94 protein-coding genes, 2 tRNA genes and 1 other RNA gene (2 of these 97 running past the window's edge) are annotated in these 115,343 nt (G+C 69.1%); 60 read left to right on the plus strand and 37 right to left on the minus strand.

Annotated features, from left to right (window positions below; translation table 11 throughout):
* Positions 1-663: the 5' portion of an LLM class flavin-dependent oxidoreductase gene (locus IFU40_RS12730; protein ID WP_191926566.1), read on the minus strand. The gene continues 378 nt to the left of window position 1, outside the view; the window shows 663 of its 1,041 coding nt (coding positions 1-663); its start codon is at positions 661-663; the stop codon falls past the left edge of the window.
* Between the two features lie 89 nt (positions 664-752).
* On the opposite strand from IFU40_RS12730, the gene IFU40_RS12735 reads away from it, so the two are divergent.
* Positions 753-1,520, plus strand: coding sequence for a hypothetical protein (locus tag IFU40_RS12735; protein ID WP_191926567.1), 768 nt, complete (start codon positions 753-755; stop codon positions 1,518-1,520).
* Positions 1,521-1,546: 26 nt separating this feature from the next.
* Complete coding sequence (locus tag IFU40_RS12740) at positions 1,547-4,135, plus strand: DUF3516 domain-containing protein (RefSeq protein WP_191926568.1); 2,589 nt, start codon at positions 1,547-1,549, stop codon at positions 4,133-4,135.
* Here the strand turns inward: IFU40_RS12740 and IFU40_RS12745 are convergent.
* Entirely contained in the window at positions 4,125-5,042 is a 918-nt protein-coding gene (locus IFU40_RS12745; RefSeq protein ID WP_191926569.1) for a hypothetical protein, read from the minus strand. The genes IFU40_RS12740 and IFU40_RS12745 overlap by 11 nt on opposite strands.
* Positions 5,043-5,257: 215 nt before the next feature.
* Between IFU40_RS12745 and IFU40_RS12750 the strand changes: the two genes are divergently transcribed.
* A complete protein-coding gene (locus IFU40_RS12750; RefSeq protein ID WP_191926570.1) occupies positions 5,258-5,611 on the plus strand; it encodes a hypothetical protein in 354 nt (117 codons plus the stop codon).
* Between the two features lie 71 nt (positions 5,612-5,682).
* On the opposite strand, the gene IFU40_RS12755 is transcribed toward IFU40_RS12750, so the two are convergent.
* Complete coding sequence (locus IFU40_RS12755) at positions 5,683-6,234, minus strand: Dps family protein (protein ID WP_055938511.1); 552 nt, start codon at positions 6,232-6,234, stop codon at positions 5,683-5,685.
* 179 nt (positions 6,235-6,413) lie between these two features.
* Between IFU40_RS12755 and IFU40_RS12760 the strand changes: the two genes are divergently transcribed.
* Together IFU40_RS12760 and IFU40_RS12765 are read left to right on the plus strand one after the other, a co-directional pair.
* Positions 6,414-8,222 carry a glycoside hydrolase family 15 protein gene (locus IFU40_RS12760; RefSeq protein WP_191926571.1) on the plus strand — a complete coding sequence of 603 codons (1,809 nt, stop codon included), beginning with the start codon at positions 6,414-6,416 and terminating at the stop codon, positions 8,220-8,222.
* Positions 8,223-8,275: 53 nt separating this feature from the next.
* Positions 8,276-9,169, plus strand: a complete 894-nt coding sequence (locus IFU40_RS12765) for an SDR family oxidoreductase (RefSeq protein WP_055938506.1) — start codon at positions 8,276-8,278, stop codon at positions 9,167-9,169.
* Positions 9,170-9,322: 153 nt separating this feature from the next.
* Here the strand turns inward: IFU40_RS12765 and IFU40_RS12770 are convergent, their stop codons facing one another.
* Positions 9,323-9,832, minus strand: coding sequence for a GNAT family N-acetyltransferase (locus IFU40_RS12770; RefSeq protein ID WP_055939404.1), 510 nt, complete (start codon positions 9,830-9,832; stop codon positions 9,323-9,325).
* 43 nt (positions 9,833-9,875) lie between these two features.
* Between IFU40_RS12770 and IFU40_RS12775 the strand changes: the two genes are divergently transcribed.
* Positions 9,876-10,805, plus strand: coding sequence for a helix-turn-helix transcriptional regulator (locus IFU40_RS12775; protein WP_191915982.1), 930 nt, complete (start codon positions 9,876-9,878; stop codon positions 10,803-10,805).
* 32 nt (positions 10,806-10,837) lie between these two features.
* On the opposite strand, the gene IFU40_RS12780 is transcribed toward IFU40_RS12775, so the two are convergent.
* Positions 10,838-11,098, minus strand: a complete 261-nt coding sequence (locus IFU40_RS12780; protein WP_055938500.1) for a hypothetical protein — start codon at positions 11,096-11,098, stop codon at positions 10,838-10,840.
* Positions 11,099-11,282: 184 nt separating this feature from the next.
* Here IFU40_RS12780 and IFU40_RS12785 point away from each other — a divergent pair, with 184 nt between their 5' ends.
* Positions 11,283-11,441, plus strand: coding sequence for a hypothetical protein (locus tag IFU40_RS12785; protein ID WP_181015936.1), 159 nt, complete (start codon positions 11,283-11,285; stop codon positions 11,439-11,441).
* Positions 11,442-11,554: 113 nt separating this feature from the next.
* Here IFU40_RS12785 and IFU40_RS12790 read toward each other — a convergent pair whose 3' ends face one another.
* A complete protein-coding gene (locus IFU40_RS12790; RefSeq protein WP_191926573.1) occupies positions 11,555-12,559 on the minus strand; it encodes a DUF1731 domain-containing protein in 1,005 nt (334 codons plus the stop codon).
* Positions 12,560-12,679: 120 nt separating this feature from the next.
* On the opposite strand from IFU40_RS12790, the gene IFU40_RS12795 reads away from it, so the two are divergent.
* The 3 genes from IFU40_RS12795 to IFU40_RS12800 all read left to right on the plus strand — a co-directional run bounded on the left by IFU40_RS12795 (position 12,680) and on the right by IFU40_RS12800 (position 15,171).
* Entirely contained in the window at positions 12,680-13,282 is a 603-nt protein-coding gene (locus tag IFU40_RS12795) for a hypothetical protein (protein ID WP_191926574.1), read from the plus strand.
* A 279-nt stretch (positions 13,283-13,561) separates the two neighbouring features.
* Positions 13,562-13,693, plus strand: coding sequence for a hypothetical protein (locus IFU40_RS17095; RefSeq protein WP_274605367.1), 132 nt, complete (start codon positions 13,562-13,564; stop codon positions 13,691-13,693).
* Positions 13,690-15,171, plus strand: a complete 1,482-nt coding sequence (locus tag IFU40_RS12800) for a PepSY-associated TM helix domain-containing protein (protein WP_191926575.1) — start codon at positions 13,690-13,692, stop codon at positions 15,169-15,171. The genes IFU40_RS17095 and IFU40_RS12800 overlap by 4 nt, the downstream gene beginning before the upstream one ends.
* 49 nt (positions 15,172-15,220) lie before the next feature.
* On the opposite strand, the gene IFU40_RS12805 is transcribed toward IFU40_RS12800, so the two are convergent.
* Positions 15,221-15,637 (minus strand): GNAT family N-acetyltransferase, encoded by a 417-nt coding sequence (locus tag IFU40_RS12805; RefSeq protein ID WP_191926576.1) that lies wholly within the window; start codon positions 15,635-15,637, stop codon positions 15,221-15,223.
* 88 nt (positions 15,638-15,725) lie between these two features.
* On the opposite strand from IFU40_RS12805, the gene IFU40_RS12810 reads away from it, so the two are divergent.
* The gene (locus IFU40_RS12810) at positions 15,726-17,054 is read left to right on the plus strand and encodes a Cpe/LpqF family protein (protein WP_191926577.1); all 1,329 of its coding nucleotides are present in this window, start codon (positions 15,726-15,728) and stop codon (positions 17,052-17,054) included.
* An 83-nt stretch (positions 17,055-17,137) separates the two neighbouring features.
* Here the strand turns inward: IFU40_RS12810 and IFU40_RS12815 are convergent, their stop codons facing one another.
* Positions 17,138-17,584: a hypothetical protein gene (locus IFU40_RS12815; RefSeq protein WP_191926578.1), complete on the minus strand. Its 447-nt coding sequence runs from the start codon at positions 17,582-17,584 to the stop codon at positions 17,138-17,140.
* A gap of 161 nt (positions 17,585-17,745) precedes the next feature.
* Here IFU40_RS12815 and IFU40_RS12820 point away from each other — a divergent pair, with 161 nt between their 5' ends.
* Positions 17,746-18,738 (plus strand): aldo/keto reductase, encoded by a 993-nt coding sequence (locus tag IFU40_RS12820; RefSeq protein WP_191926579.1) that lies wholly within the window; start codon positions 17,746-17,748, stop codon positions 18,736-18,738.
* A 92-nt stretch (positions 18,739-18,830) separates the two neighbouring features.
* On the opposite strand, the gene IFU40_RS12825 is transcribed toward IFU40_RS12820, so the two are convergent.
* Positions 18,831-19,283, minus strand: coding sequence for an SRPBCC family protein (locus tag IFU40_RS12825; protein ID WP_055838580.1), 453 nt, complete (start codon positions 19,281-19,283; stop codon positions 18,831-18,833).
* 143 nt (positions 19,284-19,426) lie between these two features.
* Positions 19,427-20,647 (minus strand): NAD(P)/FAD-dependent oxidoreductase, encoded by a 1,221-nt coding sequence (locus IFU40_RS12830; RefSeq protein WP_191926580.1) that lies wholly within the window; start codon positions 20,645-20,647, stop codon positions 19,427-19,429.
* A 290-nt stretch (positions 20,648-20,937) separates the two neighbouring features.
* Here IFU40_RS12830 and IFU40_RS12835 point away from each other — a divergent pair, with 290 nt between their 5' ends.
* Positions 20,938-21,300 (plus strand): sugar ABC transporter ATPase, encoded by a 363-nt coding sequence (locus IFU40_RS12835; protein WP_070409454.1) that lies wholly within the window; start codon positions 20,938-20,940, stop codon positions 21,298-21,300.
* 56 nt (positions 21,301-21,356) lie between these two features.
* Here IFU40_RS12835 and IFU40_RS12840 read toward each other — a convergent pair whose 3' ends face one another.
* The gene (locus IFU40_RS12840; protein ID WP_191926581.1) at positions 21,357-21,812 is read right to left on the minus strand and encodes an Hsp20/alpha crystallin family protein; all 456 of its coding nucleotides are present in this window, start codon (positions 21,810-21,812) and stop codon (positions 21,357-21,359) included.
* 299 nt (positions 21,813-22,111) lie between these two features.
* Here IFU40_RS12840 and IFU40_RS12845 point away from each other — a divergent pair, with 299 nt between their 5' ends.
* Positions 22,112-22,936, plus strand: a complete 825-nt coding sequence (locus tag IFU40_RS12845; protein WP_191926867.1) for a UbiA family prenyltransferase — start codon at positions 22,112-22,114, stop codon at positions 22,934-22,936.
* A gap of 22 nt (positions 22,937-22,958) precedes the next feature.
* Here the strand turns inward: IFU40_RS12845 and IFU40_RS12850 are convergent, their stop codons facing one another.
* From IFU40_RS12850 to IFU40_RS12875, 6 genes are all read right to left on the minus strand, one after another.
* Entirely contained in the window at positions 22,959-24,077 is a 1,119-nt protein-coding gene (locus IFU40_RS12850; RefSeq protein ID WP_191926582.1) for an FAD-dependent monooxygenase, read from the minus strand.
* Positions 24,070-24,732 (minus strand): methyltransferase domain-containing protein, encoded by a 663-nt coding sequence (locus IFU40_RS12855; RefSeq protein WP_191926868.1) that lies wholly within the window; start codon positions 24,730-24,732, stop codon positions 24,070-24,072. Before IFU40_RS12855 ends, IFU40_RS12850 begins: the two co-directional genes overlap by 8 nt.
* Positions 24,733-24,818: 86 nt before the next feature.
* Positions 24,819-25,907, minus strand: coding sequence for a type III polyketide synthase (locus tag IFU40_RS12860; protein ID WP_191926583.1), 1,089 nt, complete (start codon positions 25,905-25,907; stop codon positions 24,819-24,821).
* 90 nt (positions 25,908-25,997) lie between these two features.
* Positions 25,998-28,346 carry a CocE/NonD family hydrolase gene (locus IFU40_RS12865; protein ID WP_191926584.1) on the minus strand — a complete coding sequence of 783 codons (2,349 nt, stop codon included), beginning with the start codon at positions 28,344-28,346 and terminating at the stop codon, positions 25,998-26,000.
* A gap of 579 nt (positions 28,347-28,925) precedes the next feature.
* Entirely contained in the window at positions 28,926-30,122 is a 1,197-nt protein-coding gene (locus IFU40_RS12870; RefSeq protein WP_070410019.1) for a glycosyltransferase, read from the minus strand.
* 197 nt (positions 30,123-30,319) lie between these two features.
* A complete protein-coding gene (locus IFU40_RS12875; protein WP_055938459.1) occupies positions 30,320-30,520 on the minus strand; it encodes a hypothetical protein in 201 nt (66 codons plus the stop codon).
* A gap of 228 nt (positions 30,521-30,748) precedes the next feature.
* Between IFU40_RS12875 and IFU40_RS12880 the strand changes: the two genes are divergently transcribed.
* Complete coding sequence (locus tag IFU40_RS12880; protein ID WP_191926585.1) at positions 30,749-31,213, plus strand: MarR family transcriptional regulator; 465 nt, start codon at positions 30,749-30,751, stop codon at positions 31,211-31,213.
* A 56-nt stretch (positions 31,214-31,269) separates the two neighbouring features.
* On the opposite strand, the gene IFU40_RS12885 is transcribed toward IFU40_RS12880, so the two are convergent.
* On the minus strand, positions 31,270-31,611 hold the full coding sequence (locus IFU40_RS12885; RefSeq protein WP_070410021.1) for a hypothetical protein: 342 nt from the start codon (positions 31,609-31,611) through the stop codon (positions 31,270-31,272).
* Positions 31,612-32,049: 438 nt separating this feature from the next.
* Between IFU40_RS12885 and IFU40_RS17230 the strand changes: the two genes are divergently transcribed.
* Positions 32,050-32,985 carry an AraC family transcriptional regulator gene (locus IFU40_RS17230; RefSeq protein WP_070409468.1) on the plus strand — a complete coding sequence of 312 codons (936 nt, stop codon included), beginning with the start codon at positions 32,050-32,052 and terminating at the stop codon, positions 32,983-32,985.
* Between the two features lie 197 nt (positions 32,986-33,182).
* Here IFU40_RS17230 and IFU40_RS12895 read toward each other — a convergent pair whose 3' ends face one another.
* A complete protein-coding gene (locus tag IFU40_RS12895) occupies positions 33,183-34,676 on the minus strand; it encodes a SulP family inorganic anion transporter (protein WP_191926586.1) in 1,494 nt (497 codons plus the stop codon).
* Positions 34,677-34,796: 120 nt separating this feature from the next.
* Here IFU40_RS12895 and IFU40_RS12900 point away from each other — a divergent pair, with 120 nt between their 5' ends.
* From IFU40_RS12900 to IFU40_RS12910, 3 genes are all read left to right on the plus strand, one after another.
* Positions 34,797-35,168, plus strand: coding sequence for a MerR family transcriptional regulator (locus IFU40_RS12900; RefSeq protein WP_191926587.1), 372 nt, complete (start codon positions 34,797-34,799; stop codon positions 35,166-35,168).
* Positions 35,165-35,746 (plus strand): GNAT family N-acetyltransferase, encoded by a 582-nt coding sequence (locus IFU40_RS12905; RefSeq protein WP_191926588.1) that lies wholly within the window; start codon positions 35,165-35,167, stop codon positions 35,744-35,746. The genes IFU40_RS12900 and IFU40_RS12905 overlap by 4 nt, the downstream gene beginning before the upstream one ends.
* Positions 35,747-35,807: 61 nt before the next feature.
* Positions 35,808-35,896 (plus strand) — tRNA-Ser (locus IFU40_RS12910).
* A 112-nt stretch (positions 35,897-36,008) separates the two neighbouring features.
* Here the strand turns inward: IFU40_RS12910 and IFU40_RS12915 are convergent.
* Genes IFU40_RS12915 through IFU40_RS12925 form a run of 3 tightly spaced genes read right to left on the minus strand, consistent with a single transcriptional unit; the run spans position 36,009 to position 40,540 of the window.
* Entirely contained in the window at positions 36,009-38,315 is a 2,307-nt protein-coding gene (locus IFU40_RS12915) for a transglutaminase TgpA family protein (protein WP_342343524.1), read from the minus strand.
* A complete protein-coding gene (locus IFU40_RS12920; protein WP_191926589.1) occupies positions 38,302-39,522 on the minus strand; it encodes a DUF58 domain-containing protein in 1,221 nt (406 codons plus the stop codon). Before IFU40_RS12920 ends, IFU40_RS12915 begins: the two co-directional genes overlap by 14 nt.
* A 7-nt stretch (positions 39,523-39,529) precedes the next feature.
* Complete coding sequence (locus IFU40_RS12925; protein ID WP_055839498.1) at positions 39,530-40,540, minus strand: AAA family ATPase; 1,011 nt, start codon at positions 40,538-40,540, stop codon at positions 39,530-39,532.
* A gap of 200 nt (positions 40,541-40,740) precedes the next feature.
* On the opposite strand from IFU40_RS12925, the gene IFU40_RS12930 reads away from it, so the two are divergent.
* The 7 genes from IFU40_RS12930 (at position 40,741) to ffs (ending at position 49,604) form a co-directional block, all read left to right on the plus strand.
* Positions 40,741-41,673 (plus strand): ROK family protein, encoded by a 933-nt coding sequence (locus tag IFU40_RS12930; protein WP_055838521.1) that lies wholly within the window; start codon positions 40,741-40,743, stop codon positions 41,671-41,673.
* Positions 41,674-41,773: 100 nt separating this feature from the next.
* On the plus strand, positions 41,774-42,979 hold the full coding sequence (locus tag IFU40_RS12935; protein WP_055838518.1) for an ROK family transcriptional regulator: 1,206 nt from the start codon (positions 41,774-41,776) through the stop codon (positions 42,977-42,979).
* A gap of 137 nt (positions 42,980-43,116) precedes the next feature.
* On the plus strand, positions 43,117-44,475 hold the full coding sequence (locus tag IFU40_RS12940; RefSeq protein ID WP_055838514.1) for an extracellular solute-binding protein: 1,359 nt from the start codon (positions 43,117-43,119) through the stop codon (positions 44,473-44,475).
* A 2-nt stretch (positions 44,476-44,477) separates the two neighbouring features.
* Entirely contained in the window at positions 44,478-45,410 is a 933-nt protein-coding gene (locus tag IFU40_RS12945; protein ID WP_070409475.1) for a carbohydrate ABC transporter permease, read from the plus strand.
* Positions 45,407-46,315: a carbohydrate ABC transporter permease gene (locus IFU40_RS12950; RefSeq protein ID WP_244630687.1), complete on the plus strand. Its 909-nt coding sequence runs from the start codon at positions 45,407-45,409 to the stop codon at positions 46,313-46,315. Before IFU40_RS12945 ends, IFU40_RS12950 begins: the two co-directional genes overlap by 4 nt.
* A 27-nt stretch (positions 46,316-46,342) precedes the next feature.
* Positions 46,343-49,369, plus strand: coding sequence for an alpha-mannosidase (locus IFU40_RS12955; RefSeq protein WP_191926590.1), 3,027 nt, complete (start codon positions 46,343-46,345; stop codon positions 49,367-49,369).
* Positions 49,370-49,507: 138 nt separating this feature from the next.
* An RNA gene (gene ffs, locus IFU40_RS12960) (signal recognition particle sRNA small type) lies at positions 49,508-49,604 on the plus strand.
* Positions 49,605-49,634: 30 nt separating this feature from the next.
* Here the strand turns inward: ffs and IFU40_RS12965 are convergent.
* Positions 49,635-50,312 carry an NUDIX domain-containing protein gene (locus IFU40_RS12965; RefSeq protein ID WP_070409477.1) on the minus strand — a complete coding sequence of 226 codons (678 nt, stop codon included), beginning with the start codon at positions 50,310-50,312 and terminating at the stop codon, positions 49,635-49,637.
* Between the two features lie 41 nt (positions 50,313-50,353).
* On the opposite strand from IFU40_RS12965, the gene IFU40_RS12970 reads away from it, so the two are divergent.
* The 7 genes from IFU40_RS12970 (at position 50,354) to recR (ending at position 62,058) form a co-directional block, all read left to right on the plus strand.
* Positions 50,354-51,127 (plus strand): DeoR/GlpR family DNA-binding transcription regulator, encoded by a 774-nt coding sequence (locus IFU40_RS12970; RefSeq protein ID WP_342343525.1) that lies wholly within the window; start codon positions 50,354-50,356, stop codon positions 51,125-51,127.
* A gap of 73 nt (positions 51,128-51,200) precedes the next feature.
* Complete coding sequence (pta, locus tag IFU40_RS12975) at positions 51,201-53,345, plus strand: phosphate acetyltransferase (RefSeq protein WP_055838501.1); 2,145 nt, start codon at positions 51,201-51,203, stop codon at positions 53,343-53,345.
* Positions 53,342-54,592, plus strand: coding sequence for an acetate/propionate family kinase (locus IFU40_RS12980; protein ID WP_070409479.1), 1,251 nt, complete (start codon positions 53,342-53,344; stop codon positions 54,590-54,592). Before pta ends, IFU40_RS12980 begins: the two co-directional genes overlap by 4 nt.
* A 77-nt stretch (positions 54,593-54,669) precedes the next feature.
* A complete protein-coding gene (locus IFU40_RS12985) occupies positions 54,670-55,404 on the plus strand; it encodes an HAD family hydrolase (protein WP_070409480.1) in 735 nt (244 codons plus the stop codon).
* A 119-nt stretch (positions 55,405-55,523) separates the two neighbouring features.
* Positions 55,524-58,061, plus strand: a complete 2,538-nt coding sequence (locus IFU40_RS12990; protein WP_055838492.1) for a glycoside hydrolase family 65 protein — start codon at positions 55,524-55,526, stop codon at positions 58,059-58,061.
* Between the two features lie 347 nt (positions 58,062-58,408).
* Positions 58,409-61,465 carry a DNA polymerase III subunit gamma and tau gene (locus IFU40_RS17235; protein WP_342343526.1) on the plus strand — a complete coding sequence of 1,019 codons (3,057 nt, stop codon included), beginning with the start codon at positions 58,409-58,411 and terminating at the stop codon, positions 61,463-61,465.
* Complete coding sequence (recR, locus tag IFU40_RS13000) at positions 61,465-62,058, plus strand: recombination mediator RecR (protein WP_055838486.1); 594 nt, start codon at positions 61,465-61,467, stop codon at positions 62,056-62,058. Before IFU40_RS17235 ends, recR begins: the two co-directional genes overlap by 1 nt.
* Before the next feature lie 34 nt (positions 62,059-62,092).
* On the opposite strand, the gene IFU40_RS13005 is transcribed toward recR, so the two are convergent.
* On the minus strand, positions 62,093-63,490 hold the full coding sequence (locus tag IFU40_RS13005) for a threonine/serine ThrE exporter family protein (RefSeq protein ID WP_191926591.1): 1,398 nt from the start codon (positions 63,488-63,490) through the stop codon (positions 62,093-62,095).
* 174 nt (positions 63,491-63,664) lie between these two features.
* On the opposite strand from IFU40_RS13005, the gene IFU40_RS13010 reads away from it, so the two are divergent.
* The 7 genes from IFU40_RS13010 to IFU40_RS13040 all read left to right on the plus strand — a co-directional run bounded on the left by IFU40_RS13010 (position 63,665) and on the right by IFU40_RS13040 (position 71,174).
* The gene (locus tag IFU40_RS13010; RefSeq protein WP_055838480.1) at positions 63,665-64,951 is read left to right on the plus strand and encodes an aspartate kinase; all 1,287 of its coding nucleotides are present in this window, start codon (positions 63,665-63,667) and stop codon (positions 64,949-64,951) included.
* Positions 64,952-65,158: 207 nt separating this feature from the next.
* Positions 65,159-66,229 carry an aspartate-semialdehyde dehydrogenase gene (locus tag IFU40_RS13015; protein ID WP_055838477.1) on the plus strand — a complete coding sequence of 357 codons (1,071 nt, stop codon included), beginning with the start codon at positions 65,159-65,161 and terminating at the stop codon, positions 66,227-66,229.
* Positions 66,230-66,330: 101 nt separating this feature from the next.
* The gene (locus IFU40_RS13020; protein WP_055838473.1) at positions 66,331-67,803 is read left to right on the plus strand and encodes a malate:quinone oxidoreductase; all 1,473 of its coding nucleotides are present in this window, start codon (positions 66,331-66,333) and stop codon (positions 67,801-67,803) included.
* A 7-nt stretch (positions 67,804-67,810) separates the two neighbouring features.
* A complete protein-coding gene (locus tag IFU40_RS13025) occupies positions 67,811-68,416 on the plus strand; it encodes a thymidine kinase (protein ID WP_055838470.1) in 606 nt (201 codons plus the stop codon).
* Between the two features lie 49 nt (positions 68,417-68,465).
* Positions 68,466-69,494 carry a UDP-glucose 4-epimerase GalE gene (gene galE, locus IFU40_RS13030; RefSeq protein ID WP_191926592.1) on the plus strand — a complete coding sequence of 343 codons (1,029 nt, stop codon included), beginning with the start codon at positions 68,466-68,468 and terminating at the stop codon, positions 69,492-69,494.
* A gap of 64 nt (positions 69,495-69,558) precedes the next feature.
* On the plus strand, positions 69,559-70,356 hold the full coding sequence (locus IFU40_RS13035; protein ID WP_082509519.1) for a FadR/GntR family transcriptional regulator: 798 nt from the start codon (positions 69,559-69,561) through the stop codon (positions 70,354-70,356).
* On the plus strand, positions 70,353-71,174 hold the full coding sequence (locus IFU40_RS13040; protein ID WP_191916004.1) for a siderophore-interacting protein: 822 nt from the start codon (positions 70,353-70,355) through the stop codon (positions 71,172-71,174). Before IFU40_RS13035 ends, IFU40_RS13040 begins: the two co-directional genes overlap by 4 nt.
* 49 nt (positions 71,175-71,223) lie before the next feature.
* On the opposite strand, the gene IFU40_RS13045 is transcribed toward IFU40_RS13040, so the two are convergent.
* Together IFU40_RS13045 and IFU40_RS13050 are read right to left on the minus strand one after the other, a co-directional pair.
* The gene (locus IFU40_RS13045) at positions 71,224-72,003 is read right to left on the minus strand and encodes an HAD-IIB family hydrolase (protein WP_191926593.1); all 780 of its coding nucleotides are present in this window, start codon (positions 72,001-72,003) and stop codon (positions 71,224-71,226) included.
* A 154-nt stretch (positions 72,004-72,157) separates the two neighbouring features.
* The gene (locus IFU40_RS13050; protein WP_055938363.1) at positions 72,158-72,523 is read right to left on the minus strand and encodes an META domain-containing protein; all 366 of its coding nucleotides are present in this window, start codon (positions 72,521-72,523) and stop codon (positions 72,158-72,160) included.
* A gap of 173 nt (positions 72,524-72,696) precedes the next feature.
* Here IFU40_RS13050 and IFU40_RS13055 point away from each other — a divergent pair, with 173 nt between their 5' ends.
* The 3 genes from IFU40_RS13055 (at position 72,697) to IFU40_RS13065 (ending at position 78,098) form a co-directional block, all read left to right on the plus strand.
* On the plus strand, positions 72,697-74,709 hold the full coding sequence (locus tag IFU40_RS13055; RefSeq protein ID WP_191926594.1) for a S1 family peptidase: 2,013 nt from the start codon (positions 72,697-72,699) through the stop codon (positions 74,707-74,709).
* A 690-nt stretch (positions 74,710-75,399) separates the two neighbouring features.
* On the plus strand, positions 75,400-75,969 hold the full coding sequence (locus tag IFU40_RS13060) for a hypothetical protein (protein ID WP_191926595.1): 570 nt from the start codon (positions 75,400-75,402) through the stop codon (positions 75,967-75,969).
* A 1,178-nt stretch (positions 75,970-77,147) separates the two neighbouring features.
* Positions 77,148-78,098, plus strand: a complete 951-nt coding sequence (locus IFU40_RS13065; RefSeq protein WP_191926596.1) for a hypothetical protein — start codon at positions 77,148-77,150, stop codon at positions 78,096-78,098.
* A gap of 29 nt (positions 78,099-78,127) precedes the next feature.
* Here the strand turns inward: IFU40_RS13065 and IFU40_RS13070 are convergent, their stop codons facing one another.
* A complete protein-coding gene (locus IFU40_RS13070; RefSeq protein ID WP_191926597.1) occupies positions 78,128-80,326 on the minus strand; it encodes a KAP family P-loop NTPase fold protein in 2,199 nt (732 codons plus the stop codon).
* 175 nt (positions 80,327-80,501) lie between these two features.
* Between IFU40_RS13070 and IFU40_RS13075 the strand changes: the two genes are divergently transcribed.
* Positions 80,502-82,295 carry an SIR2 family protein gene (locus tag IFU40_RS13075; RefSeq protein ID WP_191926598.1) on the plus strand — a complete coding sequence of 598 codons (1,794 nt, stop codon included), beginning with the start codon at positions 80,502-80,504 and terminating at the stop codon, positions 82,293-82,295.
* A gap of 246 nt (positions 82,296-82,541) precedes the next feature.
* The gene (locus IFU40_RS17240) at positions 82,542-82,991 is read left to right on the plus strand and encodes a GNAT family N-acetyltransferase (RefSeq protein ID WP_342343527.1); all 450 of its coding nucleotides are present in this window, start codon (positions 82,542-82,544) and stop codon (positions 82,989-82,991) included.
* 59 nt (positions 82,992-83,050) lie between these two features.
* Here the strand turns inward: IFU40_RS17240 and IFU40_RS13085 are convergent, their stop codons facing one another.
* The 5 genes from IFU40_RS13085 to IFU40_RS13105 form a co-directional block, all read right to left on the minus strand.
* Entirely contained in the window at positions 83,051-83,512 is a 462-nt protein-coding gene (locus tag IFU40_RS13085; RefSeq protein ID WP_191926600.1) for a hypothetical protein, read from the minus strand.
* A 47-nt stretch (positions 83,513-83,559) separates the two neighbouring features.
* Positions 83,560-83,907: a hypothetical protein gene (locus IFU40_RS13090; RefSeq protein WP_191926601.1), complete on the minus strand. Its 348-nt coding sequence runs from the start codon at positions 83,905-83,907 to the stop codon at positions 83,560-83,562.
* Positions 83,908-84,429: 522 nt separating this feature from the next.
* Complete coding sequence (locus IFU40_RS13095; protein ID WP_191926602.1) at positions 84,430-86,412, minus strand: hypothetical protein; 1,983 nt, start codon at positions 86,410-86,412, stop codon at positions 84,430-84,432.
* A gap of 308 nt (positions 86,413-86,720) precedes the next feature.
* Positions 86,721-87,068, minus strand: a complete 348-nt coding sequence (locus tag IFU40_RS13100) for a hypothetical protein (RefSeq protein WP_191926603.1) — start codon at positions 87,066-87,068, stop codon at positions 86,721-86,723.
* A 226-nt stretch (positions 87,069-87,294) separates the two neighbouring features.
* Positions 87,295-87,873: a hypothetical protein gene (locus IFU40_RS13105; protein ID WP_191926604.1), complete on the minus strand. Its 579-nt coding sequence runs from the start codon at positions 87,871-87,873 to the stop codon at positions 87,295-87,297.
* Positions 87,874-88,811: 938 nt separating this feature from the next.
* Here IFU40_RS13105 and IFU40_RS17310 point away from each other — a divergent pair.
* The 7 genes from IFU40_RS17310 (at position 88,812) to IFU40_RS13140 (ending at position 100,689) form a co-directional block, all read left to right on the plus strand.
* Complete coding sequence (locus IFU40_RS17310) at positions 88,812-89,237, plus strand: GNAT family N-acetyltransferase (RefSeq protein ID WP_446724825.1); 426 nt, start codon at positions 88,812-88,814, stop codon at positions 89,235-89,237.
* Between the two features lie 775 nt (positions 89,238-90,012).
* Positions 90,013-92,352: a LamG-like jellyroll fold domain-containing protein gene (locus IFU40_RS17245; protein ID WP_191926606.1), complete on the plus strand. Its 2,340-nt coding sequence runs from the start codon at positions 90,013-90,015 to the stop codon at positions 92,350-92,352.
* 10 nt (positions 92,353-92,362) lie between these two features.
* Positions 92,363-98,809 (plus strand): RHS repeat-associated core domain-containing protein, encoded by a 6,447-nt coding sequence (locus IFU40_RS17250; RefSeq protein ID WP_191926607.1) that lies wholly within the window; start codon positions 92,363-92,365, stop codon positions 98,807-98,809.
* Between the two features lie 8 nt (positions 98,810-98,817).
* The gene (locus IFU40_RS13125; protein WP_191926608.1) at positions 98,818-99,282 is read left to right on the plus strand and encodes a hypothetical protein; all 465 of its coding nucleotides are present in this window, start codon (positions 98,818-98,820) and stop codon (positions 99,280-99,282) included.
* A gap of 135 nt (positions 99,283-99,417) precedes the next feature.
* A complete protein-coding gene (locus tag IFU40_RS13130) occupies positions 99,418-99,663 on the plus strand; it encodes a hypothetical protein (protein WP_191926609.1) in 246 nt (81 codons plus the stop codon).
* Between the two features lie 75 nt (positions 99,664-99,738).
* Positions 99,739-100,182, plus strand: coding sequence for a recombinase family protein (locus tag IFU40_RS17315; RefSeq protein WP_446724826.1), 444 nt, complete (start codon positions 99,739-99,741; stop codon positions 100,180-100,182).
* Positions 100,183-100,215: 33 nt separating this feature from the next.
* A complete protein-coding gene (locus IFU40_RS13140; RefSeq protein ID WP_191926610.1) occupies positions 100,216-100,689 on the plus strand; it encodes a hypothetical protein in 474 nt (157 codons plus the stop codon).
* 150 nt (positions 100,690-100,839) lie between these two features.
* On the opposite strand, the gene IFU40_RS13145 is transcribed toward IFU40_RS13140, so the two are convergent.
* The 4 genes from IFU40_RS13145 to IFU40_RS13160 form a co-directional block, all read right to left on the minus strand.
* Positions 100,840-100,916 (minus strand) — tRNA-Pro (locus IFU40_RS13145).
* A gap of 166 nt (positions 100,917-101,082) precedes the next feature.
* Complete coding sequence (locus IFU40_RS13150; RefSeq protein WP_191926611.1) at positions 101,083-102,606, minus strand: hypothetical protein; 1,524 nt, start codon at positions 102,604-102,606, stop codon at positions 101,083-101,085.
* A 114-nt stretch (positions 102,607-102,720) separates the two neighbouring features.
* Positions 102,721-103,644 carry a metallophosphoesterase gene (locus IFU40_RS13155; protein WP_156784906.1) on the minus strand — a complete coding sequence of 308 codons (924 nt, stop codon included), beginning with the start codon at positions 103,642-103,644 and terminating at the stop codon, positions 102,721-102,723.
* The gene (locus IFU40_RS13160; protein WP_191926612.1) at positions 103,641-106,340 is read right to left on the minus strand and encodes a transglycosylase domain-containing protein; all 2,700 of its coding nucleotides are present in this window, start codon (positions 106,338-106,340) and stop codon (positions 103,641-103,643) included. The genes IFU40_RS13155 and IFU40_RS13160 overlap by 4 nt, the downstream gene beginning before the upstream one ends.
* Positions 106,341-106,456: 116 nt before the next feature.
* On the opposite strand from IFU40_RS13160, the gene IFU40_RS13165 reads away from it, so the two are divergent.
* Complete coding sequence (locus IFU40_RS13165; RefSeq protein ID WP_055838421.1) at positions 106,457-106,675, plus strand: DUF4177 domain-containing protein; 219 nt, start codon at positions 106,457-106,459, stop codon at positions 106,673-106,675.
* On the plus strand, positions 106,672-107,139 hold the full coding sequence (locus IFU40_RS13170) for an Atu1372/SO_1960 family protein (protein ID WP_191926613.1): 468 nt from the start codon (positions 106,672-106,674) through the stop codon (positions 107,137-107,139). The genes IFU40_RS13165 and IFU40_RS13170 overlap by 4 nt, the downstream gene beginning before the upstream one ends.
* Positions 107,140-107,331: 192 nt before the next feature.
* On the opposite strand, the gene acs is transcribed toward IFU40_RS13170, so the two are convergent.
* On the minus strand, positions 107,332-109,299 hold the full coding sequence (acs, locus tag IFU40_RS13175) for an acetate--CoA ligase (protein WP_055838412.1): 1,968 nt from the start codon (positions 109,297-109,299) through the stop codon (positions 107,332-107,334).
* A gap of 472 nt (positions 109,300-109,771) precedes the next feature.
* Here acs and IFU40_RS13180 point away from each other — a divergent pair, with 472 nt between their 5' ends.
* The 6 genes from IFU40_RS13180 to topA all read left to right on the plus strand — a co-directional run.
* Positions 109,772-110,752, plus strand: coding sequence for a TadA family conjugal transfer-associated ATPase (locus IFU40_RS13180; protein WP_446724824.1), 981 nt, complete (start codon positions 109,772-109,774; stop codon positions 110,750-110,752).
* Positions 110,746-111,648, plus strand: coding sequence for a type II secretion system F family protein (locus IFU40_RS13185; RefSeq protein WP_342343528.1), 903 nt, complete (start codon positions 110,746-110,748; stop codon positions 111,646-111,648). Before IFU40_RS13180 ends, IFU40_RS13185 begins: the two co-directional genes overlap by 7 nt.
* Positions 111,649-111,743: 95 nt before the next feature.
* Positions 111,744-111,983, plus strand: a complete 240-nt coding sequence (locus IFU40_RS13190) for a DUF4244 domain-containing protein (RefSeq protein ID WP_191926615.1) — start codon at positions 111,744-111,746, stop codon at positions 111,981-111,983.
* Complete coding sequence (locus IFU40_RS13195; protein WP_191926616.1) at positions 111,983-112,336, plus strand: TadE family type IV pilus minor pilin; 354 nt, start codon at positions 111,983-111,985, stop codon at positions 112,334-112,336. The genes IFU40_RS13190 and IFU40_RS13195 overlap by 1 nt, the downstream gene beginning before the upstream one ends.
* The gene (locus tag IFU40_RS13200; protein WP_055838404.1) at positions 112,336-112,665 is read left to right on the plus strand and encodes an Rv3654c family TadE-like protein; all 330 of its coding nucleotides are present in this window, start codon (positions 112,336-112,338) and stop codon (positions 112,663-112,665) included. Before IFU40_RS13195 ends, IFU40_RS13200 begins: the two co-directional genes overlap by 1 nt.
* Positions 112,666-112,725: 60 nt before the next feature.
* Positions 112,726-115,343, plus strand: partial view of a type I DNA topoisomerase gene (gene topA, locus IFU40_RS13205; protein WP_191926617.1) — the 5' portion only. Its footprint extends 322 nt past the window's final position; only the first 2,618 of its 2,940 coding nucleotides appear in the window; its start codon is at positions 112,726-112,728; its stop codon lies beyond the right edge, outside the window.

Below are 115,343 nucleotides of genomic sequence, written 5' to 3' on the forward strand. Positions count from 1 at the left end.
CTGCAGGATGTCGAAGGGCGTGCCGTCGGCCTCGGTGAGCAGGGTCGACGACATCAGGTTCACACCGATGCGCCCGGCCCACTCGGCCGTCGCCGTCGTGCCGGCACCCCACCAGATGCGCTTGCGCAGCCCGGGGGAGTGCGGCTCGATGCGCTGCAGACCCGTGCCGCCACCGAAGGGGCTGTGCGGGTCGCGCTCGGCGAGACCCTCGCCGTCGATCGCGCGCAGGAACAGGTCGAAGTGCTCGCGGGCGATGTCGCCGCCACGGGGGTCGTCCGACCCCGTGTAGCCGAAGGCCTCGTAGCCGCGCACGACCGTCTCGGGTGAGCCGCGGCTCACACCCAGCGCGAGCCGGTTCGCGCTGATCAGGTCGACGGATGCCGCCTCCTCGGCGAGCATGAGCGGGTTCTCGTAGCGCATGTCGATGACGCCGGTACCCACCTCGATCCGAGAGGTGCGGGCGGCGATCGCGGCGAGCAGCGGCATGGGGGCCGCCTGCTGACGGGCGAAATGGTGCACGCGGAACGAGATGCCGTTGACGCCGAGGTCGTCCATGCCCTGGGCGAGGTCGATCGCCTGGAGCATCGAGTCACCGGCGGTCAGGTGGTGCCCGCCGCCGAGGGGACCGTAATGGCCGAAGGAGAGGGTGCCGAAAGAACGCATGCGTGAGAGAACGCACCGGCGCCTGATCTATTCCCTCGCATGTATCAAGGGGTGGCCTCGGTGCGCTGCGGGTGTGGAAGCATTCAGGCATGGACGACGAGGTGCAGGACGAGCTGCGACGTCTGCGGGCGCGGGCGTACGGTCCGGGGGCCGACATCGCCGACGATCCCGTGGCCGTCGCGCGTCTGCGCGAACTCGAGGAGCTCGACCGGACGCGACAGCAGACGACGCTCCCGTCCGACGCCGTCGTCGAGGGCGGTGCCGAGGTGGAACGGACGGGCGTCGCGGCATCCGCAGGGCTCGACGACCTCGACTCTGCCGACATCGACCAGACACCTCGGCCCCCGCTCCTGCGCACGCGGCGGCGGGTGTGGGTGGCCGCCGTCGGCGTCGCGGCCGTCGTGGTGGCGGCCAGCGCGCTCACCGCCGTCGGCATGTCGTTCACGACCGTCGAGCGCACGCCGGGCATCGCGCAGACCGACGCGCTGACGCCCGCACCCGACCTCGATCCCGCGGCGGTCGGCTACCTCGGGTTCGATCCCGAGCAGTCGCGGGGCTTCGAGGACTACTACGGGCTGACGGCGTTCGCGGGGCCGACGCAGATCGACTCCGAGGGCAATCGGGCCGACTGTCTGCTCATCTCCGACACCGCCGATGTGGCAGACTCCGGCGGCGCTCTCCGCTCGAACGCGGGCGTGCGGTTCGGGGGCTGTGCGGCGGGGCTCTTCCCGGCGACGGCGGAGTTCATCGTGAACTCCACGTTCCCCGAGCAGTTCCGCGCCCGTTATCCGGTGGGCACGGCGGTGCAGTTCGTGCTCGACGGCGACGACGTCGGAGTCTTCTCCGACGCGGGCTGACGCCCCACGGATGAGAGGGTGGGGGAGTGACCCCCCTCCTCGAACTCGTGCCCGTCGGTGCCGACCCGGATGCCGTCTACCTGGGCTTCGTCGACTGGGCGGTCGCGCGCGGCCTGACGCTGTACCCCGCGCAAGACGAAGCGGTCATGGAGATCGTGTCGGGTGCGAACGTGATCCTGTCGACCCCGACCGGCACGGGCAAATCCCTGGTCGCGGTCGCCGCTCACGCGGCATCCCTCGCCCGGGGCGGCCGCACCTATTACACGGCGCCGATCAAGGCGCTCGTGAGCGAGAAGTTCTTCGCGCTGGTCGACATCTTCGGGGCCGAGAACGTCGGCATGGTCACGGGCGACTCGTCGGTCAATGCCGATGCGCCGATCATCTGCTGCACGGCCGAGATCCTCGCGAACCTGGCGCTGCGCCAGGGCGCCGACGCGAACGTCGACCAGGTCGTGATGGACGAGTTCCACTACTACGGCGAGGCCGATCGCGGCTGGGCCTGGCAGGTGCCGCTGCTGCTGCTTCCGCGGGCGCAGTTCATCCTCATGTCGGCGACCCTCGGCGACGTCACCGAGATCGCCGAAGACCTCTCGCGACGTACCGGCCGGCCCACCGCCCGGGTGACCGGCGTCGAGCGTCCGGTGCCGCTGCACTTCGAGTACGCGCGCACACCCGTGCACGAGACGGTGCAAGAGCTGCTCGACACGAAGCAGGCGCCCATCTATATCGTGCACTTCTCGCAGGCGGCCGCGATGGAGCGGGCGCAGGCGCTGTCGTCGATCCGCATCATCGGGCGCGAGCAGCGCGACGAGATCGCCGAGGCGATCGGCGGGTTCCGCTTCACCACCGGCTTCGGCAAGACCCTGTCGCGCTATGTCCGCGCCGGCATCGGCGTGCACCACGCCGGCATGCTGCCGCGTTACCGCCGCCTGGTCGAGACGCTCGCGCAGCGGGGGCTGCTGCGCGTCATCTGCGGCACCGACACCCTCGGCGTCGGCATCAACGTGCCGATCCGCACCGTCATGATGACGGCGCTCACCAAGTACGACGGTCAGCGCATGCGCCAGCTGACCGCTCGAGAGTTCCACCAGATCTCGGGCCGCGCGGGCCGCGCCGGGTACGACACCGCGGGCACGGTCGTGATCATGGCGCCCGACCACGAGATCGAGAACGCCGCGCAGATCCTCAAGGCCGGCGACGACCTGAAGAAGCAGAAGAAGATCGTGCGCAAGAAGGCGCCGCAGGGCTTCGTGAACTGGACCGAGCAGAGCTACGACCGCCTGGTGGTCGCCGAGCCCGAGCCGCTGCAGCCGCAGATGAAGCTCAGCGCCGCGATGCTCATCAACGTCATCGCGCGCGGCGGCGACGTGTTCGCCAACGTGCGCTCGCTGGTGTTCGACAACCACGAGCCCCGCGCCCGCCAGTACGAGCTCGCCCGCCGGGCCCTGGCGATCTTCCGCACGCTGGTGCAGGCGGGTGTGGCCGAGGTCATCCCGCGCGAGTCGCCGGATTTCGTCGCTTCAGACGGCTCCGAAGCGACGATTTCCGGCGACTCGCGCATCCGGCTCACGGTCGAGCTGCAGGCGAACTTCGCGCTCAACCAGCCTCTGTCGCCCTTCGCGCTCGCCGCGATCGAGATGCTCGACCCCGAGGTCGAGCTCGGACGGGGACCGGATGCCACGGCTGCCAGCGACAGCGTGGGCACCGGCCACTACGCGCTCGACGTCGTCAGCGTCATCGAGGCGACCCTCGACGACCCGCGTCCGATCCTGTCGCAGCAGCAGTTCCGCGCGCGCGGCGAAGCGGTGGCCGCGATGAAGCGCGAGGGCATCGAGTACGACGAGCGCATGGAGCTGCTCGAGGAGATCACCTGGCCCAAGCCGCTCGACGAGCTGCTCGCGCAGGCGTACGAGGTGTTCGCGTCGAGCCAGCCCTGGATCCGTGACTTCGAGCTGTCGCCGAAGTCGGTCGTGCGCGACATGTTCGAGCGGGCGTGCTCGTTCGGCGAGTACGTCTCGCTGTACCAGCTGGCCCGCAGCGAGGGGCTGGTGCTGCGCTACCTCAGCGACGCCTATCGAGCGATCCGTCAGACCGTGCCGGTCGACGCGCAGACGCCCGACCTGCTCGATCTGATCGCCTGGCTCGGCGAGCTCGTCCGTCAGGTCGACTCGAGCCTGGTCGACGAGTGGGAGCAGCTCATCAACCCCGCCGCCGACCCCGATGCGCCGGTCGTGCCGCCGGCGCCGCCGTCGATCCTCACCAACCGGCGGGCGTTCGTCGTGCTGGTGCGCAACGAGATGTTCCGTCGCGTGCAGCTCGCCGCGCTCCAACGCGACGACGAGCTCGTCGAACTCGACCCCGACATCGACTGGCCCACCGTGCTCGACCGCTACTTCGACGAGCACGACTCGATCGGCACCGGGGGAGCGGCGCGCTCCTCGGCGCTCGTCGAGATCGACGAGTCGGGGGCCTCCGACGGCGTGTGGCGCGTCGAGCAGACGATCGACGACCCCGCGGGCGACCACGACTGGCGCATCCGCGCCGAGGTCGACCTCGCGGCCTCGGAGGAAGAGGGCACGGCGATCGTGCGGGTCACCGAGGTTCTCAGGCTGTAGCGGCGGTGCGTCGGCGCGCCATCATCCGGCGCAGGACGAGGCCAACGACCGCGACGGCGATCGTCACCCCGATCGCGCGCAGGTCCAGTTCGGGTTGGGTGAGGGCCGAGACGAAGACGTTCACGCCGTAGTCGGCCATTTCGGGGAGGTCGGAGGCGAGCACCCGGGTGCCGGCGGCCGAGGCGAGAGCCGTCGCGAGGGGTGGGACCACCCAGACGAGCGCGAGCCCGACCACCCCGGCCACCACCCGCCCCACCGTGTCGACGCCCGTCCACGCGATGGCCGCCCCCACGAGCACCGGGCCGAGGAAGAAGGTCAGGGGCAGGACGGCCGAGAAGGGCGCCTCGGCGCCGAAGGGCAACGTCATCCACGCGCCGACCCACATGCCCGTCGCCAGCGCGCCGATCGAGAGGGCGACCCCCGCACCCGCGCGGGGAGCCGTCGACACCGATGACGCCACGAACAGCGAGACCACGAACGCGAGCACGGCCACCGCGGTGAGCAGCACCAGGTACACGATCGACTCGAAGCGCTCCTGGAGCACATTCCACGTCGCGAGCGCGGTCTGGACGATCGCGACGAGCTGGACGAGCGCGAGCCCACCGACCGTCGCGAGCCCGCGCAGAATCCCCGGACGCGAGCGCTGCGCGCGAGCGATGATGCCGGCAGCGGCTCCGCCGACCACCAGCAGCACGATGATCGTCGTGATCTCGTACTGGCTGTACGGCAGCAGCACGAACGGCCCCAGCCGCGACACGTCGTCGGTGTCCTCCAGGTTCTGCAGCGGCAGGAACGGTCCGCTCGTCAGCCAGGGGAGCAGCCCCACGACCGCGCCGAGCGCCCCGAAGAGCAGGAACCACGCGACCCTCCGTCGCGGGGGAACGTCGAGTGTCGGATCGGTCGTCATCAGGGTCCCCGTCCCCCGGCGATCCGCCGGACGCTCCGACGCTATCGGAGAGGGGGCGGGGACCTCTGTCGTGCGCGTCATCGAGTCGTTGCAGCTCCCACGGATTCTCCCCCGGCCCGGGGCGGGTGAACTTCTCCACCGATCACCGATCGAGGCTGTCGACGGCCGTGCGCACGCGGGTACCCTGTCGACACGCACACCCCGGAAGGACCACCGTGAACCTCGACGCGGCTCAAGCCCTCATCGCCGTCGGGGCCTTCTTCCTGACCTTCGCCGCCGCGATCCTCAGCGGGATGAAGTGGATGCTGGACCGCGTCGAGTGGCGCACCGAACAGAATTTCGCTCAGGTGGACCAGCGCTTGGGCCGCATCGAATCGCGCATGGAGCGCGCCGAGACACGGATGGAGAGGGCTGACGCCCGCTTCGACGAACGCATGGTGCTGATCGACGCGCGAGAACACCGGGTCGACGCGCGTCTGCGCTCGATCGACGGCAACATCGCCGAGATCAAGGCCTCCGTGTCGCGTCTCAAGGGGCCGCACTCGCCGTTCCTGATCGCCCGCGGCTGAACGCCCACACGCAAAAACGCCGGATGCCGAGGCCCCGACGAGGCCTCGGCATCCGGTGTGTACGTCGTCGTTCAGCTCCGGGCGACGCGGTTCTCCGCGCTGACCATCCACGACAGCTGCTCGAGGCGCTCGAGGATCGAGTGCAGGATGTCGGCGCTCGTGGGGTCTTCGTCGTCGACGTCGTCGTGCACCTCGCGGACGGTGCCGACGGTGGCGTCGAGGCGCTCCGTGATCAGGTCGACGACCTCCGAGGTGTCGACCTCGCCCTGGGGGAACTCGGGGAGGGTCGTGGTCTCGGCGATGGTGTCGCTGCGGCCGTCGGGAAGAGCGTGCAGGGCACGCATGCGCTCGGCGACGGTGTCGCTGAACTCGCGGGCCGCGTCGATGATCTCGTCGAGCTGCAGGTGGGTGTCGCGGAAGTTCTTGCCGACGACGTTCCAGTGCGCCTGCTTGCCCTGGATCGACAGCTCGATCAGGTCGATGAGCACGCGCTGAAGGTTGTCGGTGAGCTCCTCCGAGGCCTGGAAGCCGCTCTCGGCGTTCTGCTCTTCGGTGGTTTCGGGGCCGTTGCCGCCGCGGGCGGGGCGACGGCGGTTCTTGGTGGTCTCCTGGGTGGCGGACATGCGCCTTCCTTTCACTCGCGGTCGGTAGCGACGTTAGGCGCTTCGTCGGCGGGCGCGGCGGGGGTTGCGAGCCTCCGCACAGCGGGGTAGCTGCCGACGCGGGGGTCGGCGCCGTAGCCGCTCCCCTCGGAATGGACAACCCCGGCCTTGCCCCACCGCGCCGTTCTTAGCGTGGAGACGTGCCTTACACACCCCCTGCTCCGTCTCGCCCCCTCCGCGACTACGCCGCGATCGGCGACGGTCGGACGGTCGCTCTGATCGGTCTCGACGGATCGGTGGACTGGCTGCCGCTTCCGAACATCCACTCGCGCCCCGTGTTCGCGCGACTCGTCGACGAATCGGCCGGCGGGTGCATCGAACTCGCTCCGGTGGAGGAGTACGAGGTCACCCGGCGTTACCTGCCGCACACGAACGTGCTCGAGACGACCTTCACGACCGCGTCGGGGGTGGCCACCGTGACCGACGCCATGGTCACGGGCATCGCCGGACGCCTCCCGTGGGCCGAGCTCGCGCGGCGCGTCGACGGGGTGAAGGGCGAGGTCGAGTTCGCCTGGTGCGTACAGCCCGGCACCATGCTGCGCTCCGCCGCCCCGTGGACCGAACGCATCGACGGCTTCTCGATCATGCGCATCGGACACGTCTCGCTCGCCGTTGTCGGCCATGAGCACGGTCTGCATGGCGACCCGGATGCCGGCAACGAGAGCATCGACGGCGCGTTCACGACGTCGAAGGGCTCGCGCCATCTGCTCGTGATCGCCGCGACCGAGGGGGAGCCGCTGCGCATCCCCGACGCGAAGAACGTCGACCGCGGCATCGACCGCACCGTCGACGGGTGGACGACGTGGTCCGACGAGTTCTCGTACGAGGGACCCTGGGCCGAAGACGTGCAGCGCAGCGCCCTCGCGCTGAAGCTGCTGTTGTTCAGCCCCACCGGGGCGATCGCGGCGGCGGCGACGACGTCGCTCCCCGAGAACCCCCGCGGGGGCAAGAACTGGGACTACCGCTACGCCTGGGTGCGCGATCTCGCCTACACGGCGCACGCCTGGGTGGGTTTCGGTCTGCGCGAGGAGACGCACGCGGCCATCTCGTGGCTGCTGCGCACGATCCGCAAGAACGGTCCCGAGGTGCAGGTGATGTACACCCTCGACGGCGAGGCCGAGATCGGGCTCGAGAAGCACGACGTGCCTGGCTGGAACGGCAACCAACCGGTCGTGACCGGGAACCCCGCGCAGGGGCAGCTGCAGCTCGGCGTCTACGGCGACCTGATCGCCCTGTGCCGCACCTACGTCGAGGCGGGGAACCGTCTCGACATCCAGACCGGACGCCTGCTCGCCGACGTCGCCGACCGCACGTGCGACCTGTGGCGCCGCGAGGACTCGGGCATGTGGGAGCTCCCGGAGCTGCGTCACTACACCTCGTCGAAGATGGGCTGCTGGAAGGCCCTCGACGACGCCCAGTGGCTCGCGGCCGGCGGACACATCCCCGACAACGCCGACCGGTGGCGCGCGGAGCGCGACCGCATTCACCGCTGGGTCGAAGAGCACTGCTGGTCGGAGGAGCTCGAGGCCTACACGCTCGCCCCCGGAAGCTCCGACCTCGACGCGTCGGTGCTGCTGCACGCCCCCACCGGCTTCGACCGGGGCGAGCGCATGTCGAAGACCCTGGATGCCATCACCGAACGCCTCACGACGGAGAACCACCTCGTCTACCGGTACACCGGCATGGACCAGGAGGAGCAGACGTTCGTCGCCTGCGCCTTCTGGCGGGCCACGGCGCTCGCCTGCGTCGGCCGCCACGACGAGGCGGTCGAGGCGATGGACGCTCTCGTCGCCCAGGGGAACGACGTCGGCATCTACTCCGAGATGATCGCCGAATCGGACGGGGCGTTCTGGGGCAACCTCCCGCAGGCGCTCAGTCACCTGGCCCTCATCAACGCCGCGCTCGTCATCCGCGAACTCGTGGATGCCGCCGAGCTCTCCGGCCGCTGATCCTCTGCCGCGACGTCTCGTCTCGGCATCCATCCCCCATGAAAGGACTCGCCATGAGCACGCAGTACACGTTCACCGATCCCACGAAGCTCTACGCCGACATCGAGCCCCAGGCGCAGGACCAGCCCGAGCCCGGCCTCGATGCCGAGCTGACCCCGAAGGCCGCGCTCGGCGAGGACACCTACGTCGGCAGCGAGCGGCTGAAGGGCCGCAAGGCGCTGATCACCGGAGCCGACTCGGGGATCGGCGCGGCCACCGCGATCGCGTTCGCCCGCGAGGGAGCCTCGGTGGCGATGTCGTACCTGCCGGAGGAGAAGGTGGATGCCGACCGCATCGCCGGAATCCTTCGTGAGGCCGGCGCGACCGTCGTGCAGATCCCCGGCGACCTGCGCGAGCGCGAGTACGCCCGCACGCTGGTCGAGGAAGCGGTCGAGGGCCTCGGCGGCCTCGACATCGTCGTCAACAACGGCGGCAAGCAGATCTTCAACGAAGACCTGACGACGCTGGACGACGAGCAGTTCGACGACACGTTCAAGACCAACGTCTACGCGATGTTCTGGATCTGCAAGGAGGCCATCCCGCACCTGCCCGCGGGTTCGGCCATCATCAACACCACGTCGATCCAGGCGTACTCGCCCGCGCCGATCCTCGTCGACTACGCCTCGACCAAGTCGACGATCAACACCTTCACCAAGGCCCTCGGTCAGCAGCTCGCCCCCAAGGGCATCCGCGTGAACGCCGTGGCGCCCGGCCCGATCTGGACGCCGCTGCAGGTGACCGACGGTCAGCCGAACGAGAAGGTCGACGAGTTCGGCGAGGAGACCCCGCTCGGACGCATGGGTCAGCCCGCCGAGCTCGCCCCCGCGTACGTGTACCTCGCCTCGGCGGAGTCGAGCTACGTCATCGGCGAGACGCTCAACGTCAACGGCGGTATGCCGACGCCGTAAGCGTGATGCGCAGAAGGGGCCGTCGTCCGGGACCGGGCGGCGGCCCCTTCGTCTGCGGTGCGCCACCCCCCTGTTGAGTGTCCGACACACGCCGCGTTCGAGGTCGGCACTGCGGCGTGTCGTGGACACTCAACAGGGGGGGTGGCGTCCTGCTCAGGCGGTGAGCGGCTTGCGGTAGAAGATCTCGCCGTCGGCGGTGGTCTCGGTGCGGTGATACCCCTCGCGCTCGTACAGACGCTGGTTGGCTTCGCTCAGACCGCCGGTGAAGAGCTCCGCCTCGGTGGCGCCGGCTTCGCGTCCGCGCTGCTCGACCGCTCCCAGCAGCAACGTTCCGAGACCAGCGCCCTGCTGATCGGGGGCGATCGCGAGGCGCCCGATGAGCAGCAGTTCCCCGTCACGGCGCGCGCGGACGGCGCCGACGATCCGGTGCCCGTCGACGGCGACGCAGCCGAGGTTCTCGACCAGCTCGGCTTCGAGCTCGGGCAGGGTCTGCGTGAGCGGAGGCATGTCGGGATCGCCGTAGATGAGCGCTTCGCTCGCGAAGGCGGCGCGCTGGATCGTGAGCACCTCTCCGGCGTCGTCGGGATGGATGGGGCGCACAGCGGGCGAGTCGGCCACGGGTGTCTCTCCTGGTGAGTCGGGGTGAGGGGGGTTAACTATCATGGGCATGAGCGGTCCGTTTTCCAGCGGTTCGCCGTCCTCGCCTATGAACGATTTCTTCGACTCGCGCGTCCGCACCGATGACGTGGCCGACACGCAGGCCTGGCTGCAAGAGCAGTACGGGCGGGTCGACGTGCTCGCCGAGAGGGCCTCGATCGCGGAGCACGCGGTCGGTGACGCGGCGTTCGCCCTGCGGCACCTGACCTGGGACTGCCGGGCCGAGATCGTCTACGAGGCGGATCGGTTCTACTTCGCCACCTCGAATCCCGGGTTCTCGTGGACCATCGGCTCCGAATCCGGCGACTACAGCGTGGAGCCCGGCATCGTGCAGCCCGGTCGCGAACTCATCGGGCGACCGATCGACACGACGGTGCAGCTCGTTGCCTTCGACGCCGAGTGGCTGAGCGAGACGGCCCGCACGATCTACGGCGACGAGACCCTCGTGGCCCGGTTCGCCGGCACGGGACCGGTGTCGCGGCGCCTGGGCGAGTACTGGCTCGCGACGCTGCGGTGGTCGCTGACGCAGGTCCCCCTGCTGGCGGAGCCTCTCGTGCGGGCGCACGTGCGACGCGCCCTCGCCGCGGCGACGCTCGAGGCGTTCCCGCTCGTGGGCGACGCGCGCGAGCGGCGGGCATCGGCCCTCGAGCAGGCGACGATCTACACCGCCGCGACGTCGTGGATCGACGATCACGCGTCGTTGCCGGTGACGGTCGACGACGCGGCGCGTGCCGTCGGCACGTCTGCCACCGGTCTGCGTCGCGCATTCGCCGCCAACGGGCAACTGGCATCCTCTCCCGAGGAGTACCTGTCTGCGGCGCGTCTGAGCGCGGCTCACGCCGACCTCCTCGACGCCGACGCGGGATGTGCGTCGGTCGGGGAGGTCGCCGCCCGATGGGGTTTCGCCGATCCGGACGCCTTCGTGCGGTCGTACGTCGAGGTGTATCGCGTCGCACCGCAGCGCACGCTCGAGCGATGATCGCCGGGTGCTGACCGAGGGACCCTGGTCGCTCAGCGGTCGCGGTCGGTGTACTCGCCGGGGTTGTCGAGGTCTTCGTGCGCCTCGTCGCCGCTCGGCAGCTCGACGTCGGTGTAGGCGCCGGCCTCGTCGGTGCGGGGGCGCGACTCGCTCCCGTCGGCGTTCTCGCGGTCGACGTACTCGCCGGGCGCGTCGGCGCTCCCGCGGTCGTCGTCTCCGCCGGGCAGCTGCACGTCGGTGTACTCGCCTTCTTCGGGTCCGGTGCCGTGTCCGTTGACGTCGCGCTCAGTCATGTCCGCCTCCTGGGGGTCGTGATGACAGCGACGCTAGTCCGCGGATGCCGGGGGCGCAGCGGTCTTGACACGGCTTCCGCCGCGCAGCCCGCACGGCGCCACCCGTGCGGCGCCACCCGTGCGGTGCCGCCCGCACGGTGTCAAGGGCGCAGACGAGGGGGCGTCGACCCGGCAGAGTGGGACCATGCCCGCTCTCGCCATCATCCTCGTCATCGTCGGTCTCGTGCTTCTCTTCCTCGGCATCTTCGTCGAGGCCGTGAAGTTCCTGCTCTGGATCGGCGTGATCATCCTGATCATCGGTGTGATCGCCGCGCTCATGCGGTTCATCCGTCGCCAGGTCTGACCGTTCGTCCCCACCCCCGGATCCGACCGAGGTCGGAGCGATCAGAGGCCGTCCCCCGTGTGCCGCACCGACGTGCGTCACGCGGCCGGGGCGGCCTTTCGCGTGAGGCCGGCTCAGGCCGAGAACAGGTCGCGACCGCGCGGGGGGCGCAGGGCCGCCACGGCCTCGAGCGCCGGGGCCAGCTCGGGGTGGCGGAAGACGTAGCCCGCCTCGGTCAGCACGCGGGGCACCGCCCACCGGCTCTTCAGCACGAGTTCGGGCTCGTTGCGCAGCAGCGCCATCGCCGGATCGAGCATCCACCGGAACGCGGGCAGGCCGATCGGCGCCCGCGCGATGCGCCGGAGCTCTCGCATGAGGGTGCGGTTGTCGCTCACGGCGGGCGCGGCCAGGTTGACCGGACCGACGATGTCGTCGCGGTCGCGCAGGAATCGCACGGATGCCACGACGTCATCGATGTGGATCCAGCTGAAGCGCTGGTGGCCCGAGGTGCGGTGCCAGCTCGACCACAGGCGCCCCGTGGGGCGCGCGCCGATCCCGCGGTACCGGCGGTGGGGGAACCACCAGCTGTCGATCTGCGGGCCGCCCAGCCCGAGTCGGGCGAGGGCGAACAGCATGCGGGTCGCCGGACCGTCTCCGAGCACGATCGCCATGCGCAACGCCACCCGGCGCGTGCGGGGCAGTTCTCCCTCGAAGAACGCGCGTTCCCAGCTCGTGGCCACATCGACCGAGAACCCCTGGCCGATCTCGCCGTCGACTTCGTCGTTGCCGTGCTCGGTGGCGTGGCGGTAGATCGTCGCGGTCGAGGCGTTCATCCACACCGCGGGCGGGTGGGCCGCGTGCGCGACGGCGGAGTGCAGGGCACGGGTGGTGTCGACGCGAGAGCGCAGGATCTCGTCACGGTTCGCGTCGGTGTACCGGCACGACACGATCTTGCCCGCCAGGTTCACCAGGACGTCGGCGCCGTCGACGACCTGCGCCACGGCGGCCGGATCGGCCCAGGTCGCGGTGCCGGTGCGGCCGATCGTGTCGACGTCGTAGCCGTCGTCTCGGAACGCGGCGACCAGCGCTCCGCCGACGAATCCGCTCGCTCCGGCGATCACGGCGCGGGGTCGGGGCACGGCATCCTCCTGGGTCGGGTGGCCTCAGCCTAGGGGCGGGGGCGTGCTGATCGCCCTCCTGTTGCTCGACACCGATGCAGTGCGCGGAACGCGCGGGGAACCCCTGCCACAATGGAGGCCATGCGACGACGGGCACGGGGCGCACGCGTCGCGCGCGGGGGCGTCGCCGCGTCGATCGCCACCTTCGTCGCGTTGCTCTCGCACGTGACCGGCGGGGGAGCCGTGCCCGGCTGGATCGGTGTCGTCGTTCCGCTCGCGCTGTCGTTCGTCGCCTGCACGGTCCTGGCCGGCCGCCGGCTCTCGGCCTGGCGTCTGAGCGCGGCCGTCGTCGTTAGCCAGCTGCTGTTCCACGCGCTGTTCGTGCTCGGCAGCTACGACCTCGGCGCGGCCGGCCACGTGCACGGGGCCGTCGTCCCGGCGGTCGCCGCGGATCCGGTGGGCGCCGCCCTGACGCCGGATGCCACGATGTGGCTCTGGCACGCGCTCGCCGCGGCCGTCACCTCGCTGGCCTTGCACCGCGCGGAACGCACCCTGGGGGTGCTGCGTGCGCTCGCGGGCCGCGCGGTCGAGGGGCTGCGGGCGCGCGTGCGCGTGATGGCGGCGACGTTCGGGCCCGTGTCGCCGCGCCATCGCGTTGCGGTCGTGGTCGCCGTCGTGCGCCCGACCTCGGTGCTGCTCGCCGCGAGCGCGAGGCGTCGCGGGCCGCCGGTCTCGGCATCCTGACCCTGCTCCGCGTCACGCCGTGCCGTGAGCGGTGCGTCCCGGCCGTCTGACGGACCGGGCGGGCGGTCGCGCGCGCCGAGTGCTCTCGCGCCGGCGCGACTCCCTTCCACGTCCCCTCGGGACGCCCCCTTCCTCGGTCATCGTCGAGCGGCGATGTCGTATCGCGTGGCGCACCGCCACGGGGCGACGTCGACCGCGCGCGGGACCCCGGCCCGTCGTGCACGCGCGCGGCGGCGCCGACCGACGGGCGCCACCCGGTGCCCGGAGAGGAGATCCTCCATGTTCCGTTCCCCTCCCCTCACCCTGCGGGCGTCGGTCGTCGCGGCATCCGCTCCCGACGAGTCCGCCCCGCCGTCCCCGCCGCCCGCGCCCGCCCCCGGCCGCCCCGTCGAGCCCGGGGTGCCGTCATGACGGCATCCACCCCGTCGAGTGTCCACAACACGCCGTCGGGAGACGACGCGGTGCGGCGTGTTCCGGACACTCGATGGTCGGGGAGCGGGCCGAGTGCTCCGCGACGAGGCTGGTTCACCGCGCTGCTGCGTCGGCTGCACTTCTTCGCGGGACTGCTCGTGGGGCCGTTCATCCTGGTCGCGGCGCTGAGCGGCGCGCTGTACGCCCTCACTCCGTCGCTCGAGAGGGTCATGTACGCGCACGAGGTGACCGCCACCTCCACCCTGGTCGGGATGCCGCTGGCCGACCAGGTCGAGGCGGCCGAGGCCTACGTGGGCGGCGGGGCCTCACCGGTCGCCGTACGGCCCGCCCCCGCGCCCGGTGACACCACGCGCGTCCTGTTCGCCGACGAGGCGTTGCCCGAAAGCACCACGCGGGCGATCTTCGTCGACCCCGCGACGGCCGAGATCCGCGGCGACCTGCCCGCGTACGGCACGAGCGGCGCGCTGCCACTGCGGCACTGGATCAGCGACCTGCACCGCTCGCTGCACCTGGGCGAGCCGGGCCGGCTGTACAGCGAGCTCGCGGCATCCTGGCTCGGGATCGTCTCGCTCGCGGGCCTCGGGCTGTGGATCGGCCGCTTCGTGCGCAGCCGCCGCGGGCGCCGCGACCTGCTGCGGCCGAACCGCGCGCACCGGGGGTACCGCAAGCTGTCGGGCTGGCACTCGGCCGTCGGGATCTGGGTCGTGCTGGGCGCGGTCTTCCTCGCGGCGACGGGCATCACCTGGTCGGCCTCGGCGGGCGCGCACGTCTCCGACCTGCGTGCCGCGGTCGGTGAGGGGACACCCGCGTTGACCACCTCTCTCGGTGCGGAGGCGGAGGCCGGCGGCGAGCACGCCGGACACGGCGGCGGGGCGCACGCCGACACCCCGGGGGCGGCGGACCCGGCCACGTTCGACGCCGTCCTCGCCGTCGCGAAGCGCGTCAACGTCAACACCGGCGACCTCGAGATCCGCCCGCCGGCCGCCGTCGGCGACGCCTGGGTCGTGCAGGAGGTGCACCGCAGCTTCCCGACCGAAGTGGATGCCGTGGCCATCGACGCATCGACCCTGCGCGTGACCGATCGGGTCGACTTCGCCGACTATCCGCTGCTCGCCAAGCTGTCTCGCTGGGGCGTCGACCTGCACATGGGCACCCTGTTCGGTCTCGTCAACCAGCTCGTGCTGTTCGCCCTGGCGATCGGCATCGCCGCGCTCGTCGTCTGGGGCTACGCGATGTGGTGGAACCGTCGCCCGACCCGCGGCCTCGCGTCGGCGCCGGCGCGCGGCGTGCTGCGCGGGGCGCCCTGGTGGGGGATCGGGGCGGTGCTCGTGGTCGCGGTGGCGATCGGGCTGTTCCTGCCGCTGGTCGGCTACACGCTCGCGGCGTTCGTGGTGCTCGACGTGCTGCTCGGCCTCTGGGCGCGGCGGCGGACCGGGGTAAGGCGACCCGCGGCGTGACGGCCCACGGTGTGACGGCGCGGCGCCCGGCCCCCGCGAGGCGGCCCGCTCAGTGCTCGAGCAGCAGGTGCATCGTCACCGAACCCGTCGTCGGCTCGGTGAAGCCCAGGCTGCGGTACAGCGCCTGACCCGGAGGGTCGGCCACCAGGGTCACGTAGGCACCCTCGGGGGCCTTCGCGCGGATCTCCGCGAGAAGGTCCTCGAGGATGCGGCGGCCGAGACCGCGTCGCTGGTACTCGGGCAGCGTGGCCATGTCGGCGATGAGGAAGTACCACCCGCCGTCGCCGATGACCCGGCCCATCGCGATCGATCGACCCGTGGCATCCACGATCCGACGCCAGGCCCAGCTATTCGCGAGTGCGGGCGCGCCCTGGTCGGAACCTTTGGGGGTCAGGCCCGAGGCGCGGCGCAGCTCGAGGTAGTCGTCGAGAGAGGGGGCGAGGGATTCGAGGCGGAGGTCGGGCATGCCTCCACCTTCGCGTATCTCCGTCTCGCGAGGGAGGCGGCGTGCGGTGCGGGTCCGTAGCGTGGAAAGCCCCCCCGGAAGGACTCCCGTGACTCTCGCCCGTCGCCTCGCCGCCGCCCTCTCGATCGCCGCGATCGCCGCCCTCACCGCGTGCACCAGCTCCGCGCCCGACACTCCCGCGACTCCCGCGGCCTCGGTCGAGGTGCCGGCCACCCCCGTGGGGGAGCGGCTGACCTGGGTGATCGACGTGCTCGAGGCCGAGGCCGACACGACCGCCGGCGACTGGTCGCGCGTGCTGCACGAGGACTTCCAGCAGCAGGTGTCGGCCGACGACATCGCCGAGCTGCTCAATCGGCAGATCCGCCCGGCGGCGCCCTTCACCGTGACCGCGTACCAGGGCACCGAGACCCAGGCGGTCGCGACCCTCGCCGGGACGCTCGGCGACCCGTTCGATCTCTCGCTCGCGATCGACGGCAACGACCGCATCACCGGCATGGTGTTCGCCCCGGTCGCCGAGCCGTGGGAGCCCTCCGCCTCGCTCGACGAGGTGGAGCAGCGCCTGGGCGATCTTCCCGGCGAGGTCAGCGCGCTGATCCGGCGAGGAGACGACGACGTCGTGGCGGTGGACACCGAACGGGCAGCTCCCCTCGCCTCGATCTTCAAGCTGTACGTGCTGCTCGCGGCGGCCGATGCCGTGGCATCCGGGGATCTCGCCTGGGACGAGACGCTCGTGCTCGACGACGCCGACCGCAGCCTGCCCTCGGGCGAGCTGCAGAACGCCCCCACCGGCACCGAGGTGTCGGTGCGCGAGGCCGCCTCGGCCATGATCCGCATCAGCGACAACACCGCCACCGACCTGCTCATCGAGCGGCTCGGGCGTGAGCGCGTCGAAGCGGCGGTCGCACGCAGCGGCCACGCGGACCCCGCCGCGTTGACGCCCTTCCTCTCGACCAAGGAGCTGTTCACCCTGGGCTGGGGCGACCCGGCTCTGCGCGACGAGTGGGCGCGTGCCGACGACGCCGCGAAGCGCGCGCTGCTCGACCGCATCGACGCCGCCCCGCTGGCCGTCGGCGTCACCGACGTGACGACCCCGGTGTGGCAGGACGGGTTCGACTGGTTCGCCTCGGCCACCGACATCGCCGCCGTGCATCGGGCGCTGCAGCAGACCCAGGATGCCGAGGTGCTCGCCATCGTGAGCGAGAACCCCGGTGCGGGACTCGACGTCGGCACGTGGCCCTACGTCGGCTTCAAGGGCGGTTCGAGCCTGGGCGTGCTGACCGGCAGCTGGTTCGTGCGCGACGACGAGGGGGAGGCGACGGTGGTGCTTCTTCTCTCGGCCGACGACGCGCAGGCCGTGACCGCGGCGATGGGCGACTTCTTCCACCTCGCCGAAGACGCCCTGCGCCTCGCACGCTGAGCCTCGCCGCTGCGAGAGGTCGGGAGCCCGTCGAGGGGGCTGGACCGTGCGCGGGGGCGACCGGAGGGCCGCCCCCGCCGGGGTCACGCGTCGTCGGGGTCGGGCAGGCTCTGGGCGATCTTGCTGGATGCCGCGGAATCACGGCCGACGCCGGGCTGGAACTTCGCGATGGGGTCGTCGGCGTCGACGTGCGGTTCGCCCTCGGCGGGGGTGCCCGAAGCCGCGTGCGCGGTGGCGGAGACGCCGCCGGTGTCCTCGGTGTGCCGCGAGGTCGAGCCGCCCTCGCCGCGGGCGTCATCGGTGCCCCGCTCGGTGAGGCCGTCGGCGGCGCGGGTGCCGACTCCGGGCAGGTCGTTCTGGCTCGAGATGCCCTGGATGCGGGCTTCGTCGTCGGCGTCGATCTGCGCCGCTCCGACGGCACCGGTGTCGGCGCCGGCGGCGCCGGCGGGTACATTGGCGGCCAGGCCCTCGGACTCGGGGACGATGTTCTCTTCGTCGGCTCCGGGGAGCCGGTCGGCGGGAGTGTTCATGGCGTTCCTTCCGTGGGGTGTGCCGCCACGCTATGGGCGACCATCGACCGGGCGAACGGGCTTGACGACCGCCACGGGGTGCGCAGGGGGCGTCCGGTGGGCCGCGGCCCCGGTGCCGGACACGCTGGATAGGCTCGGAACCAGCTTCGAAAGGAACCGCAATGCAGCAGCGTCCCCTCTCCCGCACCGGCCGTGACGTCTCGGTGATCGGCCTCGGTACTTGGCAGCTCGGCCCCGACTGGGGCGGTGTCAGCGAAGACGAGGCCCTCGCCGTGCTGGCCGCCTCGGCCGACGCCGGCGTCACGCTCTTCGACACCGCCGACGTGTACGGCGACGGCCGGTCCGAAGAGATCATCGGGAAGTTCTTGAACGACACCGATGCCGCGGGGATCACCGTGGCGACCAAGATGGGCCGTCGCGAAGACCAGGTGCCCGAGAACTACACGATCGAGAACTTCCGTGGGTGGATCGACCGCTCGCGGCGGCTGCTCGGCACCGACACCCTCGACCTCGTGCAGTTGCACTGCCCGCCGTCGGCCGTGATCGACGACGACGCCACCTACGACGCGCTCGACCAGCTCGTCGCCGAGGGGGTCATCGCCGCCTACGGCGCGTCGGTCGAGACGATGGAACAGGCCCTCTCGGCGCTCCGCCGGCCGAACCTCAGCAACCTGCAGATCATCTTCAACCCGTTCCGGCTCAAGCCCCTCGACGAGGTGCTGCCGATGGCGGCCGAGAAGAACGTCGCCGTGTTGGCCCGCGTGCCGTTGGCGAGCGGTCTGCTCTCGGGCAAATACACCGCCGACACGACGTTCGACAAGGACGACCACCGCACGTACAACCGCAACGGCGAGGCGTTCGACAAGGGGGAGACGTTCTCGGGCGTCCCGTTCGCCGAGGGTGTGGCCGCGGCCGACGAGCTCAAGGCCTCGCTTCCCGAGGGAGTCACCCTGCCCGCCGCCACGCTGGCGTGGATCGCCTCGCGCGAGGGCATCACCTCGGTGATCCCGGGCGCCCGTTCGGTGGCGCAGGCCACATCGAACGCCGGGGCCGCACAGCTCCTCGACGAGGGCTTCGACCTCGACGCCTTCGACGCGCTGGTGCGTGACGTCTACGACCGCCGTCTGCGGGCGGAGATCCACCCGCAGTGGTGAGCGTCTGACACGCGAAAGCCGGGTCCGCCCCCAAGGGTGGACCCGGCTTTCGCGTGTGTGACGCCGGACGGCGTCGCAATGCGGGAGTGACGTCAGCTGACGTCGCCGCGCCAGGCGCCGGACTCGGCACCGCGCGACTCGATGTACTTCTTGAAGTTGTCGAGGTCCTTCTTCACCGAGTGGTCGTCGGCGCCGAAGACGGCACCGAGCTTCTCGAGGACTCCGGTGGGCTCCCAGTCGATCTGCACGGTGACGCGCGTCTCGTCGTCGGAGAGACGGTGGAACGTCACGACACCCGCGTGGTTCTCGTCGCCGCCGACGCTGTTCCAGGCGACGCGCTCGTCGGGGTGCTGCTCGGTGATCTCGGCGTCGAACTCGCGCTCGGCACCGGCGATCTTCACCTTCCAGTGCGTGAGGGTGTCGCTCTTCTGCGTGATCGACTCGACGAAGCTCATGAAGTGCGGGAACTCCTCGAACTGCGTCCACTGGTTGTAGGCGACGCGGACGGGAACGTTGACGTCGATGGTTTCGATGACCTGTGCCATGGTGTCCTCTTTCGTGTGGTTTCCGGGGCTGGTCCCAGTCTTCGCTCGTCACGGGCGAGCTGCCCCCGGGGTTGAGGGATCGGCTCGCGTGCCCTATGCGCGTGCGCGGCGCGCCGGGGTCGTTCGGGGATTCGCCCCGCGGCTCAGGCGCGACCGCGCAGGATCAGGTGCCAGTAGACCCAGGGCAGCACCCGACGGTCGGCGATCCACGACAGGGCGCGCTCTCGATACAGCGAACGCCAGAAGGGGATCGTGGGCTGCAGGCGCCCTTGACGATCGAACTCGGCGAAGACGACGGTGCCGCGCGACACCGTGAACGGCACGACGCTGTAGCCGTCGTACTTCGCGGAGGGGGAGCGCCCGGCCCTCACCCCCGTCATGTTCTTCACGAGGGCTTTCGCCTGCTGCCGGATCGCGCCCCCGGAACGGCGGGTCGCCACCGCGGCGGCATCGCCGACCGACCAGATCTCGGGATACCGCGTGTGCTGCAGCGTCTCGGGATCGACGTCGACGAACCCGTGCGGATCGTCGGATGCCGCCAGCCCGCTGCCGGCGATCCACTCCGGCGCCCGCTGCGGAGGGACCGCGTGCAGCACGTCGTACGCCAGGGTCTCCTCGGCCTCGCCGTGACCGATCGTGATCGTCTGCGCCTCGGCATCCACCGACCGCACCTCGCGGCTGTAGTGCACCTCGATGCCGTACTCGTCGAGTTTGCGCTGCAGCTCGCGGTCGATGGCCGGGATGCCGAAGGGCACGGGGTCGGGGGCGACGAAGACCACGCGCAGGTCGTCGCGCACGCCGATCGCGCGCCACCAGTCGCACGCGAGGTACATCGGCTTCTGCGCGGCCGCGCCGCAGGACGCGGGCTCGGGCGGCTGGGTGAACACGACCGTGCCGGAGCGCAGGTCGCGCAGCACCGGTGAGGCTTTCGCGGCGAGGTCGTAGTCGTAGTTCGAGATGCCGTTCGGTGCCGCCATGGCCTCGGGCAGGCCCGGGATCCGCTCCCATGCCATGCGCAGGCCGGCGCACACCACGAGCTGGTCGTAGTCGAGATGACCGCCCGACACGAGATGCACGCGGCGGGCAGCGGCATCCACCGTGAAGACCTCGTCGCGCAGCCAGCGGGTGCCCGCGGGGATCACGTCGGCCTGCGCGCGGACGGCCTCGCTGGCCCGTGCCGCGCCTCCCGCGATGTGCGACTGGAGGGGCGCGAAGACGTGCTGCGTCCGCGGCTCGATCACGGTGATGTCTCCGGCGCGGGCCCGGTGGAGGCGTCCGGCCACCGACAGCCCGGCGTTGCCCCCGCCGATGATCACGATGCGGGGGGTGTCGGCGCGAGCGACGGTGCGGCTCGAGTCGTTCATGGGGGATCCTCTCGTCTCCCTCACCGTGTCGTCATCGGCAGCGGGATGCCACCCGGTTGACAGCGTCGGTCGGGCGGACGACCCGGGCGCTGGGGAACGACGAAGAGGGCTCGCCGTCGGCAGGAGCGCTTCTCCCGTGCCGCTGGAGCGGGAGCGCACCCGTTGAAGCGCGTGGTCCGTGCGCGGGTCGGGCCTGTCAAGGGGCGGGGCGCGGCCCCGTCGGCGTCGTTGGATGGAGACACCGCCGATCAGCGGTGACGCACCCCGGTGCGTTCGACGAAAGGATCCCCATGAGCGACGCCTCGATCGACCCGTCCCCCGCCGACTCGTCGACCCCCGCCGCCGACGTCGGCATCGCGGGTGTGCAGCCCCTGCGCGACGGCGACACCTCGATCGAGCCCGACCCCGCGCTCGACCCCGCCCAGGCGGAGTGGGACGCCACGACGGCCCTCGACGAGGGCGTCGACCCGCAGGACATCGCCCCCGCGACCGCGACGGGCGCCGACCCGGCCGAGATCGCGGCCGACGACACCGACATCCCGTTCGAGGACATCCACCCCGGGTCCACCGGCACCGACTCGCAGGGTCAGGACCCGGGCGTCGTCGAGCTCGGCGAAGAGGGCCAGGGAGACCTGGCGCCCGAAGACCTCTGAGCGACGCGCGAGAGAGGGGTCGGTCCGTTCGGGCCGACCCCTCTGTTCGCGGTGGATTACTGCTCGATGAGCTGCGGTTCGCTCTCGTGCGCCCGGATGACGCCGTCGTGGTCGTCGGTGGCCACCGCGATGCGGCGCGGCTTCGCCTTCTCGCTCACCGGGATCGTGACCGACAGCACACCGTTGCGGTAGGCGGCGCTGATGCCGTCGGTGTCGATGCCCTGGCCGAGGTTGAGCTGGCGGACGAAGGTGGCCGTCTCGCGCTCGCGGGTGATCCACTTGACGTCGTCGCCGGTGGCGAGGGTGCGTTCGGCGCGGATGGTCAGCAGCTGACCGTCGACGTCGATGTCGACCGAGCCCGGGTCGACCCCGGGAAGGTCGGCCGAGAGCACGTAGTGGTCGCCGTCGCGGTAGAGGTCCATCGGCATCCGGCGCGGTCCGCCCCCGCGACGGGCATCGAGAAAGGTCGACGCGAGGCGGTCGAGGTCGCGGAAGGGGTCGTAAGTGGCCATGGTCGGTTCTCCTTTTCGGTCGGTCCGGATATCGGCATCCGGAGTTCGATGAAGTTGAGCCTTGTGCGCTCAACGTGGCAGCAGATTAGCACTCTCGACAGGAGAGTGCCAAGACCGTCGAATGTCCAAGACGCGCCGTGCCGGGGTCGCTTTCTGCGGCGTGTCCTGGACACTCAACGGGTTGGGGCGCTGGGGCGCTGGGGCGCTGGGGCGCTGGCGCGGTGGCGCGGTGACGTGATGGCGCGGCGGCGGAGCGGGTCAACCGCCCGAGCGCGGCGCCGCGGTAGCGTCATCGGGTGATGGATGCCGCGGCGAAGCCGCCCCTCGTGCGGGCGCTGTGGGGCGCGACCCACCCGGGGCCGACCCTGGTCGTGACCGTTCTGTCGCTGGCCCTCGGCCTCGCCGCGGGGGTCGAGCCCGCGCGGCTCGCGCTGCTGGTGGTCGCCGTGTTCGCGGGACAGGTGTCGGTGGGGCTGTCGAACGACGCGATCGACGGCGCGCGCGACGCCGCCGTCGGCCGCCGCGACAAGCCCATCGCGGGGGGCGCGATCACCCCGGAGCACGCGCTCGGGGTGGCCGTGGCGTCCGCGATCCTCGCCGTGCTCCTGTCGGTGCCGCTCGGCCCCGGGCTCGTCGCCGCGCACGCGGTGGCCCTGGCCTCGGCGTGGGCGTACAACGCCGGCCTGAAGTCGACGCCGTTGTCGATCGTGCCGTTCGTGCTGAGTTTCGGACTCTTCCCGTCGTTCGCGACGCTGTCCCTCGCGTCTCCCGCGCTGGCTGCCCCGTGGGCGACGCTCGCGGGAGCCGCCCTCGGCGCGGCCGTGCATCTGACCAACGTCGTTCGAGACCTCGACGACGATCGGCGCACGGGCGTGCGGGGCCTTCCGCACCGCCTCGGTGCGCGGGTCTCGGTGGTGCTCGCGGCGGTCGGCGTCGTCGCCGGAGCGGTGGCGGTGCTGATCGGCACGGATGCCACGGTGCTCGGCGCGATCTTCTTCACCGCCGTCGTCGCGGTGGCGGCCACGGCCGTGGTGCTCGTGCTCGTGCGCGCGCCCGGACGCGCGGTGTTCCAGCTCACGATGCTGGCGGCGCTGCTGCTCGCCGCTCAACTCGTCGTGACCTGACTCCTCCCGCCCGGGCGGCTCGTCAGTCGCGGGCGGCGCGATCCAGTCGCATGGCGTACGCGCGCGTGAACAGCGCGCCCCCCGCCCCCCGCAGCATGGTGCGCAGCGCCCCGGTGCGCAGGGGGTGGGCGAGCGGGCCCGTGGCCCGCCCGAGCAGCGTGTTGAGCCAGGCCAGGCGCGCCGCGTGCCGCGCCGAGGCCAGACGGTCGGTCTCCCATCGTCCGAGGCCGACGGCCTCGCCCGTCCGCACCCACCCGGGCAGCAGCGGGGCCAGCGTGAGGGCGTCGAGCAGCCCGAGGTTCATCCCCTGACCGCCGATGGGGCTCACCTCGTGGGCGGCGTCGCCGACCACCACGACGCGGCCGCGCCGCAGCGCCGGAGCGACGGCGCGCCGCACGCGGAACGTCGTCGCCTCGGCGATGTCGACCTCGAGCCCCGCGCGCTCGGCGACGGCCCTCTCGAGGGTGCCGACGGCATCCGTCACCTCGTCGGTGCCCGCCCACGCCACCAGTCGGCGGCGTCCGCCGGGTAGCGGGAACGATTCCAGTACGCCCTGGCGTTCCAGGTGCACCCGGGCGACGGGGCCGCCGGGAGCGACGACGTCGGCCATGACGTAGCGGTCGGGGTAGTGGTGCGTCCGAACGGCGCCGGGGCGGTACACGAGGTCGCGGCCCGCCCATCCCGAGGCCACGACGACGACGCGGGCGTGGATCTCCTCGTCGCCGCGCGGACCGGTGGCGCGCACGCGTACGCCTTGACCGTCGTCGTGCACGGCGGTGATCGCGACCCCCCGACGCACGCGCGGCGCCAGGCCGGTCAGCACCTCCATCGTGTCGGCCTGGGGGAGTGCGGCGACGTACGGATGACGCGCACGCAGCCGGTCGAAGCGGATCGCCGCGAGCAGTCGGCCGTCGGCCCGCGCCTCGCCGCGGACGATCCTCTCGGCGCGCGCCCGCAGGGCGTCGGTCGCGCCCGACGCCTCGAGGAGGGCGAGAGCGGGGGAGTGGATGCCGATGGCCCGCGACCCGGATCCGGTGCCGGCGCGCTTCTCGACGATCTCGACGTCGACCCCGCGCACCCGCAGGTCGGCCGCCAGGGCGAGGCCGACGGGTCCGGCTCCGACCACCAGCACCTCAGGCACGCTCCGCCCGCCCCTCGGCCACGGCGAGAACACGGAAGGGCGCCGGCGTCTCGACCCGCCAGGGTGTTCCGAGCGCGGCGGCCAGCTCGGGGGCGCGATAGCTGCGGCGGATCGAGCGCAGTCCGTCGACGCGCAGGAACGTGCCGGCCGACAGCGGGGCGATCCCCGCGGCGTACAGGGCGTAGGCCAGTCGGCCGCGGGCGATGTCGGCGTGCAGCACCCGACCGCTCGAGAGGGCGAGCGAGTCCTCGGCGAACGTCGCCAGGGCCGCGGAGTCGAGGTGGTGCAGCACGTGGTTCGACACGACCAGGTCGTAGCGTTCGCCCGCGGCGCGCAGGGCGCCCGAGTCCTGGGCCACGAACCGCACGCCCGGTCGTTCGCGCGCGCGGGCCGAGGCGATGGCGCGGGGGTCGGGATCGGCGCCGGTCCACTCGACGTCGAACCCGTCGCGCGCGGCCAGGCCCGCCAGACGGACGGCGACGTCGCCGCCGCCGCACCCCAGGTCGAGCGCGCGGGCGGGGCGGCCGAGCGCCTGCAACTGCGGGCGGACGCGCGTGCGGTACACGTGCCCCCAGGCCGAGACCAGGCGGTTCACGACGTCGAACCGCCGATACGTCGCCGCCAGGGCGCGCGGGTCGCAGTCGGGGTCGTCCATCAGCTCGGTGAGCGCCACATCGCGTCGGGCGAGGCCGCGCCAGAGGCCGGTCGCTCCGTCGCTGGTGGCGGGGCCTCGCGCGGCGCTCACGGGCGGCGCAGCGTCAGACGCGCCGCCTCGACCGTCAGGCCGGGGCCGAAGGCCAGCGCGGCGATCCGCTCCCCGTCGGGGTGCGTGACGTCGGCCAGCAGGTCGCGCAGGATGAACAGCAGGGTCGCACTCGACATGTTGCCGTGCGCGCGCAGCACCTCCCGCGAGGGCGCCAGGGCGGCGGCATCCAGGGCGAGAGCGCTCTCGACCCGGTCGAGGATGCTGCGGCCGCCGGGATGCACGGCCCACGCGTCGACGTCGCTCAGGTCGCCCAGCACGTCGGCGGCGATGCCGGCGATCTCGCGCCCGATGATGCGCGGCACCTCGGGGGTGAGGGTCATCTCGAACCCGGAGTCGCCCACCGTCCAGGCCATGTCCTTCTCGCCCTCGTCGGTGACGTGGGTGGCGAAGTCGTCGAGGTCGAGGCCGGGGTGCGACGAGTCTCCGGATGCCACGACCGCGGCCGCCGCGCCGTCGGCGAACACCGAGGCGGCGACGATCTGGTCGGGGTGCGACGAGGTCTGCCAGTGCAGCGAGCACAGCTCGGCGCACGCCACGAGCACGACGGCGTCGGGGTCGGCGGTCACGATCCGCGCCGCGAGCCGCAGCGCGGGGATCGCGGCCGCGCACCCGATGAAACCGAGGTGGTACCGCTCGGCCGAGGTCGGCAGGCCGAGGTCGCGCACGAGGTGGTAGTCGGGACCCGGCGCGAACATGCCGGTGCACGAGACGGTAACGACGTGCGTGATGGCATCCGGCGTCCGCCCCGAACCCTCGATCGCGGCGCGCGACGCCTCGGCGAACAGGGTGGGTGCGGTGCGGCGGTACTCCGCGTTGCGGGCTCCCGTGGACGGCATGAGCAGCGTGTCGCCGTCGCGGACGCCGAGCCCGCCCCCGGTGCCGCCGGCGAGCTGCGGCAGCACGACGTGGCGGGTGTCGATGGCGGCGGCATCGAAGGCCGCACCCACCAGGCGTTGGCCCTTGCGGTCGAACCCGGGCTGCGCGGCGAAGAGGTCGCGCAGGGCCGATTGCTCGACGCGGGTCTCGGGCAGGGCCGTGCCGATCGAGAGGATGCGCGCGGTCATGCCTCACTGTAGACACGGATCGGAGCACCGGCGGCGGGGATAGCGCGGTGTCGGTGCGGCGTCTATGGTGACGCGCGGCGGCGAGGCGCGCTACTTCACGACCGCCTTCGTCGCGCCGGACTTGCGCGACTGCGTTGCGTACCCCGTCTTCTTGCCGGTCACGGTGACGGTGAGGGTCTTTCCGGCGTCCCGAGAAGCGACCCGGTAGGTGCTGGCTGTCGCCCCCGCGATGACGGTGCCGTTGGCTTTCCATTGGTACGTCAGGGCGACCGTTCCGGGTCCCCATGCTCCGGGAGCGGCGGTGAGCGTGCGGCCCACCTTCGCGGTTCCGCTGATCGCTGGTGCGACGCTCGTCAGCGTCCCGGAAAGCGTCTTGTCGGTGGGGTTCGATCGGCGGGTGGTGGAGGTGTATCCGACCTTCCTCCCCGTGACCGTGACCGTGATGGTCTTCCCCCGCGCTGAGGGCGAGGGGGTCCACGTGCTCTTCGTGGCTCCCGCGATGGCGACGCCATCGGCGGCCCACTGATACGACAGTGCGACCTGCCCCGGCCCCCAGGCGCCGACCGTGGCGGTGAGGGGCGAACCGACGCGAGCAGTGCCCACGATGGTCGGCGTCTGCGGGACGAGGACTCCCGCGATCGCGGTGTCTCCGCCGACGATCGGGACGGACAGCGAGGTGCCCGCCAGGTCGATGGTGGAGCCTGCCGTGCCGACGTAATCGCCGACGGTACCGGGATCCAACTGGATGCTGTTGTTGTAGAGCACGAGGCCGAGGCGGTGTCCCGCGGCGACGGTGTGATCGGCGGGGAACAGCGTCCAGGTGAGCTCGACGTAGGTGCCTTGCGGGACCGGTGTGTACCGCTCGAGCGACTCGTGGTGCGCGATGCTCGCGGTCCCACGGGTGATCACGGAGCTGCCGGTCGTCGCGGTGAGGGCAGCGGTGTCGGCATACGTGGCGCCCTCCGCGGCGCGTGAACCGCCCCATTCCCGTGTCGAGTCGAGCGCGCGGATGCCATTCCATCGTGACCAGTCGACGATCTCGGCGGGGCCGTAGTCGACGAGCGCGACCGAGATGTTCGCATCCGCCGCCTCCGGACGAACCCGAACGGTGACCGACGGCGTCCCCGAGATGCGGGCGTCGGCCGACAGGGGTGCAGACGCGTACACGAGCCGGTCGCGTCCGCCCCGCGGCTCGGCCGCGCCGCCGGTGAGGGCGAACGGGGCCGCGTCGTCGAGCTGCGCACCGGCGAAAGAGGCTGTTCCCGTTCCGGACGCGCCGATGCGGAGGGTGCCGACGCCGCTTTTCGCACCGATGCCCAGGACGACGGGGGTACTACCCGGTACCGGCCAGGTCGGTGCGTCTTCCCACACGTCGGGCTGCGTCTCGACGCGGACAGCCGGCGCGTCCGTGATCCCGTTGTCGATACCGAGCAGTTCGTGGTCGTACCACCGGTGCAGAGTGTCGCTCCATCCGTCGCGATCGACGTCGAAGGGATCCACGTGCGCCCGACGATGCAGCCACAGCTTCGATTCGACACCCGCCTGCTGCAGGGCCGCCCAGTGCTCGCCGAACTCGTTCGTGCGCACGATCATGTCGCCCTGCCCGGTGGCGATGAACACGCTCACGCCGTTCGCGGCGATGGTGTCGACCTTGCGCGTGTAGTTGCGGGCGTCCCAGAAGGCGTTGTAGGAGCGCTCGGCGGGGTCGGAATCAGCGCGCATCCGGTCGAATTGCGGCTGGCAGACGCGTCGCTTCTCGGCCTGATGCTCGCGCAGCCGCGCCGGGTTCGAGGGGTCCTCGACTCCCGCCGGCTCGGGTTCGGTCAGCCACTCCGAGAAGTCCGCCGTGCCACCCCCGACGAACACTCCATGCGGGCGGGTGTTGTAGGCGCTGCTCCCGCCGGCGATCGGGACCACCGTCTGCAGGCCCGGCACGGCCGTCGAGGTGGCCACCGCGTTGGCGATCCCACCGTCGTACGAGATGCCCGTCACGGCGCTCTTGCCCGAGCTCCACCCGGCGTCCACGGCGAGCTCGCGATCGAGGTTGCGGTACGCGACGGAGTCGGGTTCTCGGTGCAACCACCGGATGACGGCGGCGACCGATTCGACGTCGTTCGGCCCCACGTTGTCGACGCACCCTTCCGACCAGTTCGTCCCGGCGACGTCGACCGAGATGTAGGCGTATCCGCGGGGGACGAAGTAGTTGTCTTCCCACCCCGGCATGAAGGCGAGGTCGCTGACGTCGCGGTTCGCGTTGTCGACGTAGGGCTTGCCTCCCGGCGTGCCGTTGTACCCGGTGGCGGTGATGATCGCGGGAACCTTCACCGCGGCGGGGGTACGGGGCCGCACGATGTCGGCGCGGATGAGGTCACGGCGTCCGTCGCCGTCCGAGTCCATCGCCGCTTCGACGTAGACGTGCTCGATGAGCGCCTCAGCCATGTCGTAGACCGCCGCGGATCGACCCTCACTGTCCACCACCGGTCCCCGTGCGGACGCAGCGGGAACGGGGGCGAGGAACGAGGTACCGAGCACAGCCGCGCAAGCGAGCGCGGCAACGATGGAGCGTGATCGAGGCATGTGCAACCATTCGGGGGGACGGGGCGGCACTGTGATCAGGCGCTTCCCGGCCATCATTGCGTAAATCGGCCTCGCGTGCGCTGAGAAACTACGGAGTGCGCCGACTTCCCATCCCATAGACGACGACGTTGACGGCGGGGACGGCGAGAAAAAGCATCCAGGACCACGCCCAACCCCCGGCCGCCCCGAGCGCGAAGGCCAGAGAAACACACACCGCTTGCACGATCAACGCCGCCACGACGCCCCAACCGCCGCCGAGGGGTCGCCTCGGCACCGAAGCATTGTCGATGCTCATTCGCCCCATGACTCGCCACCGTATCCGGGTGTCGCGGAGGACGTCCATCTCGTGCGCGCCCGGTCTGCTTCTCGCCACCCGCGCGTGGGGCGGAATCCGTCGGTTCCGTGCCACAGGGGGACGGTGTTCTCACCTCGCGCCGAGGGTCAGGCGGCCAGGACGCTCGGCAGCAGCAGGCTCGAGATCGCACCGCGGTAATCGTCGACCATGCGCTTGCGGTCGATGCGCGTGCGTGCGGCGAGGGCTGCGCGGCGCAGCTCGCCGCGGCGGTGCAGCGCGTCGTCCCAAGCGGCGGCGATCGCGGCCGCGTCGCGGGGCGTGACCAGGCCGAAGCCCGCGACCATCCGGGCGGCGTCGCCGACGTCGGTGGTCACGGGGACGGCTCCGGATGCCGCTCCCTCGGCCAGGCAGAGGGGTGAGGCTTCGCCGAAGGCGCTGGTGAGGGCCACGATGTCGGCCGCGCGATACAGCTGCGGCATGTCTTCGCGCAGTCCCAGGGCGTGCAGCGCCACCGTGCCGTCGATGCCGTTCTCGGCGAGCAGGGCGGTGAACAGGGGATTGTCGCGGGTCATGCCCGAACCGCACATGACGTAGTGGGCGCCGGGGGAGAGCGCCGCATGGCGCGCCACCGCCGCGAGGAACAGCCCCGGGTCTTTCATGGCGTCGAAGCGTGCCGCCAGCAGCACGACGGGGGCGGACTCCGGGATGCCGAGACCCTCGCGGATGCGGTGACGCTCGGCCCGGGTGCCCGGGCGGAAACGACGGGTGTCGATGCCGTTGTCGATGACCCACGCCTGCTCGGTGACGACGCCGGCGCGGGCGTAGGCGGTCGACGTCGACGAGGCGCAGGCGATCGTGGCCGACACGGCGCCGGAGGCCCCGGCATCGCGCAACCACCCCAGCGCCGGCCCCGAATGCGTGGGATCGGAGCGGTGCAGGCACGCCGCCACCGGCCGTGCGGGCAGGAGCCCGGCGCGATCGAGGGCCACCACGAGGCTGAGCGGCTGCTCTTTCAGTGAGAGCACGACGTCGGCGTCGGCGAAGAGATGGGCCGCCCGCTCGAGTTCGGGCCGGGTGAAGTCTTCGGGGTGCACCGGGTGATCGCCCGCGATGCGGTCGAGGGCGTCGATGCGCACCCCGGCGCGGCGCAGACGGCGATAGCGCGTGTCGTCGCGGGCGAGCTGCAGCGACGCGTCGCGACGGGCGGCGGAGGTGAGCGAGAGCACCCGGTGGTGCTGCGCACCGCCGGCGGCGAGACCCGCGATGACGTCGGAATGCAGAATCCGTGCGCCCCCGGCGAAGAAGCCCTCGTACAACGACAGCACGCGCAGGGGTCGAATCATCGAGGGGCCTTCCGGGGGAGGAGCACCGCTCGTGGCGGTGCTGTCGCCGATCACCGCGGATGCGGTCGTCCCATGCTGAAGGGTGGGCCCGGTGCGGCGGGTTACGCCGTGGAAACCATCGTATGAACGCCCGGACACAGGCCGACGCGCCGGCTCCCGGGGGTGGGAGCCGACGCGTCGGCGAAAGGGGCGGTGGTTCAGGCGCGGGGCGCGACCACCATCGGCTCGACGATCGTGCGGGTGCGCGACCATGGCCAGCGCGGGGCCGGACGCGTCCCCCGTCGGTCTTCGGCCGCCCTCGGCACGATGCCGTTGCCCATCGCGGTCGACATCGCGATGCTCCACACCGAGCCCGCGTGCTGGGCGTCGTCCTGTGCGCCGTGTTGTCCGTAGATCATCGTCTTCTCCTCGCTCCCGTCTCCCGACGAAACTGTCCTTGTTCCGTCTTAGACCGGCGGCGAGCGGCGGGGCCCGCCCTTGACAGCACCGCCCTGCTGCGCATGCGGGGCAACGCCGCGGGTCCAGACGACGGGCTCGGCTCGAGGCGGAGGAGACGAGGGCATCATCCGGCTCCTCCGCCTCGTGACGAGACGGCCTCTGGGATGGAGTCGCTACGATCGGGGGTCGTGCAGACGTCTTCCGATTCTTCGTCGTCCCCCTCGCCGGGGTCCGACCTGGGGCGCGCCCTGCTCGCATACGGCGAGGCTCGGCGCGTCGCCGCCGCCGCCGCCCGCCGCGAACTCGCGCTCAACGAGCTCGACGCCCGCGCGCTCGTGTTCGTCGCCGACAACCCCGGCGCGCGTCCCTCCCACGTGCGCGATCACCTGGGGATCACCTCGGCCGGTGTGACCACCCTCATCGACCGTCTCGTCCAGCGTGGTGCCGTTCGCCGCGATCTCGACGAGGACGATCGGCGGGTCAACCACATCACGGCGACGGTCGATCTCGACAGCCCCCCGTGGAACGCGCTGCGCGCTTTCGACGACGGCATCGAGGCGGCGATCGCCGGCCTCGATGCGGAGCGCGCGGCTGCGGCGGCGTCGCTGCTGCAGCACCTCATCGCGACGGTGGCGAGCGCGGCCGAGCGCTGAGTCGCCACGCTGAGGCGTGACCGCTCGACCTCCACACCGCGGTGGAGCCGAGGGCGTCAGGCTCGCGCGAGGAACGCCTCGGACCGGGCCTGCAGGAACGAGCACAGTGCCGCCAGGGTGGCCAGCTCGCCCGACAACGCCATGACCCGACCGGCGGGCAGCGGAGCCGCGTCTTCTCGAGGTTCGAAGGTGACGGCCCAGTCGGTCGAGCCGACCTCGCTGCTCGGCGCCACGTAGAAGGTCGTCGAGACGCTGCGCAGCTGCGCGGCGACGAGGCCGGCGTCGGCGCCGTCTTCGCCATCCTGCGGGATGACGCGCAGGATCTCGGCGTCGTCGAACCCGAGCGCCCGGAAGTCGTCGACCCACTCCTGGAGCGTGCTCATCGTGCGAAAAGGCATCGGCATCCCCTCGGGTATCGGCACACCCGGCGGCGGCCGATGTCCATTATGTCCGGGCCCGGGCTCCCGCGCGGGGAGGGCGTCCCGGTGCGGGGTCACGAGCACCGCACCGAGACGATCCGACCGTCGCGCCGGGGAACGGGGACGCCGGATGCCGCACCCCGAAGGAGCTGCTCTCGGAATCCTCGCGAGCACGGCGGCGGCGGTCAATGCGGCGCGAGGCGGGTTGCGCTCCCCGGCCGGAGGCGCGCGCGCGGCGGCCGACGGCGCGGTGGCCGCTCGCTATGAATTGCCCCAGTACGCTGGGAGACGGATGGGGGGCATCCACGTTCGTGCACGGACGCCCGCTCACTGCGCCGTGAGAGCGGTCCCATATCGATCCTTGCCATGGAGCGCAATGGTCTTGCCGCACGAATTGGGACGATTTAGGAAGACCTCGTGGAGCATACGAACATCGAGACCCGCGACGCCGAGACGGTGGAGCAGCTGTGGCAGTCGGTCGTCCCGGGGGCGCGTATTTCGCGCGCCGAGGTGATCCAGCCCGGTCTGTCCTGGCACGCCGCGACGGAACCGGGGTTCGGTTTCTTCGACTACACGATCGGGTCGACCATGCTGGTCGAGTCCGACCCGCTCGATCACGTGGTCGTCGGCCGCATCGCCGGCCCCCGGGTCGCGGGAACGTATCGCCGGGAGCGCATCGACACCGCGGTGCCGTTCATGGTCGTCGACCGCCCGCTCGAGATCGCCTTCACCGGGCGCATCGCCGGGGCAGGCGTGTCGTTCGCGCGGTCGGAGTTCGACGAGGCAGCCCGCCGCCTGTCGGGCGACGACACGCTGCGCGTGCGTCCGACCGGCTACGCCCCCGTCAGCGAGCAGCGTCTGCGCTACTGGTCGCGCACCTGGGAGTACGCGCGCGACGTGCTGCTGCGCTCGCAGGAACGGTCGCCGCTCGTCGAGCAGCAGGCGCGCCTGCTCATGCTCGAGGCGTCGCTGCTGACCTTCCCGACCACGTTGACCGAGGTCCTCGCCGCCGGGCGTCCGGCCCGCCCGCTCCCCGCTCCCGTCCGCCGGGCGAAGGCCTACGTCGAAGCCCACGCCGCGGAGCCGGTGGTGCTGGCCGACATCGCCACGGCGGCGCGATTGTCTCCGCGGGGGCTGCAGTACGCCTTCCGTGCCGCGACCGGACGTACGCCCATGCAGTACCTGCGCCGCGTGCGGCTCGACGCCGCGCGCGCCGAGCTGCGCAGCGCCGATCCGTCGGTCGACACCGTCGCCGCGGTCGCCGCGCGATGGGGTTTTTCGAACCTCGGCCGTTTCGCGGCGATGTACCGCGGCGAGTTCGGCGAGACGCCGTCGACGACCCTGCGCAGCTGACCTGCCCCCCGTCGGCGCGTCGCGGTGCCCAGCGGAGCGCGTGGGACGAGGGGAGGGCGTTTCTCGTCCTGGCATCCTCCCTGCGTCGCGGCTCCTCCGCTCCGCACGCCGTCGGCGATCCGGGCTCCGGCGTCGTGTCACGCTGTCGGCGGCCCGGGCCGCAGCCCGCGTAGCGCCGCCCCGGAGCGCAGCCGGTGTCAGTGCCCGCCGCCGAGCCCACCGGTGAGGCGCCCGTGAAATCGGGCGGCGGCGGTGTTCATGCCCTGGAGTTCGACGGTCGTGCCCAGGTGCGCGTACTTGGTCTGAACGGCGTCGAGGGCTGCCACCGTCGAGGCGTCCCACACGTGCGAGCGCGACAGGTCGATGACCACGTGCGCCGGGTCGTGGTGGTAGGCGAACTTCGTCGTCAGGTCGTTGCTGGAGGCGAAGAACAGCTCACCCTCGACGGTGTAGCGCGCCACTTCGCCGTCGACCTCGCGGGTCACCGTCGTCAGGCTCGCGACCCGGCGGGCGAAGAGCACGGCCGCGGCGATCACGCCCACGCCCACACCGATGGCGAGATTGTGCGTCCACACCGTGATCGCGACGGTCGACACCATCACGACCGTTTCGCTCACCGGCATCCGGCGCAGGGTCGAGGGGCGGATGCTGTGCCAGTCGAACGTGGCGACCGAGACGACGATCATCACGGCCACGAGCACCGCCATCGGGATGATCGCGACGACGTCGCCGAACACGAGCACCAGCAGCAGCAGGAAGACGCCGGCCAGGAAGGTCGAGATGCGCGTGCGCGCGCCCGACGCCTTGACGTTGATCATCGTCTGGCCGATCATCGCGCAGCCGCCCATGCCCCCGAACAGGCCCGACAGCACGTTGGCCGCGCCCTGACCGAGTGACTCGCGCGTCTTCGACGAGGGGGTGTCGGTGATGTCGTCTACGAGGGCGGCGGTCATCAGCGATTCGAGCAGCCCGACGATCGCCATGGCCACGGCGAACGGCAGGATGATCGCGAGCGTCTCGCCGTTCAGCGGCACGTTCGGCAGCAGCAGCGACGGCAGGCTCTCGGGCAGCGCGCCCTGGTCGCCGACGGTCGGCACCGAGATGCCGAACACCACGGCAGCGCCGGTGAGCAGCACGATGGCCACGAGCGGCGCGGGCACGGCCTTGGTCAGCCGCGGCAGCAGGTACATGATCAGCAGCCCCGCCACGGCGATCGGATACACCGCCCAGGGCACGCCGATCAGCTGCGGCACCTGCGCCGTGAAGATGAGGATCGCGAGCGCGTTGACGAAGCCCACCATGACGCTGCGGGGGATGTAGCGCATGAGTTTGGCGACGCCGAGGAGGCCGAGGATCACCTGCAGGATGCCGCCGAGGATCACCGTGGCGAGCAGGTAGTCGACGCCGTGCTCGCGGGCGACGGGGGCGATGACGAGGGCGATCGCGCCGGTCGCGGCCGAGATCATGGCCGGGCGACCGCCGAGGAACGCGATGGCCACGGCCATCACGAACGACGAGAACAGTCCGAGGCGCGGGTCGACCCCGGCGATGATCGAGAAGGCGATCGCCTCGGGGATGAGGGCGATCGCCACCACGAGGCCGGCCAGCACCTCGCGGGTGAGCAGGCGGGGCGAGCGGAGTGCCTGCAGCACGGTCGGCTCGGGGCGCGGGCGCGCGAAGACGTCGGTCATGGAGATGCTCCCGGGAGACGCGGCGGAGGGATCCCGCCGATGAGCGGGGAGAATGAGGGGGTCGCGATCGCGACCGAACACACTCTACCGTAACGAGAGGGTTGCGGGATCGGGGATGCCATGAGCGACGCGCGACCGATGCAGATCGGCGAGCTCGCGGAGCGGACGGGCCTGTCGATCCGCACGCTGCGCCACTACGACGAGATCGGGCTCCTCGTGCCCTCCGCCCGCAGCGACGGCGGTTTCCGCCTCTACACGCCCGACGACGAGTCGCGCCTGCTGCTGATCCGCCGGATGAAACCGCTGGGCTATTCGCTCGAGCAGATGGGGGAGTTGCTCTCGGTGGTCGACGGCCTCGCCGACCGGCCCGAGGACGACGCCCTCGGCGAGCGTCTCGAGGCCATCCGGACCGAGGCCATGGAGAGGCGCGAGACGCTCCGCCGCCAACTCGACGCGGCCGACGAGTTCGTCGCCCAACTGGCCGCGCGATGACCGAGCACGACCTCGTCCTGCGCGGTCCCGACGTCGTGCTCACCCCCGCGCACTCCGACGACGCGACCGAGGCGTGGGCCCTCACCGACGCGGAGCTGTGGGCGGGCATGACGACCCCCTGGCCCGAGAGCGTCGAGGCTCACGCCGCGCGCATCGACCAGCAGCGGCAGACCCCGGGCCTGTTCGCGTTCACGGTCCGGGATGCCGTGACCTCCGGCATCCGGGGATCGACGACGTTCTACGACCACACGCCCGCGCAGGGCCGGGTCGAGATCGGGACGACCTGGTACGGCCGCGCATTCCAGGGCGGAAGGACCAACCCGGCGACGAAGCTGCTGCTGCTGACCCAGGCTTTCGACGTGTGGGGACTGAACCGAGTGGCGCTGCGGTGCGACAGCCGCAACACCCGCAGTGCCCGCGCGATCGAGCGGCTCGGTGCGACGCCCGAGGGGCGCCTGCGGCGGCACCGCATTAACGCCGACGGCACGGTGGGCGACACCCTGTACTTCTCGATCCTGCGCGATGAGTGGCCGGCCGTACGCGCGGGTCTCGAAGAACGGCTGCACGGCGCGCGGTGACCGACGTCGCCTCGGGGAGCGCGACTCGGACCGGCTCGAGTCCCGTGTAAGCTTTCCCGTTGGAAGTGTGTCCGAGCGGCCTAAGGAGCATGGCTGGAATCCATGTAGGCGGGGTAACTCGCCTCGCAGGTTCAAATCCTGTCACTTCCGCCGAACGAAGAGCGTCGTCCCTCACCGGGGCGGCGCTCTTCGCTTTCCCCCGGCGGACCGCGACGCCGACCCCGAGCAGAGCTCAGCCTCGACGCGCGACCGGTCCCGCACCCTACCGTCCGACGGGTTCGCGCTCGGCGGACGCCGCACCCGGGCGCACGAGCAGCGAACGCGGCACGAGTCGCGCGCCGAGGCGCCGGGGACGAGAGGCCGCGGCGGCGAGCGTGACGCGCGTCCGGTCGACGGCGTCGGCGAGGCCCGCTCCGGCGGAGGGGTCTATCGCGTCTCCGGCATAGCTGACCTGTTCCAGCGACGCGCGCAGCAGATCGAGGGCGTCGGCATCGGCGCCGTGGTCGGCGATCAGCCGCGCCGCGAACGCGCGGGGCGACTCGGCGGCGGGCGAGGGGATGCCGAGGTCGACGGCGTCTTCGCGCAGGGCGGTCCACGCGGCGACGGCGTCGCCCGCGCGCGCGGCGTGCAGACGTCGACGACGCACGACGAGGCGCACCACGGCGGGGGTGGCCGCGAGCAGCACGACCAGCAGACCGGCGAGCGCCGCCGGCACCCAGGCGGCACCCCGGCCCGCGGCGGCGCCGGTGCCGACGCCGTCCTGGTCGCCGACATCGACGGGTCCGTCCTGCGAGGGCGCCGTCGACGGTTGGGCGCCGGGGGTGGCGGCATCCTGCTGCGGCGTGGCGGGGGCGTTGGACGCCCCGTTGGGCGACGACGAGGCGAAGTTCGTCGGCACACCGAGGCTGTTCGTCGGTTCGAACGGCACCCATCCGATGCCCTCGAAGTACACCTCGGGCCACGCGTGCAGCTGGCTGGAGCTGACGACGAAGGTCGTCCGTCCGTCCGAGGGGGTCCCGGTCGCCGAACCCGGGAGGTAGCCCACCACGATGCGCGACGGCATGTCGAGCGTGCGCGCCATCACGGCGAACGCCGAGGCGTAGTGCACGCAGTACCCCGCGCGCACCTGCAGGAAATCGGCCACGGCGTCGAGCCCCGCTCCGTCGAAGCCCGAGTCGACCGGGGCGTCGAGCGAATAGCGGAACTCGCTGCTGCGGAACCAGGTCTGCAGGGCGATCAGCGCGTCGTACGGGTTCTGCGTGCCCGCCGTGACCTCGCGCGCGGTGTCGCCGATGATGGCGGGCACGTTCGCCGGGAGCGTGCGCACCGCGTCGCCGAGGTTGCCGCCGCCGACCGGCCGCGCGCGGATCTGCTCGAGGGTGGGGCGCGCGACGGTCGACTGCACCTCGTACACCTGGTCGCGCGTGGACCCGGAGCGCGAGACGACGGTGCGGTTCTGCGGCATGCCGAGCCAGTCGCCCTGCAGACCCGTCACCGTGGAGGCCGGGTAGGGCACGGGCAGCCAGGGGCTGTCGAGCTGGTCGACGTCGATGTCGGTGGTCCAGTCGGCCACCGCGATCTCGCCGTCGACGATGAGCGGGTCGAACACGGGGGCGTCGTCGCGCACGGGCACGGTGTCGGAGCTGTCGGGCTGCCACACCGAGCCGTCGAAGCGCGACAGGGTCACCGCGCGCAGGTAGGGCGCCGACGGCGCGGTCGTACGCACGCTGAGCACGTCGACGTCGCGGGGCTGGCGCAGATCGTTGCCGAGTTCGAGGTTGGGGTTGATGGTCGTCCCCACCCCGCCCGTGCCGCCCGAGGCGAATCGCAGGCCGGGCTGGGGCAGCAGCGGGGTGGCGACGACGGCCACGATGACGGCGACGGCGGCGACACCGAGGGCCGTCGCCGACGCGCCGACACGACGCGGAGTCCTCGGGCGACGCGCGACGGGATCGGCCTGCACCCGCGCGCGGGTGTCGATGCGCAGCAGGAAGAGCAGGGCCGCAGCCAGCACGACGAAGCCCCAGACGTCGACGTCGGAGGGGATCGCGATCGTCGGGATGAGCGACACGGCGACCAGTCCCACGCCCGCGAGCAGGGGCATGCGCGCCGTGAGGACGACGTGATCGAGCACGATCGCCAGGGCCCCGAAGGCGGCGACCAAGAGGAAGCTCAGCCCGGTGGCGGCCGACACCGGGGCCACGCCGACGCGGATCTCCTCCGCCGCGGCGTCGAGCAGTCCGGGAACGGATGCCACGGTGGCCGGCGTCGGGATCAGTCCGAGCAGCGCGGTCGGACGCCCGAACATCGCCGTCAGCAGCACCACCCAGACGACGACCTCGACGAGGCTGGCCGCGAGGGCCGGCAGACGCGCGAGCCGCACGCCGAGACCCGCCGCGAGGACCGCCGCCGAAAGGCCGGCGGCGCCGGCCACCCACGAGCCCGGGGCGATGACCGAGAACGCCGGCAGCATCGCCGCGGCGAGGGCGACGAACAATCCGATGCTGAGCAGTGTCGCATCGCGTCGGCGCCGCGGGGAGCGCAGCACCGTCACATCACCGGTCGACACGGGCGTACCCCTGTTCCATCGCTGCGTCCCAGCTCTCGGCGATGTCGCCGCGGGGTCGCAGGGTGCTCGCGCGCCAGCCGGCGTGCCGCAGGGCGTCGAGCTCGGTGTGCTCGGCCACCGCGAGCAGCACCGCGAGAGACGATCGCGGAGCGGTCGATCCGAGAGCGGCGCGGTCGTCGGGGGTCAGCGCGCCCGTGACGACCACGAGCGGTCCGAGCAGGGCGGCGGCCGAGGCGGGCAGCACGCGCCGCGACTCGTCGTCGGGCCGCGCCGTGAGCGTGGCGAACATCGCCGCGGCGGCGCGCGCCTCGACGTCATCGCCCCCCTCGACGGGGTCGACCAGCAGGGTGCCGTCGCTGTCGACGACGTCGACCGTGTACCCCTCGTGCACGAGGCGCGCGAGCACCGAGACGCAGGCGCTCACGGCCGTCTCGAACGCGGAGTCGCTCGCGGGGGCGAGCGCGGCGGCCGGCGACCAGCGCGAGACGGCGCGGTCGAGGACGACGGTCGCCGCGGGGCTGGACTCCTGCTCCTCCTGGCGCACCATGAGCATGTCGCGGTGCGCGGTGGCGCGCCAGTGGATGCGGCGCATCGAATCGCCGGGCGCATAGGGACGGGCGACGAGATTGTCGGCCCCCTGCCCCAGCTGCAGCGCGGCGGTCTGCCGTGTTCCCCCGGCCTCGCCCGCCGCCGAGGGGAGGGCGGCGAGGTCGATCACGGCCGGGGCGACGGTGACGGGGGTCGGGCGGCCCAGGCGCAGGCGTCGCCGGAGCACCCCGAACGGATCGGTCGTGGTCACCTCGAGCGGTCCGAGCGAATGGATGCCGCGCGCCGCGCCGACGACGTCGTAACGCAGCTCCACCGCGGCGGCGGCGGGGAAGCTGCCCCGGGCGCGCCCCGCGAGGCCGGCGGGAACGACGTCGCTCCATCGCCCGGCCGACGCGGGGAGGGCGCTGCGCAGACCCGCGCGCACGACAACCTCGGCCCGAGCGCCGACCTCGGGCACATCGGGTGAGACCGCGCGGGTCACCTCGCCCGCGCCGCGGGTCAGCAGCAGCACGACGGCCGAACCCGCGAGCAGCGCGACGAGCAGCGTGCCGAAGTACATCAGTTCGGGGATGCCGGCTTGCCGCGCCACCACGAACGACGTCACCGCCAGCACCAGCGCCCCCGTGCCGCGCAGGGTGAAGGGCCAGAGTCGACTCACGCGGGGCTCACGGTCGCGGGGCGAGCGGCACGCGCACGCTGGCGGCGATCCGATCGAGCGCCTCGGCGACCACCGCGGCTCCGGCACGCCCACCGGCCGCCGAGCGATTGGCGATGAGGCGGTGGGCGAAGACGGGCGACAGCAGCGCGGTGAGGTCGTCGGGAATGACGTACGAGCGCCCGTCGAGGGCCGCGCGCACCTTCGCCGCGCGCACGAGCTGCAGGGTCGCGCGCGGGCTGGCGCCCAGACGGATGTCGGGGTGGCTGCGGGTGGCCTGCGCGAGCGCCACGACGTACTCCTCGAGCGCGGGGGCGAGGTGCACACCGCGGGCCCACGCGATCATCGCGGTCACCTGTTTGGCCGTGACGGCGGGCGTCAGGGCATCGAGCGGATTGACCGTGTCGCGCTGGCGCAGCATGAGCGCCTCGGCCGCGGCATCGGGGTACCCCATCGAGATGCGCAGCAGGAACCGGTCGCGCTGCGCCTCGGGAAGGGCGTACGTGCCCTCCATCTCGAGGGGGTTCTGGGTCGCGACGACGAGGAAGGGCGAGGGGAGCACGTGCGTGCGCCCGTCGACGGTCACCTGGCGCTCTTCCATCGCCTCGAGCAGCGACGACTGCGTCTTGGGGGAGGAGCGGTTGATCTCGTCGGCGATGACGATGTGCGCGAACACCGCGCCGGGGGTGAATTCGAACTGCCGCTGGACCGGGTTGAACACCGACACGCCCGTGATGTCGCCGGGCAGCAGGTCGGGGGTGAACTGGATGCGACGGACGTCGGCGTCGACGGTCGCGGCCAGCGCCCGCGCGAGCATGGTCTTACCCACGCCCGGCACGTCTTCGATGAGCAGGTGGCCCTCGGCCAGCAGCGCGATCAGGGCACTCCGCACGGCATCCGGCTTGCCGTCGATGACGCGCGAGATGGATGCGACGATCTCCCCGGTCAGACGGGCGAACGTCGCCGCGGTGAGCGGCTCGTCGATCCCGGGGCGTGCGGGGGCGGTGTCGGAGCGGCGCATCCGTGAGGCCGCCTCGGGCATGACCGTCTCGTCCATGGCATCCCTTGGGTCGCGGGCGGAGGCGCGTCGTGGCCACCGTGACCTGATCGTAACCCGGGCCGCGGACACCGGGGCCCGAAACCAGCGGGTGCCCAGGCGTCACTCGGCCGATGCACCGGCCCCTAGGATCGGGGAGCGTTGATCCACCCGAGGAGCCGCGCATGTCCGATGCCACCCCGTCCCTGCCCGCTTTCACCCACGTGCTCGCCGTCGACATCGGCGGGACCAAGGTCGATGCGGCCCTCGTGTCGGTCTCGGGCGAGGTGGTGCGCGAGAGCGTGACCCGCCGTCCGACCGGCCGCGAGAACGATCGCGCGACCATCGCGAGCAACGTGCGCGCAGCCGCCGAAGAAGCGCTCGCCGCGGTCCCCGGGGCCACCGTCGGGGCGATCGGGGTGGGCAGCGCCGGTCCCGTCGACCTGCCGTCGCGCTCGGTCTCGCCGCTGAATCTGCCGCTGGCGGCGGGCCTTCCGATCGACGACGTCCTGGCGGGCCTCGTCGACGGCCCCCTGCACCTCGCCCTCGACGGCACGTGCATCGCGCTCGCCGAGCACTGGCGCGGCGCCCTGGTCGGGTGCGACGACGCGATGGCCATCGTGGTGTCGACCGGGGTCGGCGGGGGCTTCGTGCTGGGAGGCCACCCCGTCACGGGTGCGAGCGGCAACGCGGGGCACCTCGGTCAGACCTTCGTGCGCACGATCGAGGGCGATGAGGTCGTGGCCTCCACGCTCGAGGCCGTCGCCGCCGGGCCCGGCACCGTCGCGTGGGCGCGCACCCAGGGCTGGACGGGCGAGACGGGACTCGACCTGGCGGCCTCGCACGCCGCGGGAGACGCGATCGCGATCGCGGCCGTGAGCCGTTCGGCGACCGCGGTCGGACAGGCGATCGCGGCGGCGGCGACGCTCTGCGACTTCGAGGCGGTGGCCATCGCCGGCGGGTTCTCCCAGGTCGCCCCCGACTACGTCGATCAGGTGCGCGCCGCAGCCCACGCGGCGTCGCTGCACGCCTACGCCCGCCGGTGCCGCGTGGTGGGTTCGGGTCTCGACGGTGACGGTCCGCTGCTCGGTGCGGCGGCGCTGGCGCTGCAGTCCTGACCTCCCACGGTGTCGCTGCGCCGCGTGGGGTCGATCCCCGCTCGGGCGTAATCTGAGGCGCAGGGCCCGCGCCGCGGACCGACGAGCGGAGGCGGGGGCCATGCGTACGGGATCCAACCTGCCCGCCGTGGGCGAGTACAACCAGACGCTGGTGCTCGACCTCATCCGCCGCTCGCCCGAGGGGCTCAGTCGCGTGGAGCTCTCGGCACGCACGGGGCTGAGCGCCCAGACGCTGAGCAACGTGACGCGCCGTCTCGCCGACGAGGGACTCATCGTCGAGGCCGGCAAGGTCATCTCGGGACCGGGAAAGCCCCGCACCCTGCTCAAGCTGCAGCCGCGCTCGCGTTTCGCGGTCGGGGTGCACCTCGACCCCGTCGTCGACACGATCGTGGTCGTCGACATGGCCGGCGAGGTGATCGCGCACGACGAGATCCCGCGTCTGCCGCACGCCGATGCCGCTGAGCTCGTGGAGGCCGTGGGCGCCGCCGTCGACGCGATCGTCGAGCGCGCCGGCATCCCGCGGGAACGCGTGCTCGGCGTCGGCGTCGCGGCCCCTGGCCCCTTCGACGCGCGCGGGGGCCGGCTGCTCGACCCGCCCCTGCTTCCGCAGTGGCACAACGTCCACGTCCGCGAGGATCTCGGGGCGGTGACCGGGCTTCCCGTCGTCGTCGAGAAGGACGTCACCGCGGCCATGATCGGCGAGATGTGGTTCGACCGCTCCGACGTGCTGAGCGACGCGATGTTCCTGTACTACGGCGCCGGAGTCGGCCTGGGCGTCGCCATCTCGGGAGCTCCGGTGCGCGGACGCACCGGCAACGCCGGCGGCATCGCGCACGTGGTCGTCGATCCCGACGGACCGCCCTGCGCGTGCGGGTCGCGCGGGTGCCTCGGGGTGTCGATCGAGCCGCGCGTGCTGTTGGCCGAGGCGGGCTACGACGCGGTCTCCGCCGACGACACGCGCCCCGATCTCGACCGTCTTGTGCGCGAAGCACGCGACGGGCACGCTCCCGCCGTCGCGGTGCTGCAGCGCACGGGGGAGCGGATCGCGCGCGCGCTGGTCGTGACGAACAACCTGCTCGACGTCGACGAGGTGGTGCTGGGGGGTCCCGTCTGGGAGCGTCTGGCCGAGGTGCTGCACGACACGGTCGCGACCCGCGTGGCGACCGACCCGGTGTCGACGTCGACGCGGGCGATCGTCGTCCGCGCCTCGAGCGTGGGCCTCGACGTCGCGGCCGTCGGCGCCGCCTGCCTCATGCTCGACGGGGCCTTCGCGGCTCGCCCGGCGCGCATGATGATCGCGATCTGACCCGTAATCCGGCGGGTCATAGCGCGCCGTGTCCTGATCGTTACGTCCCCGATGGACGCGCGACTTGCCGAGTTAGTCCATTTGATTTATAAAAGGTTCTGGCGACGCGGTGTCTCCACCCGAGCAAGGGAGCTTCCATGAAGAAACTGACGATGGCGGGCGGTCTTCTGACCGCGACCGCCCTGACCGTGGCCCTGGCCGGCTGCTCCGGCGGCAGCGGCGACGCGGGCGACGCGAACACCATCCGCGTGGCGTACCAGACCACGGCGACCTTCAACTCGATGCAGACGTTGATGGAGAACGCCAAGACGCAGTACGAGGCCGCGCACGAGGGCATGACGGTCGAGCTCGTTCCGATCCAGGCCGAGGGCGCCGACTACTACACGAAGCTCGCGCTGATGAACAAGTCGGCCAGCACCGCCCCCGACGTGCAGTACGAAGACACGTTCAAGATCCAGTCCGACGCGGCCGCCGGCTACCTGCTGCCCCTCGACGACTACCTCGCGAAGTGGGAGGACTGGTCGCAGTTCGCCGAGGGCGCCAAGCAGGCCGGCCTCGGCCCCGACGGCAAGACCTACGGCGTCTCGCTCGGCACCGACACCCGCGGTCTCTGGTACAACAAGGCCGTCTTCACCGCCGCCGGTATCCCCGTGCCGTGGCAGCCGAAGACCTGGGACGACGTGCTCTCGGCCGCCGAGAAGGTCAAGTCGTCGAACCCCGACGTCATCCCCCTCAACGTCTACTCCGGCAAGACCGCCGGTGAGGCCGCGTCCATGCAGGGCCTCGAGATGCTGCTCTACGGCACCGAGGACACCCTTTACGACACCGACGCCAAGAAGTGGGTCGTCGGCAGCCAGGGCTTCAAGGACTCGCTGCAGTTCGTCTCCGACGTCTACCAGGGCGGCCTCGGCCCGTCGCTGCAGCAGGCGCTCGACCCCAACATCTTCACCAGCGTGACGGCCGATTGGCTGCCGTCGGGCAAGCTCGCCATGGCGCTCGACGGCTCGTGGCAGTCTGCCGCGTGGGTCGAGGGCGGCTCGGCCGCGTGGCCGGAGTGGAGCGACGCCCTCGGCATCGCCGCCATGCCGACCCAGGACGGTCAGGCTCCCGGCTCCACGAGCATGTCGGGCGGCTGGACCCTCGCGATCGGCAAGAACACCAAGAACGCCGACGCCGCGTGGGACTTCCTCTCGACCGCGGTGAACAAGGACAACGCGACCGCGTACGGCATCGACAACAGCCAGATCGCCGTGCGTGCCGACGTCGCCGAGTCGAGCGAGTACCTCGACGCGAACCCCAGCTTCAAGACCTTCTCGAGCTTCGTCGACACCACGCACTTCCGCCCCGCCACCGAGGACTACGACAAGATCTCCAACCAGATCCAGGTCGCCATGGAGGCCGTCATGACGGGCCAGTCCAGCGTCGATGACGCCGCCGCCGCCTACGACCAGGCCGTCATCGGCATCGTCGGCGAAGAGAACACCCAGCAGGGCTGACCGTGACCGCCCTGGCTTCCCCCGGGGCGACCGGAACCGGCCGGGGGTCGCGCGTGAAGACGCGCGGCCTCCGGTCGTCGGCCCGGGCGCTCCCCCTTCTGCCGGCAGCCCTGCTGCTCGCGGTGTTCCTGCTCGGCCCCATCCTGGTGTCGCTGTGGGGCTCCCTCACCAACGCCACCCTCTCGGGGTCGACGGCCGTGGACTCGGAGTTCATCGGGTTCGACAACTACACCCAGCTCTTCCAGGCCCCCGACTTCCCGGTCTCGGTGATCAACACGATCGTGTTCGTGTTCTTCTCCGCCGTGATCGGTCAGAACGTGCTCGGCCTCGCTCTGGCGCTCATGATGCGCTCGGCGAACCGGGTCGTCACCGCGGTGGTCGGCACGATCGTCGTGACCGCGTGGGTGCTGCCCGAGATCGTCGCCGCGTTCGCCGCGTACGCCTTCTTCCGCGACAACGGCACGCTCAACGGCATCCTCGCGATCTTCGGTGCGGAGCCGGTGAGCTGGCTGTTCACGATGCCGGTGCTCATGATCATCTTCGCCAACATCTGGCGCGGCACGGCGTTCTCGATGATGGTCTACTCGGCCGCCCTCGCCGACGTCCCGCCCGAGATCACCGAGGCCGCCGAGGTCGACGGTGCCAGCGGCATCAAGCGCCTCTTCTTCATCACGATCCCGATGATCCGCTCGACCATCGGCACCAACTCGATGATCGTCACCCTGCAGACCCTCTCGGTCTTCACCCTGATCTTCGTCATGACCGGCGGTGGCCCGGGCAACAAGAGCACGACGCTGCCGATCCTCGCCTACCAGCAGGGTCTGAAGTTCGGCGAGCTGGGCTACGGCACGGCGATCGCGACGATCATGCTGCTCATCGGTGCGGTCTTCTCCTTCTTCTACGTCCGCGCCCTGCGCGAGGAGGTCTCGTCATGACCACCGCCACACTCCCCGAGGTGTCGGGCCGCACCCGGTCCGCCGCCCGAGCACCGAAGCGCACGAAGGCGTCCCTGTCGTCGCCCCGCACCCGCGTGCTGAGCTGGCTCTCGAACACGCTGCTGATCGTCGTCGCCATCCTGTTCGTGGTGCCGCTCATCTGGCTGGTCACCGCCTCGCTCGACGCGCAGCCGACGCTGGCGATCAAGATGCCCGAGGTCGTCACGCTCGACAACTTCGCCGCCGTGATGAAGCCCGACCTGCTGTTCCTGCCGCTGTGGAACAGCGTGATGCTCGCCGGTGGCACCGCGATCGCGACGGTCGTGCTCGCATCGCTCGCGGCGTACCCGCTGTCGCGCTACAAGATGCGCGTCGGAAAGCCGTTCCTCTACGCGGTGCTGTTCGGCACGTGCCTGCCGATCACGGCGATCATGGTGCCCGTCTACAGCCTGTTCGTTCAGCTGAACCTCATCGACTCGGTCGGCGGGACGATCCTGTTCCTCACCGCCAGCGCGCTGCCCATCGCGATCTGGATGATGAAGAACTTCATGGACGGCGTCCCCGTCGAGCTCGAGCACGCCGCCTGGATGGACGGCGCGGGTTCGATGCGCACGCTCGTGCAGATCGTGCTCCCGCTCATGCGTCCCGGCATCGCCGTCGTGTTCATCTTCACGTTCATCCAGGCGTGGGGGAACTTCTTCGTGCCCTTCGTGCTGCTGCTCAGCCCCGACTACCAGCCGGCGGCCGTCAGCATCTTCAACTTCTTCGGGTCGTTCGGAGCCGTGGCGTACGGCCAGCTCGCCGCGTACTCGATCGTCTACTCCCTTCCCGTCCTCGGCCTGTACGTCCTCGTGCAGCGCGGCCTCGGTGGCCCGTCGGCTCTCGCCGGCGCCGTCAAGGGCTGACCCGTCCCCCCAGACAAGGAACATTCCATGCACGACCGCACCGCGCTCATCGAGATGCGCATCGACCGCTTCATCCGCGAGCGGCTCGCCCCCGCCGTCTACCGCACCCGCGAACCCCTCGACGTCTCGGCCTGGGAGGCCCCGGGCGAGCCCGTGACCTTCGCCGAGGCCCGGGATGCCGCATACCGTCCCTTCGCCGTCGGCACGCCGTGGGGCCGGGCGTGGGGGACCACCTGGTTCGCCGTGTCGGGTCGGATCCCGACCGATTGGCGCGACGCCGCGGGCAACCTGCCCGAGGGCACGGTGGCCGAGCTGGTCATCGACCTCGGCTTCACCGCCGGCCAGAGCGGCTTCCAGTGCGAGGCCCTCGTCTGGAACCGCGACGGGGCGCCGATCAAGGGCGTCTCGCCGTTCAACAACGCCACCCCGGCGGCCCTCGACGCCGACGGCCGTGTCGACGTGCTCGTCGAGGCCGCGTCGAATCCCGACGTGGGAAGCCTCTTCACCTTCGAGCCCACGCACCTGGGCGACCTCGCGACCGCGGGCGACGCTCCTCTCTATACGCTCCGCGACATGTCGATCGGTCTGCGCGACCTCGCCGTGTGGGAGCTGCTGCAGGACTTCCGTCTGCTGCAGGGCCTGCTCGCCGAGCTCGACGCGACCTCCGCGCGCCGCGCGACCCTGCTGCAGGGCATGGATGCCGCGATCGACGCGGTCGATCCCGACGACGTCGCGGGCACGGCCCCGGTCGCCCGCGAGGTGCTGGCTCCGCTGATGGCCGCGCCCGCGGCATCCAGTGCGCACGTGCTGCACGCCGTCGGCCACGCCCACATCGACTCGGCGTGGCTCTGGCCCGTGCGCGAGACCGCTCGCAAGGTCTCGCGCACGTTCAGCAACGTGCTCTCGCTCATGGACGAGGACCCCGAGTTCGTGTTCGCGAGCTCGTCGGCGCAGCAGTTCGCCTGGATGAAGGAGCACTACCCGGCCCTCTGGGAGCGGCTGAAGGCCCGTGTCGCCGAGGGGCGCTTCGTGCCCGTGGGCGGCATGTGGGTCGAGTCCGACACCAACATGGTCGGCGGCGAGGCCATGGCCCGTCAGTTCGTCGAGGGCAAGACGTTCTTCCTCGACGAGTTCGGCATCGACACCGAAGAGGTGTGGCTTCCCGACTCGTTCGGCTACAGCGGCGCGCTGCCGCAGATCATGAAGGCCGCGGGGGCCCGCTGGTTCCTCACGCAGAAGATCTCGTGGAACGAGACCAACCGCATCCCGCACCACACCTTCCGCTGGGAGGGCATCGACGGCTCGCGCATCTTCACCCACTTCCCGCCGGTCGACAAGTACAACTCCGAGGTCACCGCGGCCGACCTCGCCCACGCCGAGCGCAACTTCTCGGACAAGGGTCGTGCGCGCACCTCGCTCCTGCCCTACGGCTTCGGCGACGGCGGCGGCGGACCCACCCGCGAGATGACCGCGACGATCGCCCGCACGCACTCGCTCGAGGGCGCGCCGATCGTGAAGCACTCCACCCCGCGGGAGTTCTTCGAGACGGCCGAGGCGGAGTACGCCGACCCGGCCGTCTGGGCGGGGGAGCTGTACCTCGAGTTCCACCGCGGCACCTACACCAGCCAGCTCCGCACCAAGCAGGGCAACCGTCGCAGCGAGCACCTGCTGCGTGAGGCGGAGCTGTGGGCGGCGACCGCGACCGTGCGCACGGGGGCCGCCTACCCGGCCGAGACGTTCCAGCGGCTGTGGCGTCTGGTGCTGCTGCAGCAGTTCCACGACATCCTGCCCGGCACCTCGATCGCCTGGGTGCACCGCGACGCCGAGCGCAATTACGAGGCCATCGCCGCCGAGCTCGAACAGGTCATCGCCGACAGCCTCCGCGCCCTCGTGGGCACCGGCGACCGCGCGGTCGTGGCCAACGCCGCCCCGCACCGTCGCGCCGGCGCCCTCGCGCTCGCGATCGCCCCCGTCACGCCCGCGGGCGACGTCGCCCCGCGCGCCGCGGGCGAGGCGTTCGTGCTCGACAACGGCATCGTGCGCGCCGAGATCGACGGCCGGGGCCTGATCGTCTCGCTCGTGGATCTGGCATCCGGTCGCGAGGTCGTCCCGGCGGGGCAGGTGGCGGGACTGTTCGAGGTGTTCCGTGACACGCCCACCCAGTGGGACGCGTGGGACATCGACGAGACGTACCGCCGACACGTCACGCCCCTCGACGCGGCCGACAGCGTGCGCATCGAGGGTGACGCCCTCGTCGTCGAGCGATCCTTCGGCGAGTCCGCTCTCGTCACGCGCATCGCGCTCGGCGAGGGGGCGCGCACGGTGCGTCTGTCGCTCGACGTCGACTGGCACGAGCAGCAGAAGCTGCTCAAGCTCGGCGTCCCCGTCGACGTGCACACCGACCGCGCGGCATCCGAGATCCAGTTCGGGCACATCGTGCGCCCGACCCACACGAACACGTCGTGGGATGCCGCGCGTTTCGAGACCGCCGCGCACCGCTGGGTGCGTGTCGCCGAGCCCGGCTTCGGCGTCGCGGTGACGAACGACTCCACGTACGGCCACGACATCACGCGGCACGAGCGGGCGGCGGGCGGCACGTACTCGCTGGTGCGCCTGTCGATCATCCGCTCGGCGGTCTTCCCCGACCCGGGTCAGGACCAGGGCGCGCATCACCTCGAGGTGGGCATCGTCGTCGGCGCCGGCGTGGTCGACGCGGTGGCCGAGGGCTACCGCACCAACCTGCCGGCCCGCGTCGTGGCCGACGCGGCCGAGGAGTCGGTCGCCCCGCTCGTCGCGATCGACGAGCCCGGCGTGGTCGTCGAGGCGGTCAAGCTCGCGCAGGACGGCTCGGGAGACGTGATCGTGCGCCTGTACGAGGCCCTCGGACAGCGCTCGCACGCGCGGCTCGAGGCGGGCTTCGAGGTCGACGGCGTCATCGAGACCGATCTGCTCGAACGCGAGACCGACCCCGTCGCGGTGTCGAACGTCGCGGGCGGCGCGGTCGAGCTCGACCTGCGCCCCTTCCAGCTGGTGACGCTGCGGCTGAAGCGCTGACGAGGGGCGCCGTCGGGCGCGAGAGAGACGCGGTGCGGCCGGGGTGCGAGATGCCCCCGGCCGCATCGTTCGTTCGCGGGTGCCCTGCCGGGGCGATGGGGGTGACCACGAGCGCCCGTTTCCGTCGGGTAGGCTGTACACGGCTCTCCGCGTGGCGGTATCCCGGCCAACTCCCCCAGGACGGAAACGTAGCAAGGGTAACCAGGCTCTACCGGGTGCGCGGAGGGTCTTTTCTTTTGCCCCGACGCCCGCGTGACGTCTCGTCTCAAGCCCGGGCGAAGGGCCCGTCGAGCACCGCCCACTGCAGCAGCAGGATGGTCTTGGCATCCTGGATCGCGCCGTCGCGGATCATCGACAGGGCGTGATCGATGTCGTACTCGAGGATCTCGATCTCTTCGCCCTCCTCGATCAGACCCCCGTGTGCGCCGACTCCGCTCGCGCCGTCGTAGGGGGCGGCGAAGAAGTGCAGGCGCTCGGTGACGGAGCCGGGGCTCATATAGACGTCGAACACGTGCTGCACCTCGGCGACCCGCACCCCGGTCTCTTCCTCGGCCTCGCGGCGGATCGCGGTGACGGGGTCGTCGTCGTCGAGGAGCCCCGCCGCCGTCTCGATCAGCATCCCGTCGGGGTGGTCGTTGACGTACACGGGGTAGCGGAACTGCCGGGTGAGCAGAACCGTGCGCCGTGACGGGTCGAACAGCAGGATCGTCGCCCCGTTGCCGCGGTCGTAGGTCTCTCGCGTCTGGGTGGACCACTCGCCGCGATCGTCGCGGTAGCGGAAGGTCGTCGCGCGCAGCACGTGCCACCCGGCGGCGAGGAGCTCCACGTCGGTGACCTGCACGCGGGGGTTGCGGTCGAGATCGAGTCCGGTGAGGTGCAGGCCCGTGCGGCCGCGGTGGTCGGGGACGGTGGTGCCGGGGTGTGCGGGGGAGAGATCAGCCATGATTCGGAACGATAATGCAGAAACGTGAAAGAATGCGAAGCGTGTTGCTCCCCGCCGCTCGCAGAGACGCCCTGCTCGACCGCCTGCGCCGAGACGGGCGCCTCGTCGTGAAAGACGTCGCGCTCGACCTCGGCCTCTCCGAGGACAGCATCCGTCGCGACCTCCGAGAATTGGATGCCGCGGGCCTCGCCGTGCGCGTCTACGGCGGTGCACTGCCGGCTTCGCCGGCGGTCGCCGACTACGACACCCGCGCCCGTGTCGCCCGGGACAGCAAGACGCGCGTGGCCGAGGCCGCGGTGGCCCTGATCGAACCCGGCGCCACCGTGCTGCTCGACGGCGGCACGACGACGCTCGCACTCGTCGACGCGCTGCCCCGCACGTTCGCGGGCACGCTCATCACGCACTCGCCCACCATCGCGGCGGCGCTGCTGCACCACGACGCCGAGGTCATCATGCTCGGCGGGCGCCTCTTCAAGCACTCCGCCGTGGCGTGCGGGGCCGCGGCCGCCGAGGCCGCCCGGGGGATCAGCGCCGACGTGTTCTTCCTCGGCGTCACGGGCGTCCACCCCTCGGCGGGATTGACCACCGGCGACGCCGATGAGGCGGCGATGAAACGCGTGCTCGCCGAGCGGGCCGCCGAGACGTTCGTGCTCGCGAGCGAAGAGAAGCTCGGCGCGGCCTCGCGATTCGGCATCCTCCCCCTCGACGCGGTGGCGGGCGTGGTCGCCGATCTCGATGGCGACGCGGTCCTCGCCGAAGAGCTGACCCGGGCGGGCGCGCGACTGATCGGCACGGGGGCGCGCCGCGAGACGTGAGCGGGCGCATCCCGATCACTCGACGCCGAAGCAACCCCGGTGCGATGTCCCCGGGCCGCAATAGGCTGGCTGCGTGACGCAGAGCATCTACATCACGTCCGCCGAGGGGCACTCGGGCAAATCCTCCGTCGCGCTCGGAGTGCTCGACGCACTCAGCCGCGTCACTCCGCGCGCGGGGGTGTTCCGGCCCATCGCGCGATCCACCGCCGAGCGCGACTACGTGCTCGAGATGCTGCTCGACCACGACAGCGTCGACCTGGCGTACGACGACTGCGTCGGCGTCACCTACGACGACGTGCGCGACGACGCCGACGCCGCGCTCGCCCGCATCGTCGAGCGCTACAAGGCCGTCGAGGCCCAGTGCGACGCCGTCGTCATCATCGGCAGCGACTACACCGACGTCGGCAGCCCCGCCGAGCTCGCCTACAACGCGCGCATCGCCGCCAACCTCGGCGCACCGGTGCTGCTGGTGCTCGGCGGTCGCGCGCAGCAGGGCCACAGCGAGACCCTGGGCCTGTCGGTCGCGCGCACCCCCCAAGAGGTCGGGCAGATCGCCTCGCTGGCGATCTCCGAGCTGCAGCACGAGCGCGCCGCGCTGTTCGCCGTCATCGCAAATCGCGCCGACGCCGACCGGCTCGACGAGGTCGTGGCATCCGTCCGCCAGGTCGTCGACGCCGCGCACGTGGCAGACACCGCCGAGCGGCGCCGCGTGCCGGTCTGGGCCCTGCCCGAAGACCGCTTCCTCATCGCCCCGTCGGTGCGGGGCGTGCTGCGCTCGGTCGAGGGCGAGCTGATCAAGGGCGATCCGGCCCTCCTCACCCGCGAGGTGCTGGGCGTCGTGGTCGCCGGCATGTCGATGGTCAACGTGCTGCCCCGGCTGAAGGAATCCGCGGTCGTGGTGATCCCGGCCGACCGCTCCGAGGTGCTGCTCGCCGCCCTGCTCGCCAACGCGTCGGGCACCTTCCCCTCCCTGGCCGGCATCGTGCTCAACGGCGGGTTCGAGCTGCCCGACGCGATCGTGCGACTCATCGACGGTCTCGGCTCGCCGCTGCCGATCATCGCCACCGACCTGGGCACGTACGACACCGCCGTGCGCATCATGAACACCCGCGGGCGCCTGGCCGCCGACTCGCAGCACCGATACGACACGGCCTTGGCGCTGTTCGAGCGTCACGTCGACACCGAGCTGCTCACGAGCGAGCTCGGCGTCGCTCGCCCGAGCGTCGTCACCCCGCTCATGTTCGAGTACGGCCTGGTCGACCGCGCGCGCACCGACCGCCGCCGCATCGTGCTGCCCGAGGGCACCGACGATCGCGTGCTCCGCGCCGCCGCCACCGTGCTCGCGCGCGGCATCGCCGATCTCACCATCCTCGGCGAGCCCATCGAGGTGCGCGGGAGGGCCATCGAGCTCGGCATCGACATCCGCGACGCCGAGGTGCTCAGCCCCTTCGACGCGGTGCACGTCGAGAAATTCGCCACCGAGTACGCACGGCTCCGCGCACACAAGGGCGTCACCCACGCGCAGGCCGCCGACACCGTCACCGACGTGTCGTACTTCGGCACGCTGATGGTGCACCTGGGCCTGGCCGACGGCATGGTCTCGGGTGCCGCGCACACGACCGCGCACACGATCCGCCCGGCGTTCGAGATCATCAAGACCGCCCCCGGCGTCTCGGTCGTCTCGAGTGTGTTCCTCATGGCGCTCGCCGACCGGGTGCTCGTCTACGGCGACTGCGCCGTCATCCCCGATCCCACCAGCGAGCAGCTCGCCGACATCGCCGTGTCGTCGGCCGCGACCGCCGAGCAGTTCGGCATCGAGCCGCGCGTGGCGATGCTGTCGTACTCGACCGGCGAGTCGGGCACCGGCGCCGACGTCGAGAAGGTGCGCACCGCCACGGCCCTCGTGCGCGAGCGTGCCCCCGAGCTTCTCGTCGAGGGCCCGATCCAGTACGACGCCGCCGCCGACGCCGCGGTCGCCCAGGCCAAGATGCCGGGATCCGAGGTCGCGGGCCGCGCGACGGTGTTCGTCTTCCCCGATCTGAACACCGGCAACAACACGTACAAGGCCGTGCAGCGCTCGGCCGGAGCCGTCGCGATCGGGCCCGTGCTGCAGGGTCTCAACAAGCCCATCAACGACCTGTCGCGCGGCGCCCTCGTCGACGACATCGTCAACACGATCGCGATCACCGCGATCCAGGCCCAGGGGAGCCCCGCGTGAGTGTCGTACTGGTCGTCAACAGCGGTTCGTCGTCGTTCAAGTACCAGTTGCTCGACATGGAGCACGAGCAGGTGCTCGCCTCGGGACTGGTGGAGCGCATCGGCGAGCCCTCGACGGGCCCGGGGACCGGCGGAGTCGCCCAGCACACCGTGAAGGCTGCGGCCCTGGCCGCCGTCGACGGACCCGCCCCCGCGGTGACCGACGCCACGTTCACCATCGAGCGCGAGATCCCCGACCACACGGCGGGCTTCGCCGTCATGCTCGAGGCGTTCGCCGCGCACGGACCCTCGCTCACGCAGCGCCCGCCCGTCGCCGTCGGCCACCGGGTGGTGCACGGGGGCGCGCGCTTCTTCGAGCCGACGGTCATCACGCCCCTCGTCGAGATCAACATCGACGAGCTCTCGGTGCTCGCGCCCCTGCACAACCCCGCCAATCTCGCGGGCATCGTGGCGGCGAAGAAGGCCTTCCCCGACGTGCCGCACGTCGCCGTCTTCGACACCGCGTTCCACCAGTCGCTGGCGCCCGAGGCGTACACCTACGCCATCGACCGCGAGGTCGCCGAGGCCCACCGCATCCGCCGCTACGGGTTCCACGGCACGAGCCACAAGTTCGTCAGCGAGTCGGCGGCGGCCTTCCTCGGTCGCCCGCTCGGCGAGCTCAAGCAGATCGTCTTCCACCTCGGCAACGGTGCGTCGGCCGCCGCGATCGAAGGCGGGCGTTCGGTCGACACCTCGATGGGCCTGACCCCCCTCGAGGGTCTGGTGATGGGCACGCGGTCGGGCGATCTCGATCCCGCCGTGCTGTTCCAGCTGGCCCGCCGTGCCGATATGTCGATCGCCGACCTCGACACCCTGCTCAACAAGCAGTCGGGGCTCAAGGGGCTCGCCGGAGTCAGCGACATGCGCGACATCGGCGAGCGACGGGATGCCGGTGACCCGGCCGCCCAGCTGGCCTTCGACGTCTACATCCACCGGCTCCGTGCATACGCCGGCGCCTACCTGGCGCAGCTCGACGGCGTGGATGTCATCTCGTTCACCGCGGGGGTGGGCGAGAACTCGCTCCGCGTGCGCGAAGAGGCGATGGCCACCCTGGGCTTCGCCGGCGTCGAGATCGACCCCGAGCGCAACGCGCGGCGCGAGCGCGGCATCCGTCGCATCTCCTCCGACGCCTCGCGCGTCGAGGTGCTCGTGGTCCCCACCGACGAAGAGCTCGAGATCGCCCGCCAGACCCTGTCGGTCACGTCCTGAGTCACCCCTCGCCGCTACGCTGATCACCGCGGCGCCAGGGGCGGCCGTTCGCCCTCTTCGCCGATTCGGAGCCCGCCATGACCGACACCTCCACGTTGCCCGACCTCACCGCCTACGACGCGGTGCTGTTCGACCTCGACGGTGTGCTCACGCCCACGGCCGAGGTGCACATGCGCGCGTGGAAAGAGATGTTCGACGAGCTGTTCGCCGCCTGGAAGATCGAGCCGGCGTACACCGATCGCGACTACTTCGAGTACGTCGACGGCAAGAAGCGCTACGACGGCGTCGCCAGCCTGCTGCGCAGCCGCGACGTCGAGGTGCCGTGGGGCGATCCGTCCGACGACCCGTCCGAAGACACCGTGTGCGGCGTCGGCAACCGCAAGAACGCCGTGTTCTCGCGCATCCTCCGCGCCGAGGGCATCGCTCCCTACCCCGGCTCGGTGGCGCTGCTCGACGTGCTCGAGACCGCGGGGATCCCCATCGCCGTCGTGTCGAGCTCGAAGAACGCCGTCGAGGTGCTCGAGGCGGCGGGCCTGCGCGAGAGGTTCCCCGTCGTCATGGACGGAATGGTCGCCGAGCGCGACCACCTGGCGTCCAAGCCCGCCCCCGACGTGTTCGCCGAGGCCGCGCGCATGCTCGGCGTCGACCCGGCCCGGTCGGTCGCCGTCGAAGACGCGCTCAGCGGCGTGCGCTCCGCCGTCGCGGCCGGATACACCGTCGTCGTGGGCGTCGATCGCGGCGTCGGAGCCGAAGACCTCGCCGCAGCCGGCGCCACGGTGGTCGTCGACGACCTCGCCGCGTTCGTAGACTGAGCCGTCGCCACCCGCGACGCCCCCACCGTCGTCCCCACGACGAACCCGAGCTCCACCCGCGCGAACGGCATGCCGCCCTCACGCGGAGACCCGAACCCGCCACCGGAAGGCACGCCCCGATGATCGATCGCGATCGCTTCCCCATCGACGAATGGCGCCTCGTCGAGACCGAGTTCTCGCTCGACGACGTCGGCGTCACCGAGACCCTCTTCGCCCTCGGCAACGGCTACCTGGGCCTGCGCGGCAACTCCATCGAGGGCCGCTTCGCCCTCGAGCAGGGGACCTTCATCAACGGGTTCCACGAGACGTTCCCGATCCGTCACGCCGAGCAGGCCTACGGCTTCGCCGAGGTCGGGCAGACGATCATCAACGCGCCGGATGCCAAGGTCATGCGCGTCTACGTCGACGACGAGCCGCTCTCGCTCGACGTCGCCGACGTGCGCGAATACGAGCGCGTGCTCGACATGCGCCAGGGGATCCTTCGTCGCACCCTGCTCTGGGTCACCCCCTCGGGCAAGCACGTGCGCATCGAAGACGACCGTTTCGTGTCGTTCGACGAGAAGCACCTCGCGGTGCTGCGTCTCACGGTGACCGTGCTCGACGCCGACGCACCCGTCACCGTCAGCAGCCAGCTGCTGAACCGTCAGGACGGCGAGGGCATCTACGGCGGCTCGCCGATGGCATCCAAGCAGTCCGGTTTCGACCCGCGTAAGACCGAGAAGCTCAGCGACCGTGTGCTGCAGCCGCGCGAGTACTGGCAGGACGGCAACCGTTCCGCGCTCAGCTACGAGGTCACCGAGTCGAACATGACGCTGGCCGTCATCGCCGACCACCTGGTCGACACCGAGAACGACTACACCGCGCGTCAGCTCATCGAGCCCGACATCGCCAAGAACGTCTTCCGGGTGCACGCGCGCGCGGGGGTGCCCACCACGATCACCAAGCTGGTGAGCTACCACTCCTCACGCGGCGTGCCCACGGGGGAGCTGCTCGACCGGTGCCGCCGCACCCTCGACCGCGCGGTCGAGACCGGCATCGACAAGCTCATCGAGAAGCAGATCGCCTGGTACGCCGACTTCTGGGAGCGCTCGGACGTGCGGATCGGCGGTCACGGCGACCTGCAGCAGGCCACCCGCTGGTGCCTGTTCCAGCTCGCCCAGGCGGCGGCGCGCGCCGACGGCCAGGGGGTCCCCGCCAAGGGCGTGACCGGGTCGGGCTACAGCGGCCACTACTTCTGGGACACCGAGGTCTACGTGCTTCCATTCCTGGCGTACACGTCACCGCAGTGGGCTCGCAACGCCCTGCGCATGCGGTACCTGATGCTTCCGGCTGCGCGCAAGCGCGCGCACCAGCTGAACGAGGCCGGGGCGCTGTTCCCGTGGCGCACGATCAACGGCGAGGAGGCCTCGGCGTACTACGCCGCGGGCACCGCGCAGTACCACATCAACGCCGACGTCGCCTTCGCGCTGGCGAAGTACGTGCGCGCGACGGGTGACGAGGAGTTCCTCGCCCGCGAGGGCGTGGACATCGCCGTCGACACGGCGCGGCTGTGGTCGACGCTGGGCTTCTGGCGCTCCAGCGACTCCGCCGAAGACGGTGAGCAGGACTCGTTCCACATCCACGGCGTGACGGGTCCCGACGAGTACACCACCGTCGTCAACGACAACCTCTTCACCAACGTCATGGCCCGCTTCAACCTGCGCTTCGCCGCGCGGACGGTGCGCGACCTCGCCGACAACAACCCCGACGCGTACGCCCACATGGCCGACCGCATGAACCTCGACCCCTCCGAGCCCGAGCGGTGGGAGCGCGCCGCCGAGGCGATGCACATCCCCTTCAGCCCGGCCCTCGGCATCCATCCGCAAGATGCCGTGTTCCTCGAGCGCGAGATCTGGGACCTCGAGAACACCCCGCCCGACCAGCGCCCCCTGCTGCTGCACTTCCACCCGCTGGTCATCTACCGCTACCAGGTGCTCAAGCAGGCCGATGTGGTGCTGGCGCTGTTCCTGCAGGGCAACCACTTCACGGATGCCGAGAAGCTCGCCGACTTCGAGTACTACGACCCGCTGACCACCGGTGACTCCACGCTGTCGGCGGTCGTGCAGTCGATCCTCGCCGCCGAGGTGGGGTACCAGGACCTGGCGCTGGAGTACTTCCGTCAGGCCGCGTTCGTCGACCTCGGCGACCTGCACCACAACGCCTCCGACGGTGTGCACGTCGCGTCGGCCGGTGGCGTGTGGACGGCGCTCGTCAGCGGCTTCGGCGGCATGCGCGACCACTTCGGACTGCTGACGTTCGACCCGCGCCTGCCCGCCGACTGGCCCGAGCTGTCGTACGTGCTGCACTGGCACGGCACTCGACTCAACGTCACCGTCACCGCCGATGCGCTCACGCTGCGCGCCGGGCACGAGGGCGACCCCGTCACCTTCGCCGTTCGCGGCGTCGACTACACCGTCGCGCCCGGCGCCACCGTGCGGGTGACCCTGCACGGACAGGGCCCGGTGCGCCCGGGACGCCCCTCGATCCGTCAGCTCGAGGGTTCGGTGCGCGAGGACGGCACGCTGCTGTCGGCCTCGGTGCCGATCGTCACGGCGACGATCCCGGTCCTGAACGACGACGACGCCCCCATCGCGGTCGGCCTCGACGGAGGTTTCTGACCCGCGCGCACGCGGCGGCCCCCCGTGCGGGGGTCGCCGCGTGCGGCGTTTCCGGCGTGCCGGGTCTCCGGCCGTGAGGGGCGGGTGGTCGGGCCACGAGGTGCGGGTGGCCGCGGATGCGCGGGAGCATGCCCGCGCCCGTGCGGGGCGGAGGGTCGGGGACCGGGGGAGGACCTGGGTGCCCGTGGCATCTCCGCTCGTCCCTCGTCCTCCCCTCGCCCCGCGTCGCTGCTCCTTCGCGCCCCGCGCGGTCGCTGTGCCCGCGCTCGCGGCGCGCTGTCGAGGTTTCGGACCCCGACGGACGAGGCCGCGGAGGCGATGTCGGAGGTACGCCGTAGGCTGTTCGGGTGACGACAGCCCTGTACCGCCGATACCGCCCGCAGGCGTTCGGCGAGATGATCGGGCAGTCCCAGGTGACCGACCCGCTCATGACCGCCCTGCGCAGCGACCGGGTCGGCCACGCCTACCTGTTCTCGGGTCCGCGCGGGTGCGGAAAGACCACCTCGGCCCGCATTCTCGCCCGCTGCCTCAACTGCGCGGCCGGTCCCACCGACACCCCGTGCGGCGTCTGCGACAGCTGCGTCGAGCTCGGTCGCGGCGGGGGAGGGTCGCTCGACGTCGTCGAGATCGACGCGGCCAGCCACAACGGTGTCGACGACGCGCGCGACCTGCGCGAACGCGCCATCTTCGCGCCGGCTCGCGATCGCTTCAAGATCTTCATCCTCGACGAGGCCCACATGGTCACGCAGCAGGGCTTCAACGCTCTGCTCAAGCTCGTCGAAGAACCCCCCGCGCACGTGAAGTTCATCTTCGCCACCACCGAGCCCGAGAAGGTCCTCGGCACCATCCGCTCGCGCACGCACCACTACCCGTTCCGGCTCGTTCCGCCGGCGGCCATGCTCGAGTACGTCCAAGAACTCTGTGAGACCGAGGGCGTCGCCGTCGAGGCCGGAGTCCTGCCTCTCGTCGTCCGAGCCGGCGGGGGATCCCCGCGTGACACGCTCTCGCTGCTCGATCAGCTCATCGCGGGGTCCGACCCCTCGACGGGGTCCGAGACCGCGCAGGCCGGACAAGTGCTCGTGCGGTACGAACGCGCCGTCGCCCTGCTGGGGTACACCCACTCAGAGCTGCTCGACGAGGTCGTCGACGCGTTCGCCGCGAACGACGGCGCCGGCGCCTTCGCCTCCATCGACCGCGTCGTGCAGACCGGCCAAGACCCCCGGCGCTTCGTCGACGATCTGCTCGAGCGTCTGCGCGATCTGATCATCGTCGCCGCCACCGGGGCCGGAGCCGCGGCCGTCCTGCGCGGCGTCCCCGACGACGAGCTCGAGCGCATGTCGCGTCAGGCCACCGCCTTCGGCACCGCGCGCCTGTCGCGCACGGCCGACCTCGTCGTCGCCGCCCTCGACGAGATGACGGGGGCCACGTCACCGCGTCTGCAGCTCGAGCTGTTGGTGGCGCGCGTGCTCACCCACGCCGGGGTGTCGCAGGGGACGTCTCCCGCCACCGCGCACGACGTCGAAGCCTCGCGCACCTCCGCACCGGCGACCGGGCGTCCCGCCTCGCCGGCGGGCGAGATCGCCGCGCCTGCTGCTTCCCAGTCGCCTGCCGCTCAATCGCCTGCCGCTCCGCGCGTTGCTTCGCCGGGTGCGGCGTCGCCCCGCGTCGCTTCTCCGGGCGCATCCGCGCCGGGGGTCGCGAACCCCGGCACCGCCTCGTCGGGCGCCGTCGCGGCTCCCACGCGCGTCACCGCGCCGGTTGCCGCACCGGGCATCGCGTCACCCGGCATCGCTTCGCCGAACGTCGCGTCGCCGGGCATCGCCTCGCCGGGCATCGCCTCGCCCAGCGTCGCGTCGTCGGGAGTCGCCGCGCCGACGGTCGCCGCGCCCGGATCCGCGGCACCCGCCGTCGCGTCGCCGGGAGCCGCGCAGCCGCCGCGTTCCACCCCGGCCCCGCCGCCCGCGTCGAGCGCGTCCGACGATGACGCGCCGCCGCCGTTCACCGACGACGATGCTCCTCCGCCCTACGGCGACGACGACGGTGCGCCGGTCGACACCGGGTCGTTCCGGTCCGGTGCTCGTTCGGGAGCAGGTCGCGCGACGGCCTCGGCTTCGAGCACGGCCCCCGCGGCCGAAACCGAGGAGCCGGTGACGTCCCGTCCGACGACGGCCGCGAGCTCGCCTCCCGCGGCGGCGTCCGACACCACGTCACCTTCGTCCGCCGGGTCGCGCCCCGCGCCGGCCGAAGAGGCGCACCCGTTCGACACGGCGCCGACTGCCGCCGATGACGCATCCGACGTCGACGCGTTCCCGGCCGCCCCCACCGACACCGGTTCGGCCGACGCGGCGGATGCTCCCGCGACGGAAGCCCCCGCGGTGGATGCTCCCGCGGCGGAACCTCGCGCTGCGGATGCTCCCGCGGCGGATGCTCCCGCGGCGGATGCTCCCGCGACGGAAGCCCCCGCGCCGGATGCTCCCGCGGCCGAAGCCCCCACGGCGGAAGCTCCCGCACAGACGGCACCAGCGACGGATGCCCTCACAACGGACGCGCCCGACGCCTCGGCGGCCCCCGAGGCATCGCCGCTCGAACCGTCGGCCCCCACCCTGCCGGCCACGCCCGTCGGGCCGATCGAGCTGGGCCACGTGCGTGACGCGTGGCCCGAAGTGCTCGGCCAGCTCGAGGTGGCGAGCCGCTCGTCGTGGCTGGTGGTCTCGACGTCGACCGTCGCCGCCTTCGACGACGACGTGCTCACGCTGTCGTTCCGCACGGCGAGCGACCTGGGTGCCTTCAAGACGCGGACCCCCGAGGGCGGCCCGAGCGAAGACCTCCGCCAGGCCATCCAGGCCGTGCTGGGCGTGCGGGTGAAGTACCTCGCCCGTCTCGAGGGCGACCCACCCGGTTCCGGTGGTGCGGGTCCGGGCCGCCCCGGTGGACCCTCCCGTGGCCCCGCGAGCCCCCCGCCCCCGTCGGCGAGCCCATCGGGCGCGCGGTCGTCGGCGCCGTACGCGTCATCGGTCACCGAGTGGGCCGTCGCTCCCATCCCCACGTCGGGTGGGGCCGCTCCCGAGGCGCAGCGTGCGCCGATCGCCCCCACGACGGCTCTCGCCGTCGACGACGAACCGGCCGACGCGGCGGGCTCGGCCGAGGCGGTCGTCGTTCGCGAGGGCGCCGTCCTTCCGCCTCGCGATGTCGTGGCCTCGGTGCCGGCCCCCGACGAGGTCGACGATGACGACGTCATCCCACCCGCCGACGAGGTCGAGGCGCCGCTGCCGCCCGTCGTCGTGCCGCGCATGGCACCGCTCGGCGGTGGCGTTCAGCGCTACGGCGAGGCGGTCGTCCGCCAGATGCTCAGCGCCACCTACGTGCGCGACGAGCCCTACGAGCCCCCGACGAGGTTCAACTGATGTACGACGGAATCGTTCAAGACCTGATCGACGAGTTCGGACGCCTGCCCGGAATCGGGCCCAAGTCGGCGCAGCGCATCGCGTTCCACATCCTGCAGTCGCCCTCGTTCGACGTGTCGCGACTGTCGACGCTGCTCGGTGAGATCCGCGACAAGGTCAAGTTCTGCGAGATCTGCGGCAACGTCTCCGAACAGGACCGCTGCTCGATCTGTCGCGACCCGCGGCGCAACCCGGCGCTGATCTGCGTCGTCGAAGACGCCAAGGACGTCTCCGCGATCGAGCGCACCCGTGAGTTCCGCGGTTTGTACCATGTGCTCGGGGGCGCGATCAGCCCGATCGCCGGCATCGGTCCCGACGACCTGCGCGTCACGCAGCTCATGCAGCGTCTCGCCGACGGAACGGTGCAAGAGGTCATCCTCGCCACCAACCCCAACCTCGAGGGCGAGGCCACCGCCACGTACCTCAGTCGGCTGCTGCACACCCTCGAAATCCGCGTCACGCGTCTCGCATCCGGCCTGCCCGTCGGCGGCGACCTCGAGTACGCCGACGAGGTCACCCTCGGACGCGCTTTCGAGGGCCGCCGCACGCTCTGACTGCCGCCGCCCGACCCGCGCGACGCGGCGGCGCCTACCGCCGCGTCCGCGAACGCGCCCGCACGACGCTCGACAACGTCGCCCGCAACGGCTGCCCCAGGTAGATGCCCAGCGAGGCGCCCACGGCCAGGGCGATACCGATCGTGGCCGCCCCGGCCAGGGTGGTGACGCCCGTCATGAGCACGGCCGGGTCGTCGCCCGACTCGACGATGCCGAGCAGTCCGCGAAAGACCGCGGCACCGGGGACGAGGGGCAGGATCGCCGCCGTCGTGATCGCCACCGAGGGCACGTGCAGGCGATAGGCGACCACGATCCCGATGAAGCTTCCGATGAAGGCGCCCAGCCCGCTGGCCGCCGCCACCTCGAACCCGAGGGTCGAGGCGCCCACGTACCCGGCCCAGGCCACCAGGCTGAGAGCTGCGCTGACGACGATGATGCGCGCGCCGGCGCCGTTGAAGACGGCCACGGCGATGGCGATGACCGCGGCGCCGATGAACTGCACGGTGACGGGGCCCAGCGGCAGGGCGTTCGACGGCGGCGACATCCCGAGCCCGATCACCCGCACGGTCTCGAGGCCCGCGAGGATGCCGAGCACCACGCCGAGCGTCTGCGTGGTGAGTTCGAGGATGCGCCCGGTCGCCGTCAGCGCGAATCCGTCGATGGCATCCTGGGCCGCGCCGACCACGGTGAGCCCGGCGAGCATGAGCACGATCCCGGATGCCACGATCACCGACGGGCGGATCGCCGCGGCGGCGTCGAGCCCGGTGTACTGCAGCAGCGGTGACAGCGCGGCGACGACGGTGAGCACGAAACCCCCGGCGATCTGCGCGAAGAAGTAGGGAACGCGGGCGCGGGCCATCAGATGCTGGGTCGTGGCCGCCAGCGCGGCCGCGATGAACGACAGCACGAGGGCGAGCCAGTTCGCCCCGAACATGATGGCGACGCCGGCCGCGAGCGACGCCTGCGAGGCGATGACGATCGCGGGGCGGTACCGGAACGGCAGACGCCGGATGGCACGGCATCGGCTGATGGCGTCGTCGAGCGCGAGCCCGCCCGTGATCTCGGTGATGAGCGCCTGGAGGCGCTGGAGCTTGGCGTGGTCGGGCACCGATCCGCGCACCACGCGCAGCAGCGTCGTCGGGCGGCTCGCCCCCGGCCGACTGTGCGCGATCGTGATCGAGTTGTAGGTGACGTCGACGTGCACCGGGTCGAGTCCGTACGCGCCGCAGACCCGCACGATGGTCAGCGTCACCTCGCTGGCGGGCGCCCCGACGACGAGCATGGTCTCGCCGATGCGGATCGCGAGGTCGAGGATGCGCGTCGACAGCGCCTCGTCGATGACGGGCAGCAGCTGCGTGTCGGTGGTCGCCTCGTCGTCGGTGTGCACGAGACGGCGAAGCGACGACAGCAGTCGACGCGAGGTGGGGGACAACCGCGGGCCTCCAGGAACACGAACCGGGCGGGAGGGCTCGATCCTATCCGCGCGGGGCTGGGTGCACGCATGACGGGGGCGGCATGCGCCCGCCCCTAGGATGGGTCCTCGGGCGCGGCATCCGAGCGCCCCGTCGTGGCATCCCGACGCCCGACCCATCCGGGAGTTCCTCTTATGGCGCTGATCGTCCAGAAGTACGGCGGTTCCTCCGTCGCCGATGCCGAGAGCATCAAGCGGGTCGCGAAACGCATCGTCGACACGCGTCGCGCCGGTCACGAGGTCGTCGTCGCCGTCAGCGCCATGGGCGACACGACCGACGAACTGCTCGATCTGGCGAACCAGGTCGCGCCGATCCCCGCCCCCCGCGAGCTCGACATGCTGCTCTCCAGTGGTGAGCGCATCTCGATGGCGCTGCTGGCGATGGCGATCCACTCGATGGGCTTCGAAGCGCGCTCCTTCACCGGCAGCCAGGCGGGCATGATCACGGATGCCACGCACGGCGCCGCCCGCATCGTCGACGTCACCCCCGTGCGCTTGCGCGAAGCCCTCGACGAGGGGGCGATCGTCATCGTCGCCGGTTTCCAGGGCTTCAACCGCGACACCCGCGACATCACCACCCTCGGCCGTGGTGGCTCCGACACGACCGCCGTCGCGCTCGCCGCCGCCCTGAAGGCCGACGTGTGCGAGATCTACAGCGACGTCGACGGCATCTTCACCGCCGACCCGCGCGTCGTGCCGCTGGCCCGCAAGCTCGACCGCGTGGGCAGCGAAGAGATGCTCGAGCTCGCCGCCAACGGCGCGAAGGTGCTCTACATCCGCGCCGTCGAGTACGCCCGCCGTCACGGCGTGCTGATCCACGCCAGGTCCACGTTCAGCGCGGGCGAGGGCACCTGGGTGCTCGACGCCTCCAAGAAGTCCCCGCTCGTCCCCGAGGGAGCCACCATGGAAGAGCCCATCGTCGCCGGCGTCGCCACCGACCTCAGCCAGGCCAAGATCACCGTGATCGGTGTTCCCGACGTCCCCGGCAAGGCCGCCGACATCTTCAAGATCGTCGCGAAGTCCGGCGCCAACGTCGACATGATCGTGCAGAACGTGTCGGCCGCGGCGACCGCTCGTACCGACATCTCGTTCACGCTGCCCAAGACCGACGCCGCGACCGCCCTGCGCGCCCTCGCCGGCGAGCAGTCCGAGGTCGGGTTCGAGAGCCTGGTGCACGACGACCAGATCGGCAAGCTCTCGGTCGTGGGCGCCGGCATGCGCACCCACTCGGGCGTCTCGGCGACCCTGTTCGAGGCGCTCAGCCTCGCGGGCGTGAACATCGAGATGATCTCGACCTCCGAGATCCGCATCTCGGTGGTCGTGCGCGGCGTCGATCTCGCCGAGGCCGCGCGCCTCGTGCACACCGCCTACGGCTTGGACGGCGAGGCCGAGGCCACCATCCACGCCGGCACCGGTCGCTGACACTCCCGTCCGCGCGTCGCGGGTGCGAAACTCCTGAGTTCCGCTGCGCCGCTCGCGCGCATCCGCGCAATACCGCCATCCACCGGCGCATCCAGGTCGACTTCTCCGGAGTTCGGCCCCCGGCAGACGACCTGTCCCGGCCCGCGCGCTAGCCTGACCCGAACGCCGCGTTCGCGGCATCCACTCCCGAACACCCGAGGACCTCGCATGACCCGCATCTCCGATTCCGGAATCTCCCTCGCCGTCGTCGGCGCCACCGGCCAGGTCGGCACCGTCATGCTCGAGATCCTCGCCGAGCGTGCGTTCCCGATCCGCGAGCTCCGTCTGTTCGCGACGGCCCGCTCCGCCGGCTCGTCCATCGAGTTCGCCGGTCACTCCGTGATCGTCGAAGACGTCGCCACGGCCGACCCCGCCGGGGTCGAGGTCGCGCTCTTCTCGGCCGGTGCCACCGGCAGCCGCGCGCACGCCCCGCGTTTCGCCGAGGCGGGCGCCCTGGTCATCGACAACTCCAGCGCCTGGCGCATGGATGCCGAGGTGCCCCTCGTCGTGAGCGAGGTCAACCCCCACGCCATCGACCAGGCCGTCAAGGGCATCGTTGCCAACCCGAACTGCACGACGATGGCCGCGATGCCCGTGCTGAAGGTGCTCGACACCGAGGCCGGCCTCGAGCGTCTCATCGTCAGCACCTACCAGGCCGTCAGCGGCTCCGGCCTCGCCGGAGCGCAGGAACTGCTTGGCCAGGTCGAGGGCGTGCTCGCCCAGGGCGGCGTCGAGCGGCTCGTCCGCGACGGTTCGGCTCTCGACTTCCCGGCGCCCGAGAAGTACGTCGCGCCCATCGCCTTCGACGTCATCCCCTTCGCCGGCAACCTCGTCGACGACGGCCAGAACGAGACCGACGAAGAGAAGAAGCTCCGCAACGAGAGCCGCAAGATCCTCGAGCTCCCCGACCTCCGCGTCGCCGGCACGTGCGTGCGCGTTCCCGTGTTCACCGGTCACTCGCTCAGCATCAACGTCGAATTCGCCCGCGACCTCACCCCCGAGCGCGCGCGCGAACTGCTCGCCGAGGCCCCCGGCGTGCGCCTCGAAGAGGTCCCCACGCCGTTGCAGGCCGCCGGCACCGACCCCAGCTACGTCGGACGCATCCGCGCCGACCAGTCCGCCCCCGAGGGCAAGGGTCTCGTGCTGTTCATCAGCAACGACAACCTGCGCAAGGGCGCGGCGCTGAACGCGGTGCAGATCGCCGAGATCGTGGCGCAGAAGCTCTCCGCCACGGTCTGAGCCTCGGCATCCGGATGCCGTTACCCGGGGGTTGTCTCGACATCGAACCGACCGATCTCTCGATGTCGAGACACCTCTCGGCGCGCACCTAGAATCGTCGGGTGACTGAAAACGTCGATGTTCTCCTCATCGGTGGCGGCATCATGTCCGCCACTCTCGGCACGCTGCTGAAAGACCTCCAGCCCGATCTGAAGATCGCTGTGCTGGAGCGCTTGAGCGACGTCGCGCAGGAGAGCTCCAACGCCTGGAACAACGCGGGCACCGGACACGCGGCGCTGTGCGAGCTGAACTACATGCCCGAGGGCAAGGACGGCTCGATGGACCCGGCCAAGGCCGTCGCCATCAACGAGCAGTTCCAGCAGAGTCGTCAGCTGTGGGCCTCGCTGGTGGCCGAAGGCGTGCTGGACGAGCCGTCGACGTTCATCAACGCCACCCCGCACATGACCTTCGTCCGCGGCGAGAAAGACGTCGCGTTCCTGCGCAAGCGCTACGAGGTGCTCAAGCTGCAGCCCCTGTTCGCGGGCATCGAGTACAGCGAGGACTCCCGCGTCATCAACCAGTGGGCCCCGTTGCTCATGCAGAAGCGTCGCAAGGGCGAGCCCTTCGCCGCCACGCGGGTCCCCGCCGGAACCGACGTCGACTTCGGCTCGCTCACGCGCCAGCTGTTCACGAACCTGCGCGAGAAGGGCGTCGACGTCGCCACGAACCACGACGTCAAGAAGCTCAAGAAACAGAAGGACGGGTCGTGGCAGGTCTCGTACCGCCACGTCATCGGCGGTACGCCCGGATCGATCAACGCGAAGTTCGTCTTCGTGGGGGCCGGTGGCTGGGCGCTCAAGCTGTTGCAGCGTTCGGGCATCCCCGAGATCAAGGGCTACGGCGTCTTCCCGATCGGCGGACAGTGGCTGAAGACCTCCGACCCCGGCATCGTCGCCCAGCACCAGGCCAAGGTCTACTCGCAGGCGTCGGTCGGCGCACCGCCCATGTCGGTGCCCCACCTCGACACCCGCGTCGTCGACGGGGAATCGGCTCTGCTGTTCGGCCCGTTCGCGACCTTCAGCCCCAAGTTCCTCAAGAACGGCTCGATGCTCGACATCGTCACGCAGGTGCGTCCGCACAACCTGCTGCCGATGCTCAAGGTGGCCGTCGACAACCCCGGTCTCATCAAGTACCTCGTGAGCGAGCTGGTGAAAACGCACGCGAAGAAGGTCGACAGCCTCCGCGAGTTCATGCCCACCGCGAAGGACGAGGACTGGGAGCTCCTCGATGCCGGTCAGCGCGCCCAGGTCATGAAGCGCGACAAGGACAAGGGCGGCGTGCTGCAGTTCGGCACCGAGGTCATCACCGCCGAAGACCGCTCGATCGCGGGACTGCTCGGCGCCTCGCCGGGAGCCTCGACCGCCGTGTCGATCATGCTGGGACTCATCAAGACGTGCTTCCCCGAGCGCATGGCCGAGTGGGAGCCGCGTCTGCGCACGCTGATCCCCAGCTACGGCGAGACGCTCAACACGCGTCCCGAGGCCGCCCGCACAGAGCTGGATGCCACGGCCCAGGCGCTCAAGATCAACGCCTGAGGTCGTCGTGGCGAAGCTGTACTTCCGCTACGGGGCGATGAATTCGGGCAAGTCGACGGCCCTGCTGCAGGCGGCGTACAACTATGAGGAGCGCGGCCAGCGCGTGCTCCTGGCCAAGCCCGAGATCGACACCAAGGGTGCCGACCAGATCGATAGTCGGCTCGGCGTGAATCGCCCGGTCGACTTCCTGGTCGCTCCCGACGACGACCTCCGCGCCGTGTTCCAGAGCGCGGCGGGGCACGCCCCGGTGGCGTGCCTGCTGGTCGACGAGGCGCAGTTCTTCACCCCCGCGCAGGTCGACGACCTGTTGCGCATCGCGGTGCTCGACGGCATCCCGGTGCTCGCCTACGGCATCCGCACCGACTTCCGCACCGAGGCGTTCCCGGGGTCTGCGCGGCTCATGGAGATCGCCCACAGCCTCGAAGAGCTCAAGACCATCTGCCGGTGCGGTCGCAAGGCGATCTTCAACGCGCGGCTGGTCGGCGGTCGGTTCGTGTTCGACGGCGATCAGGTCGCGATCGACGAGGGCCAGATCGCGGGCGAGGTCACCTACGAGTCGATGTGCGCCGTGTGCTACCTGCGCGAGTCGGGCGGGCGGCTCGACGGCCGCTGACGGGCGCCCCGCTGCGAGGGCCGCGGGCGCCGGGCGATAGCCTGGGGTCATGCGCGTACTCCTGGCCGGCGGTGCCGGTTATATCGGAACCCACACGGCCGTAGCCCTTCTCGAAGCCGGGCACGACGTCGTCCTCCTCGACGATCTGTCGGGCACGCACGCCGTCGCCGCTGAGCGCGTCGAGCGCATCACCGGCAAGCCGGCGCCGCTCGTGGTGGGCGACGCCGCCGACGACGCCGTCGTGTCGGCCGTCTTCGACGAGCACGGCCCGATCGACGCGATCATCCACCTGGCGGCGTTCAAGGCGGTGGGGGAGTCCACGCAGAAGCCCCTGGAGTACTACTCCAACAACCTCGACACGACCTTCGCCCTGCTGCGCGCCGGTATCGCCCACGGCATCCGCTCGTTCGTGTTCTCGAGCACCGGCACGGTGTACTCCGACCCGGCCGACCTGCCGTTCACCGAGGAGTCCACCACGAGCGTCGACCTGTCGAACGCGTACAGCAAGTCCAAGCGTATGAACGAGGTCGTGCTCGCCGACGTGGCGCGCGTGAACCCCGAGCTCAACGTCACGGTGCTGCGCTACTTCAACCCCGTGGGGGCGCACCCGTCGGGCCTGATCGGCGAAGACCCCGCCGGCATCCCGAACAACCTGATGCCGTTCGTCTCGCGCGTCGCGATCGGAACGCTCGACGAGATCGGCGTCTTCGGCTCCGACTACGACACCCCCGACGGCACGGGCCTGCGCGACTACATCCACGTCGTCGACCTGGCCGAGGGCCATGTCGCCGCCCTCGAGCAGGCGCAGCCCGGTCACCAGGTGTTCAACCTCGGTACCGGTCGCCCCGTGAGCGTGCTCGAACTCGTCGCGTCGTTCGAGAAGGCCGTCGGCCATGATCTGCCGAAGAAGATGCTCGACCGTCGTCCCGGCGACGTCGCCGCGACGTACTGCGACCCGACGAAGGCCGCCGACGTCCTGGGGTGGCGCACGCGCTTCTCGATCGACGACGCGTGCCGCGACTACTGGAACTGGCAGACGACCAATCCGGCGGGCTACGCGAGCGCCGACGCCTCCTGAAGAGGGCACACGTAAGGTGGGGTGGTCCGGCCACGCCGCCTCGGCCGGTCGAACGGGGGATGCCATGCCGGACACCGCACCGCGCGCCTGGCAGGTCGTCCTGGAGCGCATCGAGGCCGACCTGCGCGACGGACGCCTCGCCGCCGGTGATCGGTTGACGCCCGAGCGCGAACTCGCTGCCCAGCTCGGGGTGGGACGCTCCAGCGTGCGCGAGGCCATCCGTGTGCTCGAGGTGCTGGGCGTCGTCCGCACGGCCACCGGCTCGGGACCGAACGCGGGGGCGATGATCGTCACCACACCGCGTGGGGGACTGGGGGCGTTCCTGCGCCTGCAGGTGGCCGCCAACGGCTTCCCACTGGCCGACGTCGTGCGCACCCGCGTGGTGCTCGAGTGCGACGTCGCCGAGCGCCTCGCCCGGGGCGACGCCGACCTCACCGAGGTGACCGGCATCTTGGATGCCATGGATGCCGCCGACCTCGACCCGGTCGAGTTCCTCGCCCTCGACGCGCGCTTCCACCAGGCGCTCGCCGAGGTGTCCGGCAACGCGGTCGTCTCGGCGATGATGGCGGGGCTCCGGAGCTCCATCGAGTCGTACACGCAGGCGGGGGCCGCGCGACTGAGCGACTGGCCCGCCACCGCCGCCCGGTTGCGCGGCGAACATCGCCGCATCGTCGCCGCCGTCTCGGCGGGCGAGGCCGCGCAGGCGCGCGAGAGCGTGCGCGCGCACATCGCCGACTACTACGCCCAGGTGGCGGTCGCGCTGAGTCCCGACGACCGCGGCGACGCCGCCGTCGCCGGAGCGGCGCGAGACGCCGCGACCGTGGACCGGGCCTCGATGCCCGCGAGAGAGGACCCCTCATGACCGACCGTCCCGCGCGCCCGCCGCGCCCCCAGCACGTTCTGCACGTCGTCGCGACGGAGCGGCTCACGCCGCACCTCGTGCGCGTGCGGGCACGGGGCGACGACCTCGCCGCGTTCCGAGAGAGCCCGCACACCGACAAGTACGTCAAGATCACGTTCGCCAAGGCGGAACTGGGATTGGAGCCGCCGTACGACCTGGCGGCGCTGCGCGAGACGCTGAGCCCCGAGGATCTTCCGGTCACCCGCACCTACACGGTGCGTCGGGTCGACGGTGACGAGCTCACCATCGACTTCGTCGTGCACGGTGACGAGGGCCTCGCGGGCCCCTGGGCGGCGTCTGCGCGTCCCGGCGACCGCCTGGTGGTGTCGTCACCCGGGGGAGGCTATGCGCCCGACCCGGCGGCCGCCTGGCACCTGTTCGTCGGAGACGAGTCCGCCATCCCCGCGATCGCCGCCGGTCTCGAGGCGCTCGCCCCGGATGCCGTGGGCACGGCCTTCCTCGAGGTGCAGAACGCCGACGAGCAGGTCGAGCTGGTCGCCCCGGCCGGCGTCGAGGTGCACTGGGTGTACCGCGGCGCGGCGCAGGCGGGTGCGTCAGCGGTGCTGGCCGACGCGGTGGGGTCGTGGCATCCGCTTCCGGGGCGGGGCCAGGTGTTCGCCCACGGGGAGCGCGAGGCGATGAAGGCCCTGCGAGACATCGTCTTCACCCGGTGGGGTCTCGCCCGCGATCAGGTCTCGCTGTCGGGCTACTGGGCCTACGGCCGGACCGAGGACCGGTTCCAGGCCGAGAAGCGCGAGCCGATCGGTCAGATCCTCTGACACGGGCATCGCCGCGGCCTCGGCCCGGCTCACCGAGCCGGTCGCGGAGTCAGGCGCCGGTGCGCTCCGGCAGTGTGGGCACGAGCGTCTCGAGGAACGCGGCGGTGTCCTCCCACCCGTGCACGGCCTGGCACTCCACGCCCATCGCCAGCACGGGGTAGTCGTTGCCGTCGGGGTCGAGGCGGTCGCCGACGAAGAGCATGTCGCCGAGGGGGATGCCGGTGGCCTCGGCGAGCTTGTTCATGCCGTAGGCCTTGTCGATGCCGCGGTGGGTGATGTCGACGGACGTCGACCCGCCCGAGCGCACCTCGAGATCGGGGATGCGGGCGGCGACGGCTTCGCGCAGGGCGTTCTTCTTCTCGCCCGTCGGGTCCCACGCCATCTTCGCGTCGAGGGGAGCCGACTGTCCGAGCGCCGAGAAGGTGATCTGCGAGCCCCGGTCCTCGAGGATGTCGCCCCAGGGCTCGGCCTCCCACAGCCCCAGGCGCTCGGCCTCTTCCTTCACGGCGGCCAGGGCGCGCTGCTTCTCGTCATCGGTGAGCGAGTGGGCGTAGACGGTCTCGATGCCCTCGGTCGACAGGCGGTAGTACTGGGTGCCGCACGTGGGCATGAGGTGCAGGTGCGCCAGAAGGGCCGGGTCGGCCTGCGGCAGACGCTCGACGACCTGGCTGCGGAACTGCTGCAGCTGCCCACCCGAGATGATCGCGACCTCGACGCGCTCGGCGAGAGCCAGGAGCAGGTCGCCGATACGCGGATCGATCGCGGACTTCGACGGGGCGAGGGTGTCGTCGAGGTCGAAGGCGACGAGGCGGGGCGAGGCGTCGGACACGGTTCTCCTGAGGAGGTCGGTGGTCGTCGCCACGCGGACGTGCGAGGCGCGGGCCCGCAGAGTGCGCGGCCTCGTCGATTCTACGGGCGAGGGTGTGCTCGCCCCGTCGGCCGCGGAGACGGCCGAGGTGGGTGACTCGGCGAGCTGCGGCGTCTCACGCCGCGCGGGTCAGGGTGCCGATGCGCGTGCCGTCACGGTCGAACACCGTCATGGTGTCGCCGTCGACGCGCGCGCGGGCGGCGGTCCGCAGCCAGGTGTCGACACCGAGGCAGGCCTTCATCGTCGACATCCCCCGCCGGAACTCGAGCGCATCACCGTCGCGCACGTAGGAGCCCGCGACCCCGTTGCAGCCGTCGCTGCCGCGCAGATCGCCGTCGGTGAACTCGAGGAATTCGGAACCGTGCCCGTTCCAGCGACCCTCTTCTTCGGCGGGGGAGGACCCATTGATCCGCCCGCCGCCGGACACCATTCCGATTCCGACGAATGCAGTTGCGGCGAGGGCGAGAATGCGGGGGAACATGAGAGTCTCCTCATTTACGAACGAATGCGGAAAAAAAAGTCATAAAGAACTATCAGGTTGTCGTAGGGTAGGCCGCGACGCTGAGAGGTGGGTGGGGACCCGAATAGCGATCCCCGTCCTTCTCGTTGTGCGTTTTTCCATCAAACACATGAGATGAGACGATGACACGAAACATGAAGCGTTTGGGGTGGGCCGGAGCATCGGCCGCCGTCGCGCTCACCGCGTCCGGTCTGCTGGCCCCTGCTGTGGCCTTCGCCGGTGAAGACCAGTCGACCGCCCCCACCACGGGCCCCGAATTCGATGCCACCGCGCAGCGGCTCATGACGAGCAGCGACCAGGTGCAGGGCGTCGCCAAGGACGGCTCGGGCAACGTCGTGGTGTACACCACGGCCGACGAAGCCGACCTCCAGGGTGAGGCCAAGTCGTTCGTCGACACGAAGTCGAACGTCGTCGTCAAGAAGATCGACCCCATCAAGGCTGCCGCGACCAACGACCTCGTCGGTGGCGCCGGATACCTTTCCCCCGCCGGTGGCAACTCCGTCGCCCTCTGCTCGGTCGGTTTCACCGGCTGGACGCCGCAGGGTGACCCCGCGGTCATCACCGCCGGTCACTGCAACGCCGACGGCTCCCTCACCGAGAGCCTGCTCTCGCTCCCCTCGGGCGACCCGGCCGGCGGCGGCGACAAGAACAACGCCGACATCGCCGTCAAGGCGCCGCTCGGCACCCTGGCGTTCTCGCAGTTCGGCGGACCGGGCAACACCCCGGGCGCCGAGGGCGACACCTCGTCGGTCGACATCGCCACCATCGATGTGACCAACACCGACCTCGACCTCCTCCCCGAGATCACCGACTGGACCACGGCCTCGTCCGAGGACCTGTCGGCGTCGACGACCGACGTCCGCGCCATCGGCTCGGCGCAGGTCAACCAGCCGGCTTCCAAGTCGGGCCGCACGACCGGTCTCACCACCGGTAACGTCACCGGCGTCGAGGGCTGGATGCGCGTCGCCGAAGAGAACGACGTGCGTTGGGTCTACGGATTCGCCGTCGAAGGTGACATCGACACCGTTCAGGGTGGCGACTCCGGTGGAGCCGTCTTCCAGGGCACGACCGCTGTCGGCGTGGTCTCCGGTGGCAACGAGACCGGTACCTTCCTCTGGGCCGCCGACCTGCAGGCCGGCCTGGCTCGCACCGACGGCTACTCGGTCGCCGTGAAGGTCGACGCTCCCGCACTGACGACCCCCGCCGATGGCGGCACGGTCGGCGTCGGCGGCGCCATCTCGGGCACCGCCCCCGCAGGCACCACCCTGAAGGTCACCCCCGAGGGTGGCGACACCTTCGACGTGGCCGTCGACGGTTCGGGCAACTGGAGCTTCACCGCTCCCGACAAGCTCGGCACCTTCTCCTTCTCGCTGCGCGCGGTCAACGGCTTCAACAAGTCGGCTTCGGTCGACGCGTCGGTCGAGGTCAAGGCGGAGGCCCCGGTCATCACGAGCCCGGCCAACGGTTCGACCGTCGAGAACGAGGTCACCTCGATCTCGGGCACCGGCCTCGCCGGCGCCACCGTGACCCTCGCGGGTGACGCGAAGGGCAGCGCCAAGGTCGCCGCCGACGGCACCTGGTCGGTCACCACCGACCTCGCCATCGGCAGCTACTCCGTCACCGCCACGCAGGCGCGCGACGGCCAGACCTCGGCCGAGGCCACCTCGTCGTTCACGGTCGCCCCGTCGGCTCCGACCATCACGGGCATCCAGGACGGTGCCTCGTACTCGGGTGCGGCGATCCCCACCTCGATCTCGGGCACCGGTGTCAACGGTGCGGCGATCTCGGTCACGATCAACGACGCGAAGGTCGGCGAGACCACCGTCAAGGACGGCAAGTGGTCGATCGTGCTGAAGAACGCTCTCGGTGAAGGCGCCTACGCGGTCGTCGCCACCCAGACGGTCAACAGCGTCTCCAGCTCGGCTTCGGTCAGCTTCTCGGTCGCCGCGGCTCCCGCCCCGGCGCCCTCGCCCTCCGGTACCCCTGCCCCCGGTGGCAACCCCGGTAACGGCAACGGCAACGGTGGCGGCGGCCTCGCCGTGACCGGTATGGGCGACCCGACTCCGCTGGCCTGGGGTGCTGTCGCGCTCCTGCTCGGTGGCTTCGGTGCCTTCGGTTACCGTCGTCTGCGCCGCGCAACCCGCTAAGCGCATCTGAAGAGCACCCCCGGTGCCTCCCCGTTTCGGGAGGTACCGGGGGTGCTCTTTGTTCGCGTGGGCCGTTCCCGTCGCCGCGCGGACGTCGTGTCCTCGAAGGTCCCCCGGAGGGCACGTTCATTCCTCACGGCGAGCTCGATATGCGCACCCCGATCGAGGTCGAAATGGCGTATTACGCTGACCAGGAATCAGGCCACCCGGCAACGGCCGGACAAGGCTCCCGATAGGAACGAAAGTCAGGCCGATTCAATCGCGGAGGCATTGGGTGTGAGCCACGCATGCGTGCGCAAGCAGCTCATAGGTGCTGAGGTGCTGGTGTGCAGCTTCGGGCACGCGGCGGTGCCCGGCGAGTCGTCGGCTACTACGCTCACACTCACGCCCGACCATGTCCGCGACGAAGGCGAGCAATGCGCGTACGAGCTTGTCGAAGTCGACACCGGGCCTCACGAGACCCTCGACGTGTACTCGGCAGGCCTGCTTCACTCCCTTGAGCTTCGTGAACAGGGCCGATCGAGGAGACGTCAGAGCAGTAAAGAAGCGTACAAACGCTCTTGCCGGCCTTCGCAGGGAGCGAGGGCTCCGTGCCTGCGATGTCGGATCGGTGCTGGAGTGCCTCGTGTTCAGGAAGGTGCCACGGAGCGCCGCGCGTGCGGTGTCGGAGGCCGCACTTACTCTTGGCCCATGAGTAGGTGGTGCGGTTCGCGTCGAGAGGCGATGGAGCGTGCCGCTCGAATCCGGCTGTTAAACGCGGACCTAGAGGTGCTCCGCGCGACCGCCATCGAACGCACCCGACAGACTGAGACAAAAGCTTCATTCATCGTGGTAGCCGCTGGTGTTCTCGCATCGGCAGCCGGGATCGAACTCATCACCACCGATACGTGGCTTGTCGGATTGCTCCCTTTTGGGCTGACTATCGCGACAGTCGTGGTCTCGACAGTCGCCCTGTGGCCTAGGAAGCTTGACGTGCCCTCCGCCCGAAGCATCGTGAACCGGTGGGTCGACTCCAGTAAATCCGTGGCGGAACTGGATGACTACCTACTCGAAGTGAAAGCTCATGAGGTTGAGCTTCGCGACGATCAGAACGAGTTGCGGATGAAGTGGACCAAGCGTGGGTTCAAGCTTCTGCTGCTCAGTCTCGTCACCGCTCTACTTGTTGCCGCCGCTAACGCCGTAAGTCCACTTTGGAGTGATCAGCATGACCAAGAACGAATCGAAACCTCAGTCCAATCCGAAGCCGTCGTCTCGGCCTGACGTAGCCGACGATTTCAAGCCTCTCGCCCATGGTGACGAGTCGGGCGTGGGCTTCAAGGCCGACGAATGACTGACGGGAAGCCTGCCAAGCCGCGTCCCGACGTGAGTCCGGACTTCAAGCAGGTTCATGCCGACCAACACGATAAGCCGCGTCACCGACGCGGTTCCTAGTCGGAGCGCACATCCCGGAAACGGTTTGTTGTCCGCCAGCGCTTCGGGTGCCCTTACGTGCCGGTGCTGCTAGGGCGACCGACCTACTCGCGCATCGTGATCCGCGATGATGACACGGCGTAGTTCCTTGCCGGACGCACCGTGCTTGCGCAGACGACGAAGGGTTGAAGCGAGCCGCGCGCGGTCGATCCAGTCAGTGACGAATTGGTGTGCACGCAGGTGGATGAGGACGGAGCGCAGGACGAAGAGCGCAGCCAACCAAGGGGTGTGGGGGAGAACCTCGCCGAGGAGGCTGAGCGGATCTTGCACGGGAAACTCCAACGCCGACCGACCGGGGATCTCCCGGGATCAGTCAAACGGCGCATCATGGTCTCCGTTGCAAGGTGGCTCCTCTACTCAATGCGGTCAGGAAGCTGATAATGGCAGCAAACCTCGTGGGAGTCAAGAGGCTCCGGAGGACTGGATCGATTCCTGGCTTGGGCGCGGCTCGGGGTCGGGGTCCACTGCGTCAGACCACGCCCAGGTCGTGTACTCCTCGCCACCGCCGCCGCCCGCTCGGCCCAGCGTGGACGCAGTGTTCGCGGACCTTCGCGAGGACCCAACTCCGCCCACGCACGGTCGAGGCTGAGTTAGTTGCGGTGCTGATCTTGTGCTGGTCCGCGCCGTGAACTGAATCCGATTGTTGTGATTTCCGCGTCTTCTCAAGTCCGGTCTGTGCGTGCATAGTGAGGGGCACCATGACTTCGGATCATCCCTCACCGCCGAGGCGCCCGACCTCTGTCTTCGGGAGGCGCGCACGAACGGACTCGGCGCCGTCTAGGCACACCGAGTCCACCTACGCCTTCCTTCGTCGTGTGGCGGGTCCTGTCTGGGATCAATGCCGAGCGCTCATCGATGAGTGGCTCACCGCATACCCTGCCGACGATCGTGTCGCGTTAGCTGCACGGTTGCGATCATCCGATGACCGAGTCTTCACATCGGCCTTCTGGGAACTGTACCTATACGAGATGTATAGGCGCGATGGTTGGGCGATCGACATCGAGCCAGCCGTTGAAGGCGTTGCAACTCGTCCAGACTTCCTTGTTTCGAAGGACAGCGTGTGCTACTACGTCGAGGCGAGGTGCACGTTCGACGGAGAGGATCGCGGTGCAGCAGCCAGGCTCCAGACGGTCTACGACTCGTTGAACGGCACGGACAGCGGTGCGTTCCATCTGGCAGTAACGCCGATCCGCGTCGGCACTCAGGCGCCGCCGACGGCCAACCTCCGCCGGGCACTCGAAACGTGGCTGTCGACGCTCGACCCCGACGCAGGCGATTTCTCGCTGAGTGACGAGCGTCCGGAGCGCCGCTTCGAGTGGGTCTGGCATGACTGGCATCTCCTCTTTCGTCCGATGCCACGGTCCGCGAACGCACGGATGACCCCTGTCCGGCGCGCGCTGGGCGCCTTCATCCCGGACGCCGCCTCGTTTGTTGATGACATCACTCCGCTCCGCGATGCGCTTTCTGAGAAAGGCTCCAAGTACGGGAAACTGAACCACCCGCTCGTGATCGCGATCAATATCGGCAGTGGCTTCCACGATGAAGAGGACACGGAGCAGGCGCTCTATGGTCGAGTTGGCTGGCGAATCAACATCGATGATCCCGATGCCGAGGCGACGCCCGTGCTCACCGATCCGGGCTACTGGGGCTGGCCTGGGCGACCAGCTCACGATCATGTGGCCGGCCTTCTCCTTGCTGGAAGCATGCACTACAGCCGCGTCGCTCGGTATGCGCCGACCTTCTGGCTGCACCCGTACGCTGCTCAAGCGATTGCGCCGCTGCCGAACTGGCGAGTCGCGCGCGCAGCGCCTGAAGGCATGGAGTACAGCGACCCCGCCGTCCTCCCGCACGAACACTTCGACCTGCCGGTGGGCTGGCCAGTCGGCGACCCATTCCCGCGATCTTCTCGCAGCGCGTGAATGACCTTCTGGTACTTGAGACCAGGAAGTCAGGCGCGCTCCTTTTCAGATTGCATGGTCTGCCGCCGCTCTTGCGAGCGACGCAGCGAAGCGAGCACGAAGAGCCGGCGGTTGTCAGGAGTCGCCAGCATATTGTGGAGACTTTCGACGGTCGGTGCGACTGCGATCTCATCACGTAGCTCTACATACGCCTGATCAATATCGAGCACGTCGACAGCATCGCCGAAGTCGCTGAAGCGACTGATGTATACCTCTTCGTCGCTCCCGCCGCCGCTGACGAACCATGCCAACTCGTCGAGTAGCGTCCATCGGCCAGTCTCGCGGGCTGTGGCCAGGTAGTCCCGAACGCCCACTCGATCGAGTTGTCGCCACATCCAAAGCAAATAGTTCAGAGTCAACGAGGCATCCAGTGGCGTATCAACGGCTTCACGGAGCTGTTCGAATCTGGATTGCAAGGCCGCCAGGATCACCGGGGTAAGTGCCTCCGCGAGCGCATGGGCAGCATCGATCCGAACAGATGGTCCGATCTGAACCTCCGCCAGCCTGTGCCGGACGCTTGCCCCCAGATAGAGGCCCTCGTCAGTACCCAGTTGCGATGCGACGAAGCCGACAGCATCGTCCGGTGGCGCAAGTGTGAGGATCTCAGCGATGAGCGACTCGATCCTGCGATCAAGGAAGTCCGACGGGTCGGTCCCGCCGTAGCGATCGCTGAGCCAGGACGCGACCGAACGGTGGTCAAGCCCGTCGTCTTCAGAGAACTGAGACAGTTTGCGAAGGACGAGCTCGGGCTGAGCGGCGAAGGCGCGTTCAAGCGCGATCAGTGCTGGTCCTGTCTGATTTTTCCGGAGGTCATCGACAGCGAGCCGGATGGTCGCGTCGGCGATGTCGTCGTCAGGCACCCCGAACTGGAAGTAGCGGTCGAAGTAGTCAGGGTGGGCGATTCGGCCGGCTCTCACGGGCGGCGGATTCCGGTCCTTCCCGACCTTTGCTGCGTCGCCCTCGTAAATCTCCTCAAGATGCGGAAAGAGCGAAGCGAGCAAGTAGAGGATGTCGTCAACGTGTTCTTCGGTCACGTGAGTCGCGGCGAGGCGCTCTTCCCACTGCTTGCGCGCATCCTCGTTCGTACGTTTGGGGCGGCGGAGGTTGCGTAGCGGGTCGCCGCCATGACCGAGTACTTCGCTCTTGTACGTCTGCAGCATCCCGTAAACGCCCGGTTCGATTGTTCGCAGCCAGGTGAGTACGACGAAGTCTCCGAAATCGACCTCGCGTCCGACCGAGGACAGAAAGGCGTCGAGCTGTCCGAACACTCGTTTGGCGGCTCGCGGTGTGCGCAGGCGGCTGGACATGACGCCGTCGAATCGGTTCACAAGCCGAGAAAGTTCGGCAGGTTCCAGCCCGATCTGGTGGCGCTTGACGATGTCATTGAGTGCGCGGCTCACAACGCGATCCACTTCGTAATCTCGAAGGAGGGGCATATCGAGCCGAACCTGGATCATTTTCTCGAGATAGTCGAGGCCACGTCTGCCCTGAGCATCCGCCACGAGGTCGGTCTTACTGAGCAGATCGATTAGAGAACGCTCGTCATAGCTGAGCAAGTAATACACGTTCGGAAGTCGCCCCACCATGCGAACAAGTTTGAACACGTGCAGCAGCTCGCCGGCGCTCAAGCGGTCCAAGTCATCAATGATCATGAGGACCGGCCGTCCCAGCTTCCGCATGGCTTCTGCGGTCGTCTTCTGCCGGGCAGTAGTGCTGGGCTCGATCTGATCGAGAAGGCCGCCATACGCGCTCACGCCGTTGTAGCCAAACACTTGCCCGGTAGCGATCAGCGGTGTCAGCTTACGCCCGAACGTGGTCAGGGCCTGTCGCGGCTCCTTCCAGCGGCGCTCCTTCGGTATGGCGTTCTTCAGCTCTGCGAAGAAGGCTGCATGAAGCGAAGCCGGATCGCTGTACAACCACGGGTTGAAATGAGCCACCGACCACTCCTCGCCGAAGAACTGACGTGTCTGCTCTCGATCGCTGAGCCGCCGCGCGAGCTCGTCAAGCACAGTGGTCTTGCCCGAACCCCACGCCCCCACGAGGCCGATCGTGCTGGAGGCGCTTTGGTGCCGCAACCGGCCCAACACCGACAGAACGTGGTCGACCAGGTGCACGCGTCTGAATGCTTCATGGTCATCGAGTTGCGGGAGCGGGTCATCGCTCAGCCAAGTCTCGGAGAGATCCCCCATATTCCGATGGTGCCACGTTCGCGATTCGGCTCGCTGTATCGAACGTAAACTCGGTTCTTGCGGAGCGCCGGACTGGCTCGCCCAGCGACGCAGCCCAGGTCATCATGAGCGAGATCGTGTCTCAGGCGTGCTGTCTCTTGGCTCGTGAAACTATGGCCGGAGGGAGGTTCTTCGGATGAGTTCGGTTCTTGCTGCTTCCACCATGTTGGCTGTCGCCATGCAGTCTCAGCCAGGCGTCTACGCGGTGCTCTTAGGATCTGGCGTGTCCACGGGCGCGGGCATACCTACGGGCTGGGGCATCGTTCGTGATCTCGTTCGACAGGTCGCGGTCGCGGCCGATCCTGGCGACGCCGGATCACATGACCTCGCAGTCTCCGATCCAGAAGCGTGGTGGGCACAACGCGGAGATGGAGCGCTCGGCTACGCAGCCCTTCTTGAACAATTAGCGCCGACCGCCGCCGCTCGCCAAGGAGTGCTTGCGAAGTACTTTGAGCCCACTGATGAAGAACGGGCGGAAGGTATTAAGGCGCCGAGCCGAGCACACCTCGCGTTGGCAGAGCTTGTGAAGAAGGGCACAGTCCGCGTAATCCTCACAACGAACTTCGACCGTCTCATGGAGCAGGCGTTGGAGGCGGTAGGCGTTTCTCCGCAGGTCATCAGCCGCCCGGAGGCGGTGAACGGGATGGCACCTCTTGCTCACGCGAAGGCCACTGTCATCAAGCTGCACGGCGACTATCAAGATCTCGGAACACGCAACACGCCGGCGGAACTCGAGACGTACCCGCCTGAATGGCTTTCGTTGCTTAGCCAGGTCTTCAGCGAGTACGGACTCCTGATCAGCGGCTGGTCCGCTGAGTGGGACGCCGCCCTTGTCGCTTCGATCGAAAATGGTACCCGGCGGTACCCGATTTACTGGGACAGCCGAAGCTCCCGCGGGTCGACAGCGAGGCATGTCCTGGTGGCGCGGGCCGGCAAAGTCATCGACGCTGCGGGCGCAGACGAACTCTTCGCGGACCTCGCCGCCAGCATCGAGGCACTCACCTCGCTGACGGAGTCCCCACTTTCGACCGCAATGGCCGTGGCCAGAGTCAAGCGATATCTACCTGATCTGACGCGGCGCATTGAACTTCATGACCTCGTGATGGGCATTGCTAATCGAGTCGCTGAAATGGTTTCCGAGGCGCCGGTGACTGCTGACCGTACGTTCGATGGTTCGGCATTCCAGAGCCTTTATGAGCGCTATTTGGAGGCAGCCGCGCCACTGCTTGACGTCACCATCGCGGGAACGTGGCACGACCCAGAAGGCCTCCATGATCAGCTTTGGCTCGATGTCCTCCAGCGACTACTCGACGCTGGCACAGCGCCGCTCAACTCGGCAAATCAGATGCTCGAGCGAGCGCGTCTCATCCCGGCCCTCTTGGTGCTGTCGATCGTCGGGACCGTTGCTGCGGCGCGCGGTCGAGAGTCCCTGTTCCTTCGGCTCGCCACGGAAGTTGAGGGGCGCCCGCAAATGGGGACCGGAGAGCCGCTGCCCGCTGGACAGCTCCTCCACGTTTTTCGGGTTCTGGAGAAGGACTGGGTCAACGCGATGCCGAGATGGAAGAAGCAGCGTTGGCTGTACCCGATGAGTCATCTTCTCCTGGCAGACCTCCGCAGATTCTTCGTTGACTACATCCGCTTAGACACTGATTTCGTTACCGCATTCCACGGCCAGGAGTACCGAATCGGCCTGATCCAGAGCCAGCTGCGCGCGAGCGGCCGAGGCTATCCCGCAGCGGAAGGTGAGTACGTCGGTGAGCGTGGCTGGACCTGGGACACGCCGCACGTGCCATTCGCGGAGGTGGCGTTCAGGCGCGACAGTGGTAGACGGGCCGACTGGCCCTGGACTCGTTATCTCGGCGGCAGCGATTCATTCGAGACCATCCTCGTCAGCCATCGCGAGCTGCTTTGGAGCTACAACCGCAGCTGAGCGCATCATTGACGCGAACGGCAGAGACGGCTGTGCGGCAAGCGAATCGGAAGCCGGGTGCTCTGCACTCGCGCCCGTAGGCGAGCGTGCCGCCACTTCAAAGCCGCAGTGGAACGGATTCCACTTCAGGAATGGAGCGAGTTATTCGGCCGTCGGCTCATCGGAGCCATAAGCACGTCGAGCTAACGCCATGTTTTGCTCGGCGATCGGGTCAGCTGGGTTTTCGGCATCGCTACGCTCAGCTCCATGAGTGGCCCGGCATCGGATATAGAAGTTGTGCACATTGCACCAGTGCGCAAACGCGTGTGGACTTACGTGTTCGATAGGAATCCCGAGTTCGTCAAACCATGGTGGCGTCCGGAACAGGACCCCTCGGACTCCTGCAGATGGGTATCCATCCGCCAGGGAGTCAACGAAGTGGCGAGATGCAAGTACGTGCTGAAAGACGACCCTGACTACGGCGAGGTGGTAGATATCCTCGCGATAGAGGTTGCCGTGCCGCTGCGCGGACAGGGCATCGGCCGCCGCACGCTCGACCTCATCCGTGAGGCGAACCCAGGGCGGCGCCTCATCGCCCTGAATGATGATGCCGTCTCTCGTGGCTTCTGGGAGAGGATCGGATGGATACGCGAGGACCCCCCCGAGTTCTTTCGTTTTCCGGGCGTCGAGCGCGTGACTTATGTCGAGCCCCTGTGACTGTCGCTGCCCGCACTATGTGAAAAGGCGGTAGCCACTGATTGTGACTACCGCCCTCGTCAAGGCTGGTTGCTCTCGCCCACGACACCGTCGACGCGCTCGATATGTACCTCCAGACCTGGCGACATCTCCTGTAGGAGCGCCGCCCAGATGACCGTCTCGACGTAGTCGTCTCGATTGATCGGTTCCTCGTGCCACCTGCTTCTACCAAGTTCGCGGGTCCGTACCCGATAGACGCCGGGCTCGAGCAGTCGCTGCCGAAGATTATCCGGCAATTCGGTACTCTCGCCCTCGTCGTCGGTGAGTCCAACGACCGCGACGTCGCCGACGAGCTGGGCGTCGCAGGCCTGCGGAACGTGGATCCGGTGTTGTCTGCCGGGATGATGATGCCCTGCACCATGGTGGTGTTCCTCTTTTGTGCGTGCGACCGGGAACCGGGATGGTTCTCGTGGAATCGCAAAGCACAAACGAGGGACGTTCATCTCCGGGCGAGGGGGTGGGGTGGGGCGGCCGGCAAGCATCGTCCGAATGGACGAAGTTCAAGCCGGCCGCCCTATCAGGTGGATCGTCAGCTGCCCTGGGGCTTCGGCGGCGTCCGCGGGGTCTTCGCCGCTGGGGAGGCGTCGAAGATGGCGGCGATAGCGTCGCGTTTGCCTGCTGCTTCGCGTTCGATTTCGTCGCGGACGTCTTTCGCGCGGCGTTGGATGGCTGGGTCGGCTTTGGTTTTGTCGATCCAGGCTTCGATTGCGAGGCGGACTTCGTCGGTGACGGTCCGGTCGTTGAGCTGGGCGATGATGTCCAGCTGGGTGCGGGTGGACTCGTTGAGTCTGACCGCGAGGGGTTTGATCGGGCCGTAGCCGAGTCCGTTGGCGGACGCAGCTGAGGCGGGCGGGGTGTTGACGTTGGACTCGCTCATGGGCGGGTCACCTTCCTTGACGGGTGCGGCCCGAGAACTCGGATGGTTCTCTCTAAGACCGCATACCGGCAACGAAGCCGTGGAGCGGGTGCCAGGACTGAACTGCAACACCCGCTGTCCCCAGTGAACAATGGAACTTGCGTTCCGCAAACCGTCCGATCGGACGAGCTCGGGAACAAAACGTGAGACCAGCAGAGCCCGACCGAGATGTTGCCTCGCCTGGGTGGGAGTTTCACCAAGTCGGCAAGGCTGCTCGCCACAGGTAGTTCAGAGCCAGTCCGACATGTCCATCTACGGCATAGGTTCGATACTCAGCGGGCAGTAAAACCGGGCACTCGATCTCGTCGGTATCCCCAAAGTCCCAGCGGTTCTCGTACTGCTCGAACGTCCGTAGGTTGACGCGAGAATCAGCGACGCCAGCATTCTGCATCTGCTCGTCGTCTCTTGCCGGTCCTGAGTGCCGTTCGTTCCCTGGTCGTAGGGGAGCGCGGCGCTCAGATCCCCTTGACGGCTTTCCTGACCTTAAGGAGTGGTGCGGCGTGCGCGCGGCGACACCCATTCCTCCAGTTCTACCAGTGACAGGCAGATCGGAAGATCGTCCATCGCCAGGCTGTCGCAGTGGGTGGCGGGGAGGTATGCGGGGAAGGGGGTGACGACAATCGGCACGTAGCGTCGGTCGGGGAAGCGGACGCCCCGTGCATTTGCCGGGCTCGAGAAGATCCGTGCGACTTTGCCGGGCCAGGTGTCCAGTGCGTGTAAGAGGTTCGTGGTGAGGCTGCGGACAGCCGCAAATTGGCCCGCCCCGTACTCAGGCGTGTACGCGAAGCTCTTTACTTGAATCACCAGCACGGTGCCGTCACCCAGTTCAGCGAGCGCGTCGAGGTCGGTGACGGGGGCGCCGGAGATTGTTATTGTTCGGCCTTCCAGATTGCGAAGCGCGGGGTCCTGCGGCTCGGCGCCGGCGGCTCGCATTCTTGCGCGCACGACGAGTTCGAAATCATCACCGCGTGCGCTGCCGAGCGACCCACCGTCCTTGCCGACGAGGAGTTCCCACGGAAGCCGGCGCGAGGCGGTCGCGACGTCGACGAGAACTTCGTTGTCTCCCGCGGGGTGCATGACTGGTCCGTCGGTGAGCGGCCGCGTTCGACCCGCCGGGCGGTTGAGCTGAAGGAAAAGCGCCGTACGATCTTGTCTGACGTGGGGCAGCAGAGTGGGCAGGATCTCTGCTCCAGCGGCCATCCAGTCCCACAGCAGGTCCCGGCTCACCCGCAGGTAGCCGTATCGCTGCAGTTGTAATTTCATGTCGTCGTCCTGGCTTTTCGCGAGGCCGTGCAGCAGAACGATAAGAGACGGCAATTCTGGTGAGAGACCGTCTGCGACATCTGTCGCCCCAGCGATCACGTCGCGGAATCGGGTGAGGTCGAGGTGGTCGATCTCGAACTTCTCGAGCACGTGGAGCACATCACCGGTCTGCGCCGGATGAGGCAGATGGATCTGCGCGGCCGTTATCCGTGTGCGGTCGACACCGTCAATGCGTTTCCAGACCGGGCCTTTTTCAAGTGCGGATACGGTGAGAAGTGAAAGCGGGCCCGGTTTCGTGGTGATGTCCCAGACGTCGGTTCCGACGATTCCGTCGAGCGTCATGCCTTTAAGACGCTCATCGTACTGAGCCATCGCATGAGCGGTCTCGGTGTCTACTATCGGCACGGGGAAACCGTGGGGATCGACCTCGATGTCACCGCCCTTGCCGACGATGCGAGCTGTGCCATGGAGGAGCCAGAGGTGAGTGATTCGGAGGACGTGATGGGTGAGGTCCTTTAGTTCCTCCGTCGTGTACTGGTAGCTCGATAGCGTTGTCCGCACCGGCGCCTCCGACCTCCTCGTGAGGCCCGTGCAGACGGAAAGCAGTCGTTCAACCCCGATCGCGGCGCTGGACGCGTCGTGTGTCAGCCGAAGACGCACGAGCGCGAACGCGACCATCATTTCAAGAGGGAGGCGCCGCACCGCGTAGAGCAGTTTCGCTGACGGCCACGTCAGCTGACGTGTGGAATGGGTAGTCCATGCCGCTACGAGGCGCTCGGTGAACTCGCTGGCGGCGGCTCCGCCCAGTCGGCTGTGTGCATCGGGCTCTGCAAGCGGTTCGAGGTCGCGGGTGAGGGTGCAGAGTTCGTTGACCACCTCTTCCGACGCCTGCGCGAAGAAGCCTGAATCGCTCAGGAGTTCGCTCATCTCTGCGGTCACGGCGTCGTGCGCGCGGCGGTTAACGCCTGTCTTCCCTGGCTTCGACGCGCGAGCCGACGTGGCCTTCGATGGTGACTTTGACGTGTTCGAGAAGCGTAGCGAGCGCGAATCAGTGCTGTCGCCGAGGTCTCGTGTGCCCATGTCCGCGCATCTCCTTTTGCTCGCGGCCTTCTTGCCAACCGCCTCGACGCCTGTCCCGTCCAGAGGACGACCGTCGAGCGTGTTGTCCGGATCGATGTCAATGCATTCGACATGCGGACGCACTCACGCGATCAGTGTAGGTAACCGGCAGGACTGAGATCGCGGCGCCGTCGCCCGACCATGCGGTCCATTGATTGGCGGCGCGGGTAGCGCGTTGCGACCGGAGCAAATATCCACGACCGCCGTCCGCGGCGAGGATCCGTGCGGCGATCAAGGGACGGGTCCGCGAACAGCGTGCCTCGGCCATTTGGCGGGTGACCCCGCCGACAGGCGAGCGGCAGCTACCACGCGGGACGAGGCGGAGACGGGGCGGCCGGCAAGGATCGTCCGAATAGCCGAAGCTCGAGCAGACCGCCCGTGAGGTGGAGCCGTCAGGCGCCGTGAGCCTTCGGCGGCGTGCGCGGAGTCTTTGTTGCCGGGCTGGCGTCAAAGACGGCGGCGATGGCGTCGTGTTTGCCTGCCGCTTCGCGTTCGATCTCGTCGCGAACATCCTTCGCGCGGCGTTGAACGGCTGGGTCGGCCTTGGTTTTGTCGATCCAGGCTTCGATTGCGAGGCGAACTTCGTCGGTGACGGTCCGGTCGTTGAGCTGGGCGATGATGTCCAGCTGGGTGCGGGTGGACTCGTTGAGTCTGACCGCGCGAGGTTTGATCGGGCCGTAGCCGAGTCCGTTGGCGGACGCAGCCGGGGCGAGCGGGGTGTTGACGTTGGACTCGCTCATGAGCGGGTCACCTCCTTGACGGGTGCGGCCGAGAACTCTGTTGGTTCTCCACCAAGCCGCACGCCAGCAACGAGGTATTGGAGCGGGTGCCAGACCTGAACTGCAACACCCGCTGGTCCCAGTGAACGACGGAATGTGCAGACTGACAAACCGTCCGATCGGACGAGCTCGGGAACGTGAGACCAGCAGATGCAGACCGAGATGTTGCGTCGCCTGGGTGGGAGTATCACCAAGCAGGCAAGGCTGCTCGCCACGGGTGGTCCGCAGGCAGTCCGACACGTTCATCTAGGGCATAAGTTCGATACTCAGCAGGCAGTAGGACTGGGCACTCGTTCTCGTCGGTATCCAGAAGGTCCCAGCGGTTCTCGTACTGCTCGAACGTTCGTAGGTTGACGCGAGAATGAGCGACGCCCGCGTTGCGCTTGCCTGCAGGTATCCCGGGCTCGGTAAGCCAGTGCTGATGGGAGATCCACGCTGCTGCCGCTACGTGAGCGCGGGGGAGAACAAAGAACCGCGGGGGAGTGGCGAGGTCGGAAAGTGCGGCCACCATGACGAAGTACTCATGCTCAGACGCACTTGGTCCCTGCGTCTTCTCGCCCAACGGCCAGTTGGCCCACTTCCATCCAGAGGTCAGCGTTGTCTTGACCTGCACTTCGATCATCCGGCGTGCGGAGTCGGTGCGGACCGCGAGGATGTCTGTACGTTCGAGTCCGTCGCGGGTGAATGCAGGTGCCCACCCACGCCGTGCAAGCTCGGCCGCCGCGTAATGCTCACCGATTGTCTTCGTCTGCTTCGTATCCCCCATAGGCGCAGCGTAATGACCGAACGGTCTCCGCGGGTGGGGCGGCGTCGAGGTCGCGTCGCGCTTTCACTCCTTGCTCCCGGGTTGGGCGCAGAAGAACCGCTAACAACAGAAGAACCTTCTCACCATGCTCTTCAACCTGTTCGATGGGCGCGGTAACTATCCCCGTTCGGAAAAGTCGAGGGGGAAGTTCAAAGGCGTCCAGACGCGGAAGGCGCGCAAGCCACTCGGCCGCTGGGCGCTGTGCCGGAGGTCGATCCGGTGACAGTGAGTGCAGGTCACGAGATGTGAGTGCTCGGCTGACCGGGTTCGCCGGCTAGGGGTCGACGTCGGTGCGTGTCGATGTCGGAGGTGCTTCGTATATTTGACACGGCCTGATCGACGCGGATGCTCGGGCCGAGGGCCTCAGCTCTGGAGGGCGGTGCCATGTTCCGAATACGATGCAGGATCTGTAACCAGGCGGCGAGTGCGACTGGCGACGGGGTCGTGTGTACCCACGAAGACCGGCAAGGCACTCGGTGCCAGGGCACCGGCTTGGTTACCGAAGAACCGGGCCAGCTTCTGCCTTCTCGTGGCATCTTGACTGGATCAGGCAGTGCCTGGGACGCCACCGTCTCTGGGGGACTGAGCTCAGTCGTGCCCGCCGGTGCAGGTCAGATCCCCCGGCACGAAGAGCTGATGGAGAAGGCACGCGCCCTCCTTCGCAACGAATGGACCATACCCGTGCCTCCATCGGTAGAGGGCTGGGACCAGTCCGGCCCCAGCGTACGAACCGTAAGCGGCGGCCTCCCCGGGTTGGGTCGTCGGCGGTGAGAATTCCAGATTTTGTCTCGCCCTGGGAGGAGCCCGGCTTCGACGAGTGGCAGCTGAAACTGAAGACGCTTCCGGCTGCGGACGTAGGGGCACGAGTCGCGCAGCCCACTGTGGAAGATGGCGGATGGATGCGCTGGATACAGGCTGACTCAGAGTCGGCAACCATTCATGATGTCAAATTCAACTCCGCGAGCATCCGCGAGAAGACCGTAGTGCTAGCTGACATCGGAGGTTGTCCGGTCGGGTTCTGTCAGGCCGTGACCGGACGTTCGCTGTCCGACCCGCTCTTCGTGCAGATGATCGCTGTCGTGCCCGCGGCTCGAAGGCGAGGAGTCGGCCTCGCGCTCTTGGCGGCCGTCGCTTCGTCTGAGCCGGCCCGGGACATTGTCATGGCCACGCTCGACGGCAATGTTGCGGCGAGGGCGCTGAACGAAGGATTCGCACGATCGCTGGGATTAGCAATCAGGCGAGTCCCAATCAGGAGCTACCGACGCAGTGAGATGGGTTTCGGGCCGGGCGAGAAGCATCGACCGTGGCTCATCGCGCGAGCTTAGGCGAGCAGCGCCCGATCGACCCGCGATGCCGGGCGCTTCTGGCCTCCGTGGCGGACTGAAAACTCCGTCGCAGCGACCAGTTTCGCGCGTCTTCTCCGGAGAGATCCGGTCGGACCCCTAGCAACCGTCCGACGAGTAACAGTGCGCCTGAGTGAGCCGGTTGCGCATGCGGCACGGAGCACATAGGAAAACGTTACGAAGGGTTGTCTTATCTGAGTGTTGCCTGAGTGTGTCGCATGTATTGTCTGAATCGGCAGAAGCGCAAGGGGGTTGACAAACGGTCGACGGCGCGTTTGTGGGGGGAAGATAGATGCGCCGTATTGCGTCCGTGGCTCTGGTATGCAGCCTGACACTTGCTGGCCTCACCGTCAGCTCGGCTAGTGCACAGACTCAAGCGCCCCCACCAATCGAGCCCGTTTCCGACGCGGTTACCGAAGCACAGGCGTCGCCCGACGTTCGAGATGCTCTCCAACGCGCCGCGGCAGTGGGCTCCGAGGTGGAGATTGGGTCGCTCACCACACCTTCCGATCGAACGATCGCCCTTCCAGACGGGAGCCTTCGTGCGGAGATCTCGACGGTGCCCGTCCGAACAAGGTCCGACGAAGGTGAGTGGGTTCCGGTCGACACAACGCTTGAGTACGCGGACGGGTGGTGGGAGCCCCTGGCCTCTGCAGCGCCGGTGCGATTCAGCGCGGGAGGAAACGACGAGCTTAGCCAGGTGCGAACAGGCACGGGGGAGTGGCTCAGCGAGACCTGGCCGTACGGATCTCTCCCGGTGCCCTCCGTGGAGGGGCAGACGGCAACCTACGCCGAGGTGCTCCCCGGCGTCGATCTAAAGCTGACCGCCACCGAGTTGGGAATGGCGTCGGTGTACGTCGTCAAGACGGCGGCTGCGGTGGCCGATTCCCGGATGAAGGATCTGGGTGTCGTGCTTGAGGGCGCGGACGTCGCCATCGACGAGACAGGAACTCTCATCGCCAAACCCGATGTCGAGAAGGCCGATGTCCTGCAAGCCTCGTCGCCACTGTGGTGGGACTCCTCGAACGGAGGCAATGCCGACAGCCCTGGCAAAGACATGGTGGGTCGACCTGTCGAGCACTCGGTGGACGACGACGGTGTCAACCTCGATGTCTCAGCAACCATCGATGAAATCGACCCGACCTACCCGATCTACGTCGACCCTGATTGGGTCAGCGGACAGCCCAATGCGTGGTACGTGGACTGGGCGCACCCCGACCAGTCTTACCTGAGCGCCAATGCCGACACGGTTCTACGGTACGGCCGCTGGGCAGAGCACGGCGGCTACATGTTCTTCCAGTTCGATATCAGCGCTCTCGCTGGCAAGCAGATCCTCGAGGCCCAGCTCTCGACCTATCAAATCGAATGGGCGGCATGCCCGAACGAGCCTATGCAGGTCCGCACCTATGGCCCGCAGCAGGCGGGCTTCACCTGGAACCAGATGAACCACAGCCTCTGGGGCAACGCACTGGACACGAAAGACCCGGGCGACCACAACAACTGCGGCGGCGGTCCGGAAACCGTCGGATGGAATGTCGCGCAAGGGGTCCGAGACAAGCTTGGCGATGGCATCGTCCAGTTCGGATTCATGCCGCAGAACGTCAACAACCCGATGTCGCGACGGCATTACGGACGCGGGGCGACGCTGTACGTCAACTACAACACGCCTCCAAACCGTCCGCTCGATCCCAGAATCGAGAGCCCGGTTCGGCAGTGCGGCACCGCAAACGCACCCGCCTACGTGTCGGGTTCGTCGGTGGTGGTCAGCATCGACCAAACCGACCCTGACGAAGGCAACGTCGACACCAACATCTACCTCTTCCGTGCACGTGACAACGCCGACGTCACCTACACGAGCACGGGCCTCGGTGCTCAAGGGCGACGCTCGGTGGCGTTCAACGGCCTGACCGACGACACCTATTGGTGGACCAGCCGAGGAAGCGACTGGAAGATCGACGGCAACGAGTGGGGTGAACGGTGCTACTTCACTGTGGACAACACCAGACCCGCCAAGCCCACTATCTCCACGACCGCGACGTCTTTCGCTGTAGGCAAAGCGGTGAGCGTGAGCATGAGCGGCACGTCGGACGTGGCCGGCTATCAATACTGGCTGTCCTACACCGCCGCAGGATCCACCCCCATCCCGGCTCCGGTCGCCGTGTCCCGCACTGACGCACTCCCGGACTGCACGCAACGAGTGGGCGGCACCCGATTCCGATGCGGAAACGGGTCGAACGCCGTCAGTGTCTCCGTGGCCCCCGTCGACGCGTTGTCCACGCTGTGGGTCGCCGCATACGACAAAGCCGGAAACGTATCTATTGCGGCGCCTCTCAAGCTCTACCTGGCAAACGGGACACCCGCCGCACGCGACGCCCGAGTCGAGAACGGCCACGGCTGGCTCACCACGCGGATGATCTCGCCACTGCCGTCAAGCATCGAGGACGCAAACGAGAACCCGGACGTCACCCCGATGCCACTGACCTTGCCCTCAATCGGGGGTAGCTGGCAGACCACCTCAGAAGTACGCCCCGGATTGACCGTCCCGGTGCTTCGTCCCAGGCAACCCACGTCCCCGAACGGCTTCATCACGACGTCCTCGGCAGCGGTGTCGTCCTCGGAGAGCTTCTCGGTGAGCATGTGGGTGAAGCCCGCCAACGTCACGTCGCCCAATGTGCAACTTCTTGCGCAGCAACGAGGCAACTCGAGCTTGTTTGAAGTGCAACTGCACGAGGGCAAGTACAGGTTCTGCCGCTGGGGCACCAGCGCGGGCTCAGAAACGTGGGGACTTATCTCCAGTTGCGTCTCTGCGCCGTCGCAAGCCGTCACAGGCGAGTGGACTCTCGTCACCGGCATCTGGGACCGAGCCAATCAGCAACTACGGCTGGATATTGGATCATCTCCCACCCCCGTGGTCGTCACTCCCAACCTGCGCGGTTCGACCGAGTCTTGGACAGGCGGGTCAGGATTTACCATCGCTCCGCTTCCGGCCGACACCCGATTCTCCGGACTGATTGCTAACCCCGTAGTGGTGCCCGGAGTCCTGGACTCCCGCCAACTCGGTTCTCTCTCCCAGTTCGCTTCCCCCTTTACCTCCTGAGGAAGAACACGTGCGCTTCACACACAAGCGGTCATTCAAGACCGCCTCAGCAGTACTGCTCACCGCGGGCCTCGTGTTCGGCGGACTGCAACCGGTCCACGCAGAAGAGACCGATGCACCCAACCACATGACAATGCCCGAGTTCGAGCAGCCGGTCGACGGCGCCAATGCAGGCGAAACCGACGTTCCTCTCGCCGGAGACTCGTCCGCGGACGTCGCCGAGGTTCCCGACGCGCCGCTGACGCCCACGGATCCCGAACTCATCGAATTTGGTGCGCCCGACGGCGAGGACACCAAAGTCGAAGCACCCGCCCCGCAGCCGTCCCGGGAACCCAGCCCCACCCCAACAACCACGGCAGGCACGACACCGTCCGCAAGCCCAGCTGTTCCAACTCCGCCGCCTCCAGCGCCGACCGGTACCCCTGAACCAACGCAAACCGCCGGTCCGGCATCGGTATCGGCGTCCGTCGACCTAACGGCAAGCCTCACTGCTTCGCTCGCCCAAGCAGGGTCCTCAGACCCGGTCGAAGTGTCGACTGACCAATGGGTCAAGGTCGACGACCAGCCGCTCGAAATTTCGCCCGTTGTCAAAAGCTCCGACGTCGCCGTGAATATCGAGATCCTCGATCCGAGCGAGACGACACTAAAGGATCCGACCTCCGTAGCCCTTGCAGTCAAACTCGAGCTCGAGAGCGATCAGCCGACAGAGGCAGATCTGGCCATGCGGGTGCCGATCGCCACCCTCTCCAACGGGTTCGGCGCCGACTACTTCGACAGATTGAGCTGGGTCCAGGTCCCTGTCCCCGACGACGGCGGCTCCCTCGACCTCTCGAAGGCGCAGAAGTTGAGCACCTCCAGCGACGTTGACTACGTCGTTGTCACACCGCAGGCGGCAGAGACCGGCAGCATGGTCATGGCGCTCGCCGCCGCATCCAGCGATAAAGGTACGGGCGACTACTCGGCGACGCCCCTGAAGTCGTCCTCAACCTGGGATGTCACCGAACAGACCGGCGCGTTTACGTGGAGGTATGCGTTCACCACACCTTCCGCCCCCATCGGTCCCCAGCCGGGGTTGGGTCTTGCCTACAATTCGCAGTTGGTTGACGGGCAGACCGGCTCCACTAACAACCAGACCTCATCGGTGGGCCAGGGGTGGGATCTTGACGGCACCGGATTCATCGATAGAAACTACGTCCCCTGCGCTGTCGATGACGGTGCTTCCGGCCCGAACAAAGCGTCCGGGGACCTCTGCTGGAAGTCCGACAACGCCACCGTTTCACTTGCAGGCCATTCGGGACCATTGGTGAAGGACTCAGCGACGGGCACCTGGCGTCTGGAGAAGGACGACGGAACGAGGTTCGAAAAGCTGGTCGGTTCGGCTCAGGGGTGCGCTCCTAACGGCACAGTCAACGCGGAATGCTGGCGTATGACCACGACCGACGGAACGCAATACTTCTTCGGCTTGAACAGGCTGCCGGGCTGGAGCGAAGGCGAAGCTACGACCAGTTCCGCTTGGACTGTCCCTGTGTTTGGTAACGATTCCGGCGAGCCCTGCAAGGCTTCGACTTTCGCATCGTCCTCATGCATGCAAGCTTGGCGATGGAATCTCGACTATGTCGTTGATGTTCACGGGAATGCGACGGCCTACTACTACACCGCAGAGAAGAACAAGTACGCACGAAACGGAACTGGGGCGGTGACCTACACGCGTGGCGGGGCACTGAACCGAGTCGAGTACGGTCTGCGGAGCGACAACCTTTCTGGCAGCAACGCCGCTGCCTACAGGATTCTCCTTAGCTACGACGCCGATGGTCGCTGCAGCGATTCCACGGGTGCTGACTGCACGCAGCAGTCGCTGGAGAACCCTACTCGACCATCGAACACCTCGAAGTATCCCGACGTTCCCTGGGATCAGCTTTGCACGAACAGCTCTTGCAGCTCTTCCCAAGTCAGCCCGACGTTCTTCAGCAACGCCCGCCTAAGCACCGTTGAAGCACAAACAACGGTGAACGGCGCGTACAGCAAGACCGATTCCTGGGAGCTGACTCATTCATTTCCTGACCCTGGCGACGGGACGAATGCCGCACTGTGGCTCAAGCGTGTGCAGCACACGGGTAGCCGAGCAGGTCAGAGTCCGATCACTGAGCCACCCACCGAGTTCTCCGGCACGACGATGCAGAACAGAGTGTGGACTATCGACGGATTGGCCCCCCTCGCTAAGTGGCGGATCAGCTCGATCAAGGACACTCTCGGGGCCGTCACGAGCGTCAACTATTACTCTCCGCAGTGCACAGCTGCTCAAGCTGCCGCGACCTTAGACTCGCCTGAAACAAACACGAAGTGGTGCTACCCGGAGTGGTGGTCGCCGAAGAGCGACGGCTCAACCGAGCCGCGTCTCGACCTGTTCCACAAGTACCGAGTCGCCTCGACGATCATTGATGACGTCACCGGACCTGCGCTCAACAAGACCCAACGCACGGCGTACTACTACGGGACTCCGCGATGGCGGTACAACGATTCGCCGCTCACCGCCGAAAACCGCAGAACGTGGAACATCTTTGCCGGAGTAGACACGGTCGAGATCCGCGAGGGTGACCCTGCTCTTCCGTCGGAGCAACGGGTCACGAAGAACTGGTACTACCAAGGTATGAACGGCGATCGCGCGTCCGACTCCGGGGGCACAAAGAGCGCGACCGCAACCGGCAGCTCCTCTCCTGACGAACGGTGGTTCGCAGGCCTGGTTCGTCGAGAGCAGAGTTCGCTCGGGGTGGGAGGTGCCGTGATAAAAGACACCCTCACGACCCCCTGGGCGTCCGGCGTCCGCGCGGACGACGGATCCCGGCGCTCACGGACGGTGCGCACAGCCGAAGTACTCGTGACCGAACCGACCTCATCCGGGGACGATCGCACGGTTCGAACGCAAACTGATTACGAGGCGGCATACGGGCTACCCGTTAAAGTCTCGGTGTCGCCGTCCGACGCGGCGGCGAGCTGCACGGTGACGACCTATTCAGACCCGAACACCAACTCGTGGATCATCGGCGCCGTGAGTGAAGTTCGCACGGTAGCACAGGCATGTTCGTCTCTGGGCTCTGCTCAATATCCCCGCGACCTCGTCTCGCGTGAGCGAACGGCATACGACGGCGGCGACTGGGGAGACACACCCACGAGGGGCTTGCCCACCAAGAAGGAAGCAGTGTCCCGCTACAGCAACGGGCAGCCCGTATGGTCGAGCGTTTCCTCGACAACCTACGATTCGCTCGGTCGGCCTCTGATCAAGACCGATGCATTGGGCAGAACCGCGACGTCGACATACACGCCGGCCGCAAAGCTACCCACGACCGGGACCACGACCACAAATACCGCCCCCTTCAACTGGGTGAGCCGTGCCACAATCGAGCCGACGACCGGCATCGCCACTTCCACCACGGATCCAAAGGGTGCTCTCACCACAACCGAAGTAGACGCGCTCGGGCGTATTGCAAACGTGTGGCTGCCTCTGAGGCCACGTGCGAGCAACCCTTCGAGCCCGTCGATGTCCTACGAATACTTCTTGTCAAGAACATCGCCCAACGCCGTCAAGACAACCACGTACCGCGCCGGCAGCAACGTGGATGAGTTTCAGCTTTACGACGGGCTCGGGCGCTCCGTTCAAAAGCAGGCCCCCGCCCCGAGTGGTGGCGCTGCGATATCCACCACGTCGTACGACGACCAAGGGCGGGCGTACCTTCAGGACAACCCGTACTGGACAAGTTCCGTCGCGCCGGGAACAACGCTGTTTGTCCCCGACAGCCAGAATGCAGTGCCTTCATCCACCGAGACAGCGTTTGATGCTGCCGGAAGGACGACCACGGTGACCACGAAGGGGCTCGGACAAGAAAAATTCTTCTCCACCTCGTCGTACCTTGGAGCGGACCGGGTTGACACTGTGCCGCCATCGGGAGGAACCTCGACATCGGAGTACTTTAACTCTCGAGGGGAGCGCACCAAACTTACTCAGTATTTATCGGCCGGCACGTCGGGGACAGGGCAGAGCACGACTTTCGCGTACGACATGCGTGGTCATCTCATCAAAATGACTGACCCGGTGGGTAATGAGTGGTCCTGGGCGTACGATCTGAGGGGCTATCGCGTCTCCCAGACCGACCCGGATTCGGGCTCCCTGACGGCAACGTACGACAATGTTGGCAACCTCACGTCGACTACGGACGCACGTGGTCAGAAGGTCACCACGACTTATGACGCGCTTAATAGGAAGACAGCGGTGTATGACGGTACGTCAACGGGCTCGCTGCTCGCCTCATGGTCCTACGACACAGTAAAAAAGGGACTCCTCACCTCAAGCACCTCGTACGTCGGATCAACTCCAGGTACTGCGGGACACGCGTATGTGAGCGCCGTGGGGAGCTATGACGCGGCGGGCAACGCGACGCGCTCGGTTCTCACCATCCCCTCAGGAGCACCGGCATTTGGCGGCCAGGCCTTTACCTCCACAGCTGGCTACTACGCGGACTCGTCCGTCTCCGTGAGAAACCTGCCCGCGATGGGCGGCATCTCATCTGAGCAGATTCTGTACACGTACGATGCGTGGGGTCGGCTTTCTGGGCTGGGTGGCAATGGAGGGATTCTCAACAGCACCGTGTACACGCCGATCGGGCAACTCGCGCAGTTCAATCGAATGAATAACGGTGACGAGGCGTACACAACCTACGGTTACGACAGCGTGACGGGAGCTGTGACAAGTATCAAAGATAACAGTGTGTTCGATGGTGCTGGACACTGGGTCTCCAACCGGTACTACGCGCGCGACAATGCGGGCAACATAAAGGTGGCGACTAAGACTTCCGTAGTTCCTGTGCAGACGAAGCAAGTCAACTGCTACTCGTATGATGCACTGCGCCAGCTGAAGCGGATTTGGACTCCGTCCGCGTCTGCAGATTGCAGCGACACTCCCACAACAGGTGCCTTGGTTGGTCCTGCGCCAATGTGGAAGGACTACACATACGATGCCGAAACAGGCAACAGGACCAAGCTTGTCGCCCGAACTCCCAGCGGAACTACATCGACAACGACGTACAGTTACCCGTCCGATGGTCAGGATCGGCCTCACGCGGTTGGCGCTGTCGCTGGTTCGTCGGCCAACGGAAATGGCACCTACTCCTACGACGAATCCGGAAACACAATCATTCGCCCGGGACAGACGTTGGACTACGACGCGCTGGGGCGACTGGAATCCGTCAAAATTCTGGCCACGGGGAAGAAGCAGACAAACATCTACGGCGCCGACGGCAAGCTGCTGATGAGGATCGAGCCTGATGGAGATGCAAGTCTGTATCTGCTCGACACAGTTCTCTCCACTTCGGCCGGGTCCGATGTGACGACAGCGGTTCGAACCTACCTGGCAGCAGAGGGAAAACCGGTGGCTAGTAGGACTGCGAAGTCCGGAACCAATGGGTCGACGGTGTCGTGGCTGTACGCAGATTCGCAAGGCACCGTTGACACGCAATCCGTCGCTAGTTCGGGAGCCACCACTACGCAGTACCGGGACCCGTTCGGCCAACAGGCGGCGGGTAGTAGTGGCGCGTGGAAAGACAACTCCGGGTTCCTCAACAAGCCAACCTCGCTCGACACAGGGCTGACTACTATCGGTGCGCGAACCTATGACAATCGACTAGGGCGATTCGTGTCCGTCGACCCGGTCGTGGATCCTAGCAAGCCCCAGCAAAACACTGGATATGCGTACTCGGGAAACAATCCGACCACGTGGAGCGATCCCACGGGTCTTGCATACGACGATTGCTCCGTAGTCCGCGGTTGCCCGGGTGCACCTCGCTCCAGGCCCGGCCCGCCGCAATCCGCCTACGCACCATCTCAGGGTGGTACTCATTCGAGCTCGGGGTGCGGGAGTGGGAACTGGGACTGTCGGATTCGTGAGTTGAGCGCACAAGCAAATCCGGATCGGGGCGGGTCTGGTCGACTCCGCACGCCCGATCGGCCAAGTGCAGGTGTTTGGTCGTACGATTATTCGTATAGATCTGCAATTTCTTACTCGAAGGAATACTCGCCTGAGAGCGTGATGAGGGTATTCCAAGACAATCCCGCGAAAGTATTCCCCTTTACGGTTGAGGGATGTGGAAAGTTTTCGACTGGGGCGGAATGCCTCCTGAAGACTGGTGCTTTCACGACGAATCCCAACGGCTGGGTCGGGGTTGACGTCACCTCTACTTCAACCAAGTTCACGGTGATATCTAAAGGGTACTTCGACGCGCCTGGGTCGACAATTCAATTTTCTACATACGAGGACGGTGGGATTGTGTATCTCGAACGGGACGCGGTGGGACACGGAGCTGATTTCTTCACGTTCTTTGGTATTGAAGTACTCCAGGCCAATCATGGCCCGTGGGACCTTCAGGCTGCCAACCTGCGTGGCCTGCTCGGCGTCTCTACGCCAAAATGAGGATGAGTATGAACTGGGTGCGTCTAGCTATTGCATTTGCAATCGCGTCTGTGGTGTCTACAGTGCTCATTACCGTTGGGACGATATTTCTGTATCAGGGGCGCGGATTTGTCTTTGGGAATGACGTCTGGTCACCGTTGGCTTGGTCGTATGCTCGCTTGGACACCTATCTCTATGGGGTTGTTGTTAACTTTGCTTTTGCAGGATTTCCTGTTGCGCTCTGCACCTTTCTGATAGCGAGGAAGCTCCGGGATGCTGGAAGAAAGGTTCGAATCGCGGCGGTTGTGATACCCTCCCTTGCAACACTGTTTCCGGCGTGGTGGGCGGCCGCCTGGAACGGGCCGCCTTTGCTCGCTCTGTTGGTCGGGAGCATCAGCGCTTTTTTCGGAGCCGGTGTTTTTCTTCTCGCAGCCCACCTGGTGGGATACACCCGGGCGGCGAGCGGCGCACTGAAGCAGGATGATTCGCCCTGAATCTCGTTCCGTGTTCCGCTCTTGGGAAATGCGCTTTGGATTGTCCGAGTATCGCTGAGGTCGTATGGCCTACGTGCATACGGCAGAAGACCAAGGATTCACGGCCGACGCGCGCGGAACTCGTAGCCTCGTTGAATGGCGACTTGCAATGTGCTCGGCCGCTCTTTCAAGGTTGCACACGATGCACTCAACGGAGCCACGCGAGCGAGCGACACGACCGGCCTCCGACAGCTTCTCAGCGAAGAATTGGCGTTCAAACCTCCTGACGCCTCGCGCGCCGGCGCAATGGAGGCCATCACCGACATCATGAACGAAGTCCAAGTCCGCCAAAGCGGAGAGGACATCAGGAACAAGCTCCTCCACAAGGCGAAGAACGGTTGAACCGCCGGCCGCGCCAAGCTCGGCTACCTCAACGTCCGCAAAGACTTCGACGGACGCCTCGTCGACACCATCGCCATCGACCCCGTACGAGCGCCACTCATCAGGTGGGCCTTCGAGCAGTACGCGACCGACGACTACTCCGTCTGGCAGCTTGCGTCGATCCTGGGTGACATGGGTCTCACGACTCGCGCCTCTGCGAAACGTCCCGAGCGGCCAGTGTCGTCGAGCGCTCTAGCGGAGATTATTCGGGACCCGTACTACACCGGGATGTTGCCGTTCAAGGGGGAATTATATCCGGGTCGACACTCTGCGGTGATCACCCAGGAGACCTTCGTCGCGTGTCAATCCATCCTGGATCGCAGGAACCGCAAGGGGGACCGAGACTGCGTCCACTTCCACTACCTCAAAGGAATGCTCTACTGCGGTCAGTGCGCCGATCAAGGACGCATCCGCCGTCTTGTGTATTCACAGAGCACCGGTAACGGCGGCGCGTGCGAGTACTGGGTCTGCTCGGGCTAGCAACGTGACCACTGCACCCTTGGCACCCTTCGGATGGAAGACCTTGAGGAGCAGGTCGCTCTCGAGGTCACGCGCAAAGGGTTCACCTCCAACGACATCGAGGCGCTTCGCTCGCGGCTCCATTTAACCCGTGACCACATGGGCGAGAAGGACCGCCAGATGAAGGCTTCCCTCACCGCCGAACTCCGCAAGCTCGAAGACCACGAGGAACGTCTCATTGAGCTAGCGGCCGACGGATCAGTCTCGACACCCAAGCTCCGCGACAAGCTCAACCAGATCACCCTGAAGAAGGGCGCAGTCGCCAACAAGCTCAGTCACACGCTGGCCAGCCTCAATGTCGGCGTCGAGATAGCCGATGCGCAGCTTGATCTTCTCGACAACCCCGGCAAGCTCTACCGCGGTTCACCTCACCACGTCCGGCGAGGAGCCTCGTGGGACCCTTCAACAAATTTACTGTCCATCGCGACGAGCTCGGCGAGGTGGTCCTCGCTGCAGAGCGCACGGTGATCGACGCGGCCGTCCAAGAATTGAACGGCCGCTGCGGGAATCACGTCACCCCAGCAAAAAGCGAGGAAGCCTCCCGCAAATCTACGGGAGGCTTCCTCGCTAGCGCCTTTGGAACTACTTTTTCGTCCAAAGGTTGGAACATTCTTGAATTGGTCGGGGTGACAGGATTTGAACCTGCGGCCTCGTCGTCCCGAACGACGCGCGCTACCAAGCTGCGCCACACCCCGTTGCAACTAGGAAAGTCTACCCCGTCGGGCGGCATGCTTCGAACCATTGCGGGATTCGAGCGCGTTCGGGAGGGCGTGTTCCGGTGTCCTAGTTCGTCCACGTGGGTTTCGTCCACGCGGCGCCCGCGCAGGGAGGCCGCGCGTGACGCAGCGGCCTCCCTCCGGCTCAGGACCGCGGAGTGCGACGTCGCCGGGCCGTGTGGGCCGCGACCAGCCCCGCACCGAGCAGCACCGCCGCGAGGCCGCCAGTGGCGCCGAGCGAGGCCGTCGTGACCCCCGTGGCCGCCAGCACGGGTACCGCGGGCAGTGCTGCGGGTGGCGCCGTCGGGAGGGCAGCCGGCACGGGAACCACCGTGGCCGCGGGTGTCAACGCGGGTGTCGGGTCTGCCGGGGGCGTCGGAACGAGCTGCTCGGTCTGCGTGGGCGAGGCGAACCGCTCCACCCACAGGAAGGACGGCGGCAGGTGCGGCACGACATCCGCATCTTGCGCGGAGCGCTCGATGCGCCAGACGGCCGTGTACACACCGGCGCCCGGCAGATCCGCCTCGGTCTGCACGGTGTACGTTCCCGCCCCCTCGAGCGGATCGGTGCGCAGCGTGAGCTGGGCCACGGGCTTGAGAGACGCCGGGACCTCGTCGGCCTCGGCGGGGAACGCGCCCGTCCGGTAGATGTCGGCGGTGGCCGAGAGGATGACGAACGACCCGTCCGCCCGGCGGGGCCACACGCCGTCCTGTGTCGACACCGTGACGTCATCGACGAAGCGGCGCCCCTCGAGACGGGCGATCGTCTGCACGCGCGGCGAGAACTGCACGGGCCGGGGCGCGGCATCCTGGGTCGAGAGTTCGAACGTCTGAGGGCCGGCGGGACCGGCGGACTCCTGCTGATCGGGTGTCGAGTAGTACCGGATGGCTGCGGCGCGCACCGAGAAGGAGCCCGTCGCGCGCACCGTGTAGGGCCGCCCGTCGTCCGAGGCCGAGGCGGGGGCGATGATCGCGTAGGTCGCACCCCCGCGCACGTCGTGTCGATCGGCGGACCCCGTGTCGGCGAACACCGCGTTCTGCAGATGCAGTGTGCCCGTGGCATCCGGGTCGACGTCTACGGAGAGTGTGCCGCGCGTGGGGTCGTCCTGCGCCGCCGAGAGCGTCAGCGAGCCGCCGGTGCGGGGCACCCGGATCGCCTCCGCTTCGGCGAGGTACTGCAGGGTGCGTTCCTGGATCGCAGCGCTGTTCTCGGGGCTCGCGCGACGCATGATGAAGTCGATGGCCTCCGGCAACTGGTCGCCGGAATACCCCCACGAGTGGAGCGTCGTGTCACGGTCGACGATCGCCTTCACGGCCCAGCCCACACTGGCCGCCTGCACGGCGTCGTCGGTCTGGCCGTACGCGCTGACGAGGTGGTTGATCGAGACCAGCTGCTGCGGGCTGAGGCCGTTCACGTCGGAGGTGACGCCGTGGTCCGTCGTGGGCCCGGTGGCGACGGGCAGACCCGGGTGGATGCAGTAGGTGTGCACGTCGCCCACTCGCATAGAGCCGTGCCAACCGGTGCGCGAGAGGGGAGCCCAGGTGCCGAAGCCGGTGCCCTGATCGGCCGCGTGGGCGACCGGAGCGATGGTCAGGCTGCTGAGCAGCACGGCCAGGACGGCCAGGAAGGCCGGAAGGCGACGGCGGGTGGGCGGGGGAGCATGGTTCATGCGGAGTCCCTTCGGTCGAGGAGACTCGATCGTGCTCGCTGAAGGGATGCCCCGGACGGCGAAAGGGGCCGTTCCGTGGAAGGAACGGCCCCTTTCGAGGATGGGGAGAACGGGTCAGCGGGGGAGCAGCGTGAGCAGCGTCGCCTCGGGCCGGCACGCGAAACGCACCGGGGCGTAGATCGAGTGCCCCAGGCCGGCGCTGACGTTGAGGGGTACCGTGCGCCCGTCGTACGTCCACTCGCTCAGACCGCGCGCCTGGTCGAGCGGCAGGTCGCAGTTGGAGACGAGCGCCTTGCGGCTGAACGGCACGCGCACCTGACCACCGTGCGTGTGGCCCGCGAGCAGGACGTCGGCGCCGAGACCCGTGAACGTGTCGAGCGTTCGCCGGTAGGGCGCGTGCATCACGCCGATCCGGAGGTCGGCGGCATCCAGGGTGTCGAGCACGGGCGGGATGAGCTCGGGGCGATCCCAGTTGCGGTGGGCGTCGTTCACACCGAACGCCGTGATGCGCGTGCCCTTCACCTCGAGCGAGACGGCCGTGTCGTCGAGGATGCTCCACCCCAGATCCACGGCGAAGAAGCGATCGAGCGCGTCGATGTCGAGGTGCTTGTGCGCGGGAAGGTGGCCCGAGGGGCCGAGGAAGTACCGCAGCGGGTTGCGGGGCGCGGGCTCTTGGAAGTCGTTGGATCCGTGGACGACCAGACCCGGAACGCCGCGGAGCGACGAGAAGGCGGTGCGCACCCCGACGAGACCGTCGCGGTGTCCCATGTTGTCGCCGGTGTTGACGACGAGGTCGGGGGCCAGCTCGACGAGCCTCGACATCCACTCCTGCTTACGGTGTTGCCAGGGAGCCATGTGCGCGTCGGACACGTGCAGTACCCGGAGGGGCTCCGCACCCGGCGGCAGCACGCGGACGGCGTGATAGCGCACGGTGAAGAGATACCGCTCGATGCCCACTCCCCACACCGCTGCCCCGACAGCGGCCGCCCCCGCGACCCCGAGGGGTGCGAGGGCGGCCGTCACCAGGGGGCGCGTCACGGGCAGTCCTTGGCGACGATGGCCAGCGTCACCGGGGTGCTCTTGTTCGCCGAGGTACCGCCGGAGGGGCTCGTCGAGGCGACGCGTCCCTCTGCGGGCGCATTGCCGTCCCGCTCACAGGACCCGATCGATACGGTTCCGAACCCGGCCGACAGCATCGCCGCACGCGCGGAGCTGACCGGCTGCCCGGACACATCGGGAACGGTGCCGCCCTGCCCGTTGCCGGGGCTGAGCGTGATGACCGACCCTGCGGCCGCCGAACCCGCGCCGGGGTTCATCGCGGCCACGCGGTCGCCGCCGAACTCGGAGTCGACCGGGTCGCCGATCGAGACGCGGAAACCGGCGCCTTCGAGGGTGGACCGGGCGCTGTCGATGCTCTGACCCACGACGTTCGGGAGGTCGCGCTGGACGGTGCGCAGCAGGTTGGAGGCGGGGTCGGGGAACCGGTCGCCGCCGTAGAAGTCGTCGGACGAGCGCTGGACGTCGGCGGCGAGCGGGTAGCGGATGTCGGACAGTGCGCGCCCGCCCCAGTACTTGCGGAACAGGTCTTCGCTGCCCTCGTAGTTGCCGACCCAAGCCGCGGTCGTCGTGTTGGTCGACGACTCGATCATCCAGGTCTGCCATCCCTCGTGGGTACCCGTCTTGCCGAGCACCGGGGTGCCGTCGCGCGGGTTGCCCTGCGAGCCGGTGCCGCCGCCGGCCATGACGCCCTGCAGGGCGTAGGCCGCGGTCGCCGCGATCTCGGGGGTCAGCGCGGGCGAGCACGTGCGCTCGGGGATCGCGCGGTCGGCGCCCTTGTTGTCGGTGATCTTGTCGATGACCTTGGGCTGGCACAGCGTGCCGCCGTTCGCCACGGTCGCATACGCGCCGGCCATGGCGATGGGCGAGACGTTGTCGTTTCCGATGACGTTGTTGGCGTACTGCATCGTGATGTCGGTGCCGTCGCCCCGGGTGACGCCCAGCTTCTTCGCGGTCTTGGCAATGTCGCAGAGATCCAGCTGGGCGGCCATCTGCAGGTAGCCGGTGTTCAGCGAGTCGCGCGTGAACATCATGGGGGTTCCCACGTAGCCGCCGTTGTTGGCGAAGTTGTTGATGCGGTCGTTGTTCATGTTGACGTAGTTGCCGGTGCAGGAGTTCGTCATGTTCGGCACCGGACCCATGCGGCCGTTCAGCGTCTCGTTGAGCGAGTGGCCCTTCTCGAGCCAGTCCACGAGCGTGAAGAGCTTGAACGTCGACCCCGCGCTGAAGCCGATCGAGCCGCCGTTCGTGCTGTCACCGGCGAACACGACCGAGTTGAACGACGGATCGGCCTCGGCCTGACCCGGGTCCTGCGTGAACTTCGTGTTCTGCGCGATCGCGAGGATGCGACCGGTCTTCGACTCCGTGTTCACGACCGTCGAACCGAACTTCATGCCGTCGAAGCTCTGCGGCGCGTAGGCGTTCATCGCGTTCTGCGCGGCATCCTGAACCCGCCAGTCGAGCGTCGTCTGGATCGTGAGGCCGTCCTGACGCAGCGCGCGGACGCGCTCGTCGGTGTCGGTGCCGAAGGCCGGGTCGCTCAGGATCGTCGAGACGACGTACTGGCAGAAGTACGGAGCGGCCGACGAGGCGCAGCCCTGGCTGGTGGGCGTGATCACCGGGCTGATCGGCTCGAGGGCGGCCGCCACGTACTGCTCGTGCGTGATCTTGCCGTCGACCTCCATGCGGCTGAGCACGTAGAGCTGTCGGCCCTTGGTCTCGCTGTAGCCGTCGGCGGCGTTGAGCAACTGCTCCTGCGTGATCTCGCCGTTGTCGCGCAGCGTGTACAACGCCTGGATCGTGCCCTGATCGACGTCGTCGATCGAGCCGTCGGGCTGCTTGTTGTACGCTGTGCCGTCGTTGTCGAAGATCGACCCCTCGGCGCGGTCGATGCGGAAGCGGTTGGGGTTCTGCACCATGCCCGCGAGGATCGCCGACTGGCTGACGCTCAGCTGCGAGGCCGGGGTGTTGAAGTAGTACCGCGCGGCGGCGTCGATGCCGTACGTGGTGCCACCGAAGTTCGCGATGTTCAGGTAGCCCAGAAGGATCTGGTCCTTCGTGTACTCCTTCTCGAGCTGGATGGCGTAGCGCATCTCCTGCAGCTTGCGCTGGTAGCCCTCGGTGCCCTCGGACTGCACGGCCTCGAGGGCGCACTTCTGCAGTGCCTCGTCGCGCGTCATGCCGGGGTCGCTGTCGGTGGGCTCGACGGCCCGGGCCTCGAGCTCGCAGCGCTGCACGAGCACGTTCTTGACGTACTGCTGGCTGATCGACGAGCCACCCTGCGTCTCGCCGCCCGAGGCGTTGCTCAGCAGCGCGCGGGTGGTGCCGATGAGGTCGACGCCGCCGTGCTGGTAGTACCGCGGGTCTTCCGACGACAGGATCGCGTCGTACATCACCGGGTTGACCTGGTCGAACGTGACGGGGGAGCGGTTCTGGTCGTAGAACTTCGCCAGCACCCGGTCGCCGGCCATGAGCGTCGTCGGCTCCATGAGCTCGTCGGGCTGCAGGTAGCTCGGCATCTTGTCGAAGATGGTGATGGCGCTGGAGGCGGCGGCGCCGGACACGGCGATGGCCGGCGTCACGGCGGCGGTGACCAGGAGTCCGGCGACCGCGCTCAGGCCGACGAGGCCGACGATGCCGCCGAGGGCACCGCTAGCCGTACGTTTGTTCTCGGGCATAGGGTTGATGCTAAGCGACGTTGCTGGGCGATGCCTCGAAGGCGTGCGCCCGCACGCGTACGCGTTCATCCCGCGCGCACGAGTCTGCGCGCGCCGAGTCACCGCCGGGAGCCCGAATGATCACGTGGGAGTACGTCACCACGCCGCTGTTGATCCACAACACCGCCGCGATCCTCAACAACTGGGGCAAGCAGGGCTGGGAGCTCGTGCAGGTCGTGCCCGGTCCCGAGGGTGGGCTCGTCGCCTACCTCAAGCGGCCCACGGGCGGCGGGACGGCCAACGCCGGTCTCGGCGCGGCCGAACAGGCGGCCCGCCAGTTCGAGGGCCAGCAGTGAGCGTCTCGCAGCGCCTGGCGGAGCTGGGCGTCGAGGTGCCCGCCGTCGTCCCGCCCGTGGCGTCCTACATTCCGGCCAAACGGCACGGCGACCTCGTCTACACCTCGGGCCAGTTGCCGATGGTGCAGGGATCCTTGCCGACGACCGGCAAGGTGGGGGAGTCCGCCGGACTGGTGAGCCCCGCCGACGCTCGTTCCTTCGCCCGCCAGTGCGCGTTGAACGCGATCGCCGCGGCCGCCGCCGTGGCCGGCGGTGTCGACAATCTCACCGGTGTGCTCAAGCTCACCGGGTTCGTGGCATCCGTTCCCGAGTTCACCGGTCAGCCGGGAGTCATCAACGGGGCGAGCGAGTTCCTGGGCGAGGTGTTCGGCGAGGCCGGCGCGCACGCCCGCTCCGCCGTGGGTGTTCCCGTGCTGCCGCTCGACAGCCCGGTCGAGGTCGAGGTGGTCTTCACCGTCGTGTGAGGATCGATTCCGGATGCCGGGCACCCGGCGAGACGAAGGGGACGTGCGGTCGTACCGCGCGTCCCCTTCGTCTTTCTCGTCCGCGACGGGGATGGCGCCGCGAACGACGGTCTCTGCGATGGCGCCACGCGCTCGCACGGAGTAAGACCGTCGGTCGTGGACGCCGTCGAACACGGCATCCACGACCGCTGATCACTTCACCTGGGCGCTGATCACGCTCATGACGGCGGTGTCGGCGAGCGTCGTGGTGTCGCCCACCTCGCGCCCCTCGGCGACGTCGCGGAGCAGCCGGCGCATGATCTTGCCCGAGCGCGTCTTCGGCAGTTCGCCCACGATGTACACGTCGCGGGGACGAGCGATGGGACCGATCTGCTCTCCCACCCACCTGCGCAGCTCGTCTCCGAGGCCCTCCACCGGGTTCTGCTTGAGGAAGCGGCTCTTGATGATGACGAACGCCACCACCGCCTGCCCGGTCGTCTCGTCGGACGCACCGACCACCGCCGCCTCGGCGACGCCCTCGTGGCCGACCAGGGCCGACTCGATCTCGGCGGTCGACAGGCGGTGGCCCGAGACGTTCATGACGTCGTCGACGCGCCCGAGCAGCCAGACATCGCCGTCGTCGTCGAGCCGAGCGCCATCGCCCGCGAAGTAGTAGCCCTTGTCGGCGAACTTGTCCCAGTAGGTCTCGCGGTAGCGGTCGGGGTCGCCCCAGATGCCGCGCAGCATGCTCGGCCACGGCTCGGTGACCACGAGCAGACCGCCGCCGCCATTGCCCACCTTCTCGCCCTGCTCGTCGACGACCGCGATCGAGATGCCGGGGATCGGCACCTGGGCCGATCCGGGCTTGGTCTCGGTGACGCCCGGCAGGGCCGAGATCATGATCGCGCCCGTCTCGGTCTGCCACCAGGTGTCGACGATCGGAGCCTCGCCGGCGCCGATGATGTCGCGATACCAGATCCACGCCTCGGGGTTGATGGGCTCGCCCACCGAGCCGAGCAGCCGGATCGACGACAGGTCGAACTTCTGCGGGACGTCGCGCCCGATCTTCATGAACGAACGGATCGCGGTCGGAGCGGTGTAGAACACGCTCACGCCGTGCTTCTCGATGAGCTCCCACCAGCGGCCCGGGTGCGGCGTGTCGGGGGTGCCCTCGTACAGCAGCTGGGTGGCGCCGTTCGCGAGCGGGCCGTAGGTGACGTACGTGTGGCCGGTGATCCACCCGATGTCGGCGGTGCACCAGTACACGTCGGTCTCGGGGTGCACGTCGTGCACGACGCGGTTCGTGAAGGCCGCCTGCGTCAGATACCCGCCGGAGGTGTGCAGGATGCCCTTCGGCTTACCGGTCGTCCCCGACGTGTAGAGGATGAACAGGGGCGTCTCGGCCGGGAACGCCTGCGCCTCGTGCTCGGCCGACGCCGACGGCACGACATCGTGCCACCAGAGGTCCCGGTCGTCGGTCCAGTCGACCTCGTTCGCGCCGCGCTTCACGACGATCACGTGTTCGACGGTCTCTTGGATGCCGGATCCGTTGCGGTCGGCGAGAGCCTGGTCGACCGCGGGCTTCAGGGGCGACACCTTGCCCTTGCGCCACCCGCCGTCGGCGGTGATGACGACCTTCGCCCCGGCATCGTCGATGCGGGCGCGCAGGCTGTCGGCCGAGAATCCGCCGAAGACGACGGAGTGCACCGCGCCGATGCGGGCGACGGCGAGCATCGACGCGATCGCCTCGGGGATCATGGGCAGGTACAGCGCGACGCGGTCGCCCTGCTCCACGCCGAGCTCGGTGAGGACGTTGGCGAGGCGTTTGACCTCGTCGGTGAGCTCGGCGTAGCTGACGTTGCGCTGGTCGCCGGGCTCGCCCTCCCAACGCAGGGCGATGCGGTCGCCGTGCCCGGCCTCGACGTGGCGGTCGAGGCAGTTGTAGGCCACGTTCAGCTCGCCGTCGCCGAACCACTCGGCGAACGGCGGGTTCGACCAGTCGAGCACGCGGGTGAAGGGAGTGTGCCAGTGCAGCTCGCGAGCCTGGTCCGCCCAGAAGCCCTCGCGATCCGCGGCGGCGCGCTCGTACAGGCTGCGATCCGCGACGGCTTGCGCTGCGAACGACGCCGCCGGCGCGAACCGGCGGGTCTCGTTGAGGAGATGGTCGATCTGGCTGCTCATCGCGGCGCTCCTTCGCGTTCACGCGACGCCGCGTCGGTGCGCGACGTCATCACCCGGGTCACGCTATCGACCCCCTCCGACACCGGCCACCTCCGATAGTTGGCATCGGCTCGCGATCAAAACAGGTGATATATCGGGGTGAATGGGTCTGAGAGTTGGCCAGGCCGTTCTCCCACGCGTAACCTAGTCATGTCGGAACATCGTTTCGGCACCCGCGTCGGGGGGAGCCCCCCAATTTTCCTCCGGCGCCTGGCGGCATCCCTCGCCCCCCACTGTAGGGATGCCGCCCCCTCCTCTTTCCGCGGCCGATGGCCCGCGACGCCGGCCCCGAGGGGCCATCCCTCACCGGGGCGCACACCCGCTGCCGCGGAGAGAACGACCGTTCCTCCCCACGGTGTCGATGCGTCGGAGCATCCACCGATCGCGGTTTTCGCTCGACGGGGGAGGGGGCGTCCTCCCTACGGTCGTCGTCGTGTCTTCCGTCATTCCCCTGCACCGACCCGATCCCGCTGAAGCGCCCCCCGTCTGGGACGATCCGGCGTTGGCGTTCCTGCGGCCGTTCCTCGACGACGGGTCGGTGACCGATCTCTTCGTCAACGGAGACCGGGGACTCTTCATCGATCGAGGGCGCGGCATCGAATGCGTGGCGTCATGGCGCGCGAGCGAGCTCGAGGTCCGTCGGCTGGCGGTGCGTCTCATCGCACTCGGCGGTCGCCATCTCGACGACGCGTCGCCCTGCGTCGACGTGCGGCTCGAACGCGGGGTCCGCGTACATGCCGTGCTCGCACCGGTCGCCGTGGGCGGAACGAGCATCTCGGTGAGGGTGCCGCGGTGGGACGCCCCCGATCTCGTCGGGCTCGAACGCGGGGGCATGTTCACCGCGACGCAGCGCGGGCGTCTGGAAGACATGGTCGATCGGCGGTGGAACATCCTCATCAGCGGCGCCACCGGGGCGGGCAAGACGACGTTGCTCGCCGCCCTGCTGGGCCGAGTCCCCGCCGGGGAACGTCTCATCACCGTCGAGGAGGTGGCCGAGCTGCGCCCGGATCACCCCCATCACGTCGCGCTCGAAGCCCGCCAGGCCAACCTCGAGGGTGCCGGGGCCCTAACCGTGGCCCGCCTCGTTCGCGAGGCGCTGCGCATGCGACCCGACCGCCTCGTTCTGGGGGAGTGCCGCGGAGAAGAGGTACGCGACCTGCTCATGGCGCTCAACACCGGCCACGACGGAGGCGCCGGCACGCTGCACGCGAGCAGCCTGCGCGACGTGGCGACGCGACTGGAGGCCCTGGGGTCGCTGGCGGGAATGGATGCCACCACCACCGGCAGGCAGACCGCGAGCGCCATCGGTGCCGTGGTGCACGTCGAACGTCGTGACGGACGCCGCCGGGTCACGGGATGGGGGCGCCCGGTGCTGAGCGACGGGCGACTACGCATCGATGCGGAGCCGTGGTGAAAGCGGGACGCGCCGCGATCGGTCACGCCGACGCGCTCGAGACCACGATGCGTCTCGCCGTGCTGCTGGGCGCGGGGCTGACCCCGGCGCGCGCGTGGGCCGTCGTCGCCGAGCGAGGGGATGCGACGGCGGTGGGCGCGGCACGGGCGGCGGCGCGCGGCGACGACGTCGCCGAGGTCCTGCGCTCGGCGGGTGAGACCTGGAGCGATGTCGCCGCGGTCTACGCGGTCGCCGTCGATGCCGGTGCGCCGTTGGCCGATACGCTGCGCACGATCGGGGGAGCCCTGCGGGACGCCGCCGAGATCTCGGCCGACGTGCGCGTGGCACTCGCCGAACCCGCGGCGACCGCGCGACTGATCGCGTGGCTCCCGGTTCTGGGGGTTCCGCTGGGGCTCGCCTTGGGCTTCGACACCGTCGGCATCCTGGTGACCGATCCGCTCGGCACGGCCTGTCTCGTCGGGGGCACGATCCTCGTCGTGGCCTCACGCCTGTGGGCCCGCCATCTCGTGCGCCGAGCGACGCCACCCCGAAGTGTGCCGGGTCTGAACGCCGAGCTGTGGGCGGTGGCCCTCTCGGCGGGGATCTCGGTCGATCGGGCGCGTCAGCTCGCCACCGCAGCCGGCCGCGTCGGGCCGCCGCTCTCCGAGGCCTCGGGGGACCAGGCCATCGCGGCGACCCTCGATCTGGCCGTGCGCGCCGGTGTGCCGGCGAGCGAGCTGCTGCGCGGCGACGCGTGGATGGCACGTCATCGCGCCCGTACCGAGGGGCGCGCGGCGGCCGCGCGCCTGTCGACGCACCTTCTCGTGCCGCTCGGCGCCTGCACCCTGCCCGCGTTCCTCCTGCTCGCCGTCGTGCCGATGATGCTCGGCCTGCTGCGTTCCAGCGGGTTCCCCTAGCGCGGGGCAGTCGCCCGCCTCACCCGCTTCCCTCCCCTCGACCCTATGGGCGGAGACATCTCTTCGCCCGGGGTCCCCACCGAAAAGGAGTCGCCATGACCATCCCCTTCCTTCCCACCGCCGCCGACGCTCGTCACGAGGCGCGCGTCCCCACCCTGACCTCGGCGCGCGCCGGTGCCCTCTTCCTTGATGAGAAAGGAGCCGCGACAGCCGAATACGCCATCGCGACCATGGCCGCCGTCGCCTTCGCCGGGCTGCTCGTCGTCATCATGCGCAGCGACGAAGTCCGCGGGATCCTCACCGATCTCGTGCGCCGTGCGCTGACGGTGCAGTGATGTCCGCGGTTCGCCGGGCCGAGCGTCGATGGCCGCGGCTCGACGAGCGCGGTGCCGTGACCGCGGAGTTCGCCGTCGCGCTACCCGCGCTGATCGTCGTGCTGGCGCTGGGGGTGGGGGCGCTCGGCTCGGTCGCCACAGCCGTCCGGCTGCAGCACAGCGCCACCGAGGCCGCGCGACTGCTCGGGCGGGGAGACGGCGGCGGGCTCGCCGTCGTCGACGGCGTCGGGGGCAGCGCGTCGGTCGAACGCGTCGACGGCCTCGTCTGCATCACGGCTTCCGCCCCGATCGCGTCGGCGCTCCCGCTCGCGCCCGTGACCGCGCGGGCCTGCGCCCTCGACGGAGGGCGCTGATGGCGGGCACGGTCGCGGTGGTCGGCGTCACCGCGGTGGTGGCGGGCGCCACCGTCGCTCTCGGACTCGCTCTCGGCGCCGTGGTGCAGGTGCAACGGCTGTCGGGGATCGCGGATGCCGCCGCCCTCGCCGCGGCCGACACGGTGAGCGGGGCGGTGACGGGGGTGCCCTGTGAGGCGGCGACGGTCGTCGCCGAGCAGGGGGGTGCGAGCCTGCAGGAGTGCGATGTCGACGGCCTGGTCGCCACCGTCACCGTCGCTGGGGCGTACGGTGGGATTCCATTCGATGTGCGCGCGCGGGCCGGACCACCCGATGTCCCGAGCCCATGAGTCCTCCCGGAACCCCGCCAGGCAGGCGTGTGTATGGTGTGCATCGACGAAAGGACCCCAGTGGCAAACGGCAAGAAGCTCGTCATCGTCGAGTCCCCGACGAAGATGAAGTCGATCCAGGGATACCTCGGCGACGACTACGAGGTGCTCAGCTCGGTCGGTCACATCCGCGATCTCGCGTCGAAGAAAGAGATCCCGGCCGACAAGAAGGCGGCGTACGGCAAGTACTCCATCGACGTCGAGAACGACTTCGACCCGTTCTACGTGGTCAACGACCGCAAGACCAAGACGGTGGCCGAGCTCAAGCGCGCGCTGAAGACGGCCGACGAAGTCTTGCTCGCCACTGATGGTGACCGCGAAGGCGAAGCCATCGCGTGGCACCTGCTCGAGGTTCTCAAGCCCAAGGTCCCCGTGCGTCGCATGATCTTCCACGAGATCACGAAGGACGCCATCCGCGAAGCCGCCGAGAACACTCGCGAACTCGACGTGTCGCTGGTCGACGCGCAGGAGACCCGTCGCGTGCTCGACCGCCTGTACGGCTGGGACGTCTCGCCCGTGCTCTGGCGCAAGGTGGGATCCGGCCGCGAGGGCACGGCGCTCAGCGCCGGCCGCGTGCAGTCCGCCGCGACCCGCATGGTCGTCGAACGCGAGCGCGAGCGCATGGCGTTCGTGTCGGCGTCGTACTGGGACGTCGAAGCGCTCGCGTCGCAGACCGGTTCTTCGTTCACCACTCGCCTCGCCCGTCTCGACGGTGCTCCCATCGCCCGCGGAAGCGACTACGACGACAACGGAAATCTCAAGAAGGCCGTCGTGGTGCTCGACGAGGCGAAGGCCCGCACACTCGCCGCGGCCATCACCGCCGCCGGCCGCGCGACGGTGGCCAAGGTCGAGGCCAAGCCCGGCACGCGCAGCCCCCGCGCCCCCTTCACGACCTCCACCCTGCAGCAGGAGGCCGGTCGCAAGCTCTCGATGAGCGCCAAGCACGCCATGGGGGTCGCGCAGCGTCTGTACGAGAAGGGCTTCATTACTTATATGCGTACCGACTCGGTCGCCCTCTCGGGGCAGGCCATCTCGGCGGCGCGCGCACAGGCCGTCTCGCTGTACGGCGACAAGGCCGTCCCCGCCAACCCGCGCGTCTACAAGAGCAAGTCGAAGAACGCGCAAGAGGCGCACGAGGCCGTCCGCCCCTCGGGCGAGACCTTCCGCACGCCGGCGTCGCTCGCGTCGTCGCTCGACCGCGACGAGCAGAAGCTGTACGACCTCATCTGGAAGCGCACGGTCGCCAGCCAGATGGCCGATGCCAAGTACGAGACCACCACGGTCACCCTCACCGTCGCCGCGGGCGAGCAGGTCGCGGAGTTCACGGCATCCGGAACCGTCTACACCTTCAAGGGCTTCCTCGAGGCCTATGAAGAGGGCAACGACGAGAAGCGCAACGGGCGCGACGACGACGAGGACCAGTCCCTGCCCGCGGTCGCGGCGGGCGACGAACTCACCGTCAGCGACGTGGAGCCCAAGGGCCACAGCACCTCGCCCAAGCCGCGCTACACCGAGGCCAGCCTCGTGAAAGCGCTCGAAGAGAAGGGCATCGGCCGCCCGTCGACGTTCGCCAGCATCATCGGCGTCATCCTCGATCGCGGCTACGTCTCCAAGCGCGGACAGGCCCTGGTGCCCAGCTGGCTGGCCTTCAGCGTCGTGCGCCTGCTCGAAGAGCACTTCGCCGATCTCGTCGACTACGACTTCACGGCCGCCCTCGAAGACGACCTCGACGCGATCGCCCGCGGAGAGCAGCGTCGCACGGAGTGGCTGAAGTCGTTCTACTTCGGTTCCGACAAGCAGGTGGGCCTGCGGCACATCGTCGACAACCTCGGCGAGATCGATGCCCGCGAGCTCAACTCGACCCGCATCACCGACACGGCCACCCTGCGCTTCGGCAAGTACGGTCCGTACCTCGAGATCACCGAGCCCGGGGCCGACGCCGAGGCGAAGCCCCGCATCGTCAACATCCCCGAAGAGCTCGCGCCCGACGAGCTCACGCCCGAGAAGGCCCAGGAGCTCATCGACGCCCCCGTCGCGGGCGACCGCGTGCTCGGCGAGAACGCCGAGAACGGCAAGCTCGTCGTCGTGAAAGACGGCCGCTTCGGTCCGTACGTGCAAGAAGTGGATGCCGAAGAGCCCGACGAGGTCGACCAGGCCACCGGCGAGGTCGTCGAGCAGCCGAAGAAGCGCGGCGTGAAGAAAGAGGTCGCGCCCAAGCCCCGCACGGCCTCGCTCTTCCGCTCGATGTCGGTCGACACGATCGACCTCGACACCGCCCTGCAGCTTCTGTCGCTTCCGCGCGTCGTCGGCGCCGACCCCGAGACCGGTGCCGAGATCACCGCGCAGAACGGGCGGTTCGGGCCGTACCTCAAGAAGGGCACCGACTCGCGGTCGCTCGACGATGAGAAGCAGATCTTCGAGATCACGCTCGACGAGGCGATCGCCAAGTACGCCGAACCGAAGTACGGCGCACGTCGTGCGTCGAGCGCCCTGAAGGAGTTCGACGCCGATCCGGTCAGCGGCAAGGCGATCAAGCTCAAGGACGGCCGCTTCGGACCGTACGTCACCGATGGCGAGACCAACGCCACGGTCCCGCGCGGGGAGGACGCCATGGCCGTCACCTTCGAGCGCGCCGTCGA

The sequence above is a fragment of the Microbacterium sp. CFBP 13617 genome (assembly GCF_014839445.1).
In the GTDB taxonomy this organism is placed as follows: Bacteria; Actinomycetota; Actinomycetes; order Actinomycetales; family Microbacteriaceae; genus Microbacterium.

Excerpts from the sequence above, each read along its gene's own strand:
- IFU40_RS13010 (WP_055838480.1), top strand. The coding sequence starts at position 63,665 with ATGGCGCTGATCGTCCAGAAGTACGGCGGTTCCTCCGTCGCCGATGCC.
- IFU40_RS13160 (WP_191926612.1), bottom strand. The coding sequence starts at position 106,340 with ATGCCCGAGAACAAACGTACGGCTAGCGGTGCCCTCGGCGGCATCGTC.
- IFU40_RS13040 (WP_191916004.1), top strand. The coding sequence starts at position 70,353 with ATGACCGACCGTCCCGCGCGCCCGCCGCGCCCCCAGCACGTTCTGCAC.
- IFU40_RS12950 (WP_244630687.1), top strand. The coding sequence starts at position 45,407 with ATGACCACCGCCACACTCCCCGAGGTGTCGGGCCGCACCCGGTCCGCC.
- IFU40_RS12835 (WP_070409454.1), top strand. The coding sequence starts at position 20,938 with ATGAGCGACGCCTCGATCGACCCGTCCCCCGCCGACTCGTCGACCCCC.
- IFU40_RS13035 (WP_082509519.1), top strand. The coding sequence starts at position 69,559 with ATGCCGGACACCGCACCGCGCGCCTGGCAGGTCGTCCTGGAGCGCATC.
- IFU40_RS12755 (WP_055938511.1), bottom strand. The coding sequence starts at position 6,234 with ATGTCCGCCACCCAGGAGACCACCAAGAACCGCCGTCGCCCCGCCCGC.
- IFU40_RS13050 (WP_055938363.1), bottom strand. The coding sequence starts at position 72,523 with ATGTTCCCCCGCATTCTCGCCCTCGCCGCAACTGCATTCGTCGGAATC.
- IFU40_RS12955 (WP_191926590.1), top strand. The coding sequence starts at position 46,343 with ATGCACGACCGCACCGCGCTCATCGAGATGCGCATCGACCGCTTCATC.
- IFU40_RS12805 (WP_191926576.1), bottom strand. The coding sequence starts at position 15,637 with ATGCCCGACCTCCGCCTCGAATCCCTCGCCCCCTCTCTCGACGACTAC.
- IFU40_RS12935 (WP_055838518.1), top strand. The coding sequence starts at position 41,774 with ATGCGTACGGGATCCAACCTGCCCGCCGTGGGCGAGTACAACCAGACG.
- IFU40_RS13100 (WP_191926603.1), bottom strand. The coding sequence starts at position 87,068 with ATGAGCGAGTCCAACGTCAACACCCCGCTCGCCCCGGCTGCGTCCGCC.
- IFU40_RS12930 (WP_055838521.1), top strand. The coding sequence starts at position 40,741 with ATGTCCGATGCCACCCCGTCCCTGCCCGCTTTCACCCACGTGCTCGCC.
- acs (WP_055838412.1), bottom strand. The coding sequence starts at position 109,299 with ATGAGCAGCCAGATCGACCATCTCCTCAACGAGACCCGCCGGTTCGCG.
- IFU40_RS12840 (WP_191926581.1), bottom strand. The coding sequence starts at position 21,812 with ATGGCCACTTACGACCCCTTCCGCGACCTCGACCGCCTCGCGTCGACC.
- IFU40_RS12825 (WP_055838580.1), bottom strand. The coding sequence starts at position 19,283 with ATGGCACAGGTCATCGAAACCATCGACGTCAACGTTCCCGTCCGCGTC.
- IFU40_RS12785 (WP_181015936.1), top strand. The coding sequence starts at position 11,283 with ATGCCCGCTCTCGCCATCATCCTCGTCATCGTCGGTCTCGTGCTTCTC.
- IFU40_RS12820 (WP_191926579.1), top strand. The coding sequence starts at position 17,746 with ATGCAGCAGCGTCCCCTCTCCCGCACCGGCCGTGACGTCTCGGTGATC.
- IFU40_RS12885 (WP_070410021.1), bottom strand. The coding sequence starts at position 31,611 with ATGCCTTTTCGCACGATGAGCACGCTCCAGGAGTGGGTCGACGACTTC.
- IFU40_RS12900 (WP_191926587.1), top strand. The coding sequence starts at position 34,797 with ATGAGCGACGCGCGACCGATGCAGATCGGCGAGCTCGCGGAGCGGACG.
- IFU40_RS17240 (WP_342343527.1), top strand. The coding sequence starts at position 82,542 with ATGAGTGGCCCGGCATCGGATATAGAAGTTGTGCACATTGCACCAGTG.
- IFU40_RS12990 (WP_055838492.1), top strand. The coding sequence starts at position 55,524 with ATGATCGATCGCGATCGCTTCCCCATCGACGAATGGCGCCTCGTCGAG.
- IFU40_RS13125 (WP_191926608.1), top strand. The coding sequence starts at position 98,818 with ATGAACTGGGTGCGTCTAGCTATTGCATTTGCAATCGCGTCTGTGGTG.
- IFU40_RS13105 (WP_191926604.1), bottom strand. The coding sequence starts at position 87,873 with ATGGGGGATACGAAGCAGACGAAGACAATCGGTGAGCATTACGCGGCG.
- IFU40_RS13075 (WP_191926598.1), top strand. The coding sequence starts at position 80,502 with ATGAGTTCGGTTCTTGCTGCTTCCACCATGTTGGCTGTCGCCATGCAG.
- IFU40_RS12815 (WP_191926578.1), bottom strand. The coding sequence starts at position 17,584 with ATGAACACTCCCGCCGACCGGCTCCCCGGAGCCGACGAAGAGAACATC.
- IFU40_RS13190 (WP_191926615.1), top strand. The coding sequence starts at position 111,744 with ATGACCATCCCCTTCCTTCCCACCGCCGCCGACGCTCGTCACGAGGCG.
- IFU40_RS12845 (WP_191926867.1), top strand. The coding sequence starts at position 22,112 with ATGGATGCCGCGGCGAAGCCGCCCCTCGTGCGGGCGCTGTGGGGCGCG.
- IFU40_RS12895 (WP_191926586.1), bottom strand. The coding sequence starts at position 34,676 with ATGACCGACGTCTTCGCGCGCCCGCGCCCCGAGCCGACCGTGCTGCAG.
- IFU40_RS12985 (WP_070409480.1), top strand. The coding sequence starts at position 54,670 with ATGACCGACACCTCCACGTTGCCCGACCTCACCGCCTACGACGCGGTG.
- IFU40_RS13015 (WP_055838477.1), top strand. The coding sequence starts at position 65,159 with ATGACCCGCATCTCCGATTCCGGAATCTCCCTCGCCGTCGTCGGCGCC.
- IFU40_RS12905 (WP_191926588.1), top strand. The coding sequence starts at position 35,165 with ATGACCGAGCACGACCTCGTCCTGCGCGGTCCCGACGTCGTGCTCACC.
- IFU40_RS13200 (WP_055838404.1), top strand. The coding sequence starts at position 112,336 with ATGGCGGGCACGGTCGCGGTGGTCGGCGTCACCGCGGTGGTGGCGGGC.
- IFU40_RS13195 (WP_191926616.1), top strand. The coding sequence starts at position 111,983 with ATGTCCGCGGTTCGCCGGGCCGAGCGTCGATGGCCGCGGCTCGACGAG.
- IFU40_RS12925 (WP_055839498.1), bottom strand. The coding sequence starts at position 40,540 with ATGCGCCGCTCCGACACCGCCCCCGCACGCCCCGGGATCGACGAGCCG.
- IFU40_RS13085 (WP_191926600.1), bottom strand. The coding sequence starts at position 83,512 with ATGCTTGCCGGCCGCCCCACCCCACCCCCTCGCCCGGAGATGAACGTC.
- IFU40_RS13130 (WP_191926609.1), top strand. The coding sequence starts at position 99,418 with ATGGCGACTTGCAATGTGCTCGGCCGCTCTTTCAAGGTTGCACACGAT.
- IFU40_RS13150 (WP_191926611.1), bottom strand. The coding sequence starts at position 102,606 with ATGAACCATGCTCCCCCGCCCACCCGCCGTCGCCTTCCGGCCTTCCTG.
- IFU40_RS13065 (WP_191926596.1), top strand. The coding sequence starts at position 77,148 with ATGTATAGGCGCGATGGTTGGGCGATCGACATCGAGCCAGCCGTTGAA.
- IFU40_RS12965 (WP_070409477.1), bottom strand. The coding sequence starts at position 50,312 with ATGGCTGATCTCTCCCCCGCACACCCCGGCACCACCGTCCCCGACCAC.
- IFU40_RS12770 (WP_055939404.1), bottom strand. The coding sequence starts at position 9,832 with ATGATAGTTAACCCCCCTCACCCCGACTCACCAGGAGAGACACCCGTG.
- IFU40_RS12830 (WP_191926580.1), bottom strand. The coding sequence starts at position 20,647 with ATGAACGACTCGAGCCGCACCGTCGCTCGCGCCGACACCCCCCGCATC.
- IFU40_RS13070 (WP_191926597.1), bottom strand. The coding sequence starts at position 80,326 with ATGGGGGATCTCTCCGAGACTTGGCTGAGCGATGACCCGCTCCCGCAA.
- IFU40_RS12860 (WP_191926583.1), bottom strand. The coding sequence starts at position 25,907 with ATGACCGCGCGCATCCTCTCGATCGGCACGGCCCTGCCCGAGACCCGC.
- IFU40_RS12865 (WP_191926584.1), bottom strand. The coding sequence starts at position 28,346 with ATGGCTGAGGCGCTCATCGAGCACGTCTACGTCGAAGCGGCGATGGAC.
- IFU40_RS12855 (WP_191926868.1), bottom strand. The coding sequence starts at position 24,732 with ATGGACGACCCCGACTGCGACCCGCGCGCCCTGGCGGCGACGTATCGG.
- IFU40_RS12735 (WP_191926567.1), top strand. The coding sequence starts at position 753 with ATGGACGACGAGGTGCAGGACGAGCTGCGACGTCTGCGGGCGCGGGCG.
- IFU40_RS17095 (WP_274605367.1), top strand. The coding sequence starts at position 13,562 with ATGTTCCGTTCCCCTCCCCTCACCCTGCGGGCGTCGGTCGTCGCGGCA.
- IFU40_RS12875 (WP_055938459.1), bottom strand. The coding sequence starts at position 30,520 with ATGATCTACGGACAACACGGCGCACAGGACGACGCCCAGCACGCGGGC.
- IFU40_RS12765 (WP_055938506.1), top strand. The coding sequence starts at position 8,276 with ATGAGCACGCAGTACACGTTCACCGATCCCACGAAGCTCTACGCCGAC.
- IFU40_RS17310 (WP_446724825.1), top strand. The coding sequence starts at position 88,812 with ATGCGCTGGATACAGGCTGACTCAGAGTCGGCAACCATTCATGATGTC.
- IFU40_RS13165 (WP_055838421.1), top strand. The coding sequence starts at position 106,457 with ATGATCACGTGGGAGTACGTCACCACGCCGCTGTTGATCCACAACACC.
- recR (WP_055838486.1), top strand. The coding sequence starts at position 61,465 with ATGTACGACGGAATCGTTCAAGACCTGATCGACGAGTTCGGACGCCTG.
- IFU40_RS13140 (WP_191926610.1), top strand. The coding sequence starts at position 100,216 with ATGGAAGACCTTGAGGAGCAGGTCGCTCTCGAGGTCACGCGCAAAGGG.
- IFU40_RS12775 (WP_191915982.1), top strand. The coding sequence starts at position 9,876 with ATGAACGATTTCTTCGACTCGCGCGTCCGCACCGATGACGTGGCCGAC.
- IFU40_RS12780 (WP_055938500.1), bottom strand. The coding sequence starts at position 11,098 with ATGACTGAGCGCGACGTCAACGGACACGGCACCGGACCCGAAGAAGGC.
- IFU40_RS12870 (WP_070410019.1), bottom strand. The coding sequence starts at position 30,122 with ATGATTCGACCCCTGCGCGTGCTGTCGTTGTACGAGGGCTTCTTCGCC.
- IFU40_RS13090 (WP_191926601.1), bottom strand. The coding sequence starts at position 83,907 with ATGAGCGAGTCCAACGTCAACACCCCGCCCGCCTCAGCTGCGTCCGCC.
- IFU40_RS12745 (WP_191926569.1), bottom strand. The coding sequence starts at position 5,042 with ATGACGACCGATCCGACACTCGACGTTCCCCCGCGACGGAGGGTCGCG.
- galE (WP_191926592.1), top strand. The coding sequence starts at position 68,466 with ATGCGCGTACTCCTGGCCGGCGGTGCCGGTTATATCGGAACCCACACG.
- IFU40_RS12940 (WP_055838514.1), top strand. The coding sequence starts at position 43,117 with ATGAAGAAACTGACGATGGCGGGCGGTCTTCTGACCGCGACCGCCCTG.
- IFU40_RS13055 (WP_191926594.1), top strand. The coding sequence starts at position 72,697 with ATGAAGCGTTTGGGGTGGGCCGGAGCATCGGCCGCCGTCGCGCTCACC.
- IFU40_RS12800 (WP_191926575.1), top strand. The coding sequence starts at position 13,690 with ATGACGGCATCCACCCCGTCGAGTGTCCACAACACGCCGTCGGGAGAC.
- IFU40_RS13060 (WP_191926595.1), top strand. The coding sequence starts at position 75,400 with ATGAGTAGGTGGTGCGGTTCGCGTCGAGAGGCGATGGAGCGTGCCGCT.
- IFU40_RS12795 (WP_191926574.1), top strand. The coding sequence starts at position 12,680 with ATGCGACGACGGGCACGGGGCGCACGCGTCGCGCGCGGGGGCGTCGCC.